Source organism: Streptomyces sp. NPDC007189 (genome assembly GCF_040703635.1).
In the GTDB taxonomy this organism is placed as follows: domain Bacteria; phylum Actinomycetota; class Actinomycetes; order Streptomycetales; family Streptomycetaceae; genus Streptomyces.
On record NZ_JBEYEY010000003.1, the window covers coordinates 371,139 to 485,117 of the forward strand.

103 protein-coding genes and 3 pseudogenes (1 of these 106 cut by a window edge) are annotated in these 113,979 nt (G+C 72.7%); 55 read left to right on the plus strand and 51 right to left on the minus strand.

Annotation, left to right across the window (positions count from 1 at the left end):
* Positions 1-621 precede the first annotated feature (621 nt).
* Positions 622-1,410: a creatininase family protein gene (locus AB0950_RS07775; protein ID WP_366778071.1), complete on the minus strand. Its 789-nt coding sequence runs from the start codon at positions 1,408-1,410 to the stop codon at positions 622-624.
* A gap of 38 nt (positions 1,411-1,448) precedes the next feature.
* Here AB0950_RS07775 and ribA point away from each other — a divergent pair, with 38 nt between their 5' ends.
* Entirely contained in the window at positions 1,449-2,120 is a 672-nt protein-coding gene (gene ribA / locus AB0950_RS07780; RefSeq protein ID WP_330336766.1) for a GTP cyclohydrolase II, read from the plus strand.
* Between the two features lie 56 nt (positions 2,121-2,176).
* Here ribA and AB0950_RS07785 read toward each other — a convergent pair whose 3' ends face one another.
* Complete coding sequence (locus AB0950_RS07785; RefSeq protein WP_366778073.1) at positions 2,177-3,409, minus strand: serine hydrolase domain-containing protein; 1,233 nt, start codon at positions 3,407-3,409, stop codon at positions 2,177-2,179.
* Positions 3,410-4,122: 713 nt separating this feature from the next.
* Here AB0950_RS07785 and AB0950_RS07790 point away from each other — a divergent pair.
* The gene (locus AB0950_RS07790) at positions 4,123-4,569 is read left to right on the plus strand and encodes a PPOX class F420-dependent oxidoreductase (protein WP_360574299.1); all 447 of its coding nucleotides are present in this window, start codon (positions 4,123-4,125) and stop codon (positions 4,567-4,569) included.
* A 48-nt stretch (positions 4,570-4,617) separates the two neighbouring features.
* Here the strand turns inward: AB0950_RS07790 and AB0950_RS07795 are convergent, their stop codons facing one another.
* Complete coding sequence (locus AB0950_RS07795; RefSeq protein ID WP_366778074.1) at positions 4,618-5,496, minus strand: NAD(P)-dependent oxidoreductase; 879 nt, start codon at positions 5,494-5,496, stop codon at positions 4,618-4,620.
* A 101-nt stretch (positions 5,497-5,597) separates the two neighbouring features.
* Between AB0950_RS07795 and AB0950_RS07800 the strand changes: the two genes are divergently transcribed.
* From AB0950_RS07800 to AB0950_RS07810, 3 genes are all read left to right on the plus strand, one after another.
* On the plus strand, positions 5,598-6,194 hold the full coding sequence (locus AB0950_RS07800; protein ID WP_366778075.1) for a TetR/AcrR family transcriptional regulator: 597 nt from the start codon (positions 5,598-5,600) through the stop codon (positions 6,192-6,194).
* Positions 6,195-6,432: 238 nt separating this feature from the next.
* The gene (locus AB0950_RS07805) at positions 6,433-6,924 is read left to right on the plus strand and encodes a potassium channel family protein (RefSeq protein WP_360157048.1); all 492 of its coding nucleotides are present in this window, start codon (positions 6,433-6,435) and stop codon (positions 6,922-6,924) included.
* An 85-nt stretch (positions 6,925-7,009) separates the two neighbouring features.
* Positions 7,010-7,351 carry a VOC family protein gene (locus tag AB0950_RS07810; protein ID WP_360574293.1) on the plus strand — a complete coding sequence of 114 codons (342 nt, stop codon included), beginning with the start codon at positions 7,010-7,012 and terminating at the stop codon, positions 7,349-7,351.
* A 213-nt stretch (positions 7,352-7,564) separates the two neighbouring features.
* Here the strand turns inward: AB0950_RS07810 and AB0950_RS07815 are convergent, their stop codons facing one another.
* Both AB0950_RS07815 and AB0950_RS07820 read right to left on the minus strand, forming a co-directional pair.
* Complete coding sequence (locus tag AB0950_RS07815) at positions 7,565-8,923, minus strand: MFS transporter (protein WP_360157042.1); 1,359 nt, start codon at positions 8,921-8,923, stop codon at positions 7,565-7,567.
* Between the two features lie 213 nt (positions 8,924-9,136).
* Positions 9,137-9,802 carry a TetR/AcrR family transcriptional regulator gene (locus tag AB0950_RS07820; RefSeq protein ID WP_360157039.1) on the minus strand — a complete coding sequence of 222 codons (666 nt, stop codon included), beginning with the start codon at positions 9,800-9,802 and terminating at the stop codon, positions 9,137-9,139.
* 154 nt (positions 9,803-9,956) lie between these two features.
* On the opposite strand from AB0950_RS07820, the gene AB0950_RS07825 reads away from it, so the two are divergent.
* Both AB0950_RS07825 and AB0950_RS07830 read left to right on the plus strand, forming a co-directional pair.
* Complete coding sequence (locus AB0950_RS07825; RefSeq protein WP_366778076.1) at positions 9,957-10,850, plus strand: shikimate dehydrogenase; 894 nt, start codon at positions 9,957-9,959, stop codon at positions 10,848-10,850.
* A 14-nt stretch (positions 10,851-10,864) separates the two neighbouring features.
* Complete coding sequence (locus AB0950_RS07830) at positions 10,865-12,652, plus strand: TIM barrel protein (protein WP_366778178.1); 1,788 nt, start codon at positions 10,865-10,867, stop codon at positions 12,650-12,652.
* Between the two features lie 63 nt (positions 12,653-12,715).
* On the opposite strand, the gene AB0950_RS07835 is transcribed toward AB0950_RS07830, so the two are convergent.
* Genes AB0950_RS07835 through tkt form a run of 7 tightly spaced genes read right to left on the minus strand, consistent with a single transcriptional unit; the run spans position 12,716 to position 21,619 of the window.
* The gene (locus AB0950_RS07835) at positions 12,716-13,303 is read right to left on the minus strand and encodes a histidine phosphatase family protein (protein WP_360574287.1); all 588 of its coding nucleotides are present in this window, start codon (positions 13,301-13,303) and stop codon (positions 12,716-12,718) included.
* Positions 13,304-13,309: 6 nt separating this feature from the next.
* Entirely contained in the window at positions 13,310-14,188 is an 879-nt protein-coding gene (gene gnd, locus AB0950_RS07840; RefSeq protein ID WP_360157027.1) for a phosphogluconate dehydrogenase (NAD(+)-dependent, decarboxylating), read from the minus strand.
* 2 nt (positions 14,189-14,190) lie between these two features.
* Entirely contained in the window at positions 14,191-15,852 is a 1,662-nt protein-coding gene (pgi, locus tag AB0950_RS07845; protein ID WP_360574285.1) for a glucose-6-phosphate isomerase, read from the minus strand.
* 1 nt (position 15,853) lies between these two features.
* Positions 15,854-16,780 (minus strand): glucose-6-phosphate dehydrogenase assembly protein OpcA, encoded by a 927-nt coding sequence (gene opcA / locus AB0950_RS07850; RefSeq protein WP_360157021.1) that lies wholly within the window; start codon positions 16,778-16,780, stop codon positions 15,854-15,856.
* Positions 16,777-18,360: a glucose-6-phosphate dehydrogenase gene (zwf, locus tag AB0950_RS07855; protein WP_360157018.1), complete on the minus strand. Its 1,584-nt coding sequence runs from the start codon at positions 18,358-18,360 to the stop codon at positions 16,777-16,779. The genes opcA and zwf overlap by 4 nt, the downstream gene beginning before the upstream one ends.
* On the minus strand, positions 18,357-19,502 hold the full coding sequence (tal, locus tag AB0950_RS07860; protein ID WP_366778077.1) for a transaldolase: 1,146 nt from the start codon (positions 19,500-19,502) through the stop codon (positions 18,357-18,359). The genes zwf and tal overlap by 4 nt, the downstream gene beginning before the upstream one ends.
* 41 nt (positions 19,503-19,543) lie before the next feature.
* The gene (gene tkt, locus AB0950_RS07865) at positions 19,544-21,619 is read right to left on the minus strand and encodes a transketolase (protein ID WP_366778078.1); all 2,076 of its coding nucleotides are present in this window, start codon (positions 21,617-21,619) and stop codon (positions 19,544-19,546) included.
* A gap of 146 nt (positions 21,620-21,765) precedes the next feature.
* Here tkt and AB0950_RS07870 point away from each other — a divergent pair, with 146 nt between their 5' ends.
* Entirely contained in the window at positions 21,766-22,671 is a 906-nt protein-coding gene (locus AB0950_RS07870) for an AraC family transcriptional regulator (RefSeq protein WP_360157009.1), read from the plus strand.
* Between the two features lie 116 nt (positions 22,672-22,787).
* Here AB0950_RS07870 and AB0950_RS07875 read toward each other — a convergent pair whose 3' ends face one another.
* Both AB0950_RS07875 and AB0950_RS07880 read right to left on the minus strand, forming a co-directional pair.
* Entirely contained in the window at positions 22,788-24,188 is a 1,401-nt protein-coding gene (locus AB0950_RS07875; protein WP_366778079.1) for a glycoside hydrolase family 16 protein, read from the minus strand.
* Positions 24,189-24,418: 230 nt separating this feature from the next.
* Entirely contained in the window at positions 24,419-25,177 is a 759-nt protein-coding gene (locus AB0950_RS07880) for an IclR family transcriptional regulator (protein WP_366778080.1), read from the minus strand.
* 218 nt (positions 25,178-25,395) lie between these two features.
* Between AB0950_RS07880 and AB0950_RS07885 the strand changes: the two genes are divergently transcribed.
* Entirely contained in the window at positions 25,396-26,733 is a 1,338-nt protein-coding gene (locus AB0950_RS07885) for a 6-phospho-beta-glucosidase (RefSeq protein ID WP_360157001.1), read from the plus strand.
* Positions 26,734-26,802: 69 nt separating this feature from the next.
* Here the strand turns inward: AB0950_RS07885 and AB0950_RS07890 are convergent, their stop codons facing one another.
* Positions 26,803-28,491 carry a carbohydrate binding domain-containing protein gene (locus AB0950_RS07890; RefSeq protein ID WP_360156999.1) on the minus strand — a complete coding sequence of 563 codons (1,689 nt, stop codon included), beginning with the start codon at positions 28,489-28,491 and terminating at the stop codon, positions 26,803-26,805.
* Positions 28,492-28,703: 212 nt separating this feature from the next.
* Entirely contained in the window at positions 28,704-29,831 is a 1,128-nt protein-coding gene (locus tag AB0950_RS07895; RefSeq protein WP_366778081.1) for an ATP-grasp domain-containing protein, read from the minus strand.
* Between the two features lie 258 nt (positions 29,832-30,089).
* Here AB0950_RS07895 and AB0950_RS07900 point away from each other — a divergent pair, with 258 nt between their 5' ends.
* Both AB0950_RS07900 and AB0950_RS07905 read left to right on the plus strand, forming a co-directional pair.
* A complete protein-coding gene (locus tag AB0950_RS07900) occupies positions 30,090-30,995 on the plus strand; it encodes a metallophosphoesterase (protein ID WP_360156993.1) in 906 nt (301 codons plus the stop codon).
* Positions 30,943-31,620, plus strand: coding sequence for a 4'-phosphopantetheinyl transferase superfamily protein (locus AB0950_RS07905; RefSeq protein ID WP_360156991.1), 678 nt, complete (start codon positions 30,943-30,945; stop codon positions 31,618-31,620). Before AB0950_RS07900 ends, AB0950_RS07905 begins: the two co-directional genes overlap by 53 nt.
* Positions 31,621-31,651: 31 nt before the next feature.
* Here AB0950_RS07905 and AB0950_RS07910 read toward each other — a convergent pair whose 3' ends face one another.
* The 3 genes from AB0950_RS07910 to AB0950_RS07920 all read right to left on the minus strand — a co-directional run bounded on the left by AB0950_RS07910 (position 31,652) and on the right by AB0950_RS07920 (position 33,299).
* A complete protein-coding gene (locus tag AB0950_RS07910; protein WP_360156988.1) occupies positions 31,652-31,879 on the minus strand; it encodes a hypothetical protein in 228 nt (75 codons plus the stop codon).
* 191 nt (positions 31,880-32,070) lie between these two features.
* On the minus strand, positions 32,071-32,610 hold the full coding sequence (locus AB0950_RS07915) for a toxin-antitoxin system, toxin component (protein WP_330342740.1): 540 nt from the start codon (positions 32,608-32,610) through the stop codon (positions 32,071-32,073).
* Positions 32,611-32,642: 32 nt separating this feature from the next.
* Positions 32,643-33,299, minus strand: coding sequence for a helix-turn-helix transcriptional regulator (locus tag AB0950_RS07920; protein WP_360156985.1), 657 nt, complete (start codon positions 33,297-33,299; stop codon positions 32,643-32,645).
* Positions 33,300-33,553: 254 nt separating this feature from the next.
* Here AB0950_RS07920 and AB0950_RS07925 point away from each other — a divergent pair, with 254 nt between their 5' ends.
* The 5 genes and pseudogenes from AB0950_RS07925 (at position 33,554) to AB0950_RS07945 (ending at position 37,941) form a co-directional block, all read left to right on the plus strand.
* Complete coding sequence (locus AB0950_RS07925; protein WP_366778082.1) at positions 33,554-34,225, plus strand: hypothetical protein; 672 nt, start codon at positions 33,554-33,556, stop codon at positions 34,223-34,225.
* A 113-nt stretch (positions 34,226-34,338) separates the two neighbouring features.
* Positions 34,339-34,719: pseudogene (locus AB0950_RS07930) on the plus strand (LacI family transcriptional regulator); the annotation flags it as partial.
* A gap of 204 nt (positions 34,720-34,923) precedes the next feature.
* A pseudogene (locus AB0950_RS07935) lies at positions 34,924-35,145 on the plus strand (DUF3459 domain-containing protein); the annotation flags it as partial.
* Positions 35,146-35,196: 51 nt separating this feature from the next.
* The gene (locus AB0950_RS07940) at positions 35,197-37,371 is read left to right on the plus strand and encodes a discoidin domain-containing protein (protein ID WP_360156979.1); all 2,175 of its coding nucleotides are present in this window, start codon (positions 35,197-35,199) and stop codon (positions 37,369-37,371) included.
* Positions 37,372-37,545: 174 nt separating this feature from the next.
* Positions 37,546-37,941 carry a group 1 truncated hemoglobin gene (locus AB0950_RS07945; protein WP_360156976.1) on the plus strand — a complete coding sequence of 132 codons (396 nt, stop codon included), beginning with the start codon at positions 37,546-37,548 and terminating at the stop codon, positions 37,939-37,941.
* Between the two features lie 15 nt (positions 37,942-37,956).
* Here the strand turns inward: AB0950_RS07945 and AB0950_RS07950 are convergent, their stop codons facing one another.
* The 3 genes from AB0950_RS07950 to AB0950_RS07960 are packed head-to-tail and all read right to left on the minus strand — an operon-like array spanning position 37,957 to position 40,117.
* Positions 37,957-38,886: a PDR/VanB family oxidoreductase gene (locus AB0950_RS07950; protein WP_366778083.1), complete on the minus strand. Its 930-nt coding sequence runs from the start codon at positions 38,884-38,886 to the stop codon at positions 37,957-37,959.
* A complete protein-coding gene (locus AB0950_RS07955) occupies positions 38,883-39,056 on the minus strand; it encodes a hypothetical protein (RefSeq protein ID WP_360156970.1) in 174 nt (57 codons plus the stop codon). Before AB0950_RS07955 ends, AB0950_RS07950 begins: the two co-directional genes overlap by 4 nt.
* Positions 39,053-40,117, minus strand: coding sequence for an aromatic ring-hydroxylating dioxygenase subunit alpha (locus AB0950_RS07960; protein ID WP_366778084.1), 1,065 nt, complete (start codon positions 40,115-40,117; stop codon positions 39,053-39,055). The genes AB0950_RS07955 and AB0950_RS07960 overlap by 4 nt, the downstream gene beginning before the upstream one ends.
* A 242-nt stretch (positions 40,118-40,359) precedes the next feature.
* Here AB0950_RS07960 and AB0950_RS07965 point away from each other — a divergent pair, with 242 nt between their 5' ends.
* From AB0950_RS07965 to AB0950_RS07975, 3 genes are all read left to right on the plus strand, one after another.
* Positions 40,360-42,408, plus strand: coding sequence for a phosphocholine-specific phospholipase C (locus AB0950_RS07965; protein WP_366778085.1), 2,049 nt, complete (start codon positions 40,360-40,362; stop codon positions 42,406-42,408).
* Between the two features lie 66 nt (positions 42,409-42,474).
* Positions 42,475-43,359 carry a phospholipid scramblase-related protein gene (locus AB0950_RS07970; RefSeq protein WP_360156961.1) on the plus strand — a complete coding sequence of 295 codons (885 nt, stop codon included), beginning with the start codon at positions 42,475-42,477 and terminating at the stop codon, positions 43,357-43,359.
* 82 nt (positions 43,360-43,441) lie between these two features.
* On the plus strand, positions 43,442-43,777 hold the full coding sequence (locus AB0950_RS07975; protein WP_360574258.1) for a hypothetical protein: 336 nt from the start codon (positions 43,442-43,444) through the stop codon (positions 43,775-43,777).
* A gap of 63 nt (positions 43,778-43,840) precedes the next feature.
* On the opposite strand, the gene AB0950_RS07980 is transcribed toward AB0950_RS07975, so the two are convergent.
* Both AB0950_RS07980 and AB0950_RS07985 read right to left on the minus strand, forming a co-directional pair.
* Complete coding sequence (locus AB0950_RS07980) at positions 43,841-44,800, minus strand: hypothetical protein (protein WP_360156955.1); 960 nt, start codon at positions 44,798-44,800, stop codon at positions 43,841-43,843.
* Positions 44,797-45,600: a phosphatase PAP2 family protein gene (locus AB0950_RS07985; protein ID WP_366778087.1), complete on the minus strand. Its 804-nt coding sequence runs from the start codon at positions 45,598-45,600 to the stop codon at positions 44,797-44,799. The genes AB0950_RS07980 and AB0950_RS07985 overlap by 4 nt, the downstream gene beginning before the upstream one ends.
* Positions 45,601-45,872: 272 nt before the next feature.
* On the opposite strand from AB0950_RS07985, the gene AB0950_RS07990 reads away from it, so the two are divergent.
* The gene (locus AB0950_RS07990; protein WP_366778088.1) at positions 45,873-46,511 is read left to right on the plus strand and encodes a TetR/AcrR family transcriptional regulator C-terminal ligand-binding domain-containing protein; all 639 of its coding nucleotides are present in this window, start codon (positions 45,873-45,875) and stop codon (positions 46,509-46,511) included.
* A gap of 164 nt (positions 46,512-46,675) precedes the next feature.
* On the opposite strand, the gene AB0950_RS07995 is transcribed toward AB0950_RS07990, so the two are convergent.
* On the minus strand, positions 46,676-47,773 hold the full coding sequence (locus AB0950_RS07995) for a DUF2510 domain-containing protein (RefSeq protein WP_366778089.1): 1,098 nt from the start codon (positions 47,771-47,773) through the stop codon (positions 46,676-46,678).
* Positions 47,774-48,122: 349 nt separating this feature from the next.
* Here AB0950_RS07995 and AB0950_RS08000 point away from each other — a divergent pair, with 349 nt between their 5' ends.
* Entirely contained in the window at positions 48,123-50,807 is a 2,685-nt protein-coding gene (locus AB0950_RS08000; protein WP_360574249.1) for an AAA family ATPase, read from the plus strand.
* Between the two features lie 177 nt (positions 50,808-50,984).
* On the opposite strand, the gene AB0950_RS08005 is transcribed toward AB0950_RS08000, so the two are convergent.
* The 8 genes from AB0950_RS08005 to AB0950_RS08040 form a co-directional block, all read right to left on the minus strand.
* Complete coding sequence (locus AB0950_RS08005; RefSeq protein WP_360156940.1) at positions 50,985-51,776, minus strand: SDR family NAD(P)-dependent oxidoreductase; 792 nt, start codon at positions 51,774-51,776, stop codon at positions 50,985-50,987.
* A 64-nt stretch (positions 51,777-51,840) separates the two neighbouring features.
* Positions 51,841-52,968, minus strand: coding sequence for a 3-oxoadipate enol-lactonase (pcaD, locus tag AB0950_RS08010; RefSeq protein WP_360156937.1), 1,128 nt, complete (start codon positions 52,966-52,968; stop codon positions 51,841-51,843).
* The gene (pcaB, locus tag AB0950_RS08015; protein ID WP_366778090.1) at positions 52,965-54,302 is read right to left on the minus strand and encodes a 3-carboxy-cis,cis-muconate cycloisomerase; all 1,338 of its coding nucleotides are present in this window, start codon (positions 54,300-54,302) and stop codon (positions 52,965-52,967) included. The genes pcaD and pcaB overlap by 4 nt, the downstream gene beginning before the upstream one ends.
* Positions 54,299-54,901 (minus strand): protocatechuate 3,4-dioxygenase subunit alpha, encoded by a 603-nt coding sequence (gene pcaG / locus AB0950_RS08020; RefSeq protein ID WP_366778091.1) that lies wholly within the window; start codon positions 54,899-54,901, stop codon positions 54,299-54,301. The genes pcaB and pcaG overlap by 4 nt, the downstream gene beginning before the upstream one ends.
* 5 nt (positions 54,902-54,906) lie before the next feature.
* Positions 54,907-55,680 carry a protocatechuate 3,4-dioxygenase subunit beta gene (gene pcaH / locus AB0950_RS08025; protein WP_360156928.1) on the minus strand — a complete coding sequence of 258 codons (774 nt, stop codon included), beginning with the start codon at positions 55,678-55,680 and terminating at the stop codon, positions 54,907-54,909.
* Positions 55,681-55,695: 15 nt separating this feature from the next.
* A complete protein-coding gene (locus tag AB0950_RS08030; RefSeq protein WP_366778179.1) occupies positions 55,696-56,898 on the minus strand; it encodes a thiolase family protein in 1,203 nt (400 codons plus the stop codon).
* 5 nt (positions 56,899-56,903) lie between these two features.
* Positions 56,904-57,548 carry a CoA transferase subunit B gene (locus AB0950_RS08035; protein ID WP_360156925.1) on the minus strand — a complete coding sequence of 215 codons (645 nt, stop codon included), beginning with the start codon at positions 57,546-57,548 and terminating at the stop codon, positions 56,904-56,906.
* The gene (locus AB0950_RS08040; RefSeq protein ID WP_366778092.1) at positions 57,548-58,303 is read right to left on the minus strand and encodes a CoA transferase subunit A; all 756 of its coding nucleotides are present in this window, start codon (positions 58,301-58,303) and stop codon (positions 57,548-57,550) included. Before AB0950_RS08040 ends, AB0950_RS08035 begins: the two co-directional genes overlap by 1 nt.
* A 183-nt stretch (positions 58,304-58,486) precedes the next feature.
* On the opposite strand from AB0950_RS08040, the gene AB0950_RS08045 reads away from it, so the two are divergent.
* Entirely contained in the window at positions 58,487-58,951 is a 465-nt protein-coding gene (locus AB0950_RS08045) for a MarR family transcriptional regulator (RefSeq protein WP_360156919.1), read from the plus strand.
* Positions 58,952-59,094: 143 nt separating this feature from the next.
* Here AB0950_RS08045 and AB0950_RS08050 read toward each other — a convergent pair whose 3' ends face one another.
* Positions 59,095-60,036, minus strand: coding sequence for a DUF3048 domain-containing protein (locus AB0950_RS08050; RefSeq protein WP_366778093.1), 942 nt, complete (start codon positions 60,034-60,036; stop codon positions 59,095-59,097).
* 256 nt (positions 60,037-60,292) lie between these two features.
* On the opposite strand from AB0950_RS08050, the gene AB0950_RS08055 reads away from it, so the two are divergent.
* Complete coding sequence (locus AB0950_RS08055; protein ID WP_366778094.1) at positions 60,293-61,483, plus strand: zinc-dependent alcohol dehydrogenase; 1,191 nt, start codon at positions 60,293-60,295, stop codon at positions 61,481-61,483.
* Positions 61,484-61,526: 43 nt separating this feature from the next.
* Here AB0950_RS08055 and AB0950_RS08060 read toward each other — a convergent pair whose 3' ends face one another.
* Positions 61,527-62,603 (minus strand): ATP-dependent DNA ligase, encoded by a 1,077-nt coding sequence (locus tag AB0950_RS08060; RefSeq protein ID WP_360156910.1) that lies wholly within the window; start codon positions 62,601-62,603, stop codon positions 61,527-61,529.
* A gap of 74 nt (positions 62,604-62,677) precedes the next feature.
* On the opposite strand from AB0950_RS08060, the gene ligD reads away from it, so the two are divergent.
* Together ligD and AB0950_RS08070 are read left to right on the plus strand one after the other, a co-directional pair.
* Entirely contained in the window at positions 62,678-63,697 is a 1,020-nt protein-coding gene (ligD, locus tag AB0950_RS08065; protein ID WP_360156907.1) for a non-homologous end-joining DNA ligase, read from the plus strand.
* Positions 63,698-63,877: 180 nt separating this feature from the next.
* Positions 63,878-65,008, plus strand: coding sequence for a LacI family DNA-binding transcriptional regulator (locus tag AB0950_RS08070; RefSeq protein WP_366778095.1), 1,131 nt, complete (start codon positions 63,878-63,880; stop codon positions 65,006-65,008).
* A gap of 78 nt (positions 65,009-65,086) precedes the next feature.
* On the opposite strand, the gene AB0950_RS08075 is transcribed toward AB0950_RS08070, so the two are convergent.
* On the minus strand, positions 65,087-65,878 hold the full coding sequence (locus tag AB0950_RS08075; protein ID WP_366778096.1) for a VOC family protein: 792 nt from the start codon (positions 65,876-65,878) through the stop codon (positions 65,087-65,089).
* A 272-nt stretch (positions 65,879-66,150) separates the two neighbouring features.
* Between AB0950_RS08075 and AB0950_RS08080 the strand changes: the two genes are divergently transcribed.
* Positions 66,151-66,396, plus strand: coding sequence for a WhiB family transcriptional regulator (locus AB0950_RS08080; protein ID WP_360156898.1), 246 nt, complete (start codon positions 66,151-66,153; stop codon positions 66,394-66,396).
* A 376-nt stretch (positions 66,397-66,772) separates the two neighbouring features.
* On the opposite strand, the gene AB0950_RS08085 is transcribed toward AB0950_RS08080, so the two are convergent.
* From AB0950_RS08085 to AB0950_RS08100, 4 genes are all read right to left on the minus strand, one after another.
* The gene (locus tag AB0950_RS08085) at positions 66,773-67,747 is read right to left on the minus strand and encodes an acyl-ACP desaturase (protein WP_360156895.1); all 975 of its coding nucleotides are present in this window, start codon (positions 67,745-67,747) and stop codon (positions 66,773-66,775) included.
* Positions 67,748-68,005: 258 nt separating this feature from the next.
* A complete protein-coding gene (ddaH, locus tag AB0950_RS08090; RefSeq protein ID WP_330336703.1) occupies positions 68,006-68,782 on the minus strand; it encodes a dimethylargininase in 777 nt (258 codons plus the stop codon).
* A 99-nt stretch (positions 68,783-68,881) separates the two neighbouring features.
* Positions 68,882-70,519: an ABC-F family ATP-binding cassette domain-containing protein gene (locus AB0950_RS08095; RefSeq protein WP_360156892.1), complete on the minus strand. Its 1,638-nt coding sequence runs from the start codon at positions 70,517-70,519 to the stop codon at positions 68,882-68,884.
* Between the two features lie 285 nt (positions 70,520-70,804).
* A complete protein-coding gene (locus AB0950_RS08100; protein ID WP_360156889.1) occupies positions 70,805-71,221 on the minus strand; it encodes an SsgA family sporulation/cell division regulator in 417 nt (138 codons plus the stop codon).
* Positions 71,222-71,437: 216 nt separating this feature from the next.
* Between AB0950_RS08100 and AB0950_RS08105 the strand changes: the two genes are divergently transcribed.
* The gene (locus AB0950_RS08105) at positions 71,438-72,532 is read left to right on the plus strand and encodes an oxidoreductase (RefSeq protein ID WP_366778097.1); all 1,095 of its coding nucleotides are present in this window, start codon (positions 71,438-71,440) and stop codon (positions 72,530-72,532) included.
* 93 nt (positions 72,533-72,625) lie between these two features.
* Positions 72,626-72,964 (plus strand): plasmid stabilization protein, encoded by a 339-nt coding sequence (locus AB0950_RS08110; protein ID WP_360156883.1) that lies wholly within the window; start codon positions 72,626-72,628, stop codon positions 72,962-72,964.
* 9 nt (positions 72,965-72,973) lie between these two features.
* Here AB0950_RS08110 and AB0950_RS08115 read toward each other — a convergent pair whose 3' ends face one another.
* Complete coding sequence (locus tag AB0950_RS08115) at positions 72,974-73,270, minus strand: YciI family protein (protein ID WP_366778098.1); 297 nt, start codon at positions 73,268-73,270, stop codon at positions 72,974-72,976.
* Positions 73,271-73,331: 61 nt separating this feature from the next.
* Here AB0950_RS08115 and AB0950_RS08120 point away from each other — a divergent pair, with 61 nt between their 5' ends.
* Positions 73,332-74,036: an endonuclease V gene (locus AB0950_RS08120; RefSeq protein WP_360156877.1), complete on the plus strand. Its 705-nt coding sequence runs from the start codon at positions 73,332-73,334 to the stop codon at positions 74,034-74,036.
* 67 nt (positions 74,037-74,103) lie between these two features.
* Here the strand turns inward: AB0950_RS08120 and AB0950_RS08125 are convergent, their stop codons facing one another.
* Positions 74,104-75,294, minus strand: coding sequence for a saccharopine dehydrogenase NADP-binding domain-containing protein (locus tag AB0950_RS08125; protein ID WP_366778099.1), 1,191 nt, complete (start codon positions 75,292-75,294; stop codon positions 74,104-74,106).
* Positions 75,295-75,766: 472 nt separating this feature from the next.
* Between AB0950_RS08125 and AB0950_RS08130 the strand changes: the two genes are divergently transcribed.
* The 3 genes from AB0950_RS08130 to AB0950_RS08140 are packed head-to-tail and all read left to right on the plus strand — an operon-like array spanning position 75,767 to position 80,411.
* On the plus strand, positions 75,767-76,927 hold the full coding sequence (locus AB0950_RS08130) for a CaiB/BaiF CoA-transferase family protein (RefSeq protein ID WP_360156871.1): 1,161 nt from the start codon (positions 75,767-75,769) through the stop codon (positions 76,925-76,927).
* A gap of 43 nt (positions 76,928-76,970) precedes the next feature.
* Entirely contained in the window at positions 76,971-78,185 is a 1,215-nt protein-coding gene (locus AB0950_RS08135; protein WP_366778100.1) for an acetyl-CoA C-acetyltransferase, read from the plus strand.
* Between the two features lie 42 nt (positions 78,186-78,227).
* Positions 78,228-80,411, plus strand: a complete 2,184-nt coding sequence (locus tag AB0950_RS08140) for a 3-hydroxyacyl-CoA dehydrogenase NAD-binding domain-containing protein (protein ID WP_366778101.1) — start codon at positions 78,228-78,230, stop codon at positions 80,409-80,411.
* Here AB0950_RS08140 and AB0950_RS08145 read toward each other — a convergent pair.
* Positions 80,397-81,104, minus strand: a complete 708-nt coding sequence (locus AB0950_RS08145) for a MerR family transcriptional regulator (RefSeq protein ID WP_360156862.1) — start codon at positions 81,102-81,104, stop codon at positions 80,397-80,399. The genes AB0950_RS08140 and AB0950_RS08145 overlap by 15 nt on opposite strands.
* A 234-nt stretch (positions 81,105-81,338) precedes the next feature.
* Between AB0950_RS08145 and AB0950_RS08150 the strand changes: the two genes are divergently transcribed.
* From AB0950_RS08150 to AB0950_RS08165, 4 genes and pseudogenes are all read left to right on the plus strand, one after another.
* Positions 81,339-82,814, plus strand: coding sequence for an amino acid permease (locus AB0950_RS08150; protein ID WP_360156859.1), 1,476 nt, complete (start codon positions 81,339-81,341; stop codon positions 82,812-82,814).
* A 42-nt stretch (positions 82,815-82,856) separates the two neighbouring features.
* On the plus strand, positions 82,857-83,015 hold the full coding sequence (locus tag AB0950_RS08155; protein WP_360156856.1) for a hypothetical protein: 159 nt from the start codon (positions 82,857-82,859) through the stop codon (positions 83,013-83,015).
* Between the two features lie 28 nt (positions 83,016-83,043).
* On the plus strand, positions 83,044-83,967 hold the full coding sequence (locus tag AB0950_RS08160; RefSeq protein WP_366778102.1) for a PfkB family carbohydrate kinase: 924 nt from the start codon (positions 83,044-83,046) through the stop codon (positions 83,965-83,967).
* A 24-nt stretch (positions 83,968-83,991) separates the two neighbouring features.
* A pseudogene (locus AB0950_RS08165) lies at positions 83,992-84,195 on the plus strand (PfkB family carbohydrate kinase); the annotation flags it as partial.
* A gap of 12 nt (positions 84,196-84,207) precedes the next feature.
* On the opposite strand, the gene AB0950_RS08170 reads toward AB0950_RS08165, so the two are convergent.
* Entirely contained in the window at positions 84,208-85,710 is a 1,503-nt protein-coding gene (locus AB0950_RS08170; RefSeq protein WP_366778103.1) for a M1 family metallopeptidase, read from the minus strand.
* Positions 85,711-85,906: 196 nt separating this feature from the next.
* Here AB0950_RS08170 and AB0950_RS08175 point away from each other — a divergent pair, with 196 nt between their 5' ends.
* Positions 85,907-87,886, plus strand: coding sequence for a Xaa-Pro dipeptidyl-peptidase (locus tag AB0950_RS08175; RefSeq protein WP_366778104.1), 1,980 nt, complete (start codon positions 85,907-85,909; stop codon positions 87,884-87,886).
* Positions 87,887-88,018: 132 nt separating this feature from the next.
* Here AB0950_RS08175 and AB0950_RS08180 read toward each other — a convergent pair whose 3' ends face one another.
* Positions 88,019-88,957 carry an FAD-dependent oxidoreductase gene (locus AB0950_RS08180; RefSeq protein WP_360156844.1) on the minus strand — a complete coding sequence of 313 codons (939 nt, stop codon included), beginning with the start codon at positions 88,955-88,957 and terminating at the stop codon, positions 88,019-88,021.
* A 77-nt stretch (positions 88,958-89,034) separates the two neighbouring features.
* Here AB0950_RS08180 and AB0950_RS08185 point away from each other — a divergent pair, with 77 nt between their 5' ends.
* A complete protein-coding gene (locus tag AB0950_RS08185) occupies positions 89,035-90,066 on the plus strand; it encodes an oxidoreductase (protein ID WP_366778106.1) in 1,032 nt (343 codons plus the stop codon).
* Between the two features lie 36 nt (positions 90,067-90,102).
* Positions 90,103-91,743, plus strand: a complete 1,641-nt coding sequence (locus tag AB0950_RS08190) for an ABC-F family ATP-binding cassette domain-containing protein (protein ID WP_360156838.1) — start codon at positions 90,103-90,105, stop codon at positions 91,741-91,743.
* Between the two features lie 176 nt (positions 91,744-91,919).
* On the opposite strand, the gene AB0950_RS08195 is transcribed toward AB0950_RS08190, so the two are convergent.
* Both AB0950_RS08195 and AB0950_RS08200 read right to left on the minus strand, forming a co-directional pair.
* Positions 91,920-94,304, minus strand: coding sequence for a Tex family protein (locus AB0950_RS08195; protein ID WP_366778107.1), 2,385 nt, complete (start codon positions 94,302-94,304; stop codon positions 91,920-91,922).
* Between the two features lie 101 nt (positions 94,305-94,405).
* Entirely contained in the window at positions 94,406-94,537 is a 132-nt protein-coding gene (locus AB0950_RS08200) for an LPFR motif small protein (protein WP_330336682.1), read from the minus strand.
* Between the two features lie 147 nt (positions 94,538-94,684).
* Here AB0950_RS08200 and AB0950_RS08205 point away from each other — a divergent pair, with 147 nt between their 5' ends.
* Both AB0950_RS08205 and AB0950_RS08210 read left to right on the plus strand, forming a co-directional pair.
* Positions 94,685-95,644 (plus strand): GlxA family transcriptional regulator, encoded by a 960-nt coding sequence (locus tag AB0950_RS08205; protein WP_361988984.1) that lies wholly within the window; start codon positions 94,685-94,687, stop codon positions 95,642-95,644.
* A gap of 107 nt (positions 95,645-95,751) precedes the next feature.
* Positions 95,752-96,402, plus strand: a complete 651-nt coding sequence (locus AB0950_RS08210; protein WP_360156829.1) for a DJ-1/PfpI family protein — start codon at positions 95,752-95,754, stop codon at positions 96,400-96,402.
* Here the strand turns inward: AB0950_RS08210 and AB0950_RS08215 are convergent.
* A complete protein-coding gene (locus AB0950_RS08215; RefSeq protein ID WP_366778108.1) occupies positions 96,374-97,129 on the minus strand; it encodes an enoyl-CoA hydratase-related protein in 756 nt (251 codons plus the stop codon). The two genes, AB0950_RS08210 and AB0950_RS08215, sit on opposite strands and share 29 nt — an antisense overlap.
* A 331-nt stretch (positions 97,130-97,460) precedes the next feature.
* Here AB0950_RS08215 and AB0950_RS08220 point away from each other — a divergent pair, with 331 nt between their 5' ends.
* Positions 97,461-97,955 (plus strand): ATP-binding protein, encoded by a 495-nt coding sequence (locus AB0950_RS08220; RefSeq protein WP_360157204.1) that lies wholly within the window; start codon positions 97,461-97,463, stop codon positions 97,953-97,955.
* A 74-nt stretch (positions 97,956-98,029) separates the two neighbouring features.
* Here the strand turns inward: AB0950_RS08220 and idi are convergent, their stop codons facing one another.
* The 3 genes from idi to galE all read right to left on the minus strand — a co-directional run bounded on the left by idi (position 98,030) and on the right by galE (position 100,883).
* Complete coding sequence (gene idi / locus AB0950_RS08225) at positions 98,030-98,623, minus strand: isopentenyl-diphosphate Delta-isomerase (protein WP_360156823.1); 594 nt, start codon at positions 98,621-98,623, stop codon at positions 98,030-98,032.
* 174 nt (positions 98,624-98,797) lie between these two features.
* The gene (locus AB0950_RS08230) at positions 98,798-99,739 is read right to left on the minus strand and encodes a cation diffusion facilitator family transporter (protein ID WP_360156820.1); all 942 of its coding nucleotides are present in this window, start codon (positions 99,737-99,739) and stop codon (positions 98,798-98,800) included.
* A gap of 172 nt (positions 99,740-99,911) precedes the next feature.
* Positions 99,912-100,883, minus strand: a complete 972-nt coding sequence (galE, locus tag AB0950_RS08235; protein ID WP_360156817.1) for a UDP-glucose 4-epimerase GalE — start codon at positions 100,881-100,883, stop codon at positions 99,912-99,914.
* Between the two features lie 266 nt (positions 100,884-101,149).
* Between galE and AB0950_RS08240 the strand changes: the two genes are divergently transcribed.
* The 13 genes from AB0950_RS08240 to shc form a co-directional block, all read left to right on the plus strand.
* Positions 101,150-102,949, plus strand: coding sequence for a DUF5941 domain-containing protein (locus AB0950_RS08240; protein ID WP_366778109.1), 1,800 nt, complete (start codon positions 101,150-101,152; stop codon positions 102,947-102,949).
* A complete protein-coding gene (locus tag AB0950_RS08245) occupies positions 102,946-103,698 on the plus strand; it encodes a phosphocholine cytidylyltransferase family protein (RefSeq protein WP_360156811.1) in 753 nt (250 codons plus the stop codon). The genes AB0950_RS08240 and AB0950_RS08245 overlap by 4 nt, the downstream gene beginning before the upstream one ends.
* Complete coding sequence (locus tag AB0950_RS08250; protein WP_360156808.1) at positions 103,686-104,747, plus strand: iron-containing alcohol dehydrogenase family protein; 1,062 nt, start codon at positions 103,686-103,688, stop codon at positions 104,745-104,747. Before AB0950_RS08245 ends, AB0950_RS08250 begins: the two co-directional genes overlap by 13 nt.
* A complete protein-coding gene (locus AB0950_RS08255; protein ID WP_360156805.1) occupies positions 104,725-105,504 on the plus strand; it encodes a CDP-alcohol phosphatidyltransferase family protein in 780 nt (259 codons plus the stop codon). The genes AB0950_RS08250 and AB0950_RS08255 overlap by 23 nt, the downstream gene beginning before the upstream one ends.
* Before the next feature lie 8 nt (positions 105,505-105,512).
* On the plus strand, positions 105,513-106,385 hold the full coding sequence (locus AB0950_RS08260) for a glycosyltransferase (protein ID WP_360157200.1): 873 nt from the start codon (positions 105,513-105,515) through the stop codon (positions 106,383-106,385).
* Positions 106,386-106,478: 93 nt separating this feature from the next.
* On the plus strand, positions 106,479-107,408 hold the full coding sequence (locus AB0950_RS08265; protein WP_366778110.1) for an ABC transporter permease: 930 nt from the start codon (positions 106,479-106,481) through the stop codon (positions 107,406-107,408).
* The gene (locus tag AB0950_RS08270; RefSeq protein ID WP_360156799.1) at positions 107,401-108,189 is read left to right on the plus strand and encodes an ABC transporter ATP-binding protein; all 789 of its coding nucleotides are present in this window, start codon (positions 107,401-107,403) and stop codon (positions 108,187-108,189) included. Before AB0950_RS08265 ends, AB0950_RS08270 begins: the two co-directional genes overlap by 8 nt.
* A gap of 360 nt (positions 108,190-108,549) precedes the next feature.
* Positions 108,550-109,446, plus strand: a complete 897-nt coding sequence (gene hpnC / locus AB0950_RS08275; protein ID WP_360574338.1) for a squalene synthase HpnC — start codon at positions 108,550-108,552, stop codon at positions 109,444-109,446.
* Positions 109,443-110,405: a presqualene diphosphate synthase HpnD gene (gene hpnD / locus AB0950_RS08280; protein WP_360156796.1), complete on the plus strand. Its 963-nt coding sequence runs from the start codon at positions 109,443-109,445 to the stop codon at positions 110,403-110,405. Before hpnC ends, hpnD begins: the two co-directional genes overlap by 4 nt.
* A gap of 23 nt (positions 110,406-110,428) precedes the next feature.
* Positions 110,429-110,533 carry a DUF6380 family protein gene (locus AB0950_RS08285; protein WP_366778111.1) on the plus strand — a complete coding sequence of 35 codons (105 nt, stop codon included), beginning with the start codon at positions 110,429-110,431 and terminating at the stop codon, positions 110,531-110,533.
* Entirely contained in the window at positions 110,530-111,963 is a 1,434-nt protein-coding gene (gene hpnE / locus AB0950_RS08290) for a hydroxysqualene dehydroxylase HpnE (protein WP_366778112.1), read from the plus strand. Before AB0950_RS08285 ends, hpnE begins: the two co-directional genes overlap by 4 nt.
* A complete protein-coding gene (locus AB0950_RS08295; protein WP_366778113.1) occupies positions 111,963-113,099 on the plus strand; it encodes a polyprenyl synthetase family protein in 1,137 nt (378 codons plus the stop codon). The genes hpnE and AB0950_RS08295 overlap by 1 nt, the downstream gene beginning before the upstream one ends.
* A gap of 121 nt (positions 113,100-113,220) precedes the next feature.
* Positions 113,221-113,979: the 5' end (the start) of a squalene--hopene cyclase gene (shc, locus tag AB0950_RS08300; protein WP_366778114.1), read on the plus strand. 1,266 nt of this gene lie beyond the right edge of the window; 759 of the gene's 2,025 nt are visible here — the first part of the coding sequence; it begins with the start codon at positions 113,221-113,223; its stop codon lies beyond the right edge, outside the window.

A 113,979-nucleotide genomic window follows, 5' to 3' on the forward strand; every position in this document is an offset into this window, starting at 1 on the left:
CGTGGACGCCGGCCCTGCCGCTCGCGTGGACACGGCCTCTGCCGGCCGGGCGGACGGTCCTCGGGCCACCCCGGCGGACAGGGCCCCTGCCGCTCCCGTGGACGCCGGCCCTGCCGCTCGCGTGGACACGGCCTCTGCCGGCCGGGCGGACGGTCCTCGGGCCACCCCGGCGGACAGGGCCCCTGCCGCTCCTGCGGACGCCGGCCCTGCCGCCCGCGCCGACTTGGCCTCTGCCGGCCGGGCGGACGGTCCTCGGGCCACCCCGGCGGACAGGGCCCCTGCCGCTCCCGTGGACGCCGGCCCTGCCGCCCGCGCCGACTTGGCCTCTGCCACCCGGGCGGACGGTCCTCGGACCCCCCCGGCGCACAGGGGCCTTGCCGCCCGCGCGGACTTGGCCTCTGCCGGCCGGGCGGACGGTCCTCGGGCCACCCCGGCGGACAGGGCCCCTGCCGCTCGCGCGGACACCGGCCTTGCCGCCCGCGCGGACACCGCCCCTGCCACCCCGGCGGATGACGCCTCGATCACCCCGACCGACGGCACCCCGCGCACCCCTGCGGGCAGCCCCCCAACTGCCCCAGGTGACGCCTCCCCGACCAGAGTCACCCGCGCCCCCGCGTCCGGCTACCCGCGGCCCTCCGCCGACGTGAGCAGCGTGAAATACGGCTCGAAGGATTCCGTCAGGCTCGCGAGGAGTTCCTTCCCCTTTTCCGCGGACCCCAGGGAAGGACGGCCGATGACGCCCGATTCGGTGTAGGCGGACATTCCCACGGTGAGCAGATGACGACGGTCGTCAGCGGTGAAATCGGCGGACTCGTAACCAGGGCGGACGAATTCGGGATGAGCGTGCAGCAGAATCGAGGTCTCGATTTCCCCCGCGTGCATGTCGGTGAGCAGCGATGTCCGCACCCCCGCCCGCTCCCGCGCCGTCTCCCAGTCCTCCGCGGCCGGGAACAGCGCCATCCGCTCACCGCGCGCGGAGGCCTCCTGGACGACGTTGCCCAGGACGTAGTTCCCGCCGTGCCCGTTGACCACGACCAGCGCCTCGACGCCCGAGCGGCGCAGCGACGCCGCGATGTCACGGACCACCGCATGGAGGGTCACGGAGGAGATGCTGACGGTCCCCGGCCAGTCCGCGTGCTCGTGCGAGCAGGAGACCGTCACCGGAGGAAGGAGGTGCACCGGGTACGCGGCGGCGATCTCCCGCGCCACGGTGCAGGCGACGAGCGTGTCGGTCGCCAGCGGAAGGTACGGGCCGTGCTGTTCGAAACTGCCGACGGGAAGGACGGCGACCTGTGCTGACACCTCCGCCCCCCGGGTCCGTACGTCTTCCGTGGTGTCCGTCGGCAGCACGCCGCAGGCCACGTCGTACGCCACCTCGCATGCCTCCGGACGCGCGCCCGAACCACTCATCTTTTCATGGCCTTTCGTCTCTGCTTAGGAATCAGATCATGACAGAAAACACCGGCGTCAACATGGGCGTACTCGGCAAGAAGTCCCCGCGGCGTTCGGGCGCGGAACGCGTCGTGAATGCACCGCTGCCCACCGTGTACGGCGAATTCCAGGCGATCGGCTACCTGGACCACGACCGCGGTGACGAGCAAGTGGCCCTGGTGTACGGCGAGATCGGCACCGAGAACGTGCTGACCCGGCTGCACTCCGAATGCCTCACCGGCGACGCGTTCGGATCCCGGCACTGCGAGTGCGGCGACCAGCTGGCCTCCGCGCTGCGCGCCGTCGTCGCCGAAGGCAGCGGCATCGTCGTCTACTTGAGAGGCCACGAGGGCCGCGGCATCGGACTGCTCGCCAAACTGCGTGCGATGGCCCTGCAGGCGGAGGGCCTGGACACGGTGGAGGCGAACCTCGCGCTCGGCCTGCCCGTCGACGCCCGCGACTACGGCATCGCCGCCGAGATCCTGCACGACCTCGGGGTGCGCTCGGTCCGCCTGATGTCCAACAACCCGCGCAAGCGGGAGGCGCTGGTCCGGCACGGCATCCAGGTCGCCGAGCGGGTGCCGCTGCTGATCGAGCCGTGCGAGAGCAACATCACGTATCTGCGGACCAAGCGGGAGCGGCTGGACCACATCCTGCCCCACCTGGACGCCGTCGCCCACGGCTCCTGAGCGACCGTTGACCGCAGCGCCCGCCGCCTCCCCCACGGGCGGCGGGCGCTGCGCGGTCAGTCCCGCAGGGCCTCGTGCACCAGCCGCCGCAGTTCGGGGAAGACCTTCAGCGTCTTCGGGCGCACCTGCGTCATGAACTGCACCGTCAGCTCATGGGCCGGATCGACCCAGAACGCGGTCGTGGCCGCGCCGGTCCAGCCGTAGGTGCCGGGGCTGGAGGGGGCCAGGGTGCGGGAGGGGTCGGTGACCACCGAGACGTTGAAGCCGAAGCCGAGTCCGTCGTTGCCGGGTTCCTGGTGGACCGGCGCGCCGAAGGACCGCAGTGTCGCGTCGCCGGGCAGCTGGTTGCGGGTCATCAGGCCGACGGTGTCCGCGGACAGCAGCCGTACGCCGTCGAGTTCGCCGCCCCGGCGCAGCATCTCCATGAACCGGTGGAAGTCGTACGCCGAGGAGACCAGGCCGCCGCTGCCGGACAGGAACCTCGGCCGGCCGTGCACCGGCAGTCCCGGCACCGGCTGGATGCCGCCGTCGTCCGTCTCCCCGTACAACTCGGCGAGCCTGCCCGACTGTTCGGACGGTCCGGGCTCGATGTGGAAACCGGTGTCGGCCATGCCGAGCGGACGCAGGATCCGCTCGGCGAAGAACGCGTCCAGCGGCTGACCCGACACCACCTCGACGACCCGGCCCAGCACGTTCGAGGCGACCGAGTAGTTCCACCGCGTGCCCGGCTCGAACTGCAGCGGCATCCGCGCGTAGACCTCGGTGGTCTCCGTCAGATCGGCGCCGGGCGGCACCGAGTACTCCAGGCCGGAGTCGCGGTAGAGGGCGTCGACAGGATGCCGGTGGTAGAAGCCGAAGGTCATGCCCGCGGTGTGGGTGAGCAGATGCCGGATCAGGATCGGTCCGTCGGCCGGGCGGGTGCGCATGTCCGCGCCCGATCCGTCCACGTACACCCGGGGGCCGGCGAACGCGGGCAGGTGGCGGTCGAGCGGGTCGTCCAGGGACAGTCGGCCCTCCTCCACCAGCAGCAGCACGGCGACGGCGGTCACCGGCTTGGTCATGGAGTAGATCCGCCACAGCGTGTCCGCCTCGACCGGCAGCCCGGCCGCGACGTCGCGCCGGCCGTAGGTGGTGAGGTGGGCGATCCGGCCGTCGCGCGCCAGGGCCACCAGAAAGCCGGGCAGCCGCCCGTCGTCGACGAGGCGGGTGGCATACCGGTCCAGCCGGTCCAGCGCCTTCTCGTCCAGCCCCGCCTCAGCCGGGTCGACTTCCTGCCGCAGCCGTGCCATCGCTCTCCTCCGGTCGCTCGTCCGCGACGCCCCCGGCATCCCGCCGGAACGCATCCGCTGCTCCATCGTCACCCAGAAACACCGTCACGCACCCGCTCATCAGCGCCTTTTGTGATCGACACGACGCCTTCGGCCGCCCCGAGCCCTGAGGTCGGACAGAGGTTCCTAGGCGCTCGTACCGGTCGACGTGCGGTGCTGATCGGTATCGGGCGGTGGGCCGTCGCCGGTCCGGGGCGGGAGCGGGCGGTGGCTGTGGCGGGTTGGTCGGCGTGCGGTCCTCGTGGCTTGTGGCCGCAGGCGGTGGGCACCGGCCCCGGGCGGTGGGCCGTCGCCGGTCTGGGGCGGCAGTGGGCCGTGGCCGTGGGGGCCGGGCGGGGGGCTCGTCGCCGTCGGCGCCGGTCGGTGTGCGGTGGTGATCTGCGCCGGGCAAGGCGTGGTGACCTGCACCGGGCAAGGCGTCGGTCCCCGGTACCGCCTCGTCGTTCTCGGGCTTCGGCGGCGTGCGGGACAAGGGCACGCCCAGTGCCGCGGCGGACGCCAGGGCGAGCAGGGCCGGGCCGGTTCCGGCGGCGCCCATGAGCGCGGTCGCCGTGGCCACTCCCACGGCCGGGCCGACGTCAGCGCGGTCTGCTGCAGCGCGCCTGCGGAAGTGGACACCGTCCGCCGGCCGGTGTGAGGGAATGCGGGGCCTGATCCGGGGAGTTGACCGTGCCATGAGCGAAGACACCTCGGCACCCGCGCAGGACGCGCTGCTCGGACTGCTCTCCGAAGGCCACGCCGGCATCCTGGTCACCCTCAAGCGTGACGGCCGCCCGCAGCTGTCCAACGTCTCCCACGCGTACTACCCCGACGAGCGCGTCATCCGGATCTCCGTCACCGACGACCGCGCCAAGACCCGCAACCTCCGCCGCGACCCCCGCGCCTCCTACCACGTCACCAGCGCCGACCGCTGGGCGTACACCGTCGCCGAGGGCACGGCCGACCTCTCCCCGGTCGCCGAGGACCCGCACGACGACACCGTCGAGGAACTGATCCGCCTCTACCGGGACGTCCAGGGGGAACACCCGGACTGGGACGACTACCGGGCGGCCATGGTCCGCGACCGCCGCCTGGTGGCCCGGCTGCACGTCGAGAGGGTGTACGGCATTCCGAAGCGCTGACCCGCCCCGGCTCCCGGTTCAGAAGCGCTGACCCGCCCCGGCTCCCGGTTACGACGCCCCGGCGGTCCGCGTCTCGATGGCCTGCAGGACGGCGACCATGTCCTGGTCGCCGTGCCCCTGCGCCACCGTCTCCTCGAACAGGGTGTGGCACACGTCGAGCAGCGGTGAGGCCAGCTGCGCCTTGCGGGCCGCCTCGGCGATGAGCCGGTTGTTCTTCAGGACGTCCAGCGCGGCCGCCTGCACCGAGAAGTCCCGGTCGAACAGCTTCGGCGCCTTCATCCGGGACACGCCGCTGGCCATGGGGCCCGCGTCGAGGACGTCCAGGAACAGCCGCCGGTCCAGGGCCTGCCGCTCGGCGAAGTGGAACGCCTCCGTCAGCCCGGTCACCTGGGTGATCAGAAAGAGGTTCACGGCCAGCTTCATCAGCAGCGCGCTCGGCGCCGGGCCGCACACGAAGGTCTCCCGGCACATCGGCGCGAGCAGCGGCCGTACGGCGTCCACCGCGTCCCGCTCCCCGGCGAGCATCGCCACCAGCTGCCCCTCCTCCGCCGGCACCCGGGACCCGGAGACGGGCGCCTCGACGTACCGGCCGCCGGCCGCGCGGACGTCGGTCTCCAAGGCGTGGGAGTACTCGGGGGAGGTGGTGCCCATGTGGACGACGGTGCGCCCCGCGACGCGTGCCGCCAGCGCCGGTGTTCCGCGGCCGAGGACGGTGTCGACGGCGGTCTCGTCCGCGAGCATCAGCAGGACGACCCCCGCCGCGGCGAACACCTCGTCGACGTCCGCGGCGAGCCTCGCCCCGGCCGCCCTCAGCGGCGCGGCGCGCTCCCGGGTGCGGTTCCAGACCACAAGAGGAGTGCCGGCGGACGCCAGGCGCTGTGCCATGGGGCGGCCCATCACTCCGAGACCGATGAAACCGACGTTCACGGCGACCGTCCTTCGTTCCGGGACTCGTTATGACCGCTGTCATAGTAGCGGTCGTTATGACGCCGGTCATAGAGTGGTGCGAGACGAATCGGAGGGCGGCGATGGGCGAGGCGCGACACGGGCCGCGGGAGCGGATGGTCTTCAGCGCGGCCCAGCTCATCCGGCGCGACGGCGTCGCCGCGACCGGCATGCGCGAGGTCGCCGCACATGCGGGCGCACCGCGCGGCTCGCTCCAGCACTACTTCCCGGGCGGGAAGGAACAACTGGTCAACGAGGCGGTCGGCTGGGCCGGCCGGTACGCCGGCAAGCGCATCGCACGCTTCCTCGCGGGGCTCGAGGAGCCGACGCCGAGCGGTCTGTTCGCGGCGATGGTCGCGCAGTGGACCGACGAGTACGCGGCGCGCGGCTTCGCGACCGGCTGCCCGGTCGCCGCCGCCACCGTCGACTGCGCCTCGGCCGGCGGCACGACCCGCGAGGCCGCGGCCGCCGCCTTCACCACCTGGCGCACCCCGCTCGCCGAGGCGCTGACCGGCATGGGCGTGCCCGAAGCCCGCGCCGAGTCCCTGGCCACGCTGATGATCAGCACCCTGGAGGGCGCGATCCTGATGGCCCGCGCCGAACAGGACGTACGGCCCCTGACCACGGCCGTACGGGAACTCGGCCCCCTGCTCGACGCGGCGGTGGCCCCGGCCCGGTGATCCCTCCTACGGGTGATCGCCTGCCCGGCATGTCGTCCTCCGGCTCCTCCACCTGGAGCAGCGCGCGCACCGCGGCACGGCGGAACGCCGACGATGGGGGTAGGTGCCGAGGGCCGCCGGTGGCCCCGGCGGAGTGGACGAAGAGGCGCGGATGACCGATCCAGGGGCTGCCGGGAAGCACCCGGCCCCGCCGCGGCCGGTGTCGCGTCCGGGTCGGCCGGGGCCCGGTGCCGTGGCCGTGTCCGTCACTCGGTCGGTCGGTGTCGCGGCGGCTCTCGTCGCCGCGTACTACCTGCTGCCGCTGGACTGGCACGGCGCGGGCGTCACCGCGCTGATCCTCGTCGGCGGCCTGCTGGCGCTCGGCGTGTTCTTCGGGTGGGAGGTACGGCTCATCATCCGGTCGTCCAGGCCGCGGCTGAAGGCCGTCGAGGCCGTGGCCGTCACGGCCGTGCTGTATCTGGTCCTCTTCGCGAGCGGCTACTACCTGCTCGAACGCACCGCGCCGGGCTCCTTCACCACGCACCTGACCAGAACCGACGCGCTGTACTTCACCCTCAGCACGTTCACCACGGTCGGCTTCGGCGACATCACCCCGGTCTCCCAGACGGGCAGGGTGCTGGCGATGTGCCAGATGGCCTGCGGTGTGCTGCTCGCGGGCGTGGCCGTACGAGTGCTCACGAGCGCGGTACGGGTCGGGCTGCGCCGGCAGGGGCGGGGGCCGCCGGAGTGACGCTCCTGATGGGTATCCCGCTCCCGGGGCGGCCGGTGTGGCGCCGGTGCTTGCCCGGGCCCGCTCGCCGCACTAGCCTCCGCGCGTGATCAACGGTGCACATGTGGTGCTCTACAGCCGGGACGCGGAGGCCGACCGCGCCTTCCTGCGCGACACCCTCGGATGGGCGCACGTCGACGCGGGCCACGGATGGCTGATCTTCCAGGCGCCGCCCACCGAGGCGGCCGTACACCCCACGGACGGTGAGCCTTCGCACGAGCTGATGCTGATGTGCGACGACCTGGACGCGACACAGCGGCTACTCGCCGAGCGCGGAGTGGAGTTCACCCGCCCGGTCGAGGAGGCCCGCTGGGGCCGGGTGACGGCCCTGCGCCTGCCGGGCGGCGGCGAACTGGCCCTGTACGAGCCCCGCCACCCACGGCCGTAGCAGCCTCCCACTCACGGCCGGAGCAGTCCCGGCACCCGCGGCATCAGCAGCCTCGTGTTCACAACCCCTGTCGCTTTCGAGCGGCGGGGCGTTTGCCATGGTGCAGCGCCGTGGGGCTGCGTGGCCGTCGCCGGGCGCAGCCCTGGCCCGCACGGCCGTGGCGCCCCGCCACCTACGGCCGTAGCTGCCCCGGCACCCAGATCCGCCCGTGTCTCAGGCCGTGACCCGCTCCGCGCCCGCGTTTTGCCGGTCTGTCCGCTCGCCGAGCAGTTCCGTCGGGACCCGGTGCGTCTCGCGGGCGGTGAGGGCGGCCAGGGCCGGTGGGAGGCACAGGGCGGCCGTGAACAGGGCCACCGCCGACCAGTCGTCGCCGGCCGGACCGGCGATCTCGGCGGCGAAGGTGACCGCGAACCCGGCCACCGCGAAGCCGATCTGCGTGCCGACGGCCACGCCCGACAGCCGGACCCGGGTCGCGAACATCTCGCCGTAGAAGGCGGGCCACACTCCGTTCGCGGCGCTGTAGACGAGACCGAAGGCGACGATCCCGAGGACGAGGGTCAGCGGGCGGGAGCCGGTGGAGATCGCCCACAGATACCCGGCCATCGCGGCCGCGCTGCCCACCGCGCCGGCCAGGAACACCGGCCGGCGCCCGATCCGGTCCGACAGCGTGGCCCACAGCGGGATCGCGGCCAGCGCGGCCACGTTGGCCAGCGCCCCCACCCACAGCATGAACGTACGGGACATGCCGACCGCGTCGCTGGTGGCGTACGCCAGCGCCCACACCGTGAACACCGTGCTGACCGAGGCGATCAGCGCGCCCGCGATCACCCGCAGCACGTCCGCCCAGTGCTCCCGCAGCAGCACCACGAGCGGCAGCCGGACCACGCCCTCGCGTGCCGCCTGCCGGGCGAAGGCGGGGGTCTCGCGCAGCCGGCGCCGGATGACGTAACCCACGACGGCGACCGCCACGCTCAGCCAGAACGGCAGCCGCCAGCCCCAGGACAGCAGCTGGTCCTCCGGAAGCCGGGAGACGGGGATGAAGACGAGCGTGGCGATGAGCTGGCCGCCCTGGGTGCCGCTGAGCGTGAAACTGGTGAAGAAGCCGCGCCGGTCCGGCGGCGCGTGCTCCAGGCTCATGGAACTCGCGCTCGCCTGCTCGCCGGCCGCCGATATGCCCTGCAGCACACGGCAGAGCACGAGCAGCACCGGCGCGAGCGAGCCGGCCTGGGCGCGGGTGGGCAGACAGCCGATCAGGAAGGTCGACAGGCCCATCAGGAGCAGCGTGAACACCATGATCTTCTTGCGGCCGAGCCGGTCGCCGACGTGCCCGAGGACCAGCGCGCCCAGCGGCCGGGCGGCGTAGGCGACGCCGAAGGTGGCGAGCGACAGCAGGGTCGCGGTCGCCGGGTCGGAGGAGTCGAAGAACACCTTCGGGAAGATCAGGGCGGCGGCGCTGCCGTAGACGAAGAAGTCGTAGTACTCCAGGGCGCTGCCGATCCAGGCGGCCGTCGCCGCCTTCCAGGGCTGGCCGGGAGGGGCGTCGGCGGCTGGCGCGGGCGTGGGGACGGACACGGCGGTGCTCCTTCGGGGGAACCCCACCCTACGGAAGGGTGCGGTGAGCGACGAGAGGCGGGAGCGGGCGAGGGCCGGATCTCGGCAGCTAATTAACCCACTGGATAGTTAGTCGTGGTGGGTGGGATGTTGCGCGCGTGTTTCCCCGCTGTCAAGAGCCCGTGCGGAAGTCCCCGTGGAACGACGCGTGTCCGAACGACGCGTGTCCGGGTGTCAGCCGGCCGTCCGCTCCGCGGTCAGGTAGGCGATCACCATGTCGCCGAGCATGGTCCGGTAGTGCTCCCGCTGGGCGGGGGCCACCAGGTCCCGGCCGAACAGGGCGCCGAAGGTGTGCCGGTTGGCGACCCGGAAGAAGCAGAACGAGCTGATCATCGCGTGCAGGTCGACCGCGTCCACATCGGCCGTGAACAGCCCCGACTCCTGTCCCGCGGTGAGGATCCGGCGGATCACCTCCAGCGCCGGCGAGCCGATCCTCCCGAGCTTCTCGGAGGCCGCGATGTGCTCGGCGCCGTGGATGTTCTCGATGCTGACCAGGCGGATGAAGTCCGGGTGCCGCTCGTGGTGGTCGAAGGTCAGCTCGGCCAGCCGGCGGATCGCGGCGACCGGGTCCAGGTGCTCGACGTCCAGCTGCTGCTCGGCCTCCCGGATCACCCCGTACGCCCGCTCCAGCACGGCCGTGAACAGCTGCTCCTTGCCGCCGAAGTAGTAGTAGATCATCCGCTTGGTGGTGCGGGTGCGGGCCGCTATCTCGTCCACGCGGGCGCCGTCGTAGCCGGCCCGCGCGAACTCCTGCGTGGCCACGTCGAGGATCTCGGCCTTGGTCCGGGCGGCGTCGCGCACCCGTCCCCCGGGTCGTACCGGTTCTTCGACGCTGGTCATCGCTGTCCTTCGGGCCGGGGAACGTGCGCTGGTGTGCGTGCCGGTGATTGTAGAAGCAGGGCGCCGGAGGCCGCCGGGGTCTTCCGCGCCGGCCCGTACGGCTGATATAGCTAACGTACTGGTTCGTACATTAGCTCCGCCTCGGGAGGGCCACGTGGCCAAGGACTCGTATCTCGTCGGGCTGATCGGGGCCGGGATCGGCCCCTCGCTCAGCCCCGCCCTGCACCAGCGGGAGGCGGACCGGCAAGGCCTGCGCTACCTGTACCGGCTCCTCGACCTCGACGTCCTCGGGCGTGCGCCGCAGGCGGTCGGCGACCTCGTCCGCGCGGCCCGCGACCTCGGCTACGACGGGCTGAACATCACCCACCCCTGCAAGCAGCTGGTCATCGGCCACCTCGACGCGCTCGACCCGCGGGCCGAGGCGCTCGGCGCGGTCAACACCGTCGTCTTCGACGGCGGCCGCGCCGTCGGCCACAACACCGACGTCACCGGCTTCGCCGCGGCCTTCGCCCGCGGTCTGCCCGACGCCCCGCTGGAGCGGGTCGTGCAACTCGGCGCGGGCGGCGCGGGCGCGGCCGTCGCCCACGCCGTGCTCACCCTGGGCGCGGAGCGGGTCACGATCGTCGACGCCGCGCCCGAGCGGGCCGCCGCCCTCGCCGATTCCCTGGTACGGCACGTGGGCCCGGGCCGGGCCGAGGCCGCGACGGTCGACCGGTTGCCCGGACTGCTGGCCGAGGCCGACGGCGTCGGGGGGCTCGTGCACGCCACGCCGACCGGTATGGCCGCGCACCCCGGGCTGCCGCTGCCCGCCGGGTTCCTGCGTCCCGGACTGTGGGTCGCCGAGGTGGTGTACCGGCCTTTGGAGACGGAACTGCTGAAGGTCGCCCGCGCGCGGGGCTGCGCCGTGCTGGGCGGCGGCGGGATGGCCGTGTTCCAGGCCGCGGACGCCTTCCGGCTGTTCACGGGGAGGGAGCCGGACAGCGTCCGGATGCTGGACGACTTCGAGGAGCTGGTGGGCGTCGAGCGCGCGGGGAGTGCCGTCGGATGACCAGGAGCACAGGCATGCACACCTCCATCGCCACCGTCTCCCTGAGCGGCACCCTCACCGAGAAGCTCGCCGCCGCCGCGCGGGCCGGGTTCGGCGGGGTGGAGATCTTCGAGAACGACCTCCTCGCCTGCCCCCTCGCACCCGAGGAGATCCGGGCCCGCTGCGCCGACCTCGGGCTGAGCATCGACCTCTACCAGCCGATGCGCGACATCGAGGCCGTCCCGGACGACGTCTTCGCCCGGAACCTGCGGCGCGCCCGGCGCAAGTTCGAGCTGATGAACCGGCTCGGCGCGGACACCGTCCTCGTGTGCTCCAGCGTGTCGCCGGACGCCGTGGACGACGACGCACGGGCGGCCGGCCAGCTCGCCCGACTGGCCGATCTGGCCCAGGAGTCCGGGATCCGGGTGGCGTACGAGGCGCTCGCGTGGGGACGGCACGTCAGCACCTACGAGCACGCGTGGCGGATCGTCGAGGCCGCCGGGCATCCGGCGCTCGGCGTCTGCCTGGACAGCTTCCACATCCTCTCGCGCGGCTGCGACCCCAAGGGCATCGAGGACATCCCCGGCGAGAAGATCTTCTTCCTCCAGCTCGCCGACGCCCCGCTGCTCGCCATGGACGTCCTGCAGTGGAGCCGGCACTACCGCTGCTTCCCCGGCCAGGGCGGCTTCGACCTCGCCGGGCTGCTGCGGCACGTCCTCGCCGCCGGGTACGAGGGCCCGCTGTCGCTGGAGGTGTTCAACGACGTCTTCCGGCAGGCCGACGCCGGCTCCACCGCCGTCGACGCCCACCGCTCCCTGCTGCTCCTGCAGGAGGCCGCCGGCGCCGCCGTACTGCCGCCCGCGGTCGTGCCCACCGGGGTGGCCTTCGCCGAACTCCTCACCCCGGACGCCGAACCCGTCACCGCGCTGCTGACGGCGCTCGGCTTCACCCGCGCCGCCCGCCACCGCGGCAAGCCCGTCGACCTGTGGCAGCGCGATGAGGCCCGCGTCCTGGTCAACACCGCCGCCACCGCCCGCCGTGAGGGAACCCGGCTCGCCGCGATCGGTCTCGAGTCACCGGACCCGGCCGGCGCGGCCCGCCGCGCGGAAGCGCTGCTCGCCCCCGTCCTGCCGCGCCGCCGCGCCCCCGGGGACGCCCCGCTGGAGGCCGTCGCGGCCCCCGACGGCACGGAACTGTTCTTCTGCGCCACCGGCCGCCCCGAACTCCCCGACTGGCGGGCCGATTTCGCCGACCTGCCGGACACCCCGGCGCCCCCGGCGACCCGCACGCGCATCGATCATCTCGCCGTCACCCAGCCCTGGCACCACTTCGACGAGGCCACCCTCTTCCACCGCAGCGTCCTCGGCCTCACCGCCCAGGAGAGCGTCGACCTCGCCGACCCGTACGGTCTGATGCGCAGCCGCGCGGTCACCAACGCCGACGGCAGCGTCCGCATCGCCCTCGGCGTCGGCGCGGCGCCCACCGACGACACCGTGCACGCGGCGCACATCGCGCTCGCCACCGACGACGTGGTCGCCGCCGCCCGCGCCTTCCGCGCCGCGGGCGGCTGCCTGCTGACGGTGCCGGCCAACTACTACGACGACCTCGCCGCCCGCTACGACCTCCCCGACGAGGAGCTGGAGACCTACCGCGACCTGGGCATCCTCTACGACCGCGACGCGGGCGGCGGCTTCCGCCACTGCTACACCGCGACCGTCGGCCGGGTCTTCTTCGAACTCGTCCAGCGCGACCCCGGCCATCAGGGCTACGGCGCCGCGAACGCACCGGTCCGGCTGGCCGCCCAGCACGCCGGACGGCGCTGAAAGAGACGCCGTACGACCGCGGCCCGGTCCACCGGAGGTGAACCGGGCCGCATTCAAGGGCGGTTACGGGCGTCTGTTCCACTCGGCGATCACCGGGTGGCCGTGCTCGGTGGACAGCCGGCCGACCGTGCCCGTGGCCAGCTGGAAGAGCCGGCCCTCGGCGGGCGGCAGGCCCAGTCGGCGGGCGGTGAGCACGCGCAGGAAGTGGGCGTGGGCGACGAGGACCACGTCCCCCTCCGCGAGGGCCGGGGCCACGCGGGCCAGCACCCGGTCCGCGCGGGCGCCGACCTCCTGCGGTGACTCGCCGGGGTGGCCGTCGGGGCCGGGCGGCACGCCGTCGGTCCACAGGTCCCAGCCGGGCCGGGTGCGGTGGATCTCGGCGGTGGTGATGCCCTCGTAGCCGCCGTAGTCCCACTCGTGCAGGTCGGGATCGGGCACGACCCCGACGAGGCCCGCCAGTTCGGCGGTGCGCAGCGCGCGGCCCAGCGGGCTGGCCAGGGCCAGGGCGTAGGTCCGGCCGGTGAGGAGCGGGGCGAGGGACTTGGCCTGTTCCTCGCCCTGTCCGGTCAGGGGCAGGTCGGTGTAGCTGGTGTGCTGTCCCGACCTGCTCCACTCCGTCTCACCGTGGCGGACCAGAAAGAGGTCGCCCACAGCGGGTCAGTCCTTCTTCTCGACCGCGTGGCCGCCGAACTGGTTGCGCAGCGCCGCGACCATCTTCATCTGCGGCGAGTCGTCCTGCCGGGAGGCGAAGCGGGCGAAGAGGGAGGCGGTGATCGCGGGCAGCGGGACCGCGTTGTCGATGGCGGCCTCGACCGTCCAGCGGCCCTCGCCGGAGTCCTCCGCGTAGCCGCGCAGCTTCTCCAGGTGCTCGTCGTCGTCGAGGGCGTTGACCGCGAGGTCGAGCAGCCAGGAGCGGATGACGGTGCCCTCCTGCCAGGAGCGGAACACCTCGCGGACGTTCTCCACCGAGTGGACCTTCTCCAGCAGTTCCCAGCCCTCGGCGTAGGCCTGCATCATGGCGTACTCGATGCCGTTGTGGACCATCTTGGAGAAGTGACCGGCGCCGACCCGGCCCGCGTGCACATAGCCGTACGGGCCCTCCGGCTTGAGCGCGTCGAAGATCGGCTGGAGCGGCTCCACGTGCTGCTTGTCGCCGCCGACCATCAGCGCGTAGCCGTTCTCCAGGCCCCACACACCGCCGGAGACACCGGCGTCGACGAAGCCGATGCCCTTGATGCCGAGCGCGGCGGCGTGCTTCTCGTCGTCCGTCCAGCGGGAGTTGCCGCCGTCGATCACCGTGTCGCCGGGCTCCAGCAGGTCGCCCAGCTCGTCGATGACGGTCTGCGTGGCGGTGCCGGCCGGGACCATCACCCACACATGGCGCGGCGCCTCGAGCTTCTCGACCAGTTCGGCGAGGGACTTGACGTCGGAGACCTCGGGGTTGCGGTCGAAGCCGATGACGTGGTGGCCGGCGCGGCGGACCCGCTCGCGCATGTTGCCGCCCATCTTGCCGAGACCGATGAGACCGAGCTGCATGATCAGTTCACTTCCTGAGCGTTCTTGAGAGTGCGGTAGGCGGCGACGAGGGCCGTGGTGGACGGGTCCAGACCGGGGACGTCCGCGCCTTCGGTGAGGGCGGGTTCGACCCGCTTGGCCAGCACCTTGCCCAGCTCGACCCCCCACTGGTCGAAGGAGTCGATGTTCCACACCGCGCCCTGCACGAACACCTTGTGCTCGTAGAGGGCGATCAGCTGGCCGAGCACGGACGGGGTGAGCGAGCCGGCGAGGATCGTGGTGGTGGGGTGGTCGCCGCGGAAGGTGCGGTGGGCCACCTGCTCCTCCGGGACGCCCTCCGCGCGGACCTCCTCGGCGCTCTTGCCGAAGGCGAGGGCCTGGGTCTGGGCGAAGAAGTTCGCCATCAACAGATCGTGCTGCGCCTTGAGTTCACCGCTCAGCTCGCCGACGGGCCGGGCGAAGCCGATGAAGTCCGCGGGGATCAGCTTGGTGCCCTGGTGGATCAACTGGTAGTAGGCGTGCTGCCCGTTGGTGCCCGGCGTGCCCCACACCACGGGCCCCGTCTGCCACTCGACCGGCCGGCCGTCGCGCTGCACCGACTTGCCGTTGGACTCCATGTCCAGCTGCTGGAGGTAGGCGGTGAATTTCGACAGGTAGTGGCTGTACGGCAGCACGGCGTGCGACTGGGCGTCGTGGAAGTTGCCGTACCAGATGCCCAGCAGGCCGAGGATCAGAGGGGCGTTGGCCTCGGCGGGGGCGGTGCGGAAGTGGTCGTCCATCAGCCGGAAGCCGTCGAGCATCTCCCGGAAGCGGTCCGGGCCGATGGCGATCATCAGCGACAGGCCGATCGCGGAGTCGTACGAGTACCGGCCCCCGACCCAGTCCCAGAACTCGAACATGTTGTCCGGGTCGATGCCGAACTCGGTGACCTTCCCGGCGTTGGTCGACAGCGCCACGAAGTGCTTGGCCACGGCCTTGTCGTCGCCGTCGAAGGCCTGAAGCAGCCAGGTGCGCGCCGAGGTGGCGTTCGTGATCGTCTCGATCGTCGTGAACGTCTTCGACGCGACGATGAACAGCGTCTCCGCCGGGTCCAGGTCGCGGGTGGCCTCGTGCAGGTCGGCGCCGTCGACGTTCGACACGAACCGGAACGTCAGCTCGCGCGCGGTGTACGGTCGCAGCACCTCGTAGGCCATGGCGGGGCCGAGGTCGGAGCCGCCGATGCCGATGTTGACGACGTTCCTGATCCGCTTGCCGGTGTGGCCGGTCCACTCGCCGGAGCGGACCCGCTCGGCGAAGGCGGCCATCTTGTCGAGGACGGCGTGCACCTTCGGCACGACGTTCTCGCCGTCGACCTCGATCACCGCGTCGCGCGGGGCGCGCAGGGCGGTGTGCAGCACGGCCCGGTCCTCGGTGACGTTGATCTTCTCACCGCGGAACATGGCGTCGCGCAGCGCGAACACGCCGGTGGCGGTGGCGAGTTCCTGGAGCAGGGCCAGGGTCTCGTCGGTGATCAGGTGCTTGCTGTAGTCGATGTACAGGTCGCCGACCCGTACGGCGTACCGCTCGGCGCGGCCGGGGTCCGCCGCGAACAGGTCGCGCAGGCGGGGCCTCCCCTGGCCGCGGTGGTCGGCGAGGGCCGTCCATTCGGGCCGGTCGGTGAGCTGGGGCAACTCGGACTGTGCCATCTCAGGCGTTCTCCTTGGCGGCCTCGCCCTTGAGGGCGACGGCGTACATCTCGTCGGCGTCGAGGCGGCGCAGCTCCTCGGCGATGAGTTCGGAGGTGGGGCGGACCTTCAGGGCGAGCGTGCGCGGCGGCTGGCCCGGCAGGGAGAGCGTGGCGAGCGGCCCCTCGGGGCGGTCGATGACGACCTCGCCGTTCTCGGTGCCCAGGCGCACGGCCGTGACGAACGGTCCGGCGGACGGCACCCGGTCGACCGGAAGGCGCAGCCGCGCCTCCAGCCAGCGGGCGAGCAGCTCGGCGCTGGGGTTGTCCGCCTCGGCCTCCACGGCCGCCGACGTCACCTTCTCGCGGGCCTGGTCCAGGGCGGCGGCCAGCATCGACCGCCACAGGGTGAGCCGGGTCCAGGCGAGGTCGGTGTCGCCGGGCGCGTAGTTGCGCACCCGGGTCTGCAGGACCTCCAGCGGCCGGTCGACGGCGTACAGGTCGGTGATCCTGCGCTGCGCGAGGGCGCCGAGCGGGTCCTTGGACGGGGCCTCGGGCGCCTCCACGGGCCACCACACGACCACCGGGGCGTCCGGCAGCAGCAGCGGGAGCACGACCGAGTCGGCGTGGTCGGACACCTCGCCGTAGGTGCGCAGCACGACCGTCTCGCCGGTGCCCGCCTCCGAGCCGACCCGGACCTCGGCGTCCAGCCGGGAGTGGGTGCGGTCGCGCAGGGTGCGGGCGTGCCGCTTGATGACGACCAGGGTGCGCGAGGGGTGCTCGTGCGAGGCCTCCTCGGCGGCCTTGATCGAGTCGTAGGCGTTCTCCTCGTCCGTGACGATGACCATCGTCAGGACCATGCCCACGGCGGGGGTGCCGATGGCCCGGCGGCCCTGCACCAGCGCCTTGTTGATCTTGCTTGCCGTGGTGTCGGTCAGGTCGATCTTCATGGCCTGCGCCAGCTCCGTCCGTCTCGTGCGAGCATCTCGTCCGCTTCCTTCGGTCCCCAGGTGCCCGACGCGTACTGCGCCGGCCTGCCGTGCGCCGCCCAGTACTCCTCGATCGGGTCGAGGATCTTCCAGGACTCTTCCACTTCCTGGTGACGGGGGAACAGGTTCGCGTCGCCCAGCAGCACGTCCAGGATGAGCCGCTCGTACGCCTCCGGGCTGGACTCGGTGAACGACTCGCCGTAGGCGAAGTCCATGGACACGTCCCGGATCTCCATCGAGGTGCCCGGCACCTTGGAGCCGAATCGGACGGTCATGCCCTCGTCGGGCTGGACGCGGATCACGATCGCGTTCTGGCCCAGCTCCTCGGTCGCAGTGGAGTCGAAGGGGGAGTGCGGGGCCCGCTTGAAGACCACCGCGATCTCCGTGACCCGGCGGCCCAGACGCTTGCCGGTGCGCAGGTAGAACGGGACGCCCGCCCAACGCCGGTTGTCGATGCCCAGCTTGATCGCGGCGAAGGTGTCGGTCTTCGACTGCGGGTCGATGCCCTCCTCCTGGAGGTAGCCGACGACCTTCTCGCCGCCCTGCCAGCCTTCCGCGTACTGGCCGCGCACGGTGCTGCGGCCCAGGTCCTTGGGCAGCCGCACCGACTTGAGCACCTTCAGCTTCTCGGTGAGCAGCGCCTCCGCGTCGAACGCGATGGGCTCCTCCATGGTGGTCAGCGCCATCAGCTGCAGCAGGTGGTTCTGGATGACGTCGCGGGCGGCGCCGATGCCGTCGTAGTAGCCGGCCCGGCCGCCGATGCCGATGTCCTCGGCCATGGTGATCTGTACGTGGTCGACGTACGACCGGTTCCAGACCGGCTCGTACATCTGGTTGGCGAAGCGCAGCGCCAGGATGTTCTGGACGGTCTCCTTGCCGAGGTAGTGGTCGATGCGGAACACCTGTTCCGGATCGAACACCTCGTGCACGATCGCGTTCAGCTCGCGGGCGCTGGCCAGGTCGTGGCCGAACGGCTTCTCGATGACGGCGCGCCGCCAGGAGCCCCGGGGCGGGTTCGCCAGGCCGTGCTTCTTCAGCTGCTGGACGACCTTCGGGAAGAACTTCGGCGGCACCGACAGGTAGAACGCGAAGTTGCCGCCGGTGCCGCGGGAGGCGTCCAGCTCCTGCACGGCGTCCTTGAGCTGCTTGAACGCGGTGTCGTCGTCGAAGTCGCCGGGGATGAACCGCATGCCCTCGGCGAGCTGCTGCCACACCTCCTCGCGGAACGGGGTGCGGGCGTGCTCCTTCACGGCGTCGTGCACGAGCTGCGCGAAGTCCTGGTCCTCCCACTCGCGCCGGGCGAAGCCGACCAGGGAGAAGCCCGGCGGCAGCAGACCCCGGTTGGCGAGGTCGTACACGGCCGGCATCAGCTTCTTGCGGGACAGGTCGCCGGTCACGCCGAAGATGACCAGGCCGGACGGGCCGGCGATGCGGGGGAGGCGGCGGTCGCGGGCGTCGCGCAGCGGGTTCTCCCAGTCGGCGGCCGGGACCACCGGGACCCGCACCTCGGGCGCTTCGGCGGCGGGTGCGTTGTCGGTCATCGGGCGTCAACTCCCTTGCTCTTCAGGGGCTTCGCTACGGCGTCCAGCAGTTCCTGCCAGGCGGCCTCGAACTTGGCGACGCCCTCGTCCTCCAGCTGCTGGACGACCTCGTCGTAGGAGATGCCGAGCCGTTCGACGGCGGCCAGGTCGGCGCGGGCCTGCGCATAACCGCCGGTCACCGTGTCGCCGGTGATCTCGCCGTGGTCGGCGACGGCGTTCAGCGTGGCCTCCGGCATGGTGTTGACCGTGCCCGGCGCGACCAGCTCGTCCACATACAGAGTGTCCTTGTACGCGGGGTCCTTCACCCCGGTGGACGCCCACAGCGGACGCTGCTTGTTCGCCCCGGAACCGGCGAGTGCCAGCCAGCGGTCGGAGCCGAACACCTCCTCGTACGCCTCGTAGGCGAGCCGGGCGTTGGCGAGGGCCGCGCGGCCCTTGAGGGCGAGGGCCTCGCCGGTGCCGAGGGCGGTCAGCCGCTTGTCGATCTCGCTGTCGACGCGGGAGACGAAGAAGGACGCCACCGAGTGGATGCCGGCGAGGCCGATGCCGCGCTCCCGGGCCTTCTCCAGGCCGGCCAGGTAGGCGGCCATGACCTCGCGGTAGCGCTCCAGGGAGAAGATCAGGGTCACGTTGACGCTGATGCCGAGCCCGACGACTTCGGTGATCGCCGGCAGGCCGGCCCTGGTCGCAGGGATCTTGATCATCACGTTGGGGCGGTCGACCAGCCAGGCGAGCTGCTTGGCCTCGGCGACGGTGGCCGCCGTGTCGTGGGCGAGGCGCGGGTCGACCTCGATGGAGACCCGGCCGTCGCGGCCGCCGGTGGCGTCGTACACCTCACGCAGGACGTCGGCGGCGTCGCGCACGTCGGCGGTCGTCATCATGCGCACCGCCTCGTCCACCGTCACCCCGCGCACGGCGAGGTCGGTGAGCTGCTCCTCGTAGCCCTCGCCCGAGCCGATGGCGGCCTGGAAGATCGAGGGGTTCGTCGTGACGCCGACGGCGCTGCCGCTCGCCACCAGCTCGGCGAGGCTGCCCGAGGTGATCCGCTTCCGCGACAGGTCGTCGAGCCAGATCGACACGCCCTCGTCGGCGAGGCGCTTGAGGGCTCCCGGGGTCGCGATTGCTTCGGTCACAGTGATCATTCTTCTTTCGGATCGGATTCGGGTCGAATCGGGCGTCGGTGTCAGGCGCGCGCCGCGGCGAGGGACTCGCGGGCCGCGGCGGCGACGTTCTCGGGGGTGAAACCGAACTCGGCGAACAGGGTCGTGGCGTCGGCGGAGGCGCCGAAGTGCTCGAGGGAGACGATCCGGCCGGCGTCGCCGACGTACCGGTACCAGGTCAGACCGATCCCGGCCTCCACGGCCACCCGGGCCTTCACGGCCGGCGGCAGCACCCGCTCGCGGTACTCGCGCGGCTGCTCCTCGAACCACTCCACGGACGGCATGGACACCACGCGGGCGCCGATGCCCTCCGCCTCCAGCAGCTCCCGCGCGGCGACGGCCAGCTGCACCTCCGATCCCGTCGCGATGACGATCACCTCCGGGACCTCGGTCGAGGACTCGCGCAGCACATAGCCGCCCTTGGCCGCGTCCTCGTTCGGCGCGTACACCGGCACGCCCTGGCGGGTGAGCGCGAGCCCGTGCGGGGCAGGGCGGGTGGCGTGCCTCTTCAGGATCTCGGCCCAGGCGACCGCGGTCTCGTTGGCGTCGGCCGGGCGGACGACGTTCAGGCCCGGGATGGCGCGCAGCGAGGCCAGGTGCTCGACCGGCTGGTGGGTGGGGCCGTCCTCGCCGAGGCCGATGGAGTCGTGCGTCCACACGTACGTCACCGGCAGCTGCATCAGCGCCGACATGCGCACCGCGTTGCGCATGTAGTCGGAGAACACCAGGAAGGTGCCGCCGTAGATCCGGGTGTTGCCGTGCAGGGCGATGCCGTTCATCTCCGCGGCCATGGAGAACTCGCGGATGCCGAAGTGGACGGTACGGCCATACGGGTCGGCCTCGGGCAGCGGGTTGCCCTCCGGCAGGAAGGAGCTGTTCTTGTCGATGGTGGTGTTGTTGGAGCCGGCGAGGTCGGCGGAGCCGCCCCACAGCTCGGGGACCACCGGGCCGAGCGCCTGCAGGACCTTGCCGGAGGCGGCGCGGGTGGCGACGGACTTGCCCTCCTCGAAGACGGGGATGCTCTGCTCCCAGCCCTCGGGCAGCTCGCCCTTGCTGATCCGGTCGAACAGCGCGGCCCGCTCCGGCTGGGCGGCGCGCCACTCGGCGATCCGCTTGTCCCAGGCCGCGTGCGCCTCGGCGCCCCGGTCCAGGGCGCCCCGGGTGTGCCGCAGGACGTGGTCCTCGACCTGGAAGGTCTGCCCGGGGTCGAAGCCGAGCAGGCGCTTGGTGGCGGCGATCTCCTCCTCGCCGAGCGCCGAGCCGTGGGAGGCCTCGGTGTTCCGCGCGTTCGGGGCGGGCCAGGCGATGATCGTGCGCATCGCGATGATCGAGGGGCGCTCGGTCTCGGCCTGCGCGGCCTTCAGCGCGGCGTACAGGGCGGGCACGTCGATGTCGCCGTCGGCGGTGGGCTCGACGCGCTGGGTGTGCCAGCCGTAGGCCTCGTACCGGCCCAGGACGTCCTCGGAGAAGGCGGTCGCGGTGTCGCCCTCGATGGAGATGTGGTTGTCGTCGTAGAGGAAGACGAGGTTGCCGAGCTTCTGGTGGCCGGCGAGCGAGGAGGCCTCGGCGGAGACGCCCTCCTGAAGGTCGCCGTCGGAGACGATCGCCCAGACGGTGTGGTCGAAGGGGGAGGTGCCCGCGGGGGCCTCGGGGTCGAACAGGCCGCGCTCGTAGCGGGCCGCCATCGCCATGCCGACGGCGTTGGCGACGCCCTGCCCGAGCGGGCCGGTGGTGGTCTCGACGCCGGCGGTGTGCCCGTACTCGGGGTGGCCCGGGGTCTTGGAGCCGTGCGTGCGGAACGCCTTCAGGTCGTCCAGCTCCAGCTCGTACCCGGCGAGGAACAGCTGCGTGTAGAGGGTCAGCGAGGTGTGACCGGGGGAGAGAACGAAACGATCCCGGCCGGTCCACTCGGGGTCCGCGGGGTCGTGACGCATCACCTTCTGAAAGATCGTGTACGCGGCAGGCGCCAGGCTCATCGCCGTGCCCGGGTGGCCGTTGCCCACCTTCTGCACCGCGTCGGCCGCCAGGAGACGGGCGGTGTCCACGGCACGCCGGTCGAGGTCGGTCCACTCGAAGCCGTCGGATGTGTGCGTGGTCATCTTCAAGAAGTCCTCGTTCCGTGCGGGAGTGCTGGCCTGACGCGTTCAAACTTAAAAGTCTGACTTTTTCGAGGAAAGGGCGGGGTGTGTCAGCCTGTGGTGAATCTGGGACAGTGATCGCGGGACAGGGACGGCGTAAAGAGGACATGGCTGACAGAACGCCCCACGGTGAGGGCGCGCACGTGGACGGCGAGGGCATCGAGACCTTCCCCTTCCCGACCGACCGGGCCGTCGCGGGCGTCGGCATGCAGATCGGCCCCATGGGCGCGGGCCGCACCTGGCACGCCGACGCCCCCCTGCACCGCGTCCACCGCATCGACTTCCACATCGTCATGCTGTTCAGCGACGGCCCCGTACGGCACATGATCGACTTCGCCGAGTACGAGGCCGGCGCCGGCGACCTGCTGTGGATCCGCCCCGGACAGGTCCACCGCTTCTCCCGGGAAGCCGTGTACCGCGGAACGGTCCTGACCATGCAGCCCGGCTTCCTGCCCCGCTCCACCGTCGAGGCCACCGGCCTGTACCGCTACGATCTGCCGCCCCTGCTGCACCCCGACCCGGACCGGCTCGCCGCGCTCCGGGCGGCCCTCGACCAGCTGCGCCGCGAGTACGAGGACACCACCACGCTCCCGCTCAGCCTGCACACCGCCGTCCTGCGGCACACGCTCACCGCGGCCCTGCTGCGCCTCGCCCACCTCGCGGCCAGCTCCGCCGAGGGCGGCCGGCAGCAGACGGACAGCACCTTCACCCGCTTCCGGGACGCCGTCGAGCACGGCTTCGCCACCAACCACAGCGTCAGCGCCTACGCCGACGCCCTCGGCTACTCCCGGCGCACCCTGGTGCGGGCCGTGCGCGCCGCCACCGGCGAGACGCCCAAGGGGTTCATCGACAAACGCGTCGTCCTGGAGGCCAAGCGCCTCCTCGCCCACACCGACATGCCGATCGGCCGCGTCGGCGCGGCCGTGGGCTTCCCCGACGCGGCGAACTTCACCAAGTTCTTCCACCTGCACACCGGGCAGACGCCGGTGGCGTTCCGCGCCGAACTGCGATGAGCCCCATCGGGCCGTGACCGATGGGGCTCTGCGCCGGCCGCCCTCGGCGAGGACGGCCGGACGGTGATGACGCCGGGGCGGCCGTCGTGGGTCGACCGGCCCCGGCGCCGGACGGCTCAGTGGCCGAAGTCGAACCAGTTGACGTTCACGAAGTCGGCCGGCTGGCCGCTGGTGAAGGTCAGATACACGTCGTGGGTGCCGGTGACCGAGCTGATGTTGGCCGGGACCGTCGTCCAGGACTGCCAGCCCCCGGTGCTGCCGACGGCGAAGCTGCCGATGGGAGCGTTGCTCCGGCTGTCCAGGCGTACCTCGACCAGTCCGCTGACGCCGCCGGCCGCGCCGCTCGCCACCCGGGCGTAGAACTGCCTGGCCGCCGTGGAGCCGAAGTTGACGCCCTTGTACAGGGCCCAGTCGCCGTTCGCGATCGAGCCGATGTCCTGGCCGCCGCCGGTGTCGGACGAGGCCTCGGTGCTGACGCCGGACTGGCTGTCGTAGGACTCGGCCTGAATGGCGCTGTAGGCGTCGCGGTTGCCGCTCGGCGGGGGAGTGGTGCCGCCGCCGCTGCCCGAGGACTGCAGGACCTGGACGTAGTCGACGACCATCGGGTGGCCGGACTCCGTGGCGCTGGTCGGGCCGCCGCCGAACGCCCCGGGGAAGCCGCCGCCCATCGCCACGTTCAGGATGACGAAGAAGCCGTGGTTCGTGGCGTTCGCCCAGGTCGTGGCGTCCATCTGGTTCGCCGTGACCGTCTGGTAGTTGACGCCGTCGACGTAGAAGCGGATCGCCTCCGGGCTCACCGAGCGGTCCCACTCCATGGTGTAGGTGTGGAAGCCCGACTGGCAGGTGGTGTTCGGGCAGGCGGTGGAGTTGCCGAGGCCCGTGGTCTCGTTGCAGGGGCCGCCCGGGTTGGTGCCGCAGTGCATCGTGGCCCAGGTCTTGTTCAGGCCGTTGACGTTCTCCATGATGTCCAGCTCGCCGACGCTCGGCCAGTTCTGGTAGTTGCCCCGGAACGGCGCGCCCAGCATCCAGAAGGCGGGCCAGTAGCCGGCGGCCGCGTTCCCGGTGACGTTGGGCATCTGGATCCGTGCCTCCACGCGCAGCTTGCCGCCGGCCGGGGGCTGGAAGTCGGTGCGGGTGGTCTCGATCCGGCCGGAGGTCCAGTTGCCGGAGGCGTCGCGGCGCGGGGTGATGAGCAGACTGCCGTTGCCGTCCAGGGCGACGTTGTTCGTGCTGGAGGTCATCGACTCGACCTCGCCGGTGCCCCAGTTCCCGGCCCCGCCCGGGTACGAAGTCCCGGTGTCGTACTGCCAGTTCGACGTGTTGACGCCGGAGCCCGCCGAGCCGTTGAAGTCGTCCAGGAAGACCTGGGACCAGCCGGAGGGAGGCGCGGGGGCGGTGGCGTTCGCGGGCGCGCTGGCGGCCGTGGCGACGGCCGCGGCCAGGCCCAGCGTGGCGACGACGGCGACGAGCGCGCGCCGCAGCGGGCGCGGTCTGGGTATGCCGGAGGATGCGCTCATGGGGAGCCTCTCGGGTACGGAGTTGTGCGGGGGTCCCGGGAGCGCTCCCATGGTGTCCTGAGAGCGCTCTCAAGGTGCCGCCAATGTGCTCCCCGCCCTCGCACTCGTCAAGCCTTGAAACAAAGAAAGTCCCACCCCTGTGCGGGAGTTCAGGGGGTGAAGCCGCCCGTACCGGCGCAGACCGCGCTGCCCGCCTGTCCCGCCCGCGATCCCGGCGAGGGCGCGCCCGCTCAGCCTCCGCGCCGCTCCGGCCGCCAGCCCAGGGCCCGGGAGATCCCGCGTGCCGCCAGCCGTACCGCCGGGGTCAGTGCCGGCACCTGGGCGGTCGCCCGGGGCACCACCACCGACACCGCCGCGACCACGTCACCGCCGGCTCCGCGCACCGCCGCCGCCACCGACAGCGCGTCCTCGGTCACCTGCCGCTCGCTCACCGCCACGCCCGAGCGGCGCACTTCGGCGAGGGTACGGCGCAGCCGCACCGGATCGGTGATCGTGTGCGGCGTGAACGCGGCCAGCGGCCCGGCGCAGTACTCCTCCTGCAGCTCCGGGCCGGCGTGGGCGAGCAGGACCAGCCCGACGCCGGTGGCGTGCAGCGGCCAGCGTGCGCCGACCCGGATGTGCACGCCCACCGCCGAACGGGCCGACAGCCACTCGATGTAGACGACCTCCGTGCCGTCCCGCACCGCCAGCTGCACGTTCTCGTGCGTCGCCTCGTACAGGTCCTCCAGGTACGGCAGCGCCAGCTGTCTCAGGCCCAGGCCGCGCGGCGCGAGCGCGGCCACCTCCCACAGCCGCAGCCCCACGTGGTACACCCCGGACGCGTCGCGCTCCAGCGCGCCCCACGCGGTCAGGGTGCCGGCCAGCCGGTGCGCGGTGGTCAGGCTGAGCCCGGCACGGCGGCTGATGTCGGTGAGGGTGAGGGCGGGGTGCTCGTGGTCGAACGCGGCGAGCACGGCCAGCAGACGGTCGGCAGCGGACCGCTCGCTCACCCGCACCTCGCCCTGTCGCCGTACGTCCTCGCCGGATCGTAGCCCACCACCGCCCGCGCGGCGACGGGCCGCCGTCGCGCCGGGGCTGCGGCCGGTGTGTCGGCGGGGCGTGCGGAAGCCCTGGACGTCCCAGGGGTGCGCGGGATCGTGTGATCCTCCGCGAGAGTGCTCGATACTCAGGGAGACGCGGTGATCGTGATGGCAGGGAAGGTGCAGGCGTGAAGCTGACGATTCTGGGCGGTGGCGGCTTCCGCGTCCCGCTCGTGTACGGGGCGCTTTTGACGGACCGCGCCGAGGGCCGTGTCACCCGGGTCGTGCTGCACGACCTGGACGCGGGCCGGCTCTCCGCCGTGACCCGCGTCCTGGGCGAGCAGGCCGCGGGGGTGCCCGGCGCGCCCGAGGTGACCGCCACCACCGACCTCGACGAGGCGCTGCGCGGCGCCGACTTCGTCTTCTCCGCGATCCGCGTAGGCGGCCTCGAGGGCCGGGCGGACGACGAGCGCGTGGCCCTCGCCGAGGGCGTGCTCGGCCAGGAGACGGTCGGCGCGGGCGGCATCGCCTACGGTCTGCGCACGGTACCGGTCGCCGTCGACATCGCCCGGCGGGTGGCCCGGCTCGCCCCCGACGCCTGGGTCATCAACTTCACCAACCCGGCGGGCCTGGTCACCGAGGCCATGTCCCGCCACCTCGGCGACCGCGTCATCGGCATCTGCGACTCACCGGTCGGCCTCGGCCGCCGTATCGCCCGGGTGCTGGGCGCGGACCCGCAGGAGGCGTGGATCGACTACGTCGGCCTCAACCACCTCGGCTGGGTGCGCGGCCTGCGCGTCGCCGGGCGCGACGAACTCCCGCGCCTGCTCGCCGACCCAGCCCTGCTCGGCTCCTTCGAGGAGGGCAGGCTCTTCGGGCCGGAGTGGCTGACGTCGCTCGGCGCGATCCCCAACGAGTACCTGCACTACTACTACTTCAACCGCGAGGCCGTCCGCGCCTACCAGCAGGCCGAGAAGACCCGCGGCGCCTTCCTGCGCGACCAGCAGGCGCGGTTCTACGAGCAGGCCACACGGTCGGAGGGGTCCGCCCTCGCGCTGTGGGACCGCACCCGCGCCGAGCGGGAGGCGACCTACATGGCCGAGAACCGCGAGACCGCGGGCGCCGGCGAACGCGAGGCCGACGACCTGTCCGGCGGCTACGAGAAGGTCGCCCTCGCCCTGATGCGGGCCATCGCGCGGGACGAGCGGGCGACCCTGATCCTCAACGTCCGCAACCGCGGCACCCTGTCCGTCCTGGACAGCGAGGCGGTGATCGAGGTCCCGTGCCTGGTGGACGCCAACGGCGCGCACCCGGTCGCGGTCGACCCGCTGCCCGGCCATGCCACCGGCCTGGTCTGCGCGGTCAAGGCGGTCGAGCGCGAGGTGCTCGCCGCCGCCGGCTCCGGTGACCGGGCGGCGGCCGTGCGGGCGTTCGCCCTGCATCCGCTGGTCGACTCGGTGAACGTGGCCCGCAGGCTGGTCGACGGCTACACGGCGGTCCACCCCGGGCTCGCGTACCTCAAGTGATCGGCACGGGCCCCTGCGAGCGCGCCGGGGCGGCCGGCCCTCGTGGGACCGGCCGCCGGTTCGGTGGGGTCAGCCGGTGAACCCGGCCGTGATGGAGGTGAACTGCCAGGTGTTCTGGCTGATGCCGGAGCAGTTGCTCACCACGCCGCCGCCCGCGCACGGCCGGTCGCGGTTGACCGACCAGAAGGCGAGCCGCGCGATGTGGTGGGAGTTCGCCCAGTCCCGGATCTGGGTCCAGATCGCCGGGGTGGTCGTCTCCTGCTGGTCGGACAGGCCGTTCATGCCCGAGATGCCGATGTGGGCGTAGGCGGTCGCGTCGTCCCAGCCGAAGGTCGACTTCAGCTTGTTCTTCAGGCCCTCCGCGGCGTTCACGGTGCTGCCGTACATGTCCGAGCCGCCGCCGAAGTCGAACGGCATGATGGTGAACACGTCGATGTTCGCGCCGAGCGACTGCGCCTGCTCGATGAGCCGGTTGCCGTAGTACGTCGGGCCCGTGGTGGAGGTGCCGAAGGTGACGATGGTCCTCAGGCCGGGGTTGTTCGCCTTGACGGTCTTCAGCGCGGTGAGGATCTTCGCCTGGACGGCCTCGTTCTCGAACTCGTCCGTGTTCTCGATGTCCATGTCGACGGCCTTCAGGCCGTAGGCGTCGATCACCTTCTGGATCGCGCCGGCGAGCGCGGCGGCCGAGGAGCAGTTGGCGCCGAGCTTGCTGCCCTGCCAGCCGCCGAAGGACGGCACGACGTCACCGCCGGCGGAGCGGATCGCGTTGATCGCGCTCTGGTCGGCGCCGCCGGTGAGCGGCCGGCTGCCGTCCCAGGCCGGGGTGCAGCCGCCGGAGTCCAGCACGAACGCCATCGTGAACCACTTGATGCCGGTCGCGCTCATCACCGTCGTCGGGCTCGGCGGATCGCCCCAGCCCTCGTACAGGTACGGCGCGGCCTGCGTGAAACCGGTTCCCCCGCCGCTGCCCGCACTGGTCGTCACCGTGACGGCGTTGGAGGCGGCCGAGACGTTCCCGGCCGCGTCGTGCGCCTTCACCGTGAAGGTGTACGACGTGCTGGGCGCGAGGCCGCTGACCGTGGCGGAGGTGCCGGAGACGGTCAGCACCCGGTTCGCGCCGCTGTAGACGTCGTAACCGGTCACGCCCACGTTGTCGCCGGCGGCGTTCCACGACAGCGAAACGCTGGACGACGTCTTGCCGGTGGAGGTCAGGCCCGTCGGCGCGGTCGGCGCCTGGGTGTCCCCGCCGCCCCCGCCGCCGCCCGGTCCGTCCAGGCCGATGTCGTCCGCCCAGTAGCTGCCCTGGGCGTACCAGCCGTGGACGTAGATGGTGGCGCTGGTCTGCGCGGCGCCGGTGGTGAAGGAGACGCTCAGCCGGCTGTACGCCGTCGGCGACGTCGTCCAGGTCGAGGCGCCGCCGTCCACGCCCAGGTACACGTAACTGCCGCGCACCCAGCCGCTGAGGGTGTACGTCGTGTTCGGCTGCACGGCGACCTTCTGGCTGCACTGCGCGTTGTCGCTGTCGGTCACCGCGCCCTGGAGCGCCTTGGCGCCGCTGTGCACGGGGGAGGAGACGACCGAGCCGAGGTTGCCGGTGCAGGTCCAGGGGGAGAGGCCGCCGGACTCGAAGCCGGGGTTGGTGAGGATGTTGGCCGCCTGAGCGGTACCCGGAAGGGCGACGGCCCCGCCGACCGCGAGGGCGGCGGAACCGAGCAGGGCGAGAAGCCGGCGTCTGTGACGCCCGAGTGGATTGCGCACGCGATCTCCCTGTGGGGAAGCGGGTGTTCGGGAGTGCACGGGAGTGCGGAGGTGCGCTGAAGAATTTGGTATGGACCAATCGGCCTGTCAAGGTGTGCGGTCGGATCGGTCCGTCCCGAAGGGGCGCGAGCGCCCCCGAAGGGCGCTCGGCTGTATGGGATGTGCGGCTCCGCCGCGCGGGCGCGACAAGCCACGACGGACCCGCGGACGGCCTACAGCGGCAGGACCTGGGCCGCTTCGGGCGCCGGAGCAGGCGCGGGCACCTTCGGCAGCAGCACGTCGGCCGATTCCGCCCGCTGCTGCGGGAGCGCCGCCGGCACCGGCAGCAGCGACCGCGGCCCCGCCACCACCGTGTAGTCCTGCCCCAGGAACGGCGGCTCGATGACCCCGGGGTCCTCGCCCAGCGCCAACTGCACCGCCGCCCACGGGGCGTTCACCCCGCACAGCGACAGCTGGTGCAGACCCCCGGCGGGCCGGGTGTTGACGTCCATCAGCACCGGCCGGTCGCCGAACATCCGGAACTGGACGTTGGACAGATGGTGCAGCCCGAAGCCCTCCGCGATCAGCCGGGCCGGCTCCAGCCAGCGCTCGTCCAGCGTGAAGCCCCTGCGGCGCCCGTTCTTGGTGCGGCCCACCGCGAGCCGCAGCCGGTTGTCCGTCCCGGTCAGGCAGTCCACGGACACCTCGGGCTGCTCCAGGCGCGGCATCACCAGCCAGTCCACCGGCTCCCCGGACCGCCGCAGCGCCTCGACGACCAGGTCGAGCTGGACGTACGGTCCCGGGAACCCCTCGAGATGGGCCAGCGAGAACGGCGCCCGGGTGATCACCCGGAAGCCGACCCCGCCCGCGCCGGCGGCCGGCTTGAAGCACGCCCGGTGCCCACCGGCCTCCAACTCCTCGACGGCGGCGAGAAGTTCGTCGGCGGTGCCAACCCGCCACCACGGCGGCACCGGCACCCCCACCGAGCGGACCGCCTCGTACGCGGTCGCCTTGTCCTCGAAGACGGCCACCGCCTCGGGCGTCGGCGCCAGCAGTGCCGTACCGGACGCCGCGAACTCCGCGCGGTGCGCCACGATCGCCGCCTGGTGCAGCCGCGGCACGAACACGTCGATGCCGCGCCGGGCGCACTGGTCGAGGGCGTACTCGACGTACGCGGCCGGGGACAGCCCCTCCGGCTCCAGGTCGGCGGTGTCGGCGGCGGCCAGGACGGGGGAGTCCGGGTCGGCGTGCGTGGCATGGATCTCCACCGCGCGATCGCTGGGATTTCTGCGCAGCTGATCCATGAAGAACACGTTCTCCGCGTACGTGCGGTTGAGCCAGACGCGTACGCGAGAGAGCATGCAGGCCGCCTTTCATGGTGTGCGGGCAGGGCGCAGCGGCCCGGGCCCGGGCAGGAGGGAGGAAGGGACACCGAAGCACCCCTGCGAAAAGGGGGGTTGGGGTGATGGTGTCGGGGCGATCATACGGCTTTCAAAAGCCCCCGCGTGCAACGCGGACGTTACGGATTTCCGGCGCCCGTCCGGCCGGGGAGCGTCTTGTCCGGTCTGCGGAAATGTGTTCTCGTGGTCCCGGCAGAGGATGATCGGAAGGGGAGCCGGGTGAAGTCTGCGGCCGGGGCCGGACAGCTGCTGGCCATCAGCGACCTGCACATCGGCTATCCGGAGAACCGCGCCCTGGTCGAGGACATGCGGCCCGCGAGCGACGAGGACTGGCTGATCGTGGCCGGCGACGTCGCCGAGACGGTCGCCGACATCCGCTGGACCCTGGAGCAGCTCGCGGGCCGGTTCCGCAAGGTGCTGTGGGCGCCCGGCAACCACGAGCTGTGGACCCATCCGAAGGATCCGGTCACCCTGCGCGGTGTCGCCCGCTACGAGCATCTGGTCGGGCTCTGCCGTGAGCTGGGCGTCGTCACTCCCGAGGATCCCTACCCCGTGTGGCAGGGCCCGGGCGGCCCGGTGGCCGTGGCCCCGCTGTTCCTGCTGTACGACTACTCGTTCCTGCCGCCCGGCTGCGCCACCAAGGCCGAGGGACTCGCCTACGCGGAGGGCACCGGTGTCGTCTGCAACGACGAGTACCTGCTGCACCCCGACCCCTATCCGACCCGTGACGCCTGGTGCCGGGCGCGGGTCGCCGAGACCGAGCGCAGGCTCGCCGAGCTGCCCGCCGGCCTGCCGCTCGTGCCGGTCAACCACTATCCGCTGCACCGGCACCCCACCGAGGTGCTGTGGTACCCGGAGTTCGCCATGTGGTGCGGCACCCTGCTGACCGCCGACTGGCACCTGCGGTTCCCGGTCGCGACGATGGTCTACGGCCATCTGCACATCCCGCGCACCACCTGGCACGACGGAGTCCGCTTCGAGGAGGTCTCCGTCGGCTATCCCCGCGAATGGCGCAAGCGCCCGGAGCCGCCGGGCAGACTGCGCCGCATCCTGCCGATGGAGGTCGAAGCCGGTGATCGAGGAGCTGCTCCCGGAGTCGGTCGTGGCCGTGGAGGCGCACGGTGACGACCCGCTGTGGGACGCCGGGTTCCACCCCGGTGAGGCAGCGCTCGTCGAGCGTGCGGTGGCCAAGCGCCGCCGCGAGTTCGCCGCCGTGCGCGGCTGCGCCCGGCGCGCCATGGAGAAGCTCGGCGTGCCGGCGCAGTCCGTGCTGCGCGGCGAGCGGGGCGCACCGCGCTGGCCGGCCGGCCTGATCGGCAGCATGACCCACTGCGAGGACTACTGCGCCGCGGCCCTGGCCCGCGCCGGCGACCTGGCCTCCCTCGGCATCGACGCCGAGCCGCACGAGCCGCTCCCCGACGACGCGGGCCACGTCATCCTGCCCGCAGAGGGCGGGCGGCTCGCGCGGCTGCGCGAGCGGCATCCCGGCGTGCACTGGGAGCGGATCCTGTTCAGCGCCAAGGAGTCCGTCTACAAGGCGTGGTTCCCGCTGACCGGCGCCTGGCTGGACTTCTCCGAGGCCGACATCACCCTCCACCCGGGCCCCGGCGGCCGGCCGCACGGCACCCTGCGCGCCGAACTCCTCGTCCCCGGGCCGCGAGTCGGCGGCCGCCGGCTGCAGGCCTTCGACGGCCGGTGGGCCGCACGCGACGGCCTGGCCCTCACCGCGGTGGTCGTCCCGCACCCCTGAGGCCCGGTGGCGGCCGCGCGCACCGGCGCGGTCAGGCAGGCGGGCACCAGTCGCGCAGCAGGCGGAAGAACTCCTCCTCGTTGCCCGCGAGGCCCGCGTGCGCCAGGGCGCGCTCCGCCTCGGCCAGCACGGCCGGCGGCACCAGGGCGGCCCGGCCATCGTCCGGCGGCCCGTCGAAGGCGGCGCGCACCGTATGCAGCAGCCGCAGATAGGCCTGTACGGCGGTGCGCTCACGGTCGGTCAGTACGGCGGTGGGCATCGGTCGGCTCTCCCCGAGTAGGCGTCACGGTCGCGCGCCCTGCGGCGCACTCTCCAGCTTGCCGCCCACCACTGACAACGCCCCCCGGCTCCGCTCCGGTTCGCCCGCTCAGCGCAGCCCGCAGCTTGTCACCGGCCCGCCTTTCCGGGCTCCGGAATCGGTATCGGCCCCGCGCCGTACGGCCGTCCGGATCAGCCCTGCGGCCCCGGATATCCCAGCGACGCCTCGATGCGCCCGGCCACGTCGTCGCGCTGCACCGGGCCGCGCAGCGCCGAACCGGCGAGCCACGTACGGCACTTGCTGGCCAGCAGCAGACCGAACGTCTCGGCCTGCCGCTCCTCGGTGAGGTCGAACCGGGTGCGCGCCGCGACGCGCTGCACGGTGGCCTGCAGCGCCTCCTGGTCGGTGTCGTCGTGCAGCAGCCGGGTGGCGACCCCGACGCCGTCGACGTGGTGGCCGCGGTGGTCGGCCTGCATGTGCCACAGCTCATGACCGAGGATCACCAACTGGTGGTCGGGCGCGGTGCGCTCCTCCACGACCACGAGGTCGCGGTCGGTCAGGTCCAGCCACAGCCCGCTCGCCGTGCCCGGCGGGAAGGCGGCCGCGCGGAAGTGCACCGGGCGGCCCCGGCGGCGGCTCATCGCCGCGCACAGCGCGCCGTACAGCTCCCCCGGCGGCGCGGGCGCGGGCAGCCGTACTCCGCCCACCAGTTCGTTGCACAGCCGGCGCATGTCCCTGCCGATGCCCACAGTCCTCCCCCGGCTCACGACTCGGGCCGCTTGACGCTCTCCAGCAGCATGTCGAGCCACTCCGCGACCTTGTCCCGGTGCTGGTCGGTGGGCAACTGCGCGGCCCGCCACGCTATTCCCCGCACCCCGTGGTCCTGCAGCAGCCGTTCCAGCGCGTCCTCCCCGGCCCCGGCCGCGGCCCGCTCCCGGTCGGCGAGCTTGGTCAGCAGCTCCTGCTCGGTGCGCTGCAGCGCGCCCGCCAGCGCCTCGGGGTCCTCGGCGGTGAGGAAGCCGGCGTGCACCTTGAAGAAACGCTGCAGCGCGTCGCAGTGCTCCATGGTGGGCCGCCGGTCGCCGTTGATGAGCGCCCCTGCCTGCTGCCGGGACATGCCCGCGCCGTCGGCGATCTCCTGCTGGGTGTACTTGCGGCCGTTCGGTTTCAGCCGGGTGCGCCGCAGCAGGCCGAGGCGCTGCAGAAAGCGCGCCTGGACGTCCGGCTCACCGGCGGGCCGGCCGGCGAGCAGGGCCTTGACCACCGGCTCCGGGACGCCGCAGGCCACGGAGAGCCGCCCGACGTCGAAGACCTCGGCGTGCGGCACGCCGAGCCGGTCGGCGAGCGCGGTGACGCGGGCGACGACGGCCGGCAGCTGGGCGGTCGCCGTGGCGCCCGGATCCTCGTAGCCATCCGTCACCGACAGAACTCCTACGTCTCTCGAGGGCTTCAGATGTGTCCGTGTTGCTGAGCCGGCGTTTCTCACGAGCGATCGCCGTGAACTTCCCGGAGAGTAGCGGGTGCGTCGAACTCACATCCAGGTGTCGCCACAACTGTGGCGAATTTCAGCCTTCAACGGCCGCGAAATGCCACGATAGTTGACATGGTCTTGCCGGGGGCCGCAGGATCGCAGGGCCGCGTGAAGGCCGCAGAGGCAAGAGGGGTGACCTCCCGATGGCACATCAGGCAGGAGGGCAGCGGCCGGCACCGCGGCCCGTCCCCGAGACCTGCGAGACCCAGGCGTACCTGCAGGACTACGCCGTCCTGCTGGATTCCCTAGCCTGTCCGTCCGTGGTCGTCGACCACCGCTGGGACGTCGTCATGGCCAACGGCGCCTTCGAGACACTTTTCCGCGGGGTGCGCCGGCACGCGACGGCCATGCCCGGGGACAACTTCCTGCGGTTCGTCCTGTTCCATCCGGACGCGGGCGACGTGCTCGGCGAGCACGAGCAGGGCTGGTGCCTGCCGATGCTGGCCCACCTCAGGGCCGCCCTGGAGGCGTACGGCCACGACCACGAACTCCAGGCGATCCGCCGCGACCTCGCCCAGGACCCGCTCCTGGAGGCCGCCTACCGGCAGGGCCTGCCGCACTGGATCCGCGCCGTCGGCGAGAGCGCGGCCCGGCTCGACGGGGCCGTGCGGCTGCTGCGCCACCCCGACCCGCGCCGCGGCCCCACCGAGTGCCGCGTCGTCGAGGAGACGCCCCATGTCCTGCGGGACCTCGGCCACCGGCGCCTGACACTGGTCCTGCGCGAGGGCCGCCGGCCCGCCGCGCCGGTGCGCCGCGCGCGCCGCCCGCGCGGCCCGGGCGCCCACCTCACGGTCGTCCCGGCCCCCGAGAACTGACCCGGCACCGCCGGCGTTCAGGTCGCCGGCGGCGCCGGGTCGAAGGCCGCCGAAAGTACCCCCCGGGCTACCGGGCGCGACCGGCCACTCCCTGCGCAAGCCGCTTGCAAAACTTGCGCGACGCTTGCGTGCGTGACACGCCTTGCGGAAGTGGCGAAGAGGGTCGACGTCAGCTGACGGCCCTCGACGTCCTCGGGTGCGAACGCCCCACCCGGCTGCGCGGCGAGCGCGCCCGGACTGACCTCGGTGCTGTGCACGCAGACCAAGGGCGGCGTCTTCGACGGCGGCCTGTACGCGCAGGCGGACGCGCCGCACGACCACTACCGGCCGCTCGCCGAGCGCAACATCCCGGGCACGTGCCCTCGGCGCGCAAGGCGGCCGCCGCCCGCGCGGTCTCCGGTGATCTGCCCGAGGAGTTCGTCGTCCGGGCGATCTTCTCCAGCGAGGGCGGCCACGCCGCCGCGTCCCGGCTGATCGACCGCGGGGTCACCGGCGGAGGGTGAGACGTCCCCCTCGCGACTGAGTTCCCGGAGTGGATCGAGAGATCCAGTTGGCTGTCAAATAATTACAGAGTTCGCGCGACATCTTGCGGAGTGGATGGTGGCGGTGCTTGAGTGTGCGGCGCCCACCGCTCCTGCCATGAGTGCCGTCTGGGGGTCCGCCGATGAGACGCGCCGGGTTGCGCCGTACCGTCGGCGCCGTGGCCGCAGCCGGCCGGCTGGCCGTCGTATGCGGTCGACCGGCAGCAGCGGGACCCCGGCGGCGTCCTCGCCTTCACCCGCGCGGAAGCGGTCTGCGTGGTCAACCTCGCGCCCACGCCCGCCGACCTGCCCACGCACTCCCGGCCCCTGCTCGGCAGCGGCCCGCTGGACGACGCGGGCCGGCTGCCCCAGGGCACGGCGGCCTGGCTGTACGCCTGAGCCGCCCCCGTACCAGCTGTCCCACGAACCCCCCCACGAAGGGATCAGCCCATGCACGCCAGCACCAGATATGTCAGGCGCATGCCAGCCATCGGCGCGGTGGTCGCCCTCGCCGCCGGCATGCTCGTCACGCTCGCCCCCGCCGCGCACGCGGCCGCGGGCGCCAGCCTCCCCTTCACGTCCGTGGAGGCCGAGTCGGCGACCACCACCGGCACGAAGATCGGCCCCGACTACACCCAGGGCTCCCTCGCCTCCGAGGCCTCCGGGCGGCAGGCCGTCCGGTTGTCGGCCGGCCAGCGGGTGGAGTTCACCGTGCCGCGCGCCGCCAACGCCGTGAACCTCTCCTACAGCGTCCCGGACGGCCAGTCCGGCTCGCTGAACGTGTACGTCAACGGCACCAAGCTCGCCAAGACCCTGCCGGTGACGTCCACGTACTCCTACATCGACACCGGCTGGATCGCCGGCGCCAAGACGCACCACTTCTTCGACGACACCCGGATGCTGCTGGGCCGCACCGTCCAGCCCGGCGACAAGGTCGCCGTCGAGGCGACCGGCACCCAGGTCACGGTCGACGTCGCCGACTTCGAGCAGGTCGCGGACGCCGCCACCCAGCCCGCGGGCTCGGTGTCCGTCGTCTCCAAGGGCGCCGACCCCACCGGCAACGGCGACTCCACCCAGGCCTTCCGGGACGCCATCGCCGCCGCCCAGGGCGGCACGGTCTGGATCCCGCCGGGCGACTACAAGATCACCTCGTCGCTGAACGGCGTGCAGAACGTGACGCTCCAGGGCGCCGGCAGCTGGTACTCGGTGGTGCACACCTCCCGGTTCATCGACCAGTCCAGCTCCGCAGGGAACGTCCACATCAAGGACTTCGCCGTCATGGGCGCGGTCACCGAACGCGTCGACTCCAGCCCCGACAACTTCGTCAACGGCTCCCTCGGCCCCAACTCGTCCGTCTCCGGCATGTGGATCCAGCACACCAAGTGCGGCATGTGGCTGACGGGCACCAACGACAACCTGGTCGTGGAGAACAGCCGCTTCCTCGACACCACCGCCGACGGCATCAACCTCAACGGCACCGCCAAGGGCGTCGTCGTCCGGAACAACTTCCTGCGCAACCAGGGCGACGACGCCCTCGCCATGTGGTCGCTGTACTCCCCGGACACCGACTCCAGCTTCGAGAACAACACCATCTCGCAGCCCAACCTCGCCAACGGCATCGCGATCTACGGCGGCACGGACCTCTCCGTGAAGAACAACCTGGTCTCCGACACCAACGCCCTCGGCAGCGGCATCGCGATCTCCAACCAGAAGTTCATGGACCCCTTCTCCCCCCTGTCCGGCACCATCACGGTCTCCGGCAACACCCTGGTCCGCACCGGCGCGATGAACCCCAACTGGAACCACCCCATGGGCGCGCTGCGCGTCGACTCCTACGACAGCGCGGTCGACGCGACCGTGAACATCACCGACACCACCATCACCGACAGCCCGTACAGCGCCTTCGAGTTCGTCTCCGGCGGCGGGCACGGCTACCCGGTGAGGAACGTCAACGTGTCCGGCGCGACCGTGAAGAACACCGGCACGGTCGTCGTCCAGGCCGAGACGCAGGGCGCGGCCACCTTCAAGAACGTCACCGCCACCCAGGTCGGCTCCGCCGGCGTCTACAACTGCCCCTACCCGGCGAACTCCGGCTCCTTCACCCTCACCGACGGCGGCGGCAACTCCGGCTGGAGCAGCACCTGGTCGGACTGCTCCACCTGGCCCCAGCCCGGCCAGGGCAACCCCGAGCCCGACCCGAACCGCAACCTCGCCAAGGGCCGCCCGGCCACCGCGACCGGCTCCCAGGACGTCTACACCCCGGGCAAGGCGGTCGACGGCGACGCGAACTCCTACTGGGAGTCCGCCAACAACGCCTTCCCGCAGTCCTGGACGGTCGACCTCGGCTCGTCCTACGCCGTGCGCCGCCTGGTGCTGAAGCTGCCGCCGTCCTCGGCCTGGAGCGCCCGCACCCAGACCATCACGGTGCTCGGCAGCACCGACGGCTCGGCCTACTCGACCGTCGTGGGCTCCCAGGGCTACCGCTTCGACCCGGCCACCGGCAACACGGCCACCGTCTCCCTGCCGAGCGGCACGAACCTGCGGTACCTCCGCCTCAGCGTCAGCGCCAACACGGGCTGGCCGGCGGGGCAGTTGAGCGAGGTGGAGGCCTACCTGACGAGCTGACGCCGCCAGGCGCGCCCCGACCCTCCCCGGTGCGGTGTTTCGGCCGCCGGCCCCGCGTGTGAGGAACCGGTTACGAAGCGTTCCTCCGCGTTCCGCACCGCACCGGAGGGGGCTCTGACGGCCCGGTAACGGCCCCCTCACGCCCCGGCAAGACGGCGGCGCGACGCTGGGGCCATGACCGACACCACCTCCGGCACTCCGGCCGCGACCGTCTCCCCGAGCCTGTTCGAGCAACTCGGCGGCGAGGAGGCCGTCGCGGCCGTCGTCGACGCCTTCTACGCGAAGGTCCTCACTGATCCCGCCCTTGAGCCGTACTTCGCTGGCGTGGACCTCGACCGCCTGAAGCGGCACCAGCGGCGCTTCATCGGCCAGGCGCTCGGCGCCGCCCGCCCCTACACCGGCCGCTCCATGCGCAAGGCCCACGAGCACCTGGCGGTGACCCAGGACGCCTTCGACCGCGTCGTGACCCACCTGGCCGCCGCCCTGTCCGAGGCCGGGGTGGCCGAGGGAACGATCGGCACGATCGCCGAGGCCCTGCTGCCCCTGAAGGACGACATCGTCACCGCGTGAGGGTCCGGCCGGCCCTCACAGGTCCAGCACGAGCCGGGCGCCCCGGCACCGGGAGACGCAGATCATCATGGTGTCGCCCGCCGCCCGTTCCTCCTCGGTGAGCACCGAGTCCCGGTGGTCCGGGGTGCCCTCCAGCACGTCCGTCTCGCAGGTGCCGCACGTGCCCTCCGTGCAGGAGTACAGCACCTCGACCCCGGCGGCGCGCACCGCGTCCAGCACGGAGACGTCCGGCGGGACGGTGACGGTGAGCCCGCTGCGGGCGAGGGAGACCTCGAACTCCTCCTCGCGGCCCGCCTGTCGCTGCTTCGGCTGGAACCGCTCCACCCGCAGCGCCGCGGCCGGGCAGCGTTCCTCGACGGCGTCCAGCAGCGGCCCCGGACCGCAGCAGTACACCAGGGTGCCCCCGGGGAGGTCGTCCAGCACCGGACCGAGGTCCAGCAGGCCGGTCTCGTCCTGCGGGGCGAGGGTGACCCGGTCGCCGTAGCGGGCCAGTTCCGCGGTGAACGCCATGGAGGAGCGGGTGCGTCCGCCGTACAGCAACGTCCAGTCCGCGCCCGCCTCTTCGGCCGCCGCGAGCATCGGCAGGACCGGGGTGATGCCGATGCCGCCCGCGATGAACCGGTAGCGTGGCGCGGGCTCCAGCCGGAAGTGGTTGCGCGGCCCGCGCACCCGTACCTTCCCGCCCTCGCCCACCTGCTCGTGCACATGTGCCGAGCCGCCCCGCCCGGCCGTCTCGCGCAGCACCGCGATCCGCCACGCCGACCGGTCCGCCGGATCGCCGCACAGCGAGTACTGCCGCTCCAGTCCGGGTCCGAGCAGCAGGTCCACATGGGCGCCGGGCTCCCAGCCGGGCAGCTCACGGCCCAGCGGGTCGCGCAGGGTCAGGGCCAGCACGCCCTCGGCCGCCGGCTCCCGGCCGGCCACGACGAGTTCGAGTTCGGTCACCGTACGGCCTCTTCGCTGGTGTCGTGTCCTTCGGGATGCGCGAGCATCCACTCCCACATCAGTACCGGGTCCTCGGCGGTGTGCTCCGCACCGCAGTGGCAGGTGCCGTGCAGCACATCGGTGCCCGGCAGCCAGTCGATGCGGTAGACCTCGCCGGTGCGGGGGCTCACCGGACCCCCTCGACCGGCTTGTCGCCCTCCTCGACCAGCCGGGCCAGGATGCGCCGGGCGGCGAGACCGCCGGTGTCGATGTTGATGCTCAGCTCCTGGTAGCCGGTGCGTTCGGTGCCGAGCGTGCGCTGCAGCAGGTTCAGCGCGTCCACGTCCTGCATCACCACCGTGTGGTTGTTGCCCCGCAGGAACTCGGTGACCTCGGCGTCCTCGGTGGCCCAGTCCCGGGACACGGCCCAGAAGTCGTACACCTTGCCGTCGGCCGAGGGGGTGATGGCGTAGGTGATCTCGGTGTGGAAGCCGTGCGGATCGCTGCCGTCGGGCTCCGGCACGACGCCCACCGGCGCGATCCGGCTGTGCAGCAGATACAGGCAGGGCGCGTGGTACTCGATGTCCTGCCAGCGGGTGATCCGGCCCTCGATGCCGGTCGAACGGGCGTAGAAGGGCGGGCACTCGGCGTCGTCCATGTGCCGGCTGACCCGGACCACGCCCGCGCCCTCGTCCACCTCGGTGGTGATGGGCGTCTCGGCGACCTCGGGCGTGCCGATGAAACCGCCGTGCAGGTACGTCTCGTGGGACAGGTCGAGGAGGTTGTCGACGAGCAGGCCGTAGTCGGCGTCGATCGGCTCCATGCCGCGTACGGTGGTCCAGCCGGGGGAGTCCAGGTGCCGGGCCCGGGGGATCGTCTGCGGGTCGGCCAGCGCCGGGTCGCCGATCCACACCCAGACCAGCGAGTCCTGCTCCACCACCGGGTAGGAGGCGACACGCGCGGTGCGCGGGATGCGCTTCTGCCCCGGCACGTACACGCAGGCGCCGGTGCGGTCGTAGGTGAAGCCGTGGTACCCGCACACGACCCGGTCGCCGTCCAGGCCGCTGGAGGAGAGCGGATACCTGCGGTGGACGCACCGGTCGTGCAGGGCGACCGGGGCGCCGTCCTCCTCGGAGCGGTACAGGACGAGCGGTTCGCCGAGGACCGTCCGGCCGAGCAGCTCGCGCCCGACCTCCTCGCCGTAGGCGGCGACGTACCACTGATTCCTCGCGAAAGCGGTCATGTGCGGCATCTTTGCGGCTCCCGTCTGTGGGTGTGGCCACATCGTCGGGAGGAGCGGCACGGGGCGCAACGCCGACTTCCGTCTGACGGAAGCCTTCGTACGACCGAATCGGCACCGCACGGACCGCCGACTTTCACACGGGCGCCATCGCACCCTTCCCTGACGTTTGCTGCTCTTGGAACACTCGCTCCGCGCAGATTCCGTCAGTTGGACGGCATCACGTACGCCAGGACGAGAGGACCCCCAGACCCATGCCCGAAGTCAACCGGCGCCGCTTCCTCCAACTCGCGGGCGCCACCACGGCGTTCACCGCGCTGTCCAGCAGCATCCAGCGCGCCGCCGCGCTGCCCGCGCACCACCGCACGGGGACGGTCCAGGACGTCGAGCACATCGTCGTCCTGATGCAGGAGAACCGATCCTTCGACCACTACTTCGGCACGCTCCGGGGCGTCCGCGGCTTCGGCGACCCCCGCCCCGTCACGCAGAACGGCAGGTCCGTCTGGAAGCAGTCCGACGGCACCAAGGACCTGCTGCCCTTCCACCCCGACGCCGACGACCTGGGTCTGGCCTTCATCCAGGACCTGCCGCACGGCTGGCAGGACACGCACGCCGCCTTCAACGGGGGCAAGTACGACAAGTGGGTGCCGGCCAAGGGCACCACCACCATGGCGCACCTGACCCGCCAGGACATACCGTTCCACTACGCGCTCGCCGACGCCTTCACCATCTGCGACGCCTACCACTGCTCGTTCATGGGCTCCACCGACCCGAACCGCTACTACATGTGGACGGGTTACGTCGGCAACGACGGCAAGGGCGGCGGCCCGGTCCTCGGCAACGACGAGAAGGGCTACGGCTGGACGACGTACCCCGAGCGCCTGGAGCAGGCCGGGGTCTCCTGGAAGATCTACCAGGACGTCGGCGACGGCCTCGACGCGAACGGCGGCTGGGGCTGGATCGACGACGCCTACCGCGGCAACTACGGCGACAACTCCCTGCTGTACTTCGACCAGTACCGCGACGCGGCGCCCGGCGACCCGCTGTACGACAAGGCCCGCACCGGCACCGACGCCCGCAAGGGCGAGGGCTTCTTCGACCGGCTGAAGGCCGACGTGAAGGCCGGCACGCTGCCGCAGGTCTCCTGGATCGTCGCACCCGAGGCCTTCACCGAGCACCCCAACTGGCCCGCCAACTACGGCGCCTGGTACGTCTCCCAGGCCCTGGACGCCCTCACCTCCAACCCCGAGGTGTGGGGGAAGACCGCGCTGTTCCTCACCTACGACGAGAACGACGGCTTCTTCGACCACGTGATCCCGCCCTTCCCGCCGGCCTCCGGCGCCCAGGGCAAGTCGGCCGTCGACGCCTCCCTCGACCTGTACAAGGGCGACGCGAGCCATGTCGCCGGCCCCTACGGGCTGGGCCAGCGCGTGCCGATGCTGGTCGTCTCGCCGTGGAGCAAGGGCGGTTACGTCTGCTCGGAGACCTTCGACCACACCTCGATCATCCGGTTCATCGAGCGCCGATTCGGCGTGCACGAGCCGAACATCTCGCCCTGGCGCCGTGCCGTCACCGGCGACCTCACCAGCGCCTTCGACTTCTCCCGCAAGGACACCGGGCCCGTCGCGCTGCCGTCCACGGCGGGCTACCAGCCGCCGGACCACGACCGCCACCCCGACTACGTGCCCAAGCCGCCCGCCGACCCAGCCCTGCCGAAGCAGGAGCCCGGCAGCCGGCCCACCCGCCCGCTGAAGTACGCCCCCGCCGTGGACGGTTCCGCGGACACCGCGGCCGGCACCCTGAGGCTCACCTTCGCCTCGGGGACGGACGCGGGCGGCGCCTTCCTGGTGACCTCCGGCAACCGCACCGACGGTCCCTGGACCTACACCACCGCGGCCGGCGCGTCCCTGTCCGACACCTGGAACTCGGCCTACTCCGGCGGCGTCCACGACCTCGCGGTGCACGGCCCCAACGGCTTCCTGCGCGTCTTCAAGGGCAAGGGCAAGGCGGCGGGACCGGAGGCGACCGCCCGGCACGTGGGCGACGACCTGGAACTCACCTTCACCAACAAGGGTTCCGGCACGGTGAAGCTGAAGGTCGTCAACGGATACGGCGGCGGCCCGGTCACCGTCACCGTACGGCCCGGTGCCACCGTCAAGCACACCGTGGACCTCACCGCGAGCAAGCGCTGGTACGACGTGACGGTCACCTGCGAGGCCGACCCGGCGTTCCTGCGCGGCTTCGCCGGCCATGTCGAGAACGGCCTGCCCGGCGTCAGCGACCCGGCGATCGTCACGGAGTGAACGGGCGATGAACACCGCTCCGTGCGGACTGGTCAGGTACCGGTCACATCAGGGTAGTGTGCCCCGGTGACCACGCAATCGAACACTCCTGCAGGCTGGTACCCGGATCCGCACGGAGCACCGCAGACACTGCGCTACTGGGACGGCGCGCAGTGGACCGAGCACACCAACCCGGCGCAGCAGCCCGCCGGTCAGGTGCCGCCGCAGCAGGCCGCGCCCCAGCAGCAGGCGGCCCCCCAGCACCAGCCTGCGCCGCCGCAGTACGGCGCCCCGCAGGCGCAGGGCGCCGACCCCAAGGTGCAGCGCCAGGTGCAGCAGCAGGCCGGGGTCGCGGCCGGCGGCCCCGGCGGCGGCACCCTCTTCACCGAGCCCGTCCTGGTCGTGAACCAGAAGGCCAAGCTGATCGAGCTGACCAACGAGTACAAGGTCATGGACCAGAACGGCCGGGAGATCGGCTCGGTCACCGAGGTCGGGCAGGGCGCGCTGAAGAAGATCCTGCGCTTCGTCTCCAGCCTCGACCAGTTCATGACCCACAAGCTGGAGATCCGCGACGCCTACGGCCAGCCGCAGCTGCTGCTGACCCGGCCCGCGAAGTTCTTCAAGTCCCGGGTGATCGTCTCGCGTCCGGACGGCTCGCAGGTCGGCGAGATCGTCCAGCAGAACATGATCGGGAAGATCAACTTCGCGATGAACGCGAACGGCCGGCAGGTCGGCGCGATCAAGGCGGAGAACTGGCGGGCGTGGAACTTCGCGATCGTCGACCACGCGGACAACGAGGTCGCCCGGATCACCAAGACCTGGGAGGGCCTCGCCAAGACGCTCTTCACGACCGCGGACAACTACGTCCTGCAGATCCACTACCAGCTGCCCGAGCCGCTGCTGAGCCTCGTGGTGGCGACGGCCCTGACCGTCGACACCGCCCTCAAGCAGGACTCGCGGGGCTGGAACTGAGCGGACCCCGTCGTCCCGGGGGACCTCTGAGCAACCTCAAGTCCCTTGCCGCCCGAGGGGCCCGGCGACCAGCATGATCCGCATGGCTGTTTTCACGGGGTTGAACAGGAAGCACGACGTCGTACCGGTCATCCGGGACGCGGACGTGGTCGCCGACGCGCTGCGTGCGGCGCTGGCCGGGGCGCCGCCCGAGGAGCGTTTGGGCCTGGAGCGCGCCGTGGCACTCGTCGAGTCGGCCGCGGCCGCCAGTGAGGGCCGGGTGCGCGCCCGCTGGACCCGGTCCCGCCTGGCCGCCGTGGGCTTCGAGGGGGACCTCGCCTCGGTCGCGGCGGTGAAGGCACTGCGCCAGGCGGAGCCGAGGCTGAGCCTGCTGGCGGCCGTGCAGCTGCAGAAGGAAGCACTGGTCCACGCGGAGTGATCCGGCCCGCCGGCGCGGGACCCGCGTGGCCGGTCGCGCCGGCGCGTCGGGGAGTCCAGGACGTCAGAGCGCCGTGAGGTGTCCGGGCTGTTCCGGCTGCCGCGGTATCAGGGCCGGTTCGGCCGCGGCCGTGTCCGGTTCCAGGGCCAGCACCCGGGCGACGGGGTGGTCCTCCTCGGCGGGCACCGGCTCCGGTGCGCCCTGCGGCGCGACCCGGGTGAGCAGCACCACGCCCCAGGACGCCAGGCCCGCACCGGCCAGGGCCAGCAGGACGCCGGCCGGGCCGCCGTGGAGGCCCTGGCCCAGCAGGGTGAGGCCGATGACCGCGGCGGCCACCGGGTTGGCGAGGGTGACCAGGGCCAGCGGGCCGCCGAGGCCGCCGCGGTAGGCGGTCTGCGACAGCAGCAGCCCGCCGACGGCGAACGCGGCGACGAGCACGGCGACCACGATGACCTCGAGGCTCAGCGCGGGGCCCGTCCGGTCGGTGGCCGCCACGGTCACCGTCTGGGTGAGTGCCGAGGCGACCCCGGAGGCGAAACCGGACGCCGTGGCGTGCCTGAGCCCCGGCCGGGCGCCGGGCCAGGAGAGCATGCCGATCGCGGCAGCGGTCGTACCGGCGACCGCCAGCGCCTCGGTGAGCGACAGCACCCGCGCGGGCGCCGGACCGGAGGCGGTGACGAGCAGCGCGGCGAGCCCGAGCAGCGTCAGCGCCGTACCGCGCCACTCCGCCGCGCTGACCCGGCGCCCGGCCGCCCGCGCGCCGAGCGGCACGGCCGCGACCAGGGTGAGCGCGCCCAGCGGCTGGACCAGCGTGAGCGGACCGTACTTGAGGGCGATGACGTGCAGCAGCGCGGCGGCCGCGTTCAGCCCGACCGCCCACCACCAGGCGCCCGTGCCGAGCAGCCGCAGCAGGCCGGCGCCGGCCGTGCGGGAGGCGAGGCGTTCCTGGGCGACTGCGGCCAGCGCGTAGGCGACCGCGGAGACGAGGGAGAGCGCGACGGCGGCCACGGCGGCGGCGCTCATCGGCCCGCTCCCGCCAGGACGGGCTCGCGCGGCGCGAGCCGGCCGGCACCGCGCCCGGCCGTGGTGGCCGTCCGGTGCGGCGGATGGATCACCGCGAGGGTGACGCCGAGCATGGCGGTGGCGATGATCGCGTCGAGCCAGTAGTGGTTCGCCGTACCCACGATCACCAGCAGGGTGACCAGCGGGTGCAGCAGCCACAGCCAGCGCCACCTGGACCGCATGGCCGCGATCAGGCCGACCGCCACCATCAGCGCCCAGCCGAAGTGCAGCGAGGGCATCGCCGCGAACTGGTTGGACAGATGGTCGCTGGAGGGCGGGCCGTACACGTCCGGGCCGTAGATCCGCGCGGTGTCCACCAGGCCGGTGCCGGTCAGCATCCGCGGCGGGGCCAGCGGGAACGTGAACGGCAGCACCAGCGCGGCTGTGGTGACGACCGCGAGGACCCGGCGGGCCCACACGTAGTGCGCGGGGCGCCTGAGGTACAGCCAGACCAGGAAGGCCAGCGTCGCCGGGAAGTGGACGGTGGCGTAGTAGGTGTTGGCGAGGTGGGCGAGGGTGGTGCCGTGCAGCAGCGGGGACTGCACCGCGTTCTCGTGCGGGAGGTCCAGCGTCCGCTCCAGGTGCCACACGCGGTGGGCGTTGCGCAGGGCCTCGGCGGTGTGCCCCGTGGCCAGCTGCCGGCCGAGCTTGTAGACGAGGAAGAGCCCCGCGACCAGCAGAAGCTCACGTATGAGTGCGGGGCGCGCGGTGGTGTTCCGCGGCTTGGGCGCTGCCTCTGCAGGCGCGGTTCGGGCAGTCATCCCCCGGCCCCTTCGCTGACGGTGGTGCGTGTGGTGGTGCGGACGAACCCCCGCGCTGGGCCGGGGCTCTTCGATACGTCCTCGTACCGATACGGCCATGTACCGATACGCCAGTGTACCGATACGGTCGAGTACCGGTACACTGGCGTATGGGTTGACGTACGACACACTGGAACCGCAGGTTCCAAGGCCCGGCTCGAGCCCGGCTCGAACGACGCTTCAGCGGGGCCGTGCCGAAGTCACCACCGGACACGAGTGAGGGGAAGCAGCGCATGACGTCGCAGGCCGCGGACGGACCGGACACGGTCGTCGCCTCGCGCCGCTCCAAGATCACGCCCGAGCGTGAGCGGGAGTTCTTCGACGCCGTGCTGGACCAGATCCGCGAGTGCGGTTACGAGTCCGTCACCATGGAGGGCGTCGCCGCCACCACCCGGTGCAGCAAGTCCACGCTGTACCGGCAGTGGAAGACCAAGCCCCAGTTCGTCGCCGCCGCGCTGCGCGCCAGCCGCCGGGTGCGGTTCGCCGGCATCGACACCGGATCGCTCGCAGAGGACCTGCGCCAGGCCGCGCGGGCCGCGGGGGACTGGTCCGGCAAGGACACCAAGCTGCTGCAGGCCCTGGGGCCCGCGGTGACCGCCGACCACGAACTGGCCCAGGCGCTGCGCGAGGCGCTGGTGTACCCGGAGATCGCGGCGCTGCAGGAGATCCTCGCGCGGGGCGTCGACCGGGGCGAGATCAGGGCCGGTCATCCGGCGCTGGAGTTCGTCCCGGCCATGATGTTCGGCGTGCTGCGCGTCCGGCCGGTGCTCTGCGGCGAGTACGCCGACTCCGATTATCTGAGCCGGTTCGTCGAGGCCGTCGCCCTGCCCGCGCTCGGACTGGCCGAAGGGCCGCCCGGAGACGAGCGCTGACCCGAGACCAGGCCGCCGTTCAGGGGATGACGGAACGGTGACCTGTCCGCGCCGCACCGTGGGGACGGGGGCGGCGCGCACCACCGGCCGGGTGGGGCACCTCTTGAGCGGAGGGTGCCCCGCCCGGCCGCACACGTACGGGCGCGGCCTTGCCGGGCCGGCGGTCAGACGTCCTGGCCGCTGCCGCCGGAGGACGAGACCTCGATCCCCTTGAGGATCTCGTCGACGACCGACGTCTTCTGCCCGACGTCGATGCCGAAACGCACCACCACGATCTGCTTGGCGTCGTCGGGCGAGGGGAAGGCGACCGACTCCACATAGCCGTCGGCGCCCTTGCTGGTGACCGCCTTCCAGCGCACCATGTACCCCTTCTGCCCGGCCACCGTCACCGCGCCGGAGCCCAGCACCTGGTGCGAGGTGATGCCGCCGTAGACCTTGCCGCCGTACGACTCCTTGGCGTTGGCCGCGATGTCCGCCTTGGCGACCTCCTCGGCCGTGTCGCCCTTCGTGCCCAGCGCCTGCGCCGGAGCCGAGTAGGCGCCGCCCGCGGTGCAGGGCTGCGAGGCGTCGCCCGGGCACTTGTAGGAGTGGTCGGACGTCACCTGCGCGCCGACACTGAGCACCTGCCCGGTCCAGCCCTTCGGCACCGGCAGGCTGATGCCGTTGACCGGGTCCGGCACCCTGCCGCCGCCCGGCACCTTGGGCGCCGCGGACTCGTTCGGCGACGGCGAGGCGCCGCCGGAGCCGCCCTGGCCGCCGGAGCCGCCCGACCCCCCGGAACCCCCCGAGCCGCCGGACCCGCCCTGGCCGCCGAAGCCGCCGCCCGGCCCGCCCTGACCGCCGTCCGGTCCGCCCGCCGCCCCCTGCCGGGACCCGGCCCGGTCGTCGGCGCCGCCGCCGGTGTCCTTGGTGAGGGCCCACACGCCGACCCCGATGCACGCCAGCACAGCGGCCGCCGCCGTCACGGCTATGCCCGTGCGCAGCCCGCGCCGCGGCCCGCCCGGCGGCGGTGCGGGGTAGGGCGGATACGCCGGATAACCGGGCTGCCCGCCGTACGCCGGCGCGGCCGAGGGCGCCGCCGGCTGTGCCGGCTGCGGGGCGCCGGCCCCCGGGGGCTGTGGCGGGGGACCCCATACGGCGGCCGTGCCCGCGGGGCGGGTCCGGTCCGTCCAGGCCTTGCCGTCCCACCAGCGCTCGGTGGGCGGGCCGTCGTTCGTCTGCCCGGGGTCGGGGTACCACCCCGGAGGAGTCACCTGCGTCATGACCCCACCGTATGAGGCGTCGGTGAAAGCGGGATGAGAGGATCCGCCGCCAAACCACCGGACCGGACATTTCGCCCCCGGTTTTTTTCTGCCCACCGCTCCAGACCGTTCCACACCGCCACCGCGCGCCCCCTGGGTCTCGCGGGAGCGCACGGAGAACCGGCTTCCGGGCCGCCCCGGTTGACGCTCTCTGCGCCGCCGAGCAGGCGCGCGGCCCGCGCGAACGTCGCCCACCGGCACCCGCTTTCACCCGCCGGGGCAACACCTGCCCCGTGCGGCCACCACGCGTCCCACCGGACGGCTACGCTCGGGCGTGTACGTCATTCGGGCGACCTGGGGAGGGAACGGGATGACGGAGGGACGGCCGCCGGCGGCTGCCTCGGCTTCCCTGTGGGAGCGGGACGCGGAACTCGCCACCGTCACGCGGGCACTCGACCTCCTGTGCGCCGACCAGTCGTCCGCGGGCGGTCTGCTGGTCTTCCGCGGCGAGGCGGGCATCGGCAAGACCGCCCTGCTGGCCGAGATCCGCCGCATCGCCGAACGCCGCGGCTGCACCGTGTGGTCCGCGCGCGGCGCCGAGACCCTGCGGTCCGTCCCGTTCAACGTCGTACGCCAGCTGCTCCAGCCCGCCCTGCTGTCCTTACTCCCCGAGGAGGCCCGCGAGTACCTCGGCGACTGGTACGACATCGCCGGCCCCGCGCTCGGCATAGCCCACCCGCAGGAGGCCAGCGCCGACCCGCAGTACGTGTGCGACGGCCTCGTGGCCGCCGTACGCCGGCTCGCCCGCCGCGAATGGCCGCTGGTGCTGCTGATCGACGACGCGCACTGGGCCGACCAGGAGACCCTGCGCTGGCTCGCCGCGTTCGCCGAGCGCCTGGACGACCTCTCCGTCCTCGTCGTCGTCGCCCGCCGCCCCGGCGAGACCGGCGGCGACAGCGCCCGCCACCTCGACGCCGTGGCCGCCGCCGCGGGCCGCCCCGTCGGCAACCTCAAGGCCCTCACCCCCGAAGCCGCCGCCGGACTCACCCGCGCCGCCCTCGGCCGGCACGCCGACGACGCCTTCTGCCGCGAGGTCTGGGCCGTCACCGCGGGCAACCCCTACGAGACCACCGAACTCCTCGCCAAGGTGCGCGACAGCGAGGTGCAGCCGGTCGAGGCGAGGGCCGGCGAACTGCGCGCCCTCAACCGCGCCGCACGCGGCGGCGGACTCGTCGACCGGATCAAGCAACTCGGCCTGGAGGCCACGCAGTTCGCCTGGGCGGCCGCCATCCTCGGCACCGGCATCACCGTCGACACGGTCGCCCGCCTCGCCACCATGGACGAGCCCGTCGCCCGGCACTGCGCCGACCTGCTCTGCACCGCCCGCATCCTCACCGCACCCGACCCCGCGGCCGGCGGCGAACGCGAGGAGGGCGAGCTGGAGTTCGTCCACCCGCTCATCGCCAGCGCCGTCTACGACTCCATCCCGTCCGGCGTGTGCACCGCCATGCACGGCGTCGCCGCCCAGCTCATCACCGAGCTGGGACGCGGCGCCGCCCAGGCCGCCCGGCACCTGCTGAAGGTGCACCCCGACGGCGACGAGGAACTCGTCGAGCAGCTGCGCGAGGCCGCCCGCGAACACCTCGCCGTCGGCGCCCCCGACGCCGCCCGCACCTGCCTCGAACGCGCCCTGCGCGAACCCCCGCTCCCCGAGGTCCAGCCGCACGTCCTGTACGAACTGGGCTGCGCCACCCTGCTCACCGCGCCCGCCGTCACCGTCGAACACCTCCGGCACGCCCTCGGCATGCCCGGCCTCGACGCCGAACGCCGGGTCGACGCGGTCGTCCGGCTCTCCCAGGCGCTGCTCCACAACGACCAGCTGGAAGAGGCCGTCCGCACGGTCGAGGCCGAGGCCGCCCGGCACCGACCGGGCCCCGTGCGGATGCGGCTGCAGGCCGTGCAGTTCATGTGGGAGGCCATCCACGGCGAGACCGTCTCCCCGGCCCGCTCCCGGCGCCTCGCCGAACTCGCGAGCACCTGCACCGGCCGCGACAACTCCGAACGCGCCCTGCTCATCCTGCGCGGCTTCGACGCCATGGCCCACGGCGAGAGCGCCGAGGAGGTCCTGGACCTGTGCGACCGCGCCCTCGTCAACGGCCGCCTCGCCCCCGGCCTCGGCTGGACCGACCCCGAGTGGGGCATCGAGCTGCTGATGATGCTCGGCAGCGCGTACGCCTACGCCGACCGGCTCGACCGCGCCGAGAGCCTGTTCGCCGAGGCCCTGCGCGTCTACACCACGGCCGGCTGGCGCGGAGGCCACCTCTCCCTCGCCAACGCCTTCCTCGGGCTCGCCTACCGCAGGCAGGGCCGGCTGCGCGACGCCGAGTCCACCCTGCGCGAGGCCCTCGTCCTCGCCGAACGCGTCGGCCGCCGCCTGCCGCTGTACTGGTCGGCGGCCTGCGGACTGGTCGACACCCTGCTCGCCCGCGGCCGTACCGACGAGGCCTGGTCGATCGCCGAGCAGTACGGCTTCGCACCGCCCTACCCGTCCACGATCGTGCTGCCCGACATCCGCTGTGTGCGCGGCCGGCTGCTGCTCGCCGTCGGCCGCACCGAGGACGGCATACACGAACTCGAGGCAGCGGAGAAGACCGCGGCCTCACGCGGCGGCCACAACCCGGTCCTGTCCCCGTGGTCCATCGACCTCGCCAAGGCCCTCGCCGGACAGAACCCCGAGCGCGCCGCCCACCTCGCGGCCGAGGCCCGCCGGCAGGCCGAACGCTTCGGCACGGACACCGCCCTCGGCGAGGCCCTGCGCTGCGCCGCCGCCCTGGAGACCGGCAGCCGCGCGGCCCAGCTCGCCGCGCAGGCCGTCGCCTACCTGGAATCCTCACCCTGCCAGTACGAACACGCGGCGGCCCGCGTCGAGTACGGCATCTCCGCCCGCTCCGCCACGGAACTGAGCCGGGGACTCGACCTCGCCCGGGCCTGCGGCGCGGAAGGCCTCGCGGCCCGCGCGAGGGAGGTACTGGAGACGGGGCGCGGGCTGCGGTAGGCGGACGACGGTATGCAGACGCCGGTATGCCGCCGTCCTGTGGCTGCATGCGGTGTGCGGTATCCCGCTGGCAGGCGACGGTATGCGGGCGTCCGCATACGATCCGCCGGTTGCTGTATGCAGGCGTCGGTGTACGGGCGCCCGTAGATCGTATGCCGTCGACGCATACCGCAGCCCTCACACCGTCAGCAACTGCTCCGTGACCGCCGCCAGCCGCTTGCGCACCTGCGGGTCGTACGTCTCCTCGTGCGCCCGCGCCCGTCGCGTCCCGTCGTAGTAGCCCCCGCTGCCCACATCCTGCGTAGCCAGCGCAAGGACGCCGGGCGCGCCGTCGGCGACCGAGTTCCACGGGGCGATCCCGCTCTCGCGGACCATCGCGGTGTCCATGAAGGTGGCCGGGTGCAGGACGTTCACCGAGACCCCGCTGCCGGCGAGTTCCTCGGCGAGGGTGAAGGTGTGCGCGGCGAGGGCGAACTTGCTGCGGCAGTACGCCGCCATCCCGGTGTAGCCGCGGCTGAGTTCGGGGTCGGTGAAGTCGAGGGGCTCCTGGCCGGCCGAGCCGACGTTCACGATCCGGGCCGGCGCGTTGGACCGAAGGACCGGCAGCAGGGACCGGGTGAGGACGACGGGCGCGAGATAGTTCACGGCGAGCCGCAGCTCGTGCCCGTCGGCGCTCAGCTCCCGCCCGGAACCGGGCGTGCCGCCGCCCATCCCCGCGTTGTTGATCAGCACGTCGAGGTCCGGACGGGCCTCGGCGACCCGTGCGCCCAGCTCGCGCACCTCGGCCAGCCGCGCCAGGTCGGCGACGAACGCCTCGGCCTCGCCCTCGGTGCGCAGCTCCGCGACCAGCCGCTCGGTGCGGTTCCGGTCCCGGCCGTGGGCGAGCACGACATGGCCGGAACGGACCAGTTCGAAGGCGACGTACCGGCCGAGTCCGGAGGTGGCGCCGGTGATCAGGATGGTGGACATGCTTCCACCCTAGGCACGGCCCGGCGCCGCGAGGGAGGTGCTGGCGAAGCTACGACCGGCAGGGTCACCCTCCTTCGCCGTCCTCCTCGTCGAGCACCCGCTGGGCCGTCGCGAACGCGGAGTTGGCGGCCGGCACCCCGCAGTACACGGCGGTCTGCAGCAGCACCGCGCCGATCTCCTCCGGGGTGAGCCCGTTGCGCCGTGCGGCACGGACGTGCATCGCCAGCTCGTCGTAGTGCCCGTGGGCGACCAGCGCGGTCAGCGTGATCATGCTGCGTTCGCGCCGGGACAGCGTCGGATCGGTCCAGATCTCGCCCCAGGCGTAGCGGGAGATGAAGTCCTGGAACCGGGCGGTGAACGGGGTCTGCCGGGCCTGCGCCCGGTCCACGTGCGCGTCGCCCAGCACCTCACGGCGCACCGCCATCCCGCTCGCCGGCGGCCCGTCGAGCTGGGTGCGCAGCGCCGCCAGCACGGCCCGCGGGCACTCGGCGGGCGCCAGATGGGAGGCGCCGGGCAGCTCCACCAGCGTCGCGCCGGGCACCGCGTCGGCGATCTCCCGCAGGTGCGCGGGCGGTGTCGCGGGATCCTGCTTGCCCGCCACCAGGAGCGTCGGTACGGCGATGGCGCCGAGCCGGTCGCGCAGGTCGAACGCAGCGAGCGCGTCGCAGCAGGCGGCGTACGCCTCCGGATCGGCCTCCCGGTGGTCCCGGACCAGCCCCGGCACGGTGAACCCGGGGGTGAACCAGCGTGCGTCGGCGCTCGTTGCCAGCCACTCCATGCCCTCGCGGCGCACCCGCTGCGCCCGCTCCCGCCAGGGCGTCTCGCCGCCGAAGTGGGCGGAGGTGCAGATGGCCGCCAGGGAGGTCAGCCGGTCGGGGTGGTGCACGGCCAGATGCAGGCCGACCGCGCCGCCGAGGGAGACGCCCGCGTAGGCGAACCGGTCGATGCCGAGCGTGTCGGCGAGGTCCAGCACCAGCGCGGCGAGGTCGGCGACGGTCGCGCCCGGACCGATCAGCTCCGGCGCGGAACCGCCGTGCCCCGGCAGGTCCCAGCGCACCACCCGGTGACGGGCCGACAGTTCGGGCGCGAGCGCGTCCCACAGGGCGTACGAGGTGCCGAGCGAGGGGCCGAGCAGCAGTGCGGGAGCCGAAGCCGGGCCTTCGATCCGGTGGTTGAGGAGTTTCTCGGTCAACGTCGCTCCAGGGCACGGTCGGTGAGGGCACCGGCGAAACCGGTGTAGCGGGCGGGGTCGGTGAGCTCGGCCAGGTCCAGGTCCTTCAACTCGGGCTCTTCGGCGAGGAGTTCGCCGAGCGAGCGGTGCTCGGCGTGGGTGCGGCGGGCGAGCGCGGTGAGCAGCTCCTTGGCCCGGGCGCGGCCGAGCCGGGGCGCCAGGACGGCGGACAGCCGCTCGGAGACGATCAGTCCACGGGTCAGGTCCAGATCGCGGCGCATGGCGTCGGCGTTCACGCTCAGGCCCGCGGCGAGTTCGGCCGCGTCCCGGGCCGCGCCGCCGGTCAGCCGGAGCAGGTCGCGCAGCGGCTCCCACTCGGCGTGCCAGGCCCCGGCCGGGCGTTCGTCCCCGGCGGCGACACAGCCGTACAGGGTGGCCGCGAGCTGCGGGGCGCGTCGGGCAGCGGCCGAAAGGAGGGTGGAGCGCACGGGGTTGGCCTTGTGCGGCATGGCGGACGAGCCGCCGCCGCTGCCCTCGGTCACCTCGCCGATCTCGGTGCGCGACAGGGTCAGCACGTCCTCGCCGATCCTGCCCAGGGCGCCGGCGGTGAACGCCAGACAGCCGGCCAGGTCGGCGACGGGGGTGCGCAGGGTGTGCCAGGGCAACCGCGGTGCGGCCAGCCCGACTTCGCGGGCGTACGCCGCCGTCAGCGCGGCCGGGTCCTGGGCGCCGTACGCCTGGAAGGCCGCCAAGGTCCCGGCGGCGCCGCCGAGTTGGGCGGGCAGTGCCTCGCGCACCGCCGTGACGCGGTCCCGGGCGTCCAGGACGAGTGACCGCCAGCCGGCCGCCTTCAGGCCGAAGGTCGTCGGCACCGCGTGCTGGGTGAGGGTGCGGCCCGGCATCGGCGTGTCCCGGTGTGCGACGGCCAGGTCCGCCAGCGCGCGCCCGGTGCGGCCGAGGTCGGCGAGGAGCAGGTCCAGGGTGCGCGCGGCGACCAGCATCAGCGCGGTGTCCAGGATGTCCTGGCTGGTCGCGCCCCGGTGCACATACGGGCCGTACGGCTCGCCCACGGCGGCGGTGAGGTCGGCGACGAGCGGGATGACCGGATTGCCGCCGGCGCGGGCGCGTTCGGCGAGGGAGCGCACGTCGAAGCGGGCGGGGTCGGCCGCCCCGGTCACCGCCTCGGCGGCCTCGGCCGGGGCGAGGCCGAGCGCGGCCTGGGCCCGGGTCAGGGCGGCCTCGGCATCCAGCAGGGCCCACAGATACGCCCTGTCGCCGGTCGCGTCGGCGGCGGGAGAGCCGGCCCACCCGGGGGCGAGCAGGCCGGTGTCGCCGTCCCTGTGGTCAGGTGTCACTGGTACTCCAGGAAGACCGTCTCGCCTTCGCCCTGAAGGCGGATGTCGAAACGGTAGGCGGCCGGGCCCTCCTCGACGGCGATCAGCGTGTCGCGCCGCTCGCCCACCCGGGTGAGCAGCGGGTCGGCGGCGAGCGCGGCCTCGTCGCCCGGCAGATAGATCCGGGTGAACAGGTGCACGAGCAGACCGCGGGCGAACACGCAGACACTGAGGTACGGCGCGCCCCGGCCGCGGGTCCCGGGGCGGAGGGTGCGGGCGTACCAGTGGCCGTCGGCGTCGGTCTGGATCCGGCCCCAGCCGGTGAACTCCACGCCGTTGCGGCCGAGATAGCCGCCGGTGGCCGGATCGCGCCGGATGGAGCCGTCCACCTGCGGGACCGTGCCGTCGGGGCGCGGACCCCACAGCTCGACGAGCGCGTCCGGCAGCGGCTCGCCCGCGCCGTCGAGGACGTACCCGTGCACGGTGACGGTGTCCGGGTGGCCGAGCGGGGCGATCTCCTCGCCGCCGCGGAAGGGCAGGGCGTAGCCGTAGAAGGGGCCGACCGTGTGGGACGGGGTGGGCAGCACCTGCTCCGGGCTGCTCGTGTCGGTCTTCGTCATGGCGGTCAGCGTCCTTCTTCGATCCAGGTGGCGGCCGGGCCGTCCAGCACGATGTCCCAGTGGTAGCCGAGGGAGAACTCGGGCACCGACAGGCTGTGGTCGTAGGTGGCGACCAGTCGCTGCCGGGCCGCGTCGTCCGTCACCGACTGCAGGATCGGGTCGTACGGGAACAGCGGGTCGTTCGGGAAGTACATCTGCGTCACCAGCCGCTGCGTGAACGCCGTGCCGAACACCGAGAAGTGGATGTGCGCCGGGCGCCAGGCGTTCACGTGGTTGCGCCACGGGTAGGGGCCGGGCTGGATGGTGGTGAAGTGGTAGCGGCCCTCGGCGTCGGTGAGGGTGCGGCCGAAGCCGGTGAAGTTCGGGTCGAGCGGGGCGTCGTGCTGCTCGCGCTGGTGGGCGTAGCGGCCGGCCGAGTTGGCCTGCCAGATCTCGATCAGCTGACCGCGCACCGGTCGCCCGTCGCGGTCGAGCAGCCGCCCGGAGACGGTGATCCGCTCACCGACCGGTTCGCCGCGGTGGTGCCGGGTGAGGTCGTTGTCGATCCCGGTGATGTCGCGCTCCCCGAAGGCGGGGGAGCGCAGCTCCACCATCTCGGGGTCCTGGGCGGTGTCGATGGCGACCAGGGGCTGCTTGGGGTGGCGCAGCACCGAGGAGCGGTACGGCGCGTAGTCGCGGCGCGGGTGGTGCTCGACGGGTGCGCCGTCGGCCACGCGCTTCTCGTACGCCGCGTGCTCGGCGGCGATCTCCTGGTCGATGTCCTGCTGGGTGAGAGTCATGGCAAGTCCTAGGGGTCAGCGTTCGAGGACGAGGGCGAGGCCCTGGCCCACGCCGATGCAGAGGGTGGCCACGCCGGTTCCGGAGCCGCGGCGGGCGAGCTGGTGGGCGACCGTGCCGGCGAGGCGGGCGCCGGAGGCGCCGAGCGGGTGGCCGAGCGCGATGGCGCCGCCCTGGGGGTTGAGGACCGACGGGTCGAACTCGGGCCACTCGGCCAGGCAGCCCAGGACCTGGGCGGCGAAGGCCTCGTTCAGCTCCAGCACGTCCAGGTCGGCGAAGGTCCTGCCCGCCTTGGCGAGGGCGCGGTTGACGGCTTCGACGGGGGCGAGCCCGAAGTAGTGCGGGTCGACGGCGTGGACGCCGGTCGCGGAGATCCGGGCCAGCGGTTCACGGCCGGTGGCCTTCAGGCCTTCCTCGTCGGTGAGGAGCAGGGCGGCGGCGCCGTCATTGAGCGGGGAGGCGTTCCCGGCGGTCACCGTGCCGTTCTCCGTACGGAAGGACGGCTTGAGCCGGGCCATCGCGGCGAGCGAGGCGTCGGGCCGTACGGACTCGTCCTGCGTGAACGGCTCGGGCTCGCCCTTGCGCCGCAGGACGGGCACGGGCACCGACTCGGCGTCGAACAGGCCCTGTTCGCGGGCGGCGGCCGCCTTGCGGTGGGAGGCGAGGGCGAACTCGTCCTGCTGCTCGCGGGTGATCTTGTGCTTGTCGGCGATCAGTTCGGCCGACTCGCCCAGCGGGACGGTCCACTGCGGGTCCATCCGGGGGTTGACCATGCGCCAGCCGAGGGTCGTGGAGTACAGCTCGGTGTGCCCGGCCGGGAACGGGCGGTCGGACTTGGGCAGGACGTAGGGGGCGCGGGTCATGGACTCCACACCGCCCGCCACGGCGATGTGCGCGTCGCCGACGGCGATGGCGCGGGCCGCCTGGACCACCGCTTCCAGACCGGAGGCGCACAGCCGGTTGACGGTGACGCCGGGCGCGGAGGTGGGCAGGCCGGCCAGCAGGGCGGCCATGCGGGCGACGTTGCGATTCTCCTCGCCGGCGCCGTTGGCGTTGCCGAGGTACACGTCCTCGATCCGGGCCGGATCCAGGTCCGGGGTGCGGGCGAGGAGTTCACGGAGGGTGAGGGCGGCGAGGTCGTCGGGGCGTACGGAGGCGAGGGCGCCGTTGTAGCGGCCGATGGGGGTGCGGACGGCGTCGACGACGTACACCGTGTTGATCGCGTTCACAGCAGGTTCTCCGTGATGATGAGTTCGGCGTCGGTGCGGGCGACGACGTCGTCGACGGTGACACCCGGCGCGCACTCGACCAGGGCGAGACCCTGCTCGGTGACGTCCAGCACCGCGAGATCCGTGATGACCCGGTTCACACACGCCTTGCCGGTGAGCGGCAGCGTGCACTCCTTGAGGATCTTCGGGGAACCGTCCTTCGCGGTGTGCGTCATCACCACGATCACCTGCCGGGCGCCGTGGACGAGGTCCATCGCCCCGCCGATCCCCGTGACCAGCTTGCCCGGCACCGCCCAGTTGGCCAGATCGCCGCCGGCGGACACCTGCATCGCGCCGAGCACGGCCACGTCGATGTGCCCGCCCCGGATCATCGCGAAGGACAGCGCCGAGTCGAAGAAGGACGCGCCCGGCAGCACCGTGACGGTCTCCTTGCCCGCATTGATCAGATCCGGGTCGACCTGGTCCTCGGTGGGGTAGGGGCCGGTGCCCAGGATGCCGTTCTCGCTCTCCAGGACGACCTCGACGCCCTCGGGGAGGTGGTTGGGGATCAGTGTGGGCAGCCCGATGCCGAGGTTGACGTACTGGCCGTCCCGCAGCTCCCGCGCCGCCCGCGCGGCCATCTGTTCGCGTGTCCAGGCCATCAGCCGCTCACCGTCCGCCGCTCGATCTTCTTGTCCGCCGCCTGCTCGGGGGCGAGGGCGACCACCCGCTGCACGAAGATGCCCGGCAGATGCACCGCGTCGGGGTCGATCGCGCCGGGCTCGACCAGCTCCTCGACCTCGGCGACGGTGATCCGCCCGGCCATCGCGGCCAGCGGGTTGAAGTTCCGGCTGGACCTGTTGAAGACGAGGTTGCCGTGCCGGTCCCCGCGCGCCGCCCGGACCAGCGCGAAGTCGGTGCGGATGCCGCGCTCCAGGACGTACTCGGCGCCGTCGAACTCCCGCACCTCCTTCGCCGGCGAGGCCAGCGCGACCCCGCCGGAGCCGTCGTACCGCCAGGGCAGCCCGCCCTCGGCGACCTGCGTACCCACTCCGGCCGGCGTGTAGAACGCGGGGATCCCGGCGCCGCCGGCCCGCAGCCGCTCGGCCAGCGTGCCCTGCGGGATCAGCTCGACCTCGAGCTCCCCGGCCAGGTACTGGCGGGCGAACTCCTTGTTGGCGCCGATGTAGGAGCCGGTCACCCGGGCGATCCGGCCCGCTGCCAGCAGCACCGCGAGACCGGTGTCCATGGCCCCGCAGTTGTTGGAGACGACCGAGAGAGAGCCGACTCCGCGCTCGTACAACGCCTGGATCAGCACGTTCGGCACGCCGCTCAGCCCGAACCCGCCGACCGCGAGGGACGCGCCGTCCGGCACGTCGGCCACCGCCTCAGCGGCCGTGGCGACCACCTTGTCCATACGTGAAGCCCCATCTCTTCGCAATTAATCAGGGCACTGAGTATTTCAGCGAGGTGTCCCTCACGCTGCCACCGCCGCGCGAAACCGTCAAGACCTCACCTTTTCTCGGTTTCGGGCGGGCGACATGAGGTCGGGGTGCCGGGTATTGTTCAGTGCACCTACGAATCGATCAGGGGAGTGCACATGGCCGCGGTGGACCTCACCACCCATCCCGGGCACCTGGCGCGGCGGCTGCAGCAGGCGCACTACCTGCTGTGGAACACGATGGTCTCCGAGGAGATCACCTCACCGCAGTTCGCGGTCATGAACGCGCTCGTCGCCGAGCCGGGCCTCGACCAGCGGACCGTGGGGGAGCGGGTGGGGCTGGACCGGTCGACCGTCGCCGAGGTCATCAGCCGGCTCGGCCGCCGCGGCCTGCTGCACAAGGTGCGCGACCCGCAGGACGGCCGGCGCTTCCTGCTCCGGCTCACCGACGAAGGGCTGCGCACCCACCGCAGGCTGACCGTGCGCACCGCCCGGATGAACCAGGTCTTCCTCGCGCCGCTGTCCGCCGAGGAGCAGACCGTGTTCTTCGACCTGATCCGCCGGGTCGCGGACGCGGCGGAGGACCTGCGCAACCCGGCCGAGCCCCTCGCCGCGCAGGGCTGACCGCGCGGGAGCGGCAGTGCCGACGCGGCCACACGTCACGGCGCCGGTCGGCGGAGGGACACGGCCGCCGGGCCGACGCACACGGGCATCTCACAGTGCCGCGGCGGAGCGGTCCGGCCACCGAGCCGACGCACCCCGGCGTCTCACGGCGCCGGCGCGAACACCACCCACACCTGGCCGTCGGCGAAGTTCATCCGGCTGCCGTCCGCCGCCGTGAACGTCGTCCCGTCCGTCGCGGCCGGCCGGGACCAGGAGGCGTCGAAGGACCGGCCGTCGCGCAGCACCTGCGCCCTCCCCGAGCCGACCGTCTCGGTGGACGGCGTGTGGTTGCCGAGCACGTCGTGATAGCGGGAGGCCGTGATCTTCACGTACTGCACGACGACCGTCGCCGCCGCCACCCGCGCGCCGTCCGTGGTCGTCGTGGGCGTGCCGTCCATCGCGACCAGCCAGCGGTGCCGTGCCGGCGACCAGGTGAAGCCGAAGCGGGCCGCCGGGTAGCGGACGGTGCGCGAGGCGGTGGGGGTGCCGCCGGACGGGGCCGGACCGTAGCGGAAGCCGGTCGTCAGCGCCGCCTTGCCCGGGGCGGACGGCAGCAGCTTGCCGGGGTGGACGTAGAGGTTGTGCGGGGCGGCCCTGCCGCTGCCCCGGTAGTAGGCGGCGGGGGCCTCGTCGGGGGACTCCGCCCGCAGCGGCGCCTTGTCGATCAGCGGAAGCAGTTTGTGCTGGGCGCCGGAGAAGGCGAGCGTCGGCCGGTGGAACTGGCGCAGCAGCTCCAGATCCGACGCGCGGGCGCTGCGCACCGGCCCGACCGTCCGGGGGAGCCGGGTCGCGTACACCGCCATCAGCCGGCTCAGGCCGCCCTCCACCTGCTCGGCGTACACCACGTCGGCGGCGTCGAGCCCCGTCTGCGGGCGGGCCGCGGACACGTTGTCGATCTTCACGGCCAGCGGTGACCCGGCCGCCGTGGCCGAGGGAGCCGGGGGCGGGGGCGACGGCGGGGGAGCGGTGGGGGTGTGCCGCGGGGGGCGGGCGTCGCCCGGGCCGTGGTGGGTGCAGCCCGCCAGGAGGGAGAGAGCCAGGCCCAAGGCCAAGACCAGGGCCAGGCTCGGCGAAGCGGTCAGCGCGGCCGCCCGCGGTGTCGCGCGTCCTATGCGCGCTCTGTGTCTTTCGCCCACGATGCCCCCCGTTCGTTTGTCCGATTGTGCGCTCATCGGGTCGTCGCTGGCCATACACGCGCGCGGTGGTGCGGGCCGGCCCGGCCGGGAGGGGGTTCGGCGCAGGTGGCCCCGGGTACCCGGGCGCCACCGCGAAACGCCCACGCGAGCGAGGGAGCGCGACCCCATGAAGGCAGTCACTTGGCAGGGCAGGCGGGACGTCCGGGTCGAGGACGTGCCCGACCCGCGGATCGAGGAGCCCACCGACGCCGTCATCCGGATCACGTCCACCGGACTGTGCGGCTCGGATCTGCACCTGTACGAGGTGCTCACGCCGTTCATGACACCGGGGGACATCCTCGGGCACGAACCGATGGGCATCGTCGAGGAGGTCGGCCCCGCCGTGCCGGACCTCAAGGCCGGCGACCGGGTCGTGGTGCCGTTCCAGATCGCCTGCGGCACCTGCTGGATGTGCCTGACCGGGCTGCCGACCCAGTGCGAGACCACCCAGGTCACCGGCGAGGGTATGGGCGCCGCCCTGTTCGGCTACACCCGCCTGTACGGCTCGGTGCCCGGCGCCCAGGCCGAGTATCTGCGGGTGCCGCAGGCGCAGTTCGGGCCGATGAAGGTGCCCGAGGGCCCGCCGGACGACCGCTTCGTCTACCTCTCCGACGTCCTGCCCACCGCCTGGCAGGCCGTCGAGTACGCCTCCGTACCGCCCGGCGGCACCCTCGCCGTCCTCGGCCTCGGCCCGATCGGCGCCATGGCCTGCCGGATCGCCAGGGTGCGCGGCGCGGAGCGCGTCTTCGGCGTGGACCTGGTGCCGGAACGGCTGGCCCGCGCCCAGCGGGACGGCGTGCAGACCTACGACCTCAGGGCCTTCGACGACGAGAAGACGCTGGTCAACGCCATCCGCGACGAGACCGGCGGCCGGGGCCCGGACGCCGTGATCGACGCCGTCGGCACCGAGGCGCACGGCAGCGCCGCCGCCAAGCTCGCCCAGAGCGCCACCGGGCTGCTGCCCCGCAAGCTCAGCGGGCCCCTCGCGGAACGCTTCAGCGTCGACCGGCTCGGCGCCCTCTACATGGCGATCGACCTGGTCCGGCGCGGCGGCACCATCTCACTGAGCGGCGTGTACGGCGGCATGGCCGACCCGATGCCGATGCTCACCCTGTTCGACAAGCAGATCCAGATGCGCATGGGCCAGGCCAACGTCCGCCGCTGGACCGACGAGATCATGCCGTATCTCATCGACGACGACCCGCTCGGCGTCGACGACTTCGCCACCCACCGGCTGCCGCTCGCCGAGGCGCCGCACGCCTACGACATGTTCCAGCACAAGCAGGAAGGCGCCATCAAGATCCTCATGCAGCCGTGAGCCTCGTGCACTGCTGATCCTCGTGCGCCCCTGAGGCCGGCCGTCAGCCCCGGTCCTTCTCGCCGAGGATCTCCGCGAGGTCGTAGCGCACCGGCTCCTCCAGCTGGGCGTAGGTGCAGCTCTCCGGTGTGCGGTCGGGGCGCCAGCGGCGGAAGCGGGCGGTGTGCCGGAAACGCTGCCCGTTCTCCATGTGGTCGTAGGCCACCTCCGCGACCCGCTCCGGCCGCAGCGGCACCCAGGACAGGTCCTTCTTGCCGGACCAGCGGCTGGGCGCGCCGGGCAGCCGGGCCGTCTCGTGGGCGGCCTCGTCCGACCAGGCCGCCCACGGGTGCCCGGCCACGTCGTCCATGCGCAGCGGCTGAAGCTCCTCGACCAACTCGGCCCGCTTCTTCATGGGGAAAGCGGCCGACACGCCCACGTGCTGGAGAGCGCCCCGGTCGTCGTACAGGCCGAGCAGCAGCGAGCCGACCACCGGGCCGCTCTTGTGGAACCGGTACCCGGCCACGACGACATCCGCCGTCCGCTCGTGCTTCACCTTGAACATGACCCGCTCGTCCTGCCGGTAGCGCAGGTCGAGCGGCTTGGCGACGACGCCGTCGAGTCCCGCGCCCTCGAACTGCTCGAACCAGTGCTGCGCCACCTCGATGTCGGTCGTCGCGGGCGCCACGTGCACCGGCGGTGTCGCGTCGGCGAGCGCCCGTTCCAGCAGGGCCCGGCGGTCGGTCATGGCCACGTCGAGCAGGGACTCGTCGTCCAGGGCGAGCAGGTCGAAGGCGACGAAGGACGCCGGGGTCTTCTGGGCCAGCATCCGCACCCGGGAGTCGGCCGGGTGGATCCGCTCGGTCAGCGCGTCGAAGTCCAGATGGCCCTCGCGCGCGATCACGATCTCCCCGTCCAGCACGCACCGCTCGGGCACCCGCTCCGTCAGCGCCCCGACCAGCTCGGGGAAATACCTCGTCAACGGCTTGCCGGTACGGCTGCCCAGCTCGACCTCGGCCCCGTCCCGGAACACGATCGAACGGAACCCGTCCCACTTGGCCTCGTAGTGCATGCCCGGCGGGATCTTCGCCACCGACTTGGCGAGCATGGGCTTCACGGGCGGCATGACGGGGAGATCCATGACACCGATTCTGCTCGCATCCGTCCCGCGCCGCCCGGTATGCGAGCGGCGCGGGGTGCGCCTACCGTGGCCGCATGGGTGCTGCGGTGGAACTGGAGGTGGACGGCCGGACCGTACGGCTGTCCAGCCCGGACAAGGTCTTCTTCCCGGAGCGGGGCTTCACCAAGCTGGACCTGGCCCGGTACTACATCGCCGTCGGCCCCGGCATCCTGCGCGCCCTGCGCAACCGCCCCACCACCCTGGAGCGCTACCCGGACGGCGTCGGCGGCGAGTGGTTCTTCCAGAAACGGGCCCCGAAGGGCATGCCCGACTGGATCCCGACCGCCCACATCACCTTCCCCAGCGGCCGCAGCGCCGACGAGATGTGCCCCACCGAGCAGGCCGCCGTCGTCTGGGCCGCCCAGTACGGCACGCTCACCTTCCACCCCTGGCCGGTACGCGCCACGGACGTCGACCACCCCGACGAACTGCGCATCGACCTCGACCCGCAGCCCGGCACCGACTACGACGACGCGGCCCGCGCCGCCCACGAACTGCGCGCCGTCCTCGACGAGTTCGGCGGGCTGCGCGGCTGGCCGAAGACCTCCGGCGGCCGGGGCCTGCACGTCTTCGTCCCGATCGAACCGCGCTGGACCTTCACCCAGGTGCGCCGCGCCGCGATCGCCGTCGGCCGGGAGATGGAACGCCGGATGCCCGAGCGGGTGACGATCAAGTGGTGGAAGGAGGAACGGGGCCGCCGTATCTTCCTGGACTACAACCAGACGGCCCGCGACCGCACCATCGCCTCCGCCTACTCCGTGCGCCCCCGCCCGAACGCCACTGTCTCCGCACCCCTGCGCTGGGAGGAGGTCGGCGTCGCCCACCCCGCCGACTTCGACCTCGCCACCATGCCGGCCCGCTTCGCCGAAGTCGGTGACGTCCACGCCGACATGGACGAGCACGCCTACTCCCTCGAGACCCTGCTGGAGCTGGCCCGCCGGGACGAACACGACCACGGGCTGGGCGATCTGCCGTACCCGCCGGAGTATCCGAAGATGCCCGGCGAGCCCAAACGCGTCCAGCCGAGCCGGGCCCGCCAGGAGCCGACGTCGTGACAGCGGCGCGCAGCCGGGAGTGATCCGGGGCGCCATGTGCACGGCGCTGGGAAAGGCCCGGCACGCACGCCGCTTTGTGGTGGGGCCGGCCAAGGCCAGGGCGTCCCTCCCTCGCGGCTCCGTCGGTCCGCCCGCTCGCGGTTATCCTGACCTGCAGCCGCCGATGAGGAGAGTCCCGAAGTGACCGAGGCAGTGTCGCGTCCCACGCTGGAGGCCGTGGCCGCGCGGGCCGGAGTGTCCCGGGCCACGGTGTCGCGGGTGGTCAACGGCGGCGACGGGGTGCGCGAGCCCCTGGCCGAGCGGGTACGGCAGGCCGTCGCCGAGCTGGGTTACGTCCCCAACCAGGCGGCCCGCAGCCTTGTCACCCGGCGGCACGACGCCGTCGCCGTCGTCATCGCCGAGCCCGAGACCCGGGTCTTCGCCGACCCCTTCTTCGCCCTGCAGCTGCGCGGCATCAGCAAGGAACTGACCGCCCACGACAACCAGTTGGTGCTGCTGCTCACCGAGGGCCGGGACGACCACGCGCGCGTGGCCCGGTATCTCGCCGGAGGCCACGTCGACGGCGCGCTGGTCTTCTCCCTGCACCTCGACGACCCGCTGCCCGGCCTCATCCACGACGCCGGGGTGCCCACCGTGTTCGGCGGACGGCCCGGCTGGGGCGACGACGGCCGCGCGGCCGTCGCCGCCCGCTGCACGGGGAAGGTCCCGGACGTAGTGTACGTCGACTGCGACAACCGGGGCGGGGCACGCGCGGCCGTACGGCATCTGGTGGCACTCGGCCGCAGTCGCGTCGCGCACCTCACCGGCGTCCTGGACCAGACGTCGGCGGTGGACCGGCTCGACGGCTACCGCGACGTCATGGGCGAGGTGCCGGGCGGGTACGACCCCCGGCTCGTCGTGGAGAGCGACTTCACCCCGGCCGGCGGCGAACGCGCCATGCGCGAGCTCCTCGACCGCTGCCCGGACGTGGACGCCGTGTTCGCCGCCAACGACCTCACCGCACTCGGCGCCCTGCGGGTGCTGCGCGCGAGCGGCCGCCGGGTGCCCGAGGACGTGGCCGTGATCGGCTTCGACGACATGCTGCCCGTCGCCGAGGAGGCCGACCCACCGCTGACGACGGTCCGTCAGGACATAGAGGGGATGGGCCGCCTCATGGCCCGCCTGCTCCTCCGCGGCCTGTCCGACGGCCGCGAGCGGGGAGACGGCGGCGAGCGCACCGGCGACCGGGACCGGACACGGGCGGCGGCGGACGAAACGCCCGACGGGGGCGTGATCCTGCCGACCACGCTGATACGACGGGCGTCCGCCTAGCCATCGCACGGGGAGGACCGAGCACGCTCGTTCGGGCGTGCGCCCAGCCGGTGGGCTCGGCGAAGTCGGCCGGCCGTCTCACCCCTGCTGCGACTCGCTCTTGATGACCGCGAAGCGGGCGCCATAGGGGTCGGTCAGCTTGGCCATGCGGCCGATGCCCTCCATGGTCGTCGCCGGCATCCGCACCTGTCCGCCGAGCTGCTGCGCCTTCTCCACCACCGAGTCCGTGTCCTCGACCTCGAAGTACGGCAGCCAGTACGGGCTGCTCCCGGCCTCGGACGGGTCGTCGGCCTGCGGCACGATCCCGCCGAACATCGCGTCCTCCCCGCCCGTGGACGGATTGACGCAGGTGTACGTCCCGCCAGGGAAGGGCGCGGCGGAGGTCTCCAGGCCGAGCACCTGGTGGTAGAAGGCGGCGGCCGCCGCGATGTCCGGGGTGTACAGCTCGACCCAGCACAGCGAGCCGGGCTCGCTCGCCACGTCGACGCCCTTGGTCCGGCCCGGCTGCCAGATCCCGAAGGGCACGTGCGCCTGGTCGGCCAGAACGGCCATGTGTCCCTGGCCCATCACGTCCATCGGCTGGACCAGCACGCTGCCGTGGGCCTGCTCGGTCGCCTTGGCGGTGGCCTGCGCGTCCGCGCTCTGGAAGTACACCGTCCAGGACGGCGGTCCCTGTTCGGGGCCGGACTGCATGCCGCCCGCGACGGTCCTGCCGCCCAGCTGGAAGAAGCCGTAGCCGCCGGCTTCCGGCCCGGCCGACTGGAGCTGCCAGCCGAAGAGACCGCCGTAGAAGGAGGCGGCGCCGTCGATGTCGGGAGTGGCGACGTCGATCCAGTTCGGAGCGCCGTCGACGAAACGGGTGGTGAGCATCTTCGCCCTCCTCGAAAGGGGTCCCGTCCTTAGCACTGCCGAGTCTGGCACCCCCCACTGACAATCGCGGCCGGAGCGCCGCGACGCGCCGGGCCGCGTCCGTTCTCTCGGTGGGTGACCGACCGCGCTCGCCGGGTCTTTGTCCCGGGCCCGCGCGCCGCCGTGCGCCGGTGCGGTGCCGGGGAGCATCATCGGGTCGGCCGGAGGCCCTGCCCGGCCGCGTTGACCCGGCGTTGATCGAACGTTTTTCGCCGCACGGCACGATCCTGGCCATGCACTTCGAAGCGATCACCCCGGCCGACGAGGCCTGGCAGGCGCAGGCCCTGTGTGCGCAGACCGGGCCGGAATTCTTCTTCCCCGAGCCCGGCAGCTCGGTGCGCGAGGCGAAGCGCATCTGCGCCATGTGCGAGCTGCGGCCGGCCTGTCTGGACTACGCGCTGGCCAACGACGAGCGGTTCGGCGTCTGGGGCGGCCTGTCCGAGAAGGAGCGCCTCGCCCTGCGCCGCACGTCCCACTGACGCCGACGCCGACGCCGACGCCGACGCCGACGCCGACGCCGGGCCGAGGCAGACGCCGAGCTGAAGCGGACGCCGACGCCGAGCCGAAGCGGATGCCGAACCAAAGCGGACGCCGACGCCGAGTCGAAGCGGATGCCGAACCAAAGCGGACTCCGACGCCGAGTCGAAGCGGATGCCGAGCTACGAAGCGGGCGCCCAGGCCGAGTCTAGGCGGATGCCGAACTGAAGCGGACGCCGGTGTGGAGCCGAGGCAAATCCCCACCGGAGCCGAAGCAGCCGGTGATGCCGACGCCGTCCGGCCACCCACCCGCGGGGAGCGCCCGTCAAGGGCGCAAACGGCGCCCGCCGGGCGACCGGCCGGCGCCGGCGCCTGGCGTCAGACTCCGGCGCGGCCCGCCATCCGGGCCTTGCGGGCGGCCAGCTTCTCGTCGAACTTCGCGGCCTCCGCGTCCAGGCCCCCCAGGAACAGGCCGAGTTCCTCCTGCGCCTGGCGCCCCTCGGGGCCGAGGCCGTCGATCTCCATGACCTTCAGGTGGCGCAGCACGGGCTGCAGCACGTCGTCGTGGTGGATGCGCAGGTTGTAGACCTCGCCGATGGCCATCTGCGCGGCGGCCCGTTCGAAGCCGGGGATGCCGTGGCCGGGCATGCGGAAGTTCACCACGACGTCCCGGACCGCCTGCATGGTCAGGTCGGGGGCCAGCTCGAACGCGGACTTCAGCAGATTCCTGTAGAAGACCATGTGCAGGTTCTCGTCGGTCGCGATGCGGGCCAGCATGCGGTCGCAGACCGGGTCTCCGGACTGGTGCCCGGTGTTGCGGTGCGAGATGCGGGTGGCCAGTTCCTGGAAGGCGACGTAGGCGATCGAGTGGAGCATCGAGTGCCGGTTGTCGGACTCGAAACCCTCACTCATGTGGGACATTCGGAAACGTTCCAGCTTGTCCGGGTCCACCGCGCGCGAGGCGAGCAGATAGTCGCGCATCACGATGCCGTGCCGGCCCTCCTCGGCCGTCCAGCGGTGCACCCAGGTGCCCCACGCGCCGTCGCGGCCGAACAGCGAGGCGATCTCGTGGTGGTAGCTCGGCAGGTTGTCCTCGGTGAGCAGGTTGACCACGAGGGCGATACGCCCGATCTCGGTCACCTTGGACTGTTCCTTGTCCCAGGCCTCGCCGTCCTCGAACAGGCCGGGGAAGTTGCGGCCGTCGCTCCACGGCACGTACTCGTGCGGCATCCAGTCCTTGGCGACCTTCAGATGCCGGTTCAGTTCCTTCTCGACCACTTCCTCCAGCGCGAACAGCAGTCGTGCGTCGGTCCATGCGGACGTGCTGCCGAGGTGAGGGGAAGTGATCGTCACGAGAACTCCAGGGGGACGCCGACAACGGGGGAGAAGGGGGACGGTCCGGCGAGCGGTGCCGGTAACCTACGTGATCGTAGGCTACGAAACCGTAGGTTACGAAGCCGTAGGTTAAGGTCGCTGTAAAGATCGCTGATCAGCGCGGCCGTACTCACCCCGACCGCCGCGTGTCCCCGCGCCGTCGCCGCACGCCCGCGGACCCGCCGGCGGCCCCGGGACCTGCGGATCCCGGGGCCGCCGGAGCGACGAGAGCGCCCGTCAGGCGTACAACTCCCGCAGCCGCACCGAGAGGCACGTCACACAGCCCTCGAGCTTCTCGAACTCGCTGATGTCCACGGTGACCACCTCGTGCCCCAGATCGGTCAGCAGCTCCGCGGTCTTCGGGGCGCTCGCCGCCATCAGCAGCTTGTGCCCGCCGAGCAGCACCACGTGCGCGCCGGACTCCTCCGGCACCGACAGGAAGCCGGGGAACAGCGACGGGCGGTCCACCTTCGGGATGTGCCCGATCACCGTGCCGTCGGGCAGCGCGGTCACCGCCGACTTCAGGTGCAGCACCTTGCTCACCGGCACGGCCACCACGCGCGCGCCCAGCGGCTCGAACGCGGCCCGCAGCTGCTGCACACCGGCCGCGTTGGTGCGCCCGCCGCGGCCGACGTACACCGTGTCGCCGACCTTCAGCACGTCACCGCCGTCCAGCGTGCCCGGCTCCCAGATCCAGTTCACCGAGCAGCCGAGGCGCGCCACCGCCTCCTCCACGCCGACGGTCTCCATGCGCCGGGACTCCGCGCCCGGCCGGGTGATCAACGCCACGTTCTTGTACATGACGACGGTGTCCTCGACGAACACCGAGTCCGGGCAGTCGTCCTCCGGGTCGACCTCGATCGTCTCCCAGCCGTGCGTGCGCAGGGCCTCGACGTAGGCCTCCCACTGCTCGACGGCGAGCCCGACATCGACCTTCTCCCGCTCGATGTGCGTCACCAGGCCTTCGGCGAGGCGGGGGCTGGGGCGGCGGACGAGGGCCTTCTTGCTGGGCACGAGGGGCCTTTCGAATCGGTGGTGCGGTGGTGGTGCCGGTGTAGGCGGCACCGATCCGTCATCATGCAGGCCCCGGTGGCCTGGACAAAACCCTCGTTGTCAGGCTGTGGCCCTCCTGAGATGCGCGACGTCGTCCGGCGTGATTTCCGTCAGTTCCCCCTTCTCCATCAGCAGCCAGCGGGTGATGCCGACCGACTCGAGGAACGGCAGGTCGTGGCTGGCCACCATCAGCGCGCCCTCGTACGACTCCAGCGCCGAGGTCAGCTGTCGCACGCTGGCCATGTCGAGGTTGTTGGTCGGCTCGTCCAGCAGCAGCAGTTGGGGCGCCGGCTCGGCGAGCAGCAGCGCGGCCAGGGCCGCCCGGAACCGCTCGCCGCCCGACAGCGTGGCCGCCTTCTGGTCGGCCCGCGCGCCCCGGAACAGGAAGCGGGCGAGGCGCGCCCGGACCCTGTTGTTGGTGGCGTCCGGCGCGAACCGGGCCACGTTCTCGGCGACCGTCCGGTCCTCGTCCAGCACGTCCAGCCGCTGGGGCAGGAAACGCAGCGGCACGTGCGCGTGTGCCTCGCCGGACACCGGCGCCAGTTCCCCGGCGACGGTCCGCAGCAGCGTCGTCTTCCCGGCGCCGTTGCGGCCGACGAGCGCGATCCGCTCCGGGCCGCGCAGATCGAGGATGCCCCGCACCCGCGCGCCGTAGGCCATGGCCAGGTTCTCCAGGGTGAGCACCTGCCGGCCGGGCGGTACGGCCGTGTACGGCAGGTCGACGCGGATCTCGTCGTCGTCCCGGACCGCCTCGACCGCCTCGTCCAGGCGCTCCCTGGCCTCGGCGAGCCGCTCCTCGTGCATGATGCGGTGCTTGCCCGCGGACTCCTGGGCGGCGCGTTTGCGGGCGCCCATGACGATCTTCGGTTCGCGCTTGGCGTCCCACATCTTCTGCCCGTACCGCTTGCGGCGGGCCAGTTTCATCTGCGCGTCGGACAGTTCGCGCTTCTGCTTGCGCACATCGGCCTCGGCGACGCGGAGCATCCGTTCGGCGGCCTCCTGCTCCACGGCGAGGGCCTCCTGGTACGCCGAGAAGGTGCCGCCGTACCAGGTGACCTCCCCGGAGTGCAGCTCCGCGATCTGGTCGACCAGGTCGAGCAGTTCCCGGTCGTGGCTGACGACGACCAGCACGCCCGGCCATGCGGCGACGGCCTGGTACAGCCGGCGGCGCGCGTACAGGTCGAGGTTGTTGGTGGGTTCGTCCAGCAGCAGCACGTCCGGGCGGCGCAGCAGCAGCGCGGCCAGCCGCAGCAGCACGGACTCGCCTCCGGAGACCTCGCCGACGGTGCGGTCCAGGCCGATGTGGCCGAGGCCCAGCTCGCCGAGGGTGACGAGGGCGCGCTCCTCGACGTCCCAGTCGTCGCCCAGCGTCTCGAAGTGCTCCTCGGCGGTGTCGCCCGCCTCGATGGCGTGCAGTGCGGCCCGCCGGCCGGCGATGCCGAGGACCTCGTCGACGCGGAGCGCGGTGTCGAGGGTGACGTTCTGCGGCAGGTAGCCGATCTCGCCGGAGACCTTGACGGTGCCGTCGGCCGGGGTGAGTTCCCCGGCCAGCAGCTTCAACAGGGTCGATTTCCCCGAACCGTTGCTGCCGACGAGGCCCGTGCGGCCGGGGCCGAAGGCGATGTCGAGGCCGTCGAAGACGGCCGTGCCGTCGGGCCAGGCGAAGGACAGGGACGTAGCGGTGAGGGAAGATGACATGAGGGCCTCGCAGGGGTTCGTGCGGTCGGTGAGCGCATGTCGAGACACCGCGAGGCGGAAACCGAAGGGCCGTGGGGCGAAGAGGCCACGAAAAAAGGCCTGTGCCGGAGGACGGCTCGGACGCCGAGGTCGCAACGCCGCGCGCACACCCGAACGGTGCGACGCGATGTCTCAGGACCTCAGACGAGCAACGTCCTTCTCCAATCGACGGCAACAGGACCGAGACAGACGGTAGAAGGGGCAGCAGAGGGCTGTCAACGCAATTAAAAGCGGCCTCGGCCGGGCTCAGCAGGCGTCGCGCATCAGTTCGGCCAGGTCCTGGTCGAGGTCCAGCTGGAGGTGTTCCAGACCTACGGGCACGAGTTCGCTGCAGGCCTCCAGGAAGCGCCGGATCTCGCCCGAGCGCACGTGCACGATCGCGGTGCCCTCAGGCGCGTGGAACTCCAGCACCGTGCGGTCGTAGCCGTACGGCCGCACCCGCACGTCCCCGTGCCCCTCGGGCCCCTGCAGCCCGGCCGTGAGCAGCTCGCGGGAGAAGGTCCAGCGCACCTCGACGCCTTCGAGGGTGGCCGGGGCCGGGAAGGTCATGACGACGGCGAACGGATCGCTTCGGTCGTAGCGCAGCGTGGCGGGAATGCTCGGCATACGCGGTGCGGCGGCGACGAGCCGCGCCTCTACGGGCTGCTCGATGACGGTGGACAACGCCCTGCTCCCTCGTGACGGCTGGACTGCCCGGGTGTGCGCCACCCGGCACTGGAAGAGACGACGGATCCGGCCGATCCGTGCACACGCACCACGAGTGACCTCGGTCACCGCATTCATGCACCCCTGGGCGCTGGTCGTTTTCGCCCACGCGACGGGCAGTTGACCTCTGGACGGCACCCGCCCGGTGGGCTAGCTTCGCCCGCCATGAGGCGCATGGGGAGCACACGACGCACAGGACGCACGAGCAGACTGGTGGCGGCGGGGGTGGCGTGCGGGGCGGCGCTCGCCGCGCTGACCGTGCCGGCGGCCGAGGCCGCGCCGCTCGGGCAGGGGAGTGTGCACTGGGCGCCGAAGGACCCGGGGACCCCGCAGGTGCGCTTCCGGGGGCTCGCGGCCGTGGACCGGCGCACCGCCTGGCTGGCCGGAACCGGCGGCACGGTGCTGCGCACCACGGACGGCGGAGCGAGCTGGCGGAACGTCTCTCCGCCCGGCGCGCAGGACCTGCAGTTCCGGGACGTCGAGCCGTTCGACGCGCGGCACGCCGTGGTACTGGCCATCGGCGAGGGCGAGGCGTCGCGCGTGTACCGCACCGAGGACGGCGGCGCGACCTGGACGGAGCCCTTCCGCAACACCGACCCCGCCGCGTTCTACGACTGCATGGCCTTCTTCGACCGCCGGCACGGCCTGGCGATGAGCGACCCCGTGGACGGACGGTTCCGCATCCTGTCCACCAGCGACGGCGGCCGCTCCTGGCGGGTGCTGCCCTCGACCGGGATGCCGCCCGCCCTGGACGGCGAGGCGGGCTTCGCCGCCAGTGGACAGTGCCTGGTCACCTCCGGCCCCGAGGACGTGTGGCTGGCCACCGGCGGCGGCGCCCACGCGCGCGTGCTGCACTCCGCCGACCGCGGAGCGACCTGGACGGCCGCAGCCACACCGCTGCCCGCCGGCGATCCCGCCAAGGGCGTCTTCGCGCTCGCCTTCCGCGACCGCGACCACGGCCTCGCCGTCGGCGGCGACTACCGCCCCGACCAGCCCTCGCCCCAGGCCGCCGCCGTCACCGCCGACGGCGGCCGCACCTGGACCCCGGCCGCCACGCCCCCGCCCGCCTACCGCTCCGGAGCCGCCTGGCTCCCGCACAGCCGCACCGCCGCGCTCGCCGTCGGCCCCACCGGCACCGACCTCACCACCGACGCGGGCCGCACCTGGCGCACGATCGACACCGGCTCGTACGACACCGTGGACTGTACGGCCGACCTCGGCTGCTGGGCGGCCGGCGAGCAGGGCAGGGTGGCGCGGCTGGAACGCTGAGGTAGACGCCCGGAACCGGGGGTACTCGTTTCCCGCAGCAAAGGACCGGCGCAAGACCCTTGCGCAGGCCCGCCGCACAGGAAGGGAGCGATCATGCCGGCCGGTTCCAGCGCCAAGCGCGAGCGCCAGTACGAGCACATCAAGAAGAGCGCGCAGGACCGGGGCGAGAGCACCGGACGCGCCAAGGAGATCGCCGCGCGGACGGTCAACAAGGAACGCGCCCGCTCCGGCGAATCGAAGACCGCGAGCCGCAGCTCCACGCAGGACATGTCGTCCGGCAAGCGCGGCGGTCAGCGGTCCGGCAACCGGGTCGGCTCGCACGGCCCGACCCGCGACCAGCTGTACAACGAGGCGAAGCAGCGCGGCATCGAAGGCCGTTCGCACATGAACAAGGACGAGCTGCAGCGCGCGCTGAACGCCAAGAAGGGATAACCGCGACGATCAGTCCGGGGTCCGCCGGTGGCGGGCCAGCTCCGGCGCCGTCTTCGTGGCGGTGAACTCCGTGATGCGGTACGTGCACACGCCGCCGGTGAGGAAGGGGTCGCCCGCCACGACCTCCTCGATGCGTGCGCGGTCCTCGGCGACGGCGAGGATCACCCCGCCGTCCCGGGGGTTCTTGCCCCCCGAGGCGAGGAACAAGCCCTTCTCGTACTGCTCCTCCAGCCAGGCCACATGGTCCGGCAGCAGCGCGTCGACGGCGTCGAGGGGCGCGGTGTAGGTCAGGTCCAGCACGAACATGATCGCGAGCCTACCCCCGGGCTCCGGCAGGGCGCCGCACGACCGTACAGTCGACGTCACCATGACGACCGTAGGCGTACCCGCGGGCTGGCCCGCGACCGAGGAAGAGGCCCGCGCGGTGCAGGACGAACTGCGCGGGCGCGTGGTGCTCGACGAGCCGGGACCCGAGCCCGGGACCGGCCGGGTCACCGGTGTCGACGTCGCCTACGACGACGAGCACGACCTCGTCGCAGCGGCGGCCGTCGTGCTCGACGCCGTCACCCTGGACGTGGTGGCCGAGGCGACGGCCGTCGGCCGGGTCTCGTTCCCGTACGTGCCCGGCCTGCTCGCCTTCCGCGAGATCCCCACCGTCCGGGCCGCCCTGGAGCGGCTGCCCTGCCCGCCCGGGCTCGTCGTGTGCGACGGCTACGGCCTCGCCCATCCGCGCCGCTTCGGCCTCGCGAGCCACCTCGGCGTGCTCACCGGCCTGCCGGTCATCGGCGTCGCCAAGAACCCGTTCACCTTCACCTACGAAGAACCCGGCCCGCGGCGGGGCGGTGCGGCCCCGCTGCGCGCCGGGGACGAGGAGGTCGGGCGCGCGCTGCGCACCCGCGACGGCGTCAAACCGGTCTTCGTCTCCGTCGGCCACCGGGTGAGCCTGGACAACGCCGTCGCCCACACCCTCGCCCTGACCCCGCGCTACCGGCTGCCGGAGACCACCCGCCGGGCGGACGCCCTGTGCCGCCGGGCGCTGCGCGAGGCGGCACGGGGCTGCGGCACGCGCTGAACGCACGGCGAGGGGCCGAGGTGCCCGGTGGCGTCCGCTGCGAGATTCTCGAACAGTCTCAAACGCGTCAGGAGGCACCCGGGTCCGTGGCCGCGACCCGGAAGGTGATCCCGGCGGCGCGCAGCCGCTCGGTCAGGGTGTCGCCCATCGCCTGCGCCGTGGTGACCTGTCCGGCCGTGGGCGGGAGGTCGTCGAAGACCAGGCTGAGGGCCGCCTCGGCGAACATCTTCGCCGTCTCGTCGTATCCGGGGTCGCCGCCCGCCACCTCCGTGAACACGCGCCGGCCGCCGCCCTCGCCGACGAACCGCACCGCGAACCGGCTCCGTGCCCGCCGCTCCACGCGCGGCCCGTCCCCCGGCCGCAGCCGGTTTGACAACCAGCGCCGCGCGGGCGGCAGTTGGGCGGCCGCCAGCACCGCGCCGACGGCGGTGACCCCGCCGAGAGCCACCGGCAGCCGCCGCACCGCCGCGTAGTGCCGGTAGCGGAAGTCGGGGCCGTACCGGTCGAGGGCCCTGGCCGAGCGGCGCACGATCTGCGGGTCGACGGTCGGCAGCGGCAGCGCCCACGCGCCCACCTCCCCGGCGAACTGCGGCGCGCCCGGAGCCGCCGTGATCCGGCGCCCGATCAGCCGCGGCTCGTGCCGGCGCCGCTCGCGCGCCGCGGCCAGCAGCTGCGGGCCGCGGGCGAACTGGTTCAGCGCCGAGGCCAGGGTGCCGCCGGAGAAGGCGGCGTCGACGGTCACATAGCCGTCCACGGTGAGCGGGACACCCTCCGGCAGCTGCCGGACGGTGAAGTACACGCCCAGGTCGTGCGGTACGGAGTCGAAGCCGCAGGCGTGCACCAGACGCGCGCCCGTCTCCCGCGCGCGTGCGTCGTGCCGGACGTACGTCAGGTCCACGAACTCCGGCTCGCCCGTCAGGTCCAGGTAGTCGGTGCCGGTGTCCGCGCACGCGGCGACCAGGTCCTCGCCGTGCAGCACGTACGGCCCGACGGTGGTGGCGACCACGCGCGCGTGCTCGGCGAGGGCACGCAGGGTCGCGGGCTCGCTCACGTCGGCCCGCAGCACGCCGATCTCCTCCGCGCCGGGCAGCCGGTCGCGGAGCCGCTCCAGCCTGCCCTCGTTGCGGCCGGCCACCGCCCAGCGCAGGTCCTTCGGCGCGTGCGCGGCGAGATACTCCGCCGTGAGGGCGCCGACGAAGCCGGTGGCTCCGAAGAGCACGAGGTCGTAAGGACGGTCCGTCCCGTTCAGCCTGCTCATGACACCCCTTGGTCCCGCAGCCCGCGCCGCTGTCGGTGGCTGAGGCTAGCGTGAGGAGTGCGAGTGCCGACGACCAGCCCGGAGGCAGTGGTGGCCGCAGCCAGGAACGCCCTGACAAAACGGGAGACAGTCCGCGCGTCCGCGCTCGGACCGCCGGGCCCCGGCGGGCATGGCCCGTGGCCGGGACCGCCGCCCGGAGGAGCGTCGTCACCGCGCCCTGGCCGCCGCAGAGCCTCGGCCGCGCCGCCCGTGGCCTGACCGGGCATCCCCGGCGCCCCGCCACTGGCCGCGGGCGGCGCGCCGCGGCACTCGAAACCGGTCCCGGCACACGCGCCTCTCACTCTCCCGGGTGATCCGCGCGGCTCCGGGCACTCGACTAAGCGCTTGCTCGTTAGGTCTTGTGTCCGGTGGAACACGTTCTTAGCATCACCGGTGTTACATCGTTTGTGTCACACACGCTGGGGAGCAGAGCATGACGACGGCAGGGACGCCGGCGGCGCCGGGCAGCGGGCCGCTCTCCGGCGTGCGCGTGGTCGAGCTGGCCGGCATCGGGCCGGGCCCGTTCGCCGCCATGCTCCTCGCCGACCTGGGCGCGGACGTGGTCCGGGTGGACCGCCCGGGCGGCCCCGGCCTCGGGATCGACCCCGCCTACGACGTGACCAACCGCAACAAGCGCTCGGTCGTGATCGACCTGAAGGCGCCCGACGGCCCCGCGCGCGTGCTGGACCTCGCCGAGCGCGCCGACGTCCTCCTCGAGGGCTACCGGCCGGGCGTCGCCGAGCGCCTCGGCGTCGGCCCCGAGCAGTGCCACGCCCGCAACCCCCGCCTGGTCTACGGCCGGATGACCGGATGGGGCCAGGACGGCCCGCTCGCCGACCGCGCGGGCCACGACGTGGCCTACATCGCGCTCACCGGCACCCTCGGCATGACCGGCCGCCCGGACGAGCCCCCGGTCTTCCCCGCCAACCTGCTCGGCGACTACGCGGGCGGCGCCCTCTACCTGGTCGTCGGCGTGCTGGCCGCCCTGCACCACGCGCGCGTGAGCGGCGCCGGACAGGTCGTCGACGCCGCCATCGTGGACGGCGCGGCCCACCTGTCGGCGATGATCCACGGCATGCTCGCGGCCGGCGGCTGGCAGGACCGGCGCGGCGCCAACCTCCTCGACGGCGGCTGCCCCTACTACGGCACCTACGAGACCGCCGACGGCGCGTACATGGCGGTGGGCGCCCTGGAAGGGCGGTTCTACGCGGAGTTCCTGCGCCTGCTCGGCCTGGAGGACCTGGCACCGGCCCACACGGACCTCACCCGCTGGGGCGAGCTGCGCGAGCGCGTCGCCGCCCGCTTCAAGTCCCGTACCCGCGACGAGTGGACCCGGGTCTTCGAGGGCACCGACGCCTGCGTCGCCCCCGTGCTGTCGCTGCGCGAGGCGCCGCACCACCCGCACCTGGCCGCCCGCGGCACCTTCACCGACCACGCCGGCATCACCCAGCCGGCCCCCGCCCCCCGCTTCTCCGCCACCCCCACCTCCGTCCGCACCGGCCCCGCCCTGCCCGGCGCCGACACGGACGCGGTGGCGCGCGACTGGGGAATACCCGCACCCGTGAACGACGACCCGGTCACCGACGCCGGCTGACCCCGGCCACCCCGCTCGGCCCACCCTCCCGAAAGGCACACCAGTGAGCACCGAAGCGTACGTGTACGACGCGATCCGCACCCCGCGCGGCCGCGGCAAGGCGAACGGCGCCCTGCACGGCACGAAGCCCATCGACCTGGTGGTCGGGCTGATCCACGAGATCCGCGACCGCTTCCCCGGCCTCGACCCGGCCGCCATCGACGACGTCGTGCTCGGCGTCGTCGGCCCCGTCGGCGACCAGGGCTCCGACATCGCCCGGATCGCGGCGATCGCCGCCGGCCTGCCCGACACGGTCGCGGGCGTGCAGGAGAACCGCTTCTGTGCCTCCGGACTTGAGGCCGTCAACCTGGCCGCGGCGAAGGTCCGCTCCGGCTGGGAGGACCTGGTCCTCGCGGGCGGTGTGGAGTCCATGTCCCGGGTGCCGATGGCCTCCGACGGCGGTGCCTGGTTCAACGACCCGATGACGAACCTCAGCGTCAACTTCGTGCCGCAGGGCATCGGCGCCGACCTGATCGCCACGATCGAGGGCTTCTCCCGCCGCGACGTCGACGAGTACGCGGCCCTGTCCCAGGAGCGCGCCGCCACCGCGTGGAAGGAGGGCCGCTTCGAACGCTCCGTCGTCCCCGTGAAGGACCGCAGCGGCCTGGTCGTCCTCGACCACGACGAGCACCTGCGCCCCGGCACCACCGCCGACTCCCTCGCGAAACTCAAGCCGTCCTTCGCGGACATCGGCGAACTCGGCGGCTTCGACTCCGTAGCGCTGCAGAAGTACCACTGGGTGGAGAAGATCGACCACGTCCACCACGCGGGCAACTCCTCCGGCATCGTGGACGGCGCCTCCCTCGTCGCGATCGGCTCCAGGGAGGTCGGCGAGCGCTACGGCCTCACCCCGCGCGCGCGGATCGTCTCCGCCGCCGTCTCCGGCTCCGAGCCCACCATCATGCTCACCGGCCCCGCCCCCGCCAGCCGCAAGGCCCTGGCCAAGGCCGGCCTCACCGTCGACGACATCGACCTGGTCGAGATCAACGAGGCCTTCGCGGCGGTCGTGCTGCGCTTCGTCAAGGACATGGGCCTCACCCTGGACAAGGTCAACGTCAACGGCGGCGCCATCGCCCTCGGCCACCCGCTCGGCGCGACCGGCGCCATGATCCTCGGCACCCTCGTGGACGAACTGGAGCGCCAGGACAAGCGCTACGGCCTCGCCACCCTCTGCGTCGGCGGCGGCATGGGCATCGCCACCGTCGTCGAGCGCATCTGAACTCCCCGCGGAATCACCGGACCTCAACGAAAGAACACTGTCATGACCGAGAGCACCACGATCCGCTGGGAGCAGGACGGCACCGGTGTCGTCACCCTCGTCCTGGACGACCCCAACCAGTCCGCGAACACCATGAACGAGGCCTTCCGGGCCTCCATCACGGCGATCGCCGCGCGCGCGGAGGCCGAGAAGGACTCCATCCGCGGCATCATCTACACCTCCGCCAAGAAGACCTTCTTCGCGGGCGGCGACCTCAAGGACATGATCAAGGCCCGGCCCGAGGACGCCCAGCGCGTCTTCGACACCGCGACCGCGATCAAGAGCGCGCTGCGCCGCATCGAGGCCCTCGGCAAGCCGGTCGTCGCCGCCGTCAACGGCGCGGCCCTGGGCGGCGGTTACGAGATCGCGCTCGCCTCCCACCACCGCATCGCGCTGGACGCCCCCGGCTCCAAGATCGGGCTGCCCGAGGTCACCCTGGGCCTGCTGCCCGCGGGCGGCGGCGTCACCCGCACCGTGCGCCTGATGGGCATCACCGACGCGCTGCTGAAGGTGCTGCTGCAGGGCACCCAGTACAACCCCCGCCGTGCCCTGGAGAACGGCCTGGTCCACGACCTGGCCGCGACCGAGGAGGAGATGCTCGCCAAGGCCCGCGCCTTCATCGACGCCCACCCCGAGTCGCACCAGCCCTGGGACGTCCCCGGATACAAGATCCCGGGCGGCACCCCCGCGAACCCGAAGTTCGCCGCCAACCTGCCGGCCTTCCCGGCCAACCTGCGCAAGCAGACGAACGGCGCCCCCTACCCGGCCCCGCGCGCCATCATGGCCGCGGCCGTCGAGGGCTCCCAGGTCGACTTCGAGACCGCGAGCACCATCGAGACCCGCTACTTCACCGAGCTGGTCACCGGGCAGACCGCGAAGAACATGATCCAGGCGTTCTTCTTCGACCTCCAGGCGGTCAACTCCGGCGCCAACCGCCCCAAGGGCATCGAGCCCCGCCAGGTCCGCCGGGTCGCCGTGCTCGGCGCGGGCATGATGGGCGCCGGCATCGCCTACTCCTGCGCCCGCGCGGGCATCGACGTCGTGCTGAAGGACGTCTCCCTGGAGGCGGCCGTCAAGGGCAAGGGCTACTCCGAGCAGCTGTGCGCCAAGGCCGTCGCCAAGGGCCGTACCAGCCAGGAGAAGGCGGACGCGCTGCTCGCCCGGATCACGCCCACGGCCGACGCGTCCGACCTCGCCGGCTGCGACGCCGTGATCGAGGCCGTCTTCGAGGACACCGCGCTCAAGCACAAGGTGTTCCAGGAGATCCAGTCCGTCGTCGCGCCCGACGCCCTGCTGTGCTCCAACACCTCCACCCTGCCCATCACCACCCTCGCCGAGGGCGTGGAGCGCCAGGCCGACTTCATCGGGCTGCACTTCTTCTCGCCGGTCGACAGGATGCCGCTGGTCGAGATCATCAAGGGCGAGCGCACCGGCGACGAGGCCCTCGCCCGCGCCTTCGACCTGGTCCGGCAGATCAGCAAGACGCCGATCGTCGTCAACGACTCGCGCGGCTTCTTCACCTCACGGGTGATCGGCCACTTCATCAACGAGGGCGTCGCCATGGTCGGCGAGGGCATCGAACCCGCCTCCGTGGAACAGGCCGCCGCCCAGGCCGGCTACCCGGCCAAGGTCCTGTCCCTGATGGACGAGCTGACCCTCACCCTGCCGCGCAAGATCCGAGGCGAGACCAGGCGGGCGGTTCAGGAGGCGGGCGGCACCTGGACCGCGCACCCGGCGGAGGCGGTCATCGACCGCATGGTCGACGAGTTCGGCCGCACCGGCCGCAGCGGCGGCGCCGGCTTCTACGACTACACCGAGGACGGCAAGCGGGCCGGGCTGTGGCCGGGCCTGCGCGAGCACTTCACCAAGCCGGGCCACGAGATCCCGTTCCGGGACATGCAGGAGCGGATGCTCTTCTCCGAGGCGCTGGACACCGTGCGCCTGATCGAGGAGGGCGTCCTGACCTCCGTCGCCGACGCCAACATCGGGTCCATCTTCGGCATCGGCTTCCCCGGCTGGACCGGCGGTGTGCTCCAGTACATCAACGGCTACGAAGGCGGCCTGCCCGGTTTCGTAGCACGCGCGCGTGAGCTGGCCGAGCGCTACGGCGAGCGGTTCACCCCGCCGGCGCTGCTCGTGGAGAAGGCCGAGAAGGGGGAGGTGTTCGGCGACTCAGCCCGTTCCTGACCGGGTGATCCACTCGCTCAGCTCCTCGCGCAGCGACCGCTGGAACGTCGTCAGCAGCGCCTGCACCACCAAGGGGTGCATGTGCGCCGACAGCGACCTCACGTCCTGGGCGTCACGCTCCGCGACCTCGCCGCGCAGGAGCTGGGAGAGTTCGTGAGCCGCGGCGCGCGAGTGCTCGACGAGCACCTTGCGCGCCGCGAGGATCGCCTCCTGCGACAGGGGGACGTCCAGCAGCTGCACGCCGAGCCGGAGCAGCCCGGAGTCGACCCGGAAGGCGTCGCCCTCCGCCGCGGCGACCACGTTCATCGCCGCGAGCCGCTCCAGGTCCTCGTCCGTGAGCTCCCGCCCCGCCCGCCGCTGCAGTTCCTCCCGGGACACCGTCTCCACCTCGTCCGGCGCCCAGGAGGCGACCACCGCGCGGTGAATGGCCAGGTCGTGCGGGGAGAGGTCCGCGGGCAGCCGGCGCAGGTAGCGCTCGATCGCCGACAGGGTCATGCCCTGCCGCTGCAACTCCTCGATCAGGGCGAGCCGCGCCAGGTGCTCCGGCCCGTAGTGCCCCACCCGGCGCGGGCCGATCACCGGCGGCGGCAGCAGGCCCTTGCTGCCGTAGAAGCGGACGGTGCGCACCGTGACGCCCGCCCGGGCGGCCAGCTCGTCGATGGTGAGGGGCGTGTCCCCGACGTCGGTGGTCATGTGCAGCAGTATCGCTGTCTCACCAAGGGTGTGAAACCTGTGGTGAACGTCGTGTGGACGCTGAGTTGATCGTGTGAGAAGTAACGCTGTGTGACATGGACCACCGCGTGGACAGGCGCTGGTCTGGGAAGCTGCTGTCTCGGTCTGTGCCCCGACTCACCAGGGTGGTGCGGACCGAGCCCTGCACGTCCCCCGGGCCCACGAGGACCGGGCGCACCAGGAAGTGAACCACCCGTGAGCAAGGACGCCGTGGAATCGGCACAGGCCACCGCCCGCACCCAGGCGGCGCAGGCGGCCCAGACGCCCGCGGACGCGGGCGACGCCGGTTACAGCAAGGACCTCAAGGCCCGCCACATCAACATGATCGCCATCGGCGGCGCCATCGGCACCGGCCTCCTCCTGGGCGCCGGCGGCCGCCTGCACAACGCCGGCCCGGCACTCGCCCTGGCCTACCTGGTCTGCGGCGTGTTCGCCTTCTTCGTCGTGCGGGCCCTGGGCGAGCTGGTCCTGTACCGGCCGTCCTCCGGCTCCTTCGTGTCGTACGCGCGCGAGTTCCTCGGCGAGAAGGGCGCCTACGTCGCCGGCTGGATGTACTTCCTGAACTGGTCGACCACCGGTATCGCCGACATCACGGCGATCGCGCTCTACACGCACTACTGGAGCTTCTTCACCTCCATCCCGCAGTGGGTGCTGGCGCTGATCGCCCTCGCGGTGGTCCTCGCCGTGAACCTGATCTCGGTGAAGATCTTCGGCGAGATGGAGTTCTGGTTCTCCATCATCAAGGTCGCCACCATCGTAGGCTTCATGCTGATCAGCATTTTCCTGCTCGCCACCCATCACAAGGTCGGCGGCCACACCCCCGGCCTGAGCGTGATCACCGGCCACGGCGGCGTCTTCCCGCACGGCGTGATGCCGGTCGTCCTGGTCATGCAGGGCGTGATCTTCGCCTACGCGGCCCTCGAGCTGGTGGGTGTCGCGGCCGGCGAGACCGCCGAGCCGGAGAAGGTCGTGCCGCGCGCGGTCAACTCGATCATGTGGCGCGTGGGCCTGTTCTACGTCGGCTCGGTCGTGCTGCTGGCCCTGCTGCTGCCGGGCTCGGTGTACTCCGCCGACGAGAGCCCCTTCGTCACGGTCCTGTCGAAGATCGGCGTCCCGGCGGCCGGCGACGTGATGAACCTGGTCGTGCTGACCGCCGCCATGTCCTCGCTGAACTCCGGCCTGTACTCCACCGGCCGCATCCTGCGCTCGATGGCCATGGCGGGCTCCGCGCCCAAGTTCACCGCGCGGATGAGCCGCAGCCAGGTGCCCTACGGCGGCATCCTGCTGACCTGCGCGGTCTGCGTCCTCGGCGTCGGCCTGAACTACCTGATGCCGAGCCAGGCCTTCGAGATCGTGCTGAACGTCGCCTCCCTCGGCATCGTCAGCACCTGGGTGATCATCATGGTCTGCCACATGGTCTTCGTGCGCCGCGCCCGCGCGGGCCTGGTGAGCCGTCCGCACTTCCAGCTCAAGTTCAGCCCCCTCACCGAGATCGCCACGATCGCCTTCCTGCTGGCCTGCCTCGGCATGATGTGGAACGACCCCGAGGTCGGCCGCAAGACGGTCCTGCTCATCCCGGTGATCGCCGTCCTGCTGGTCGCCGGCTGGTTCGGGGTGCGCCGCCGGGTGGACCGCCGCACCGACGACGAACTCTCGCAGCTGACGAAGTAGCAGCTCAGCGCCACTGTCAGTGGCATCGCCCACGGTGGCGTCATGTCGGAGATCAAGTACATCCGAGGTGACGCCACCGTGCCGTCGGCCAAGGGCGGTTCGGGTACGGTCCGGTGCCTCGCCGTGTACGGTCAGGGGCGCGGAGAACTGCGCGACCAGCCACGTACGGCCTCCCGGCCCGCCCGGCAGAGCGCGCGGTGACGGTGTACGACCACGAAGAGGGCGGCGGATGAGCACTCACCCCCCGACGGACGTCCTGGTGCTGGGCGGGGCCGGCGTCGACACGATCATCCATGTCCCCGAGCTGCCCCTGCCGTACGCCGACAGCTACATGATCGACTCCGGGATCCGCACCCGGGCCGGGCAGACCGGCGACTTCGTCGCACTGGGCCTCGCCGCGCTGGACCTGCGCACCCACCACCTCGACCTGCTCGGCGACGACCCGGAGGGCGACCTCGTGCGCGCCCTGCACCGCGAGCACGGCATCGGACTGACCGCGCTCCCGCAGCCGGCGGGCACCAAACGGGCGGTCAACCTGGTCGGCCCGGACGGCCGCCGCCTGTCCCTGTACGACACCAGCCGCGCCCGCCCCGGCGACCGCTTCCCCCCGGAGCTGCTGCGCATGCTCGCCGGGGCGAGCCGGCACGTGCACGTGACGATCACCCAGCCCTGCGCCGAGGCCCTGCCGGCGCTGATCCCCACGGGCGTGAGCCTGTCCACGGATCTGCACGACTGGGACGGCGAGAGTCCGTACCACGAGCCGTTCGCCCACGCCGCCGACATCGTCTTCCTCTCGGCCGCCGCGCTGCCCGACCCCGAGCGCACCATGCGGCGCATCGCCGAGCGGGGCCGGGCCGAGGTGGTCGTCGCCACCGCCGGAGCCGAGGGCGCGTATCTGCTGGCCGACGGCGAGCTGTCCCGGGTGCCCGCGGTGGCGCCGCCCGCACCGGTGGTGGACTCCAACGGCGCGGGTGACGCCTTCGCCGCCGCGTTCCTCTACGGCCGCCTCGCCGGCGAGCCTCCCGAGACCTGCGCCCGCTATGGCGCGGTCGCGGGCGCTCACGCCTGCACGGTCCCGGCCTCCCGGGTGGAGTCGATAGGCCGGGCCGAGCTGCTCGAGCGGGCGGCGCAAGGCAGAGAAGGCAGACCTTGAGCCGGCCTGCGGTCAGTGCCCGCGGTGGTGGACTCCAACGGCGCGGGTGACGCCTTCGCCGCCGCGTTCCTCTACGGCCGCCTCGCCGGCGAGCCTCCCGAGACCTGCGCCCGCTACGGCGCGGTCGCGGGCGCTCACGCCTGCACGGTCCCGGCCTCCCGGGCGGAGTCGATAGGCCGGGCCGAGCTGCTCGAGCGGGCGGCGGAAGGCAGAGAAGGCAGACCTTGAGCCGGCCTCCGGTCAGTGCCCGCGCGCGTCGTGGAGGCCGTTCGTCGCCTGGATCTTCTTCCACGACTTCGGCTGGGCCGCCTTCGTGTCCGCCGTCGCCAGGGACGCGGCGCGCGCCGCGGGCGCGGCCGGCTTCGACGGCTGGTACAGCCAGGTGTCGAACAGCGAGGCGAGCGGCTTGCCGGAGACCTGCTCGGCGTAGCGCTCGAAGTCGGCCACCGAGGCGTTGCCGTAGGCGTGCTCCTTCGGCCAGCCCTTCAGGATGCGGAAGAACGCCTCGTCCCCGACCGCGTTGCGCAGTGCCTGGATGGCGAGCGCCCCGCGGTCGTAGACGGCGATGTCGAACTGGTCGTCCGGGCCGGGGTCGCCGGGCTTGACCGTCCAGAACGCGTCGTCGGCCGGGTGGGAGGCGTACACGTAGTCGGCGAGTTCCTGCGTGGTGCCCTCGCCCTCGTGCTCCGACCACAGCCACTGCGCGTACCGGGCGAAGCCCTCGTTGATCCAGATGTCCTTCCAGCCCTTGAGCGACACGTCGTCGCCGTACCACTGGTGGGCCAGCTCGTGTACGACCACCGAGGTGTTGGAGCCGTTCGCGAACTGCTTGGGGCTGTAGTAGACCCGGGTCTGGGTCTCCAGCGCGTAGCCGGTGGTGGTGTTCGGGACGTATCCGCCGGCCGTGCTGAACGGATACGGCCCGAAGTAGCCGCTCAGCCAGTCCACGATCTCCCCGGTGCGCTCCACGCTCGCCCGCGCGGCCCCGTCGTCGTCGCCGAGGTCCTTGCTGTAGGCGTTGACGACCGGCACCCCGCCCTCGGAGGTGCTCGTGGTGATGTCGAACTTCCCGAGGGCGAGAGTGGCCAGATAGGTCGCCTGCGGCTTGTTCTGCCGCCAGGTGTAGCGGGTCCAGCCCAGCTTCGAACTCGTCGACTGGAGCGTGCCGTTGGAGAGGGCCTGCGTGCCGTCGGGCACGGCCACCGACACATCGTAGGTGGCCTTGTCGCTCGGGTGGTCGTTGCTCGGGAACCACCACCACGCGGCCTCGGGCTCGTCGGCCGCGACCGCGCCGTCCGGGGTGCGGTGCCAGGTGGTGAAGCCGTAGGCGCTCTTCGTCGACGGCACCCCGCTGTAGCGGACCACCACCGTGATCGGCGTGCCCTTGGCCAGCGGCGTCTTCGGCGTGACCACCAGCTCGTGCTGCTGGGCGTGCGTGAAGGCGGCCTTCGCGCCGTTGACCCGCACCTCGCTCACGTCCAGCAGGAAGTCCAGGTCGAAGCTGGACAGGTCCTGCGTGGTCCGCGCCAGGATCGTCGCCGTGCCCTGCAACTCGTCCGTCTCCGGCTGGTACTGGAGCCTCAGGTCGTAGTGCGAGACGTCGTAGCCGCCGTTGCCGTAGTACGGGTAGTAGGGGTCGCCGATGCCCGGCGCGCCGGGGGAGTAGCTCGCGGCCGATGCCGGGATCGCCAGCAGGAGGGAGGCCGCCGCCAGTGCGCCGGGCGCGATGATTCTGCGGTGCACGTCAGCTCCAAGTCGTCGGGACGAAAGGTCCGTTCGGAAGATTCTTCGAGAACCTGTCCGGAGCCTATTCAGTCCCTGTGGCCGCCGGCCTGTCCATGGCACCTGCTGTCACACGATCGCCATTCAGCCGTCACGAGCCCACGGATCGCCGCGAGTCCCTCTTCTGTACGGGAGTTGACCGCAGTACCGTCCGCGCATGCCGACACGCATCCTCCTCCGCACGCGCTCCACGATCTGGAGAGCGCTCGCGACCGCGGTCGTCGCCGTCCTGACGGCCGCGTTCCTCACCCCGACCGCCGCCCGGGCCGCCACCGCCACGAGCCCTGCCCCACGGGAGAGCCGGCCCGTCTACTCCTACGCCCACGCCATCCGCGAGTCCGTATGGGTGGACACCGGTCTCGACGAGGACGGCGACGGCAGGACCGACCGCGTCGCCGCCGACATCGTCCGGCCGTCCGAGCTCGCCCGCCAGGGTCACCAGGTGCCCGTCATCATGGACGCGAGCCCCTACTACTCCTGCTGCGGACGCGGCAACGAGAGCCAGGTCAAGACGTACGACGCGCACGGCCGCGTCGTCCAGATGCCGCTGTTCTACGACAACTACTTCGTGCCCCGCGGCTACGCCTTCGTCGGCGTCGACCTCGCCGGCACCAACCGCTCCGACGGCTGCGTCGACGTCGGCGGCCGCTCCGACGTCCAGTCCGCGAAGGCCGTCGTCGACTGGCTGAACGGCCGCGCCACGGCGTACACCAGCCGGACCGGGACGAAGACCGTCCGGGCCGGCTGGACCAACGGACGGACCGGCATGATCGGCAAGAGCTGGGACGGCACGATCGCCAACGGCGTGGCCGCCACCGGCGTCAAGGGCCTGAGGACCATCGTCCCCATCAGCGCCATCTCCTCCTGGTACGACTACTACGTCGCGCAGGGCGCCCCGCTGTACGACGGCGGCCCCGACGAGCTGGCCGGATACGTCGAGAGCGACGCGGCGCACACCCACTGCGCGGCCGTACAGAAGAGACTCGCCGACGGCAGCCCGCGCAGCGGCGACTGGACCCCGCTGTGGACCGAGCGGGACTACGTCAAGGACGCGGCCAAGGTGCGCGCCAGCGTGTTCCTGGTGCACGGGATGCAGGACCTCAACGTCCGCACCAAGCATGTCGGGCAGTGGTGGGACGCCCTCGCCCGGCACGGCGTCGCGCGCAAGATCTGGCTGTCGCAGACCGGGCACGTCGACCCCTTCGACTACCGGCGCGGCGCCTGGGTGGACACCCTCCACCACTGGTTCGACCACGAACTCCTCGGCTACGACAACGGCGTCGACCGCGAGCCGATGGCCGACATCGAACGCCACCCCGACCAGTGGGTCACCTCCCGGGTCTGGCCCCCGCGGACCACCAGCACCGCTGTCCTCCACCCGGCCCCGGGTAACCAGGCGGGCGTCGGCACGCTCGGCCTGCGCCCGGCCGGCGGCACGGAGACCTTCACCGACGACCCGAAGCTGAGCGAGACCGACTGGGCGTCCCGCCTCACCACGCCGACCCCGGAGAAGGCGGGCTTCCTCACCGCACCGCTCACCCACGACCTGCGCCTGTCCGGCTCGGCCACGGTCACGGTGACCGCGACCCCGACCACCGGCTCGGCCCACCTGTCCGCCGTCCTGGTCGACCTCGGCCCGGACACCATCCGCGACTACGCCGACTCCGGGGAGGGCATCACCACGCTCACCTCCCGCAGCTGCTGGGGTGGGAGCACGGCCGGGGACAGCGCCTGCTTCAAGAAGACGGCGGCCAAGACGACCAAGGTCGACTACACCGTGTTCAGCCGGGGCTGGGCCGACCTCGGCCACTACGCCTCCCTCGGCAAGAGCGCTCCCCTCACCCCGGGCCGGGCGTACACGATGACCCTGCGGTTGGCGGCCACGGACCATGTCGTGCCCAAGGGGCACCGGCTGGCGCTGATCGTCGCCGGCACGGACAGGGACCTGATCGACCCGCCGTCCACGAAGCCGACCCTGACGGTGTCCCTGCCGGGTACGACGGCGAGCCTGCCACTGGCCGGCGGCGCGGCGGCGTTCGCCCGCGCCACGGCGGACAGCGCGGTGGCGCAACCGGGGCCGACGGTTCTGAAGGGAGTCCGCGCAACGAAACCGGCTCGGCACGTCCCGCTGGGCTGACCGGGGGTGCGTCGTGGGGGTGCGCGACCATCGCCGGCTTCGGGTCCGCTGTGGCTGGTCGCGCCCGCGCGGCGGAGCCGCATATCGACACAGCCCCGCGCTCCTTGGGGAGTTGCAGTGCCGTCGCTTCCTTCAAGCACCCGGGAACGCCAACCCCGCCGCCTCCCGGGCGCACCCCCACGCCACCGTCACCCCGGCGCCGCCGTGGCCGTAGTTGTGGACCAGCACGCGTCCGTCGGGCAGCGGCTGCCGTTCCAGGCGTACCGCGTCCCGGGCCGGGCGGAGCCCCACGCGATGGTCCAGCACCCTGGCCTGGGCGATCTCCGGTCGGATCTGTGCGCAGCGGGCGATGATCGCCGCAGCGGTGGCCGGGTCCGGGGCCAGGGACCAGTCGTCCTCCTCCGCCGTGCCGCCGAGCAGCAGCCCGCCCGGCTGCGGGATGAAGTACGTGGACGCGGCGGAGGAGTGGTCGACGGAGGTGAGCCAGCTGGTGATCCCCGGGTTCTCCACGACGACCAGCTGCCCGCGCACCGGACGCACCGCCGGGTCCGGCACCAGCGAACGCGCGCCCAGGCCCGTGCAGTTGACGACGACGGGCGCCGGCACCGCGGCGAGGTCGGTCACCTCGCGCGCCTCCACCACGCCTCCCGCCTTCGCGAGCCGCTCCCGCAGCCACGCCAGATGCACCGGCATGTCGATCACCGGCAGCCGTGCGGCCAGGCCGTCGGGCACCGCCCGCAGGCCCGGCACCCGGCCCGCCCAGGTGCCCAGTTCGTCCAGCCGGGACCCCCGGTGTACGCCGTCGACCAGGCGTACGCCCGTCTCCTCAGGCCGGTCCGCCCCCTCCTCGTACACGGCGAGGGACTCAAGCGCCCAGGCGCCCACCAGCGGCTCCGGTTCGATGCGGTACGGCCACCACAGCCCGCCGGCGACCGCCGAGGTCGTACGCTCGGCCGGCTCACGCGCCCACACTCGTACCCGGCGCCCGGACTCGGCCAGCACCACGGCCGTCGTCAGCCCGGCGACCCCGCTTCCGACCACGATCACTTCGTCATTCGGCTCGCTGTCCACGCCAGGACGATAGATCCTGTCCGGCCGACTCTGACATGCCGCGCTCACATCGCTGTCCGTGTGGGGATACTCACAGCATGTCTGCCGCATACGCCACCTTCGGCCTGGCACCGGCGATCCGCGCCGGCGGTGTGCTCGCCGACGGCGGCTACCAGCTCCACCGTGACTTCGTGGACTTCGTCGTGGACGGCCGTCCGCTGCTGTACCGGCTGTCCGACCTGGACGCCGTCTCCCCGCTCGCCTCGGACGTCCCGCCCGCCATCTTCGCCGCACACGTGCGCGCCCTGCTGCTGGAGGCCGAACCGCCGCTCCCCGGCGGACGGTTCGTCCTCTACGGCTGCCCCGAGTGCGCGGACCTGGCCTGCGGAGCGGTCACCGCCGTCATCCGGCGCGACGGCGAGGACTACATCTGGCGGGACTTCGCCTGGCAGACGGACGAGCACGCCGACCTGGAGCTCAACGGCTACCACGGCATAGGGCCCTACCGGTTCCGGGGCGCCGAGTACCGGGCGGCGCTCGGCGCCCTGATGGACGGGGCCGCCGCGCCCCGCCGCCGGGTCCTGCTGATCGGCGCCCGGGTCGCCGTGCTCGCCAGGCTGGCCGCCGCGCTGCGCACCATCGGCATCGGCGCCGACATCACGGACGATGCCCGGGCCGTCCCCGCCGAGGAACTGCGCGGCTACGGCGCCGTCGCCTTCGGCCGCGCGGTCGGCGAGGCCGAACGGGCCGCCGTACTGGAGGCGTTCGAGCGGGCCGGGGCCGAGGTCGCCCGGGTCGACGGCCTGGCGCCGATCGTGCCGCTGCTGGTGGCCCAGATCGAGCACGCCCTGGACCGCGGCCCGCTCGCGCGGCGCCGGCTCACCGAGTTCGCCGCCGCCGACGGCTGCGCGGACGTCGAGGTGACCTCGGCCTGCCGGGTGCGGATCACCGCCTACCGCCTCGACCGGCTGCACCGCACCCGCAGCCGCGAGGTGTTCGACGGCGTCCTGGAGCCCGGCCGGCACCGCCTCCCGCTGGACCCGCGGGCGGTCAGGGGAGAGGCGTACCTCGTGGCGCGCACGGCGGGAGGCGTGCTCACGGCACCGGTCACCGGGGGACAACGCGGCTGAGCCGCGGACGCCCGGCCCATTAGGATCGGCGTCCTGATGACTGCCACACTCGTCGTGAAGAACCTCGCCGCCGGGCACGGCGACCGCTCCCTCTTCTCCGGGCTCGACCTCGTCGTCGCCCCCGGTGACGTGATCGGTCTCGTCGGCGCCAACGGCGCGGGCAAGTCCACCCTGCTCAGGCTGCTCGCCGGGCTCGCCCCGCCCGAGCAGGGCGAGCTGCGGCTGTCCCCGCCGGCCGCGACCGTCGGCCATCTGCCGCAGGAGCCGGAGCGCAGGCCGGGCGAGAGCGTCCGGGAGTTCCTGGCCCGGCGCACGGGGGTCGCCGAGGCCCAGCGCGTCATGGACGAGGCCACGCAGGCGCTCGTGGACGGGCTGCCCGGCGCCGACGACGCCTATGCCACCGCCCTGGAGCGCTGGCTGGGTCTCGGCGGCGCCGATCTGGACGAGCGCGCGGAGGAGGTCGCCGACTCCCTCGGCCTCGCCGTCGGCCTGGACCAGCCGATGACCTCGCTGTCCGGCGGCCAGGCGGCCCGGGCCGGCCTCGCCTCGCTCCTGCTGTCCCGCTACGACGTGTTCCTCCTGGACGAGCCCACCAACGACCTCGACCTGGACGGCCTGGAGCGCCTGGAACGCTTCGTCACCGGGCTGCGCGCGGGCACGGTCGTCGTCAGCCACGACCGCGAGTTCCTCGCCCGCACGGTCACCAAGGTCCTCGAACTCGACCTGGCCCAGCGGCGGATCAACCTCTACGGCGGCGGCTACGAGGCCTACCTGGAGGAGCGTGAGGTGGCCCGCCGGCATGCGCGGGAGGAGTACGAGGAGTTCGCCGACAAGAGGACCGCGCTCCAGGACCGCGCGCAGATGCAGCGGGCCTGGATGGACAAGGGCGTGAAGAACGCCCGGCGCAAGGCGGGCAGCGACAACGACAAGATCGGCCGCAAGTTCCGCAGCGAGGCCAGCGAGAAGCAGGCCGCCAAGGCGCGGCAGACCCAGCGCATGATCGAGCGCCTGGAGGTGGTCGAGGAGCCGCGCAAGGAGTGGGAGCTGCGCATGGAGATCGCCTCCGCCCCGCGCTCCGGCGCGGTCGTGGCCACCCTGCGGGACGCCGAGGTGCGGCGCGGCGACTTCACCTTCGGCCCGGTGTCCCTGCAGATCGACTGGGCGGACCGGGTCGCGGTGACCGGGGCCAACGGCGCCGGCAAGTCCACCCTGCTCGGCGCCCTGCTGGGCCGGGTCGCGCTGGACTCCGGGCACGCCGCGCTGGGCTCGGGCGTCCTGGTCGGGGAGGTCGACCAGGCCCGGGGGCTCTTCCACGGCCCCGAGACCCTGCTGGACGCGTTCTGCGCGGCCGTGCCCGACACCGAGCCGGCCGAGGTGCGCACCCTGCTCGCCAAGTTCGGCCTGAAGTCCGGCCACGTGCTGCGCCCGGCCGCGACCCTCTCGCCGGGCGAGCGCACCCGCGCGGCCCTGGCGCTGCTCCAGGGCCGGGGCGTCAACCTCCTGGTCCTGGACGAGCCGACGAACCATCTCGACCTGCCCGCGATCGAGCAACTGGAGTCGGCCCTCGACTCCTACGAGGGCACCCTGCTCCTGGTCACCCACGACCGGCGCATGCTGGACGCGGTCCGGGTGACCAGGCGCCTGGAGGTCGCCGGCGGCAAGGTGACGGAGCGGTAATCCCCGCCCCCCCGAAGGGGCGCGGGGCTGTGCCGATATGCGGCTCCGCCGCACGGGCGCGACCGGCCCACCACCGGTCGGCCGGCGGACACGGCACTCTCCGCATGGAAGGGCGCCTTGTCAGCCGACCGAGGCGGGTGGCCGGGTGGGACGACCGCCTCCGAAGCCCCGCAGGGTCACCGCTTCTTCGGATCCAGCAGGCCCGCCCGGCGCAGTGCGTCCGCCATCGCGCTGTTGGCCGGCGCCGGCGCCTGGCGGCCGCCGCGGTCGCCGCCGCGGCCCTCCCGCCGGCCCTGCCCGCCGCCCTGCCGCTGCTGGGGCGGCCGGGCGCCGCGCTGCTGCCGGCCGCCGCCCTGCCCTGTCTGCGCGGCGGCCTCGTCGTCCAGGCGCAGGGTCAGCGCGATCCGCTTGCGCGGGATGTCCACGTCGAGGACCTTCACCTTGACGATGTCACCGGGTTTGACGACATCGCGCGGGTCCTTGACGAACGTCTTCGACATCGCCGAGACGTGCACCAAACCGTCCTGGTGGACGCCGACGTCGACGAACGCGCCGAACGCGGCCACGTTCGTCACCACGCCCTCCAGGATCATCCCGGCCGACAGGTCGGAGATCTTCTCCACGCCCTCCTTGAACGTGGCCGTCCGGAACGCCGGACGCGGGTCGCGGCCCGGCTTCTCCAGCTCCTTCAGGATGTCCGTCACGGTCGGCAGACCGAACGTGTCGTCCACGAAGTCGGCGGGCTTCAGCGAGCGCAGCACGCCCGTGTTGCCGACGAGGGAGGCCACCTCCTGGCCGGTCGTCTTCACCATGCGGCGCACCACCGGGTAGGCCTCGGGGTGCACGCTGGAGGCGTCCAGCGGGTCGACGCCGCCGCGGATGCGCAGGAAGCCCGCGCACTGCTCGTACGCCTTCGGGCCGAGCCGCGCCACCTTCTTCAGCTCCGCGCGGGACTTGAAGGGGCCGTGGGCGTCCCGGTGCGCCACGATGTTCTCGGCGAGGCCGGAGGAGATGCCCGACACCCGCGCGAGCAGCGGCACGGACGCCGTGTTGACGTCCACGCCGACGCCGTTCACACAGTCCTCCACGACCGCGTCCAGCGAGCGGGACAGCTTCACCTCCGACAGGTCGTGCTGGTACTGGCCGACGCCGATGGACTTCGGGTCGATCTTCACCAGCTCGGCCAGCGGGTCCTGCAGGCGCCGGGCGATGGAGACGGCGCCGCGCAGCGACACGTCCATGTCCGGCAGCTCCTGCGAGGCGTACTGCGAGGCCGAGTACACCGACGCGCCCGCCTCGGACACCATCACCTTGGTGAGCTTCAGCTCCGGGTGCTTGGCGATCAGTTCACCGGCGAGCTTGTCGGTCTCGCGGGAGGCCGTGCCGTTGCCGATCGCGATCAGCTCGACCGCGTGCTCCTTGGCGAGCCGGGCCAGCTTGGCGAGGGCCTCGTCCCACTTGTTCGCCGGGACGTGCGGGTAGATCACGTCGGTGGCGACGACCTTGCCGGTCGCGTCGACGACGGCGACCTTCACGCCCGTACGGAAACCGGGGTCCAGGCCCAGCGTCGCGCGTGTGCCGGCCGGGGCGGCCAGCAGCAGGTCGCGCAGGTTCGCCGCGAACACGTTCACCGCCTCGTCCTCGGCGGCCGTACGCAGCCGAAGCCGCAGGTCGATGCCGAGGTGGACGAGGATCCGGGTGCGCCAGGCCCAGCGGACCGTGTCCGTCAGCCACTTGTCGGCGGGACGGCCCCGGTCGGCGATCCCGAACCGGTGCGCGACGATGCCCTCGTACGACGACGGGCCCTGTGTGGGCTCCTCGGGCTCCAGGACGAGGTCGAGGACCTCCTCCTTCTCGCCGCGCAGCATCGCCAGGATCCGGTGCGAGGGCAGCTCGGTGAACGGCTCGGCGAAGTCGAAGTAGTCGGCGAACTTCGCGCCCGCCTCCTCCTTGCCCTCGCGCACCTTGGCGGCCAGCCGCCCGCGCACCCACATGCGCTCGCGCAGCTCGCCGATCAGGTCGGCGTCCTCCGAGAACCGCTCGGTGAGGATCGCCCGCGCGCCCTCCAGCGCGGCCTGCGGGTCGGCGACGCCCTTGCCGGCGTCCACGAACGCGGCGGCGGCCGCCAGTGGCTCCACGCTCGGGTCGCTGAGCAGGCCCTCCGCCAGCGGCTCCAGGCCGGCCTCGCGCGCGATCTGGGCCTTGGTGCGCCGCTTGGGCTTGTACGGGAGGTAGATGTCCTCCAGGCGCGCCTTGGTCTCGGCGCCCCGGATCCTCGCCTCCAGCTCGTCGGTGAGCTTGCCCTGCTCGCGCACCGACTCCAGGATCGCGGTGCGCCGCTCCTCCAGCTCCCGCAGATAGCGCAGCCGCTCCTCGATCGTGCGCAGCTGCGCATCGTCGAGCATCTCGGTCGCTTCCTTGCGGTAGCGGGCGATGAAGGGCACGGTCGAACCGCCGTCGAGCAGTTCCACCGCGGCCCTCACCTGCCGCTCCCGTACGCCGAGTTCCTCGGCGATCCTGCCTTCGATGGATCCTGCTTCGATGGATCCGGGTGTCGTCACGATCCCGTACCGCCTTCTCCACTGAGGTTGCGCGGCAATTGTGGCAGGTGACACCGACAACCGGGGATCAGGGCGGCGCGTGGCGCACGCCGGGGCAGGACTCAGGCACGGCCCCCGTGCGCGGACGACGAGGCCCCGCCGAACAGCCGGGCGACGGCGCGGAACGGCAGCGTGACCACCGTGGCGATGGCGCCGCCCACCTGGCGCAGGACGTCTGCGATGGCAGCGAACACGAAAATCCTCCTCCTGTAGGTCGACTGGCCCCCGGGTACCGCACCGGCCGCCCCTTCATGCCCGGCCGCCCCTGCTCCCTCGCCATGGCAGGAAAGGTGGGAAACGCGTCATTGCGGCCATCCGCGGGGCGGCGAAGAATCGGGGACATGCCGCAGCGAACGCTTCTCCTCGTCCTCTTCGACGGCGTCCAGAGCCTCGACGTCACCGGGCCGCTCGAGGTGTTCGCGGGCGCGGAGAAGCACACGCCGGGCAGCTACCGGATCCGTACGGCCTCCCTGGACGGCGGCCCGGTGCGCGCCTCCAGCGGCCTGACCCTCGTACCGGACGAGGCGCTGCGCACCGCGGCCGACCCGCACACCCTGCTGGTGCCGGGCGGCGAGGGCACCCGCCGCCCCGACCCGCGGCTGATCGACTGGCTGCGGGAGCGCGGACCGCGCGCACGGCGCCTGGTCTCGGTGTGCACGGGCGCCATCCTGGTCGCCGCCGCCGGACTCCTCGACGGCCGCCGGGCCACGACCCACTGGGCGTACTGCGACACACTCGCCCGCGACCACCCGGCCGTCGCCGTGGAACCGGAGCCCATCTACGTCCGGGACGGGCACGTCGCCACCTCGGCCGGGGTGACCTCGGGCATCGACCTCGCCCTCGCGCTGGTCGAGGAGGACCTGGACCGGGACGTCGCGCTCGCGGTCGCCCGGCACCTCGTGGTCTTCCTGCGCCGGCCCGGCAACCAGGCGCAGTTCAGCGCCCAGCTCGCCGCGCAGACCGCCCAGCGCGCGCCGCTGCGGGAGGTCCAGCGCTGGATCACCGAGCATCCCGCGGGCGATCTGACGGTCGACGCGCTCGCCGCCCGCGCCCGCCTGTCACCGCGCCACTTCGCCCGCGCCTTCCGCGAGGAGACCGGCATGACACCCGGCCGCTACGTCGACCGGGTCCGCCTGGAACACGCCCGCCGGCTGCTGGAGGACAGCCCGGCCGGCATCGAGGAGGTCGCCCGCGCCGGCGGCTACGGCACCCCCGAGGCCATGCGCCGCGCCTTCGTCAAGGCGTTCGGCACGTCCCCGGCGGAGTACCGCCGCCGCTTCCGCCCCGCCCCGGCCCGCTGAGGCGGGACCGGCCACCACCGAACCACCACCGTTCGCTTCCTCGGCGTGCCCCGCCGAGGCGGGCCGGCGCCGCCGTCGGCCCTCACCGCACCGAAGGGACCCCCCTCATGCAGATCGCCGTTGTCGTCTACGACCGCTTCACCGCCCTCGACGCCGTCGGCCCCTACGAGATCCTCTCCCGGCTCCCCGGCGCCGACATCGTCTTCGTCGCCGAGCGCACCGGCGCTGTGCGCACCGACACCGGCGCCCTCGCGGTCGTCGCGGACCGATCGCTGGGGGAGGTCACGCGGCCGGACGTCGTGGTGGTGCCGGGCGGGCCCGGACAGAGCGACCTGATGGAGCACCGGCCGCTGCTGGACTGGCTGCGCCAAGCCGACGCGGGCAGCACCTGGACGACCTCGGTGTGCACGGGCTCCCTGCTGCTGGCCGCCGCCGGACTCCTGGAGGGGCGCCGCGCGACCTCGCACTGGCTGGCCCTCGACCAGCTGACCCGGTTCGGCGCCGAGCCGACCGGGGAGCGGGTGGTGACCGACGGCAAGTACGTCACCGCCGCCGGGGTCTCCGCCGGCATCGACATGGCGCTCACCCTGGCCGGGCGGATCGCGGGCGACGAACACGCCCAGGCCCTGCAGCTCGCCACCGAGTACGACCCGCGCCCGCCCTATGCCGCCGGGTCCCCGGACAAGGCCCCCGCCCATCTCGTCGAGCGGCTGCGCGCCCGGAGCCGGTTCATCCTGACGCAGCCACGTTCCACGTGAAGTACGGCTGCCGCCGCTCCAGGAACGCGGCGACCCCTTCCGCGGTGTCGGGGTTGCCGCGGGCCCGCTCGGCCCAGTGGGCGTCCCGGTCGGTACGGCCGGCCGCGAACTCCTTCGCCGCGGCCTGGGTGAGCTGCGAGCGCGAGACCAGCACCCGGGTCAACTCCGCAACCCGCTTGTCCAGTTCGCCCTCCGGCAGCACCTCGTCGACGAGCCCGCTGCGCAGCGCCCGCCCCGCGTCGATCAACTCGGCCGAGAACAGCAGGTACTTGGCGGTGGCCGGACCCACCAGCGACACCAGGCGCCGGGTGGAGGAGGCCGGGTAGACGATCCCCAGCTTCGCCGGAGTCACCCCGAACAGCGCGCCCTCCTCCGCCAGCCGCAGGTCGCAGGCGGCGGCGAGCTGCGCCCCGCCGCCGACACAGTGCCCGCGCACCGCGGCCACCGTCGGCTTGGGGAACGCGGCGAGCGCCTCCTCGGCCGCCACGGCGAGTTTCTGCGCCTCCTCCGGCGAACCCCGGAGCGTGCTGATGTCCGCCCCCGCGCAGAAGGCCCCGCCCGCGCCGGTGAGCACCAGCGCCCGCACCCCGGGGTCCTGCGCGAGCGCGTCCAGCAGCTCCGGGAGCCGCCGCCACATCGCGGCGGTCATGGCGTTGCGCTTGGCCGGATGGTCGATGACGACGGTGGCGACGGCGCCGGTGACATGGTGGGAAAGCTGGGGCTCCATGGGCCGGATGCTATGCGCGCCCTCCGCCCCCACCAAGGACGGGGCCCACGGCCCTCGGGTGTCACAGGTCTCACCCAGCCGAACCGCCGCCGAGGCCACTGCAGCTCGGCGGCTTCGAGCGGCCGGGAGCAGCCCAAACCCGTACGACCCGATTAGTTCGCGAACCGGCGTCCGGGCGACCGGAACCAGTCCTCCACGTGACCGTGTCATACGCACTCGGTCAGAAACCGCTCGATACCCGCTGACTTGTGTTCAGGTCCGCAGAGCCGAGCGGATCGTTACCAACACTCGACGTGTGGTGACAATCGAGCGCGAGGGTGGCGACCGGACGATGGACAACCACGGGCGCGGGGACGGCCCACGCCCAGCGGGGGGCGCCGAGCGGCCGCCCGATCCACTGCCGTACGAGGGCGTCTGGCGGTTCACCGCGCCCGCGGTGGACGCCTCGGTCCCGCAGGCGCGGCACGCCGTACGGGACCTGCTGCTGCGCCAGGGCGTGCCGGTCTCCGACGACCTGGTGCACGGCCTGCTGCTGATCGTCTCCGAGCTGGTCACCAACGCGGTCCGGCACGCGGCGCTGCTGTCGCCGATGCTGGCCGTGGAGGTCGCCGTCGGAGCCGAGTGGGTGCGGGTGTCCGTGGAGGACAACCACCCGTACCGCCCGACCGCGCTGGAGGCCGACCACGGCCAGACCGGCGGCCGGGGCCTGCTGCTCGTCCGCGAGGTGGCGCGGGAGGCGGGCGGGACGGTCGACGTGGAGCACACCGCGAGCGGCGGCAAGGTCATCTGGGCCGCCCTGCCGCTCAAGCCCGCGACGGTGCCGTAGCGGCGCGGGCCCGTGCCCTCGCCCGGAGGCGTCGAGGCACAGGCCCGCGGCAACGCTGTCGTGGACGGTGGTGCTCACCAGCCCGCGGACGGGCCCGTCAGCTCCCTGATCGCCGGACGGGCCGCGTCCAGCACGGTCATGAACCAGGCCGAGAACGGATCCCGGGCGTGCCGCTCCGCCAGCTCGGCCGCCGTCACGAACGCGGTCCGGGCGACCTCGTCGGCGTCGGGCGCGAGCGGCGCCTGCACCAGGCCGACGAACAGGTGGTTGTACTCCTGCTCGACCAGGCCCGAGGCCGGATCAGGGTGGTTGTAGCGGACCGTGCCCGCCTCCGCCAGCAGCGAGGGCGACACGCCCAGCTCCTCGAAGGTGCGCCGGGCCGCGGCGGCGAACGGCGCCTCGCCCGGGTACGGGTGGCCGCAGCAGGTGTTGGACCACACACCGGGGGAGTGGTACTTGCCGAGCGCCCGCTGCTGGAGCAGCAGCCGGCCGTGGTCGTCGAAGAGGAACACCGAGAACGCGCGGTGCAACTGCCCCGGCGGCTGATGGGCGGCGAGCTTCTCCGCCGTACCGATCGTCACACCCTTCTCGTCGACCAGTTCCAGCAAAATCGCCTGTGCGGTGCCATTGGACGAGCTGTGCGTCGCGGTGGCAGGTGTGATCGGCATACCCATCCTTCGCCTCGGTCTTCGCACCCCAAGTCTGCCGTACGAATCCGGCACTCCCGGCACTTACCGGCACCTCCGCGCGCGGCGCGCGCCGGAAGGCGGACCCGGTAGATCATCGTGCCCGGACGGCGGAGCCCGGAACCTCCCCCCACCCCGGAACACCCGACCGGGGCGTCAGTGGCACAGCCGTGCCTCGTGCTCCGCGTGCCCGCCCGGCTCCAGCTGGAAGGTGCAGTGCTCGACGTCGAAGTGGTCGCCGAGGCAGCCCTGCAGCTCGTGCAGCAGCTTCTCGTGGCCCACGGCGCTCAGCACGTCCGAGCTCACCACCACATGGGCCGAGACCACCGGCATGCCGGAGGTGATCGTCCAGGCGTGCAGGTCGTGGACGTCCTCCACGCCGTCCAGCGCCAGGATGTGGGCCCGGACCTCGGCCATGTCCACGCCCTTCGGGGCCGCCTCCAGCAGCACGTCCAGCGTCTCGCGCAGCAGCTTCACCGTCCTCGGCACGATCATCAGGCCGATGGCCAGCGAGGCGACCGGGTCCGCGCGCTGCCAGCCGGTGGTCAGGATCACCACCGCCGAGACCAGCACCGCGCACGAGCCGAGCGCGTCCGCCGCGACCTCCAGGAAGGCGCCGCGCACGTTCAGGCTCTCCTTCTGCCCGCGCATCAGCAGGGTCAGCGAGACCGAGTTCGCGACCAGGCCGATCAGGCCGAACACGACCATCAGACCGCCGCGGGTCTCCGCGGGCGTCACGAACCGCTGGGCGGCCTCGTACAGGACGTATCCGCCGACCCCGAGCAGCAGCAGGCAGTTGGCCAGGGCGGCGAGGATCTCCGCGCGGGCGTAGCCGAAGGTGCGGTTCGCGCTCGGCGGGCGATTGGCGAAGTGGATCGCGAGCAGCGCCATGCCGAGGCCCACCGCGTCGGTGGCCATGTGGGCCGCGTCCGCGATCAGCGCGAGCGAGTCGGCCAGCACACCGCCGACGAGCTCCACCACCATGATCGTGAGCGTGATGCCCAGCGCGATCCGCAGCCGGCCCCGGTACGCGGCCGCGGCCGTACCCGTGGCCGGGGCATGGCTGTGCGCGTGCCCGTGGTCGTGCCCTGCCCCCATGGAAACCGCCCTTCCGTGCTCCGTCCGGCACCCAGTGAACTACGGGTGGGGGGTATGGGGCAACGCGGCATTGAACACCGTTGTCATGTGCCCTGACCTGCGGAAACGTTCCGCAGGTCACGACGGGTGCGGTTCCTGTCCGCGGCCGCTCCGCTGCGGCTCGAGCGCGGGCTCACCCGCCCTGGTGCACTTGCCAGCCCCGCCAGGCCGACTCCACCATCTCGCGTACCCCGCGCCCGGCCCGCCAGCCCAGCCGCTCGGCGGCCCGCTCGGCCGAGGCGACCGCGCGCGGCGCGTCGCCCGGCCTGCGCGGCTCCACCACCGGCTCCCGGCGGTCGCCGGTCACCTCCCCGACGACCGTGATCAGCTCGCGCACCGACACGCCCTCGCCCCGCCCGATGTTCAGCGTGAGATCACCGGGCACGTCGCCTCCGGCGAGCCGCCGCGCCGCCGCGAGGTGGGCCTCGGCCAGGTCGCTCACGTGGATGTAGTCCCGGACACAGGTGCCGTCCGGGGTCGGATAGTCGTCGCCGAAGATCCGCGGGGCCTCGTCGCGGGTGAGCCGGTCGAACACCATCGGCACGATGTTGAACACGCCCGTGTCCGCGAGCTCCGGCGCCGCCGCGCCCGCCACGTTGAAATACCGCAGGCACACCGTGGAGATCCCGTGCGCCTTCCCGGCCGCCCGTACCAGCCACTCGCCGGCCAGCTTGGTCTCGCCGTAGGGGTTCACCGGCGCGCACGGGGTGTCCTCGGTGATCAGCTCCACGTCCGGGTTGCCGTACACCGCCGCCGACGAGGAGAACACCAGCCGGCGGATGCCGGCCTCCGCGACCGCGTCCAGCAGCGTGGCCAGCCCGCCGACGTTCTCCCGGTAGTAGCGGGTCGGCCGCGCCACCGACTCGGCGACCTGCTTGCGCGCCGCCAGATGTACGACGCCGGTCACGCCGTACTCCCCGAGGACCCGCTTGAGCCGGTCCCCGTCCAGCGTCGAGCCCTCGACCAGCGGCACGTCCGCGGGCAGCCGTGCGGGCACCGCCGCCGACAGGTCGTCCAGCGCCACGACGCGCTCCCCGGCGCCGGCCATGGCCCGCGCCACATGCGCCCCGATGTATCCGGCTCCGCCGGTGATCAGCCAGGTCATGGTCGTCCACCTTATGCGGGCCCCTCGCCTGTCCCGGTTGCCCCGGTCTGCGCCGACGGGTTTGTGAGGCGGGCCCCGGATCCCCGATGATGATCGCGGCAAAGGCCGGGGCAGCCGCCGTGGGCCTGGCCGTGAACGGCCGGTGAACACGGGCCTGCGGCCATCCGATAGCCTCTGCCGACATGCCGCCCGGGTGCCGCCGGCAGGGCGCCCCACCATGCGAGACAGCCGGTGCCCACGCGCCGGCACCCAGGGAGTGAGTTCGGTTGTCGACCGCCATCGTCACCGGTCAGCCGGTCCCCGGATCGACCCTCGAGAACGATCTGCGGTCCCTCGGCTTCGACGTCCGGGTGGCAGCGGACGCCGCCGAGGCCGAGACCCTGCTCGCCGCCGCCCCGGCCGGTGACCGCGTGGCCCTGGTCGACGCCCGCTTCGTCGGCCACCGGCACGCCCTGCGCCTCGGCCTGACCGACCCGCGCTTCCCGCTCGCCGCGGTCCCCGGCGCCGTCACCGCCCAGGGGGCCGCCCGGCAGGCGCTGACCCGGGCCGTGGCCCGCGAGACCACCGCCGGCGGCGGCACCGCAGTGGCCGTGGACAGCCTCGCCGACCGGGTCGTCACCGCCCTCGGCGCCGACGGCTGCGAGGTGCACCGGCCGGAGCTGGGCAGCCTGGTCGCCGCCGTCCCCGCCGACCCGCAGGCCCGCAACGAGGCACGGCAGGCCGTCGCCGCCGTCGACGACGAGGCCGTACGCCTGAAGTCCGCCGTGAAGTCCCGCGACGGCTTCTTCACCACCTTCTTCATCAGCCCTTACTCCCGCTACCTCGCCCGCTGGTGCGCCCGCCGGGGCCTGACCCCCAACCAGGTCACCACGGCCTCGCTGCTCACCGCCCTCATCGCGGCCGGCTGCGCGGCGACGGGCACGCGCGCGGGGTTCGTCGCGGCCGGCGTGCTGCTGATCGCGTCCTTCGTGCTGGACTGCACCGACGGCCAGCTCGCCCGCTACGCCCTGAAGTACTCCACGCTCGGCGCCTGGCTGGACGCCACCTTCGACCGGGCCAAGGAGTACGCCTACTACGCCGGTCTCGCCCTCGGCGCGGCCCGCGGCGGCGACGACGTGTGGGCCCTCGCCCTCGGCGCGATGGTCCTGCAGACCTGCCGGCACGTGGTCGACTTCTCCTTCAACGAGGCCAACCACGACGCCACCGCCAACACCAGCCCCACCGCAACCCTCTCCGACAAGCTCGACAGCGTCGGCTGGACGGTCTGGCTGCGCCGGATGATCGTCCTGCCCATCGGCGAGCGGTGGGCGCTGATAGCGGTCCTGACGGCGGTGACGACCCCCCGGATCACCTTCTGGGTCCTGCTCGCCGGCTGCGCGTTCGCGGCCGCCTACACCACGGCGGGCCGCGTCCTGCGCTCCCTGACCCGCACGGCGCGGCGCACCGACCGGGCCGCGCGGGCGCTGGCGGACCTCGCCGACTCCGGTCCCCTCGCCGAGGCCGTACGACGCGTGGCACGGCGGGGCCTGCCCGGCCTCGCGGTGCCCGCGGCCGCCTTCGCGGGCGGTGCCGTCGTCACCGCCTGCTCGGCCCTGACCGGCTACGGCTCGGTGCTGCCGGTGATCGGCGCCCTGGTGTACGTCCTGACCTCGGCCCTCGCCGTCGCCCGCCCCCTCAAGGGCGCCCTCGACTGGCTGGTCCCGCCCTTCTTCCGCGCCGCCGAATACGGCACCGTCCTGATCCTCGCGGGCAAAGCCGGGGTGAACGGCGCCCTCCCGGCGGCTTTCGGCCTGGTGGCGGCCGTCGCCTACCATCACTACGACACGGTGTACCGCATCCGCGGCAACGCCGGAGCGCCCCCGGCCTGGCTGGTGCGCTGCATCGGGGGGCACGAGGGGCGCACGCTCCTCGTCACCGTCCTGGCCGCGGTGCTCACCGCCGCGCAGTTCACGGTCGCGCTCACGGTCCTCGCCGTGGCCGTCGCCCTCGTGGTGCTCGCCGAGAGCATCCGCTTCTGGGTCTCCGCCGGGGCCCCAGCCGTACACGACGAAGGAGAACCCGCATGATCGGCCTCGTGCTCGCGGCCGGCGCCGGACGGCGTCTGCGCCCCTACACCGACACCCTGCCCAAGGCGCTGGTGCCGGTGGGGCCCGCGGGCATAGAGGGCGAACCAACGGTTCTGGACCTCACCCTCGCCAACTTCGCCGAGGTCGGCCTGACCGAGGCCGCGATCATCGTCGGCTACCGCAAGGAGGCCGTGTACGAGCGCAGGGCGGCCCTGGAGCAGAAGTACGGCCTCAGGCTCACCCTCATCGACAACGACAAGGCCGAGGAGTGGAACAACGCCTACTCCCTGTGGTGCGGCCGTGACGCCCTCAAGGACGGCGTGATCCTCGCCAACGGCGACACCGTGCACCCGGTCTCCGTCGAGAAGACGCTGCTCGCGGCCCGTGGTGAGGGCAAGAAGATCATCCTCGCGCTGGACACCGTGAAGTCCCTCGCGGACGAGGAGATGAAGGTCGTCGTCGACCCCGAGAAGGGCATGACGAAGATCACCAAGCTGATGGACCCCGCCGAGGCCACCGGCGAGTACATCGGCGTCACCCTGATCGAGGGCGACGCCGCCCCCGAACTGGCCGACGCGCTGAAGACGGTCTGGGAGACCGACCCGCAGCAGTTCTACGAGCACGGCTACCAGGAGCTGGTCAACCGGGGCTTCCGGATCGACGTGGCGCCGATCGGCGACGTGGACTGGGTCGAGATCGACAACCACGACGACCTGGCCAGGGGACGGGAGATCGCGTGCCGCTACTGACCCGGCTGATTCCCTCGCCGGTCGTCGTGGACATCCGCCCGGGTGCCCTGGACGACCTGGCCTGCGTCCTCGCCGACGAGCGCATCGCGCAGTCCGGCCGGCTCGCCGTCGCCGTCAGCGGCGGCTCCGGCGCCAGGCTCCGCGAGCGGATCGCCCCCTCGCTGCCGGGCGCCACCTGGTACGAGGTCGGCGGCGGCACCCTCGACGACGCGATCCGGCTGGCCGGCGAGATGAAGTCCGGCCACTACGACGCGGTCGTCGGGCTCGGCGGCGGCAAGATCATCGACTGCGCCAAGTTCGCCGCGGCCCGCGTCGGCCTGCCCCTGGTCGCCGTACCGACGAACCTCGCGCACGACGGCCTGTGCTCGCCGGTCGCCACGCTCGACAACGACGCCGGACGCGGCTCCTACGGTGTGCCGAACCCCATCGCGGTCGTCATCGACCTGGACGTGATCCGCGAGGCCCCGGCCCGCTTCGTGCGCGCCGGCATCGGCGACGCGGTGTCCAACATCAACGCGGTCAAGGACTGGGAACTGTCCAACCGGGTCAACGGCGAGAAGATCGACGGTCTCGCCGCTGCCATGGCCCGCCAGGCCGGCGAGGCGGTGCTGCGCCACCCCGGCGGCATCGGCGACAACGACTTCCTCCAGGTGCTCGCCGAGGCGCTGGTGCTCAGCGGCATCTCGATGTCGATCTCCGGCGACTCCCGCCCGTCCTCCGGCTCCTGCCACGAGATCAACCACGCCTTCGACCTGCTCTTCCCCAAGCGGGCGGCCGCCCACGGCGAGCAGTGCGGACTCGGCGCGGCCTTCGCGATGTACCTGCGCGGGGCGCACGAGGAGGCGGTCCACACGGCCGGGGTGCTGCGCCGGCACGGGCTTCCGGTGCTGCCGGAGGAGATCGGCTTCACCGTGGACGAGTTCGTCCGCGTCGTGGAGTTCGCCCCGGAGACCCGCCCCGGCCGCTACACGATCCTCGAACACCTCGACCTCAAGACGAACCAGATCAAGGACATCTACGCCGACTATGTCAAGGCCATCGGTAGCTGAACTCCGTCCGGTCGTCCACCCCGCGGGGGTGAAGGACCGGCGCAGCGGTGAGCACTGGATGGGACGCCTCTACATGCGTGAGGTGTCCCTGCGGGTCGACCGCTACCTGGTGAACACCAGGGTCACGCCCAACCAGCTCACGTACCTGATGACCGTCTTCGGCGTGCTCGCCGCCCCGGCACTGCTCGTGCCGGGGATCTGGGGCGCCGTGCTCGGCGTGGTCTGCGTGCAGATGTACCTGCTGCTGGACTGCGTCGACGGCGAGATCGCGCGCTGGAAGAAGCAGTACTCGCTGAACGGCGTCTACCTGGACCGGGTCGGCGCCTACCTCACGGACGCCGCGGTGCTCACGGGCTTCGGCCTGCGCGCCGCCGACCTGTGGGGCAGCGGCCGTATCGACTGGCTGTGGGCCTTCCTCGGCACCCTGGCCGCGCTCGGCGCCATCCTCATCAAGGCGGAGACCGACCTGGTCGGCGTCGCCCGGCACCAGGCCGGCAAGCCGCCGGTCAAGGAGGCCGCCGCCGAGATGCGCTCCTCCGGGATGGCGCTGGCCCGCCGGGCGGCCGCCGCCCTGAAGTTCCACCGGCTGATCCTCGGCATCGAGGCGTCCCTGCTGATCCTGGTCCTCGCCATCGTCGACCAGGCGCGCGGCGACCTGTTCTTCTCCCGGCTGGGGGTGGCGGTGCTGGCCGGCATCGCCCTGCTGCAGACGCTGCTGCACCTGGTGTCCATCCTCGCCTCCAGCAGGCTGAAGTGAGCGCGGCGATGCGGGTCGGCGCCGTCGTCATCACCATGGGCAACCGGCCCGAGGAGCTGCGGGCCCTGCTCGACTCGGTCGCCAAGCAGGACGGCGACCCGGTCGAGGTGGTCGTCGTCGGCAACGGCTCGCCGGTCCCGGACGTCCCCGAGGGCGTGCGGACGATCGAGCTGCCCGAGAACCTGGGCATCCCCGGCGGCCGCAACGTCGGCATAGAGGCCTTCGGGCCCGGCGGCCGCGATGTCGACATATTGCTCTTCCTCGACGACGACGGCCTGCTCGCCCGGCACGACACCGCCCAGCTGTGCCGTGAGGCGTTCGAGGCCGACCCGAGGCTCGGCATCATCAGCTTCCGCATCGCCGACCCGGAGACCGGCGAGACCCAGCGCCGCCATGTGCCCCGGCTGCGGGCCTCCGATCCGCTGCGCTCCTCGCGGGTCACCACCTTCCTCGGCGGCGCCAACGCGGTGCGCACCCGCGTCTTCGCCGAGGTGGGCGGGCTGCCCGACGCCTTCTTCTACGCCCACGAGGAGACCGACCTGGCCTGGCGGGCCCTGGACGCCGGCTGGATGATCGACTACCGCTCCGACATGGTGCTGTACCACCCGACGACCGCGCCCTCGCGGCACGCGGTCTACCACCGCATGGTCGCCCGCAACCGCGTGTGGCTGGCCCGCCGCAACCTCCCCGCGCCTCTGGTGCCCGTCTACCTCGGCGTGTGGCTGCTGCTCACCCTCGTCCGCCGTCCCTCCCGCCCGGCGCTGCGGGCGTGGTTCGGCGGCTTCCGGGAGGGCTGGACCACGCCGTGCGGTCCGCGCCGCCCGATGAGGTGGCGTACGGTGTGGCGGCTGACCCGGCTGGGCCGGCCGCCGGTGATCTGACCGACCCGGCTGGGCCGGCCCCCGGCGATCTGAGAAGCTTCTCTTACCCGAAGAGACCAAGCTTCTTACCCAAGAGAGTCCGGATTTCCACTCGTGAGTCACACAACGCATGACGGCGGGGTCGCGGTGAGCGCGATAGCGTCGCCCGACGAGGGGCTGACGGCGGCGCAGCTGGCCGCCAAGTACGGGCTCGCCGTGAGCGGCGCCCGCCCCTCCCTGCCCAGTTACGTCCGCCAGCTGTGGGGGCGGCGCCACTTCATCCTCGCCTTCTCGCAGGCGAAGCTGACGGCGCAGTACAGCCAGGCCAAGCTCGGCCAGCTGTGGCAGGTGGCGACGCCGCTGCTGAACGCGGGCGTGTACTACTTCATCTTCGGCGTGATCCTGCACGCGAGCCGCGGCCTGCCCCAGGACGTCTACATCCCGTTCCTGGTCACCGGCGTGTTCGTGTTCACGTTCACGCAGAGCTCGGTGATGTCCGGGGTCCGCGCGATCTCCGGCAACCTGGGGCTGGTGCGGGCCCTGCACTTCCCGCGCGCCTCGCTGCCCATCTCGTTCTCGCTGCAGCAGCTCCAGCAGCTGCTGTTCTCGATGATCGTGATGTTCGTCGTGGCGATCGGCTTCGGCAGCTACCCCACCCCCGCCTGGCTGCTGATCGTGCCGGTGCTGCTGCTGCAGTTCCTGTTCAACACCGGGCTCGCGCTGATCGTGGCCCGGATGGGCGCCAAGACCCCGGACCTCGCGCAGCTGATGCCGTTCATCCTGCGCACCTGGATGTACACCTCGGGCGTCATGTTCTCCATCAACAAGATGATGGAGGGCCGCTCCGAGATCGCGGTCCGGCTGCTCCAGGTCAACCCGGCCGCGGTCTACATGGACCTGATGCGCTACGCCCTGATCGACGGCTACGGCGCCTCGAACCTGCCGCCGCACGTGTGGGCCATCGCGCTGTTCTGGGCCGTCGTCGTCTTCGCCGGCGGGTTCGTGTACTTCTGGAAGGCGGAGGAGCGGTACGGCCGTGGCTGAGCAGTACACCGGGGAGCGCCGCCCCACCGTCATCGCGGACGACCTGCACATCGTCTACCGCGTCAACGGCGCCAGGACCGGCAAGGGCAGCGCGACGGCGGCCCTCAGCCGCATCGTCAGGCGGAGCTCCGACGACGCGGCGCGGGGGGTGCGCAAGGTGCACGCCGTGCGCGGCGTGTCCTTCGTCGCCTACCGCGGCGAGGCCATCGGCCTGATCGGCTCCAACGGCTCCGGCAAGTCCACGCTGCTGCGGGCCATCGCCGGGCTGCTGCCCGCCGAGCGGGGCAAGGTCTACACCGACGGCCAGCCCTCGCTGCTCGGTGTGAACGCGGCCCTGATGAACGACCTCACCGGCGAGCGCAACGTCATCCTGGGCGGGCTCGCCATGGGGATGTCCCGGGAGGAGATCAAGGAGCGCTACCAGGACGTCGTGGACTTCTCGGGCATCAACGAGAAGGGCGACTTCATCACCCTGCCGATGCGCACGTACTCCTCCGGCATGGCCGCCCGGCTGCGGTTCTCCATCGCCGCCGCCAAGGACCACGACGTCCTCATGATCGACGAGGCGCTGGCCACCGGTGACCGCAAGTTCCAGAAGCGCTCGGAGGAACGCATCCGGGAACTGCGCAAGGAGGCCGGCACGGTCTTTCTGGTCAGCCACAACAACAAGTCCATCCGGGACACCTGCGACCGCGTCCTGTGGCTGGAGCGCGGCGAACTTCGCATGGACGGGCCGACCGAAGAGGTTCTGAAGGAGTACGAGAAGTTCACCGGCAAGTGACGCGTTTCGGCCAGGGCCCCGCCGGAATCCGTCCGGCGGGGCCCGGCGTCTATAACGGAATCGTCAACTCCGTTTGGTCTCAGGAATCTTGGAGCCAATCGGTGTGTTGTTGTGATGTGCAGGACACCCCGACGAACCTCGCTGCGTTGTACAACGTAAGCTGTACCGGCGCCGGAAAGCGGCAAGTGGGGCGATAATGCGCGACACCCCGAGCCGGGGCGACCTCGCGAATTGCTGGGCGGCGTGTCCGAAATAGTGTGTATTGGGTCGGCAGTGTAGAACGGGAGATGTGACGGCGATGGCTACGGAAACTCCCCAGCTCAACGCAGCATGCGCCGTCCCCGCGCCGGGCAGCGCCCGATGACGGCGACCGAGACGGCGCAAGACCCGGAGCGCGCCACCCTCGACAAGGCCACGAGCGAGAACTTTCCCGTGGCCCCGTTCTTCCTGCCCAGGGCCTGGCGCGCCGACCTCATGGCCGTCTACGGCTTCGCCCGCCTGGTCGACGACATCGGCGACGGCGACCTCGCCCCCGGCGGCGCCGACGCCCGTCTCCTCGGCGTGTCGGCCACCGAGGCCGAGGACCGCCTCGCCCTCCTCGACGCCTTCGAGACCGACCTGCGCCGCGTCTTCGACGGCACCCCGCGCCATCCGCTGCTGCGCCGGCTGCAGCCCACCGTCCGCCGCCGCTCCCTCACCCCCGAGCCCTTCCTCGGCCTGATCGCCGCCAACCGCCAGGACCAGCTCGTCTCCCGCTACGAGACCTACGACGACCTCCTCGCCTACTGCGACCTGTCCGCCAACCCCGTCGGCCGCCTCGTCCTCGCCGTCACCGGGACCTCCACCCCCGAGCGGGTCCGGCTCTCCGACGCGATCTGCACCGCGCTGCAGATCGTGGAGCACCTCCAGGACGTCGCCGAGGACCTCCGCCGGGACCGGATCTACCTCCCGGCCGCGGACATGAAGCGCTTTCACGTGCAGGAATCCGATCTTGGCGCGAAAACCGCGGGCGCATCGGTGCGCGCCCTGGTTGCATACGAGGCACAACGCGCCCGTGATCTGCTGAATGAAGGCGCTCCCCTGGTGGGTAGCGTCCACGGCAGGTTGAAGCTGCTGCTCGCAGGGTTCGTGGCGGGGGGAAGGGCGGCGATCCGCGCGATCGCCGCCGCCGATTACGACGTACTTCCCGGCCCGCCCCGACCCGGCAAGGTCCAGTTGCTGCGTGAGGCGGGCGTGATCCTGCGAGGAGAGGGGTGATCCGGACCGTGGATTCTCCGTCGCACGTGTCCGCACCGGTACTCGCCGCCTACAGCTACTGCGAGACCGTCACCGGGCAGCAGGCGCGCAACTTCGCCTATGGCATCCGCTTGCTGCCCACGCCCAAGCGCCGCGCCATGTCGGCGCTGTACGCGTTCTCCCGGCGCGTGGACGACATCGGCGACGGCGACCTGGCCGACGAGGTGAAGCTGAAGCGGCTCGAGGACACCAGGGCACTGCTCGCCCGGGTCCGCGCGGACGAGGTCGAGGAGGACGACACCGATCCGGTCGCCGTCGCCCTCGCCCATGCCGCGCGCGCCTTCCCGATCCCGCTCGGCGGCCTCGACGAGCTGATCGACGGCGTGCAGATGGACGTGCGCGGCGAGACCTACGAGACCTGGGACGACCTGAAGGTGTACTGCCGGTGCGTCGCCGGCGCCATCGGCCGGCTCTCGCTCGGCGTCTTCGGCACCGAACCGGGAGCGCGCGGCGCCGAGCGCGCACCCGAGTACGCCGACACCCTCGGCCTCGCCCTGCAGCTGACCAACATCCTGAGAGACGTCCGCGAGGACGCGGCCGGCGGCCGTACCTATCTGCCCGCCGACGACCTCGCCAAGTTCGGCTGTTCCGCCGGGTTCGACGGGCCGACCCCGCCGGAGGGCTCCGACTTCGCGGGCCTCGTGCACTTCGAAGTGCGACGGGCCCGCGCCCTTTTCGCCGAGGGCTACCAGCTGCTCCCCATGCTCGACCGGCGCAGCGGCGCCTGTGTGGCCGCCATGGCCGGCATCTACCGCAGGCTGCTGGACCGCATCGAGCGCGACCCCGAGGCCGTGCTGCGCGGCCGGGTCTCGCTGCCCGGACGCGAGAAGGCGTATGTCGCCGTACGCGGTCTGTCCGGTCTGGACACCCGGCATGTGACCCGCCATGTCTCCCCCCGTTCCCTCAGGAGGCGCGCCTGATGGAACGCGCCGAACCAGGAGACATGCGGCAGGCAACCCTCCACTGCGGCGTGGCGTCCCTGACTGCGACGGCGGAGCGTGCACCGTTCAACCTGCACGCTCGGCACGTACGGAAGGACGCACCATGAGCGACGGCTCCCGCCCCGCACAGGCGCACGGCACCGCCGGAGAAGAGGGCGCCGCGGGCCGCCGTGCCGTCGTGGTCGGCGGCGGGCTCGCCGGGATCACCGCGGCGCTCGCGCTCGCCGACGCGGGCGTCCGCGTCACCCTGCTCGAAGGCAGGCCCCGGCTGGGCGGCCTCGCCTTCTCCTTCCAGCGCGGCGACCTGACCGTCGACAACGGCCAGCACGTGTACCTGCGCTGCTGCACCGCCTACCGCTGGTTCCTCCAGCGGATCGAGGGCGCGGCGCTGGCACCGCTGCAGGACCGTTTGGACGTGCCCGTCGTCGACGTCGCCAAGCCCGAGGGCAGACGGCTCGGCCGGCTGCGGCGCGACCCGCTGCCCGTGCCCCTCCATCTGGGGCGCAGCCTGGCCGCCTATCCGCACCTCTCGCTCGCCGAGCGCGCCGCGGTCGGGCGGGCCGCGCTCGCGCTGAAGGGGCTCGACCTCGCCGATCCGGCCCTGGACACCCAGGACTTCGGCAGCTGGCTGGCCGCGCACGGCCAGTCGGCGCGCGCCGTCGAGGCCCTGTGGGACCTGGTCGGGGTCGCCACCCTCAACGCGGTCGCCTCCGACGCCTCGCTGGGGCTCGCCGCGATGGTGTTCAAGACCGGTCTGCTGTCCGACCCGGGCGCGGCCGACATCGGCTGGGCCCGCGTCCCGCTGGGCGAACTGCACGACCGGCTGGCCCGCAAGGCGCTCGACTCCGCGGGCGTGCGTACCGAAGTCCGTACACGCGTCACCTCCGTCTCTACCAACGGAAACGGCACCTGGAGCGTTCAGGTTCCCGGAGAGAGCCTGGAAACGGACGCCGTCGTCCTCGCCGTACCCCAGCGCGAGGCCCACGGCCTGCTGCCGCCCGGCGCCCTCGACGCCCCCGAGCGGCTGCTCGCGATCGGCACCGCGCCGATCCTCAACGTCCATGTCGTCTACGACCGCAAGGTGCTCGCGCGGCCCTTCTTCGCGGCCCTGGGCACCCCCGTGCAGTGGGTCTTCGACCGCACCGACGCCTCCGGACTGACCGAGGGGCAGTACCTGGCGCTGTCCCAGTCGGCCGCGCAGGCCGAGATCGACCTGCCGGTCTCCGACCTCCGCGAGCGCTACCTGCCCGAGCTGGAACGACTGATTCCGGGTACCCGCGGCGCCGTGGTGAAGGACTTCTTCGTGACCCGGGAGCGCACGGCCACGTTCGCCCCCGCCCCCGGCGTCGGGCGGCTGCGGCCCGGCGCCCGCACCAAGGCCCCCGGCCTGTACCTGGCCGGAGCGTGGACCGCCACCGGGTGGCCCGCGACCATGGAGAGTGCGGTCCGCAGCGGAGTGAGCGCGGCCGACGCCGCCCTCAGCGCCCTGGGCCGGCCCCGCCCCCGCCACCTCTTCGAGTTCGAGGAGGCGGCCTGATGCCCGATCAGCCGCCCGCGGCAGGCCCCCGCACCCCCGGTACCGCAACAAGAGGAGAGACTGTGCCCACTGTGCCCCCGGCCTCGACGCCCGCCCCACGGGCCGCGGTGGACGTGACCGCGCTGCTGGAGCGCGGCCGGACCCTGGCCACTCCGGTCCTGCGTGCGGCCGTCGACCGGCTGGCGCCTCCGATGGACACCGTCGCCGCCTACCACTTCGGCTGGATCGACGCCGCGGGCAACCCGGCCGACGGCGACGGCGGCAAGGCCGTGCGCCCCGCGCTCGCCGTGCTCTCCGCCGAGGTCACCGGCGCCGCACCCGAGGTGGGCATCCCGGGCGCCGTGGCCGTCGAACTCGTCCACAACTTCTCGCTGCTGCACGACGACCTGATGGACGGCGACGAGCAGCGCCGGCACCGCGACACCGTGTGGAAGGTGCACGGCCCCGCGCAGGCCATCCTGGTCGGCGACGCCCTGTTCGCCCTGGCCAACGAGGTCCTGCTGGAGCTCGGCACCGTCGAGGCGGGCCGCGCCACCCGCCGGCTCACCACCGCCAGCCGTGCCCTGATCGACGGTCAGGCCCAGGACATCTCCTACGAGCACCGCGACCGCGTCAGCGTGGAGGAGTGCCTGGAGATGGAGGGCAACAAGACCGGCGCGCTGCTCGCCGCGTCCAGCTCCATCGGCGCGGTCCTCGGCGGCGCGGACGACGCCACCGCCGACGCGCTGGAACGCTACGGCCACCACCTGGGCCTCGCCTTCCAGGCCGTCGACGACCTGCTCGGCATCTGGGGCGACCCGGAGGCCACCGGCAAGCAGACCTGGAGCGACCTGCGCCAGCGCAAGAAGTCCCTGCCGGTCGTCGCCGCCCTCGCGGCCGGCGGCCCCGCCTCCGAGCAGCTCGGCGAGATCCTCGCCGCGGACGCCAAGAGCAGCGACTTCGAGAACTTCTCCGAGGAGGAGTTCGCGGCCCGCGCGGCCCTCATCGAGCAGGCCGGCGGCCGCGACTGGACGGCCGAGGAAGCGCGCCGTCAGCACACCATCGCCATCGAAGCCCTCGACGCCGTCGACATGCCCGACCGGGTGCGGGAGTCCTTCACGGCGCTCGCCGACTTCGTCGTCGTACGAAAGAGATGATCACTATCGGCCGAACACGCCTCGCGTAGTCGCCGGCCGGTGTCCGAGGATCGAGACGAGGACACCGGCCGACGGCGGACCCACAGCAGCACGACTCGCACGACTGCACGAAGGGGAAGCCATGACAGCGACGACCGACGGAAGCACCGGGGCGACTGTGCCGTCCCGCGCTGCCGCGGCCAGCGACACCACCCTCACCACCCCCGAGACGGCCGGGGTACAAGAAGCCGCCGCACGCGCCGCACGGCGCGCCACCGACTTCCTGCTCGCCCGGCAGGACGCCCAGGGCTGGTGGAAGGGCGACCTGGAGACCAACGTCACCATGGACGCCGAGGACCTGCTGCTGCGGCAGTTCCTGGGGATCCGCGACGAGCGGACCACGCAGGCCGCCGCGAAGTTCATCCGCGGCGAGCAGCGCGAGGACGGCACCTGGGCCACCTTCCACGGCGGACCCGGCGAGCTGTCCACCACCGTCGAGGCGTACGTCGCCCTGCGCCTGGCCGGCGACGCGCCCGACGCGCCGCACATGGCGAAGGCGTCCGCCTGGATCCGCGAGCGCGGCGGCATCGCCGCCTCCCGCGTCTTCACCCGGATCTGGCTCGCCCTGTTCGGCTGGTGGAAGTGGGAGGACCTGCCCGAACTCCCGCCGGAGCTCATCTACTTCCCCACCTGGTTCCCGCTCAACATCTACGACTTCGGCTGCTGGGCGCGGCAGACGATCGTGCCGCTGACCATCGTCTCCGCCAAGCGCCCGGTGCGCCCGGCGCCGTTCGCGCTGGACGAGCTGCACACCGACCCGGCGAACCCCAACCCGCCCCAGCCGCTTGCCCGGATGGCCAGCTGGGACGGGCTGTTCCAGCGGCTCGACAAGGTGGTCCGC

Coding starts and splice junctions, on each gene's coding strand:
- AB0950_RS07775 (WP_366778071.1), bottom strand. CDS start 1,410: ATGAGTGGTTCGGGCGCGCGTCCGGAGGCATGCGAGGTGGCGTACGAC.
- ribA (WP_330336766.1), top strand. CDS start 1,449: ATGACAGAAAACACCGGCGTCAACATGGGCGTACTCGGCAAGAAGTCC.
- AB0950_RS07785 (WP_366778073.1), bottom strand. CDS start 3,409: ATGGCACGGCTGCGGCAGGAAGTCGACCCGGCTGAGGCGGGGCTGGAC.
- AB0950_RS07790 (WP_360574299.1), top strand. CDS start 4,123: ATGAGCGAAGACACCTCGGCACCCGCGCAGGACGCGCTGCTCGGACTG.
- AB0950_RS07800 (WP_366778075.1), top strand. CDS start 5,598: ATGGGCGAGGCGCGACACGGGCCGCGGGAGCGGATGGTCTTCAGCGCG.
- AB0950_RS07820 (WP_360157039.1), bottom strand. CDS start 9,802: ATGACCAGCGTCGAAGAACCGGTACGACCCGGGGGACGGGTGCGCGAC.
- AB0950_RS07830 (WP_366778178.1), top strand. CDS start 10,865: ATGCACACCTCCATCGCCACCGTCTCCCTGAGCGGCACCCTCACCGAG.
- gnd (WP_360157027.1), bottom strand. CDS start 14,188: ATGCAGCTCGGTCTCATCGGTCTCGGCAAGATGGGCGGCAACATGCGC.
- pgi (WP_360574285.1), bottom strand. CDS start 15,852: ATGGCACAGTCCGAGTTGCCCCAGCTCACCGACCGGCCCGAATGGACG.
- opcA (WP_360157021.1), bottom strand. CDS start 16,780: ATGAAGATCGACCTGACCGACACCACGGCAAGCAAGATCAACAAGGCG.
- zwf (WP_360157018.1), bottom strand. CDS start 18,360: ATGACCGACAACGCACCCGCCGCCGAAGCGCCCGAGGTGCGGGTCCCG.
- tal (WP_366778077.1), bottom strand. CDS start 19,502: ATGATCACTGTGACCGAAGCAATCGCGACCCCGGGAGCCCTCAAGCGC.
- tkt (WP_366778078.1), bottom strand. CDS start 21,619: ATGACCACGCACACATCCGACGGCTTCGAGTGGACCGACCTCGACCGG.
- AB0950_RS07870 (WP_360157009.1), top strand. CDS start 21,766: ATGGCTGACAGAACGCCCCACGGTGAGGGCGCGCACGTGGACGGCGAG.
- AB0950_RS07875 (WP_366778079.1), bottom strand. CDS start 24,188: ATGAGCGCATCCTCCGGCATACCCAGACCGCGCCCGCTGCGGCGCGCG.
- AB0950_RS07895 (WP_366778081.1), bottom strand. CDS start 29,831: ATGCTCTCTCGCGTACGCGTCTGGCTCAACCGCACGTACGCGGAGAAC.
- AB0950_RS07910 (WP_360156988.1), bottom strand. CDS start 31,879: ATGCCCACCGCCGTACTGACCGACCGTGAGCGCACCGCCGTACAGGCC.
- AB0950_RS07915 (WP_330342740.1), bottom strand. CDS start 32,610: ATGCGCCGGCTGTGCAACGAACTGGTGGGCGGAGTACGGCTGCCCGCG.
- AB0950_RS07925 (WP_366778082.1), top strand. CDS start 33,554: ATGGCACATCAGGCAGGAGGGCAGCGGCCGGCACCGCGGCCCGTCCCC.
- AB0950_RS07940 (WP_360156979.1), top strand. CDS start 35,197: ATGCACGCCAGCACCAGATATGTCAGGCGCATGCCAGCCATCGGCGCG.
- AB0950_RS07945 (WP_360156976.1), top strand. CDS start 37,546: ATGACCGACACCACCTCCGGCACTCCGGCCGCGACCGTCTCCCCGAGC.
- AB0950_RS07960 (WP_366778084.1), bottom strand. CDS start 40,117: ATGCCGCACATGACCGCTTTCGCGAGGAATCAGTGGTACGTCGCCGCC.
- AB0950_RS07965 (WP_366778085.1), top strand. CDS start 40,360: ATGCCCGAAGTCAACCGGCGCCGCTTCCTCCAACTCGCGGGCGCCACC.
- AB0950_RS07975 (WP_360574258.1), top strand. CDS start 43,442: ATGGCTGTTTTCACGGGGTTGAACAGGAAGCACGACGTCGTACCGGTC.
- AB0950_RS07980 (WP_360156955.1), bottom strand. CDS start 44,800: ATGAGCGCCGCCGCCGTGGCCGCCGTCGCGCTCTCCCTCGTCTCCGCG.
- AB0950_RS07985 (WP_366778087.1), bottom strand. CDS start 45,600: ATGACTGCCCGAACCGCGCCTGCAGAGGCAGCGCCCAAGCCGCGGAAC.
- AB0950_RS07990 (WP_366778088.1), top strand. CDS start 45,873: ATGACGTCGCAGGCCGCGGACGGACCGGACACGGTCGTCGCCTCGCGC.
- AB0950_RS07995 (WP_366778089.1), bottom strand. CDS start 47,773: ATGACGCAGGTGACTCCTCCGGGGTGGTACCCCGACCCCGGGCAGACG.
- AB0950_RS08000 (WP_360574249.1), top strand. CDS start 48,123: ATGACGGAGGGACGGCCGCCGGCGGCTGCCTCGGCTTCCCTGTGGGAG.
- AB0950_RS08005 (WP_360156940.1), bottom strand. CDS start 51,776: ATGTCCACCATCCTGATCACCGGCGCCACCTCCGGACTCGGCCGGTAC.
- pcaG (WP_366778091.1), bottom strand. CDS start 54,901: ATGACGAAGACCGACACGAGCAGCCCGGAGCAGGTGCTGCCCACCCCG.
- pcaH (WP_360156928.1), bottom strand. CDS start 55,680: ATGACTCTCACCCAGCAGGACATCGACCAGGAGATCGCCGCCGAGCAC.
- AB0950_RS08035 (WP_360156925.1), bottom strand. CDS start 57,548: ATGGCCTGGACACGCGAACAGATGGCCGCGCGGGCGGCGCGGGAGCTG.
- AB0950_RS08040 (WP_366778092.1), bottom strand. CDS start 58,303: ATGGACAAGGTGGTCGCCACGGCCGCTGAGGCGGTGGCCGACGTGCCG.
- AB0950_RS08045 (WP_360156919.1), top strand. CDS start 58,487: ATGGCCGCGGTGGACCTCACCACCCATCCCGGGCACCTGGCGCGGCGG.
- AB0950_RS08055 (WP_366778094.1), top strand. CDS start 60,293: ATGAAGGCAGTCACTTGGCAGGGCAGGCGGGACGTCCGGGTCGAGGAC.
- AB0950_RS08060 (WP_360156910.1), bottom strand. CDS start 62,603: ATGGATCTCCCCGTCATGCCGCCCGTGAAGCCCATGCTCGCCAAGTCG.
- ligD (WP_360156907.1), top strand. CDS start 62,678: ATGGGTGCTGCGGTGGAACTGGAGGTGGACGGCCGGACCGTACGGCTG.
- AB0950_RS08075 (WP_366778096.1), bottom strand. CDS start 65,878: ATGCTCACCACCCGTTTCGTCGACGGCGCTCCGAACTGGATCGACGTC.
- AB0950_RS08080 (WP_360156898.1), top strand. CDS start 66,151: ATGCACTTCGAAGCGATCACCCCGGCCGACGAGGCCTGGCAGGCGCAG.
- AB0950_RS08095 (WP_360156892.1), bottom strand. CDS start 70,519: ATGTCATCTTCCCTCACCGCTACGTCCCTGTCCTTCGCCTGGCCCGAC.
- AB0950_RS08105 (WP_366778097.1), top strand. CDS start 71,438: ATGGGGAGCACACGACGCACAGGACGCACGAGCAGACTGGTGGCGGCG.
- AB0950_RS08110 (WP_360156883.1), top strand. CDS start 72,626: ATGCCGGCCGGTTCCAGCGCCAAGCGCGAGCGCCAGTACGAGCACATC.
- AB0950_RS08115 (WP_366778098.1), bottom strand. CDS start 73,270: ATGTTCGTGCTGGACCTGACCTACACCGCGCCCCTCGACGCCGTCGAC.
- AB0950_RS08120 (WP_360156877.1), top strand. CDS start 73,332: ATGACGACCGTAGGCGTACCCGCGGGCTGGCCCGCGACCGAGGAAGAG.
- AB0950_RS08125 (WP_366778099.1), bottom strand. CDS start 75,294: ATGAGCAGGCTGAACGGGACGGACCGTCCTTACGACCTCGTGCTCTTC.
- AB0950_RS08130 (WP_360156871.1), top strand. CDS start 75,767: ATGACGACGGCAGGGACGCCGGCGGCGCCGGGCAGCGGGCCGCTCTCC.
- AB0950_RS08140 (WP_366778101.1), top strand. CDS start 78,228: ATGACCGAGAGCACCACGATCCGCTGGGAGCAGGACGGCACCGGTGTC.
- AB0950_RS08145 (WP_360156862.1), bottom strand. CDS start 81,104: ATGACCACCGACGTCGGGGACACGCCCCTCACCATCGACGAGCTGGCC.
- AB0950_RS08155 (WP_360156856.1), top strand. CDS start 82,857: ATGTCGGAGATCAAGTACATCCGAGGTGACGCCACCGTGCCGTCGGCC.
- AB0950_RS08160 (WP_366778102.1), top strand. CDS start 83,044: ATGAGCACTCACCCCCCGACGGACGTCCTGGTGCTGGGCGGGGCCGGC.
- AB0950_RS08175 (WP_366778104.1), top strand. CDS start 85,907: ATGCCGACACGCATCCTCCTCCGCACGCGCTCCACGATCTGGAGAGCG.
- AB0950_RS08185 (WP_366778106.1), top strand. CDS start 89,035: ATGTCTGCCGCATACGCCACCTTCGGCCTGGCACCGGCGATCCGCGCC.
- AB0950_RS08190 (WP_360156838.1), top strand. CDS start 90,103: ATGACTGCCACACTCGTCGTGAAGAACCTCGCCGCCGGGCACGGCGAC.
- AB0950_RS08205 (WP_361988984.1), top strand. CDS start 94,685: ATGCCGCAGCGAACGCTTCTCCTCGTCCTCTTCGACGGCGTCCAGAGC.
- AB0950_RS08210 (WP_360156829.1), top strand. CDS start 95,752: ATGCAGATCGCCGTTGTCGTCTACGACCGCTTCACCGCCCTCGACGCC.
- AB0950_RS08215 (WP_366778108.1), bottom strand. CDS start 97,129: ATGGAGCCCCAGCTTTCCCACCATGTCACCGGCGCCGTCGCCACCGTC.
- AB0950_RS08220 (WP_360157204.1), top strand. CDS start 97,461: ATGGACAACCACGGGCGCGGGGACGGCCCACGCCCAGCGGGGGGCGCC.
- idi (WP_360156823.1), bottom strand. CDS start 98,623: ATGCCGATCACACCTGCCACCGCGACGCACAGCTCGTCCAATGGCACC.
- AB0950_RS08230 (WP_360156820.1), bottom strand. CDS start 99,739: ATGGGGGCAGGGCACGACCACGGGCACGCGCACAGCCATGCCCCGGCC.
- galE (WP_360156817.1), bottom strand. CDS start 100,883: ATGACCTGGCTGATCACCGGCGGAGCCGGATACATCGGGGCGCATGTG.
- AB0950_RS08245 (WP_360156811.1), top strand. CDS start 102,946: ATGATCGGCCTCGTGCTCGCGGCCGGCGCCGGACGGCGTCTGCGCCCC.
- AB0950_RS08255 (WP_360156805.1), top strand. CDS start 104,725: ATGTCAAGGCCATCGGTAGCTGAACTCCGTCCGGTCGTCCACCCCGCG.
- AB0950_RS08260 (WP_360157200.1), top strand. CDS start 105,513: ATGCGGGTCGGCGCCGTCGTCATCACCATGGGCAACCGGCCCGAGGAG.
- hpnC (WP_360574338.1), top strand. CDS start 108,550: ATGACGGCGACCGAGACGGCGCAAGACCCGGAGCGCGCCACCCTCGAC.
- AB0950_RS08285 (WP_366778111.1), top strand. CDS start 110,429: ATGCGGCAGGCAACCCTCCACTGCGGCGTGGCGTCCCTGACTGCGACG.
- hpnE (WP_366778112.1), top strand. CDS start 110,530: ATGAGCGACGGCTCCCGCCCCGCACAGGCGCACGGCACCGCCGGAGAA.
- AB0950_RS08295 (WP_366778113.1), top strand. CDS start 111,963: ATGCCCGATCAGCCGCCCGCGGCAGGCCCCCGCACCCCCGGTACCGCA.